This window comes from Nonomuraea sp. NPDC050643, from assembly GCF_040654715.1.
Taxonomy (GTDB): domain Bacteria; phylum Actinomycetota; class Actinomycetes; order Streptosporangiales; family Streptosporangiaceae; genus Nonomuraea.
The window spans coordinates 156,142-241,702 of record NZ_JBFAIM010000014.1 but is presented as its reverse complement, the minus strand read 5'-3'; the positions used below and the strand labels follow the sequence as shown (position 1 = coordinate 241,702).

Here is an 85,561-nt window from a genome sequence, read left to right as displayed (position 1 = left end):
CCCCGCGGGCGTGCCTGACGTGGAGGCCTCCCCCGAGTACTACATGTTGAAGCCGACCGGGGCGGCGGATACGGGCGGACGGCTCCCTTCCGTCATGTGGCTGTGGCGCCGCGCTCTCCGCGCGGCGCCACATGCTTTCGCGACGCCCTTTACGGCGGTCTCTTTTGCGACGTCCTTTGCGGCGGTGTTTTCACGACATCCTTTACGGCGGTGCCGCCGGACCGCCCGAGCCGCACGGGGCCGAGGACCTTCCAGGGGGACGCTCGCTGACCCTTCAGTGGCGCGCCGCCGCAACGGCGTGACGTGGGCCGACGGCGTGGTCGAGGCGATACCTGTCGCCATCAGGTGACATCGCCGCCATCGTGGGAACTGACCGCTTAGTCTGGGGTTCAGGACCACTCGGGCCGGGTGCCGGTCCGGCCGGAGCCAGGAGACGCGGATGGCGTTCTTGTCGCGGCTGTTCAAGCGGGGCGATCCGCTGGCCGAGCGGGAGGAGGCGCGTCGGCAGGGGATGCGGGACGCCCGCCAGCATCCTTTGGGCGAGTTCACGGATCCGGAGTTCCAGCCCTCGTACGTGACCGAGATCCGGGCCCGAGCCCGCGAACAGGTCACCGAGGTGGACCGGCGGCTGGCGGCGACGCGTACGACGTTGTTGGAGCGAGCGCTCGGGGAGCGGGAGGTGATCCTGCGCGAACTGGGCAGGAGCGACACCCGCCCAGAGCCTCACCCGCACGCCAACGGCCACGCGCCCCTCTTACCCCACGACACCACGCACCCCTGGCCCGACCCCGCCACGGACGGCACGGCGCCGCACGGGAGCACCGCCGCCGGACCGGAGCAGAGAGACCCGTTCATCTCGATCGCGGAGGCCAGGGCGCGGCGGGCGGAGGCGCGGCGGCGGGCCGTGGTCGAGGAGTCGAACGCCGGCATACAGCGGGCCCGGGCCCGCATCGAGCACCTCACGCAGGAGTGGGAGAGCGCGCTGATCGAGCGCGACCACGAGGTGGAGGCCGTGCACGCCAGGGCCGAGCAGCTCATCGCCGCCTACAAGGGGGGTGTGCTGCGGGCTCATCCGCGCAAGGAGGAGGTCCCGTCCCTGTGGAAGGGCGAGGTCATCGCGATGGACGCCACCGGTGGGACCTCGACGGCGATCTCGGGGCGGGAGGAGATCGGGCGGATCCTGCGCGAGGTCGAGGACCGCATCGAGGTGTGGCACGCGGAGGTCATGCCCAGAGAGCTCCCCACCACCCACCACCCCCAGCTCACCCCACCCACCACAACCGGCGACCCCACCTCCACAACCGGCGAACGCACCTCCACGACCGAGGGCCCTCTCCACACCGGCGAACCCGCCGGCCCCCCGCCCGCCGACCCGGCGCCCAGCGACGACCCGCCGACCGACGACCGGCTGTCCACCGACGACCCGCCGGCTACCGCCTGGACTGCCGCCCGTGACCTCCCACCCGAGGAGCGGCCGCCTGCCCGACACCGCACCGGCGCGGTGGCGGCCCGGGATGAGGGTGTCCGCCCGCGGGGTGGCGGGTCCGGCCGGGGCGGTCCCATGGATGACCAGGCTCCTCGAGAGGGAGAGTGAGTGATGGTTGAGGCGAGTGACGGCGACGGTGACGGCGTCCGGGGAGACCGCCCGCGCCCGTCCAGGAGATCGGCGCCCCCAGTCCCCCGCCTCCTGGCCGCGGCGGCAGCGTCGGTCCTGGTAGTCGCCACCCTGGCGGCGTGCGGCACCGAGTCCAGGGGCCTGTGCGGCGTGATCGTCGACTCCACCAGCTACGCCGACCCCGCCACCTCCAGAAACGACGTCACCTCCAAGCTCCCCGCCTTCGCCCAGGGCTGCGACTGGATCGGCTTCGCCGCGGTCACGGGCAGCTCGGAGAGCAGCACCTGCCGCCAGGACCCGCTGCCCATCGCCGCCACCCAGGCCGAGAACCCCAACGCCAACCCCGTCGTCGAGGACCGCGTCCGGAAGCACCGCATCACGGAGGTGGTGCCGAGGGCGGTCAACCTGTTCGGCTGCCCCACGGAGGGCGAGGGGTCGGACGTGCTCGGCGCCCTGCGGTACCTGGTCAAGCAGCTCACCGCGCAACGGCAGCCGGACAAGGCGCATCAGATCATCGTGTTCAGCGACCTGATCAACAACCGGGGCGACCTGAACATCAACAAGCTCGACCTGAGCGAGGGCGCGCGCCAGCAGAAGATCAAGGAGCTGCGGGACGCGCGGCTGCTGCCCGACCTGACCGGGTACACGGTGGCCGTCCATGGGTTCCTGCGGGAGAAGACGTCGAGTCCGGACCGGTTCCCTCAGCTCGAGGGGTTCTGGAAGGAGGCGTTCGAGGCGGCGGGGGCGAGCACGGTGGACCTGTTGTAGCGGCCTCGGCCGAACCCCGGGCGAGACCACGTACGAGAGCGCTCTCTCATCTTGATAGCGGCCATTTCACTTCCTTGTCAACCGTGTCGTGCGCAATATTGACAGGAAGTAAGCGCTGTGTTCACATCTGCTGAGAGAGCGCTCTCTCTCGCGTCTCCGCACCCCCCATGGAGCGATGTGATGACAACAGCAAACCGGCACAGACGCCGCCTGACAGCGGTGGCCGTGGTGCTCGTGGCACTCAGCGGCCTGCTCGTCAAGGTGGCCGTCAGCGCCTCGGCCACCGTCCCGCCCACCCCGTCGGGCTGGTCGCTGGTCTGGTCGGACGACTTCAACGGCAACGCCAACACCCTGCCGTCGTCGTCCAACTGGATCATCGACACGGGACACTCGTACCCGGGCGGCCCGGCCAACTGGGGCACCGGCGAGGTCCAGAACTACACCTCCAGCACCTCCAACCTCAGCCTCGACGGCTCCGGAAACCTGCGCATCACGCCGCTGCGCAGCTCCTCCGGCGAATGGACCTCGGCCCGCATCGAGACCAGACGGGCCGACTTCAAGCCCGCCGACGGGCGCGTCCTGCGCATCGAGAGCCGCCTCCAGATGCCGAACGTGACCGGCAACGCCGCCCTGGGCTACTGGCCGGCGTTCTGGGCGCTCGGGGCGCCGTACCGGGGGAACTACTGGAACTGGCCGGGGATCGGCGAGTTCGACATCATGGAGAACGTCAACGGCATCAACTCCGTCTGGGGCGTCCTGCACTGCGGCGTCAACCCGGGCGGGCCATGCAACGAGACCACCGGCCTCGGCGCCAGCCGCGCGTGCCCGGGGTCGAGCTGCCAGTCGGCGTACCACACCTACCGGTTCGAGTGGGACCGCAGCGTGAGCCCCAACCAGTTGCGCTGGTACGTGGACGGCCAGCAGTTCCACGGCGTCAACCAGTCGCAGTTCGACGCGACGACCTGGACCAACATGACCGGCCACGCCGGCTACTTCCTGCTGCTCAACGTGGCCATGGGCGGGGCGTTCCCCAACGCGCTGGCCGGCCCGACACCGACGGCGGAGACCGTGCCGGGACGGCCGATGATGGTCGACTACGTGGCGGTGTGGCAGAGCGGCACCACCCCGACGCAGCCCCCGGGCGGCGTGGACGCGCGCTCCACGATCCAGGCGGAGGCCTACCAGGGGCAGTCGGGCACCATCACCGAGACGACCACCGACTCGGGCGGCGGCCAGAACATCGGCGCCATCGGCAACGGCGACTGGCTCCGCTTCGACGGGGTCGACTTCGGCTCGACGGCCACCACCCAGTTCAGGGCGCGCGTGGCCTCGGGGGCGGGGGCCGGGGTGAGCGGTCTGGTGCAGGTCAGGCTCGACAGCCCGACGGCCACGCCCATCGGTGACTTCGCGCTCTCGAACACGGGCGGATGGCAGAGCTGGCGGACGGTGCCGGCCAACACCTCAGGGGTGACCGGGACGCACACGGTCTATCTGACCTTCAGCAGCGGCCAGCCGGCCGACTTCGTGAACGTCAACTGGTTCACCTTCTCGACCTCCTGAGCGGTCCGGTTCCCGGGCGGACGTCTTCCGCCCGGGAACCGGTCATTCCGGAATGACGGGCACGGCGGGGCCGACAGGCCTTCGGGCCACGTCGCCGAAGTGCTCCTTGGGTGATCCGTCCCGGCCCGGACCGTCAGGAGCGGGTGGTACGGCGGCGCAGGACGATGCGCTCGGCCCAGCTCGCCGCCTCCGGGTCCCGCAGTCCCTCCACCACTCCCCCGAGGTACGCCGTCGCCAGGCTGTCGTAGCCGCTGTCCAGTTGGCGCAGCCGGCTGGCGCGGCGGCGGTCCACCGCCTGGAGGTACTGGGCGACGCTCTCCGCGTAACCCGTGTCCCGCTGGTAGTCCGCCTGGGCGGTGGCGCTGGCACGGGCCTCGGTGTCGCGTTTGGCGCGGAGCTCGCGCAGGCGGCGGTCGTTGGGGTTGTGCATGCGGCGGCCGAGGTCGGCGGCGATGAGGGCGGTGGCGATGAGGAGGGCCAGCAGGAGGATCATGGTGGGTAGCCGGCCCACGCCCTCCGAAGTGGGGCCGATCTCCTGGCCGTCCACCACCAGCGGCTTGACGAGCGCGTCGCGGCGCAGGACGGCGACCGCGACGATGAGGCCGAGCCAGGTGAGCGCCACGCCGATGAGGAGCCAGCGGCCCTTGGCCGAGCTGCCGTGCTCCTGCCAGGCGCGGAACGCCCGCCCGTACATGTGCGGCGCCACCAGCATGATCAGGGCGGCGCCGGCGGCCAGCAGGGCGGTCATCGCGACGCTGTCGCCCCAGCTCAGGATGACCTGGTAGAGGATGGGCACCTCGACGATCAGGAGGAGCAGCAGCAGGAGGGCGGCGGGGAGCCAGCGGCGGACGACCGGCCAGTGGCTGCCCGAGATGGCGATCGAGCTGGGCCGGCCGTCGCCGGGCCGCCGGCTGGGCTGCTCCAGCTCCGTGACGCGCTGCTGGCTGTCGTCGAGGGCCTTGCGGGCGTCCGCGAACGCGCGCTGCGACTCCGACAGCCGGATCTTCTGGGCCTCGAACTCGGCGCGGGCCTGCTGGACCTCCCGCTCCGTGCAGTCCTCGATCCTGGCCAGCTCCTCCAGCCGCTCGTCCTCCAGCTCGTGGAAGCGGGGGACGGCGCCGGTCTGCAGGGTGAGCGTGTCGATCTGGCCGTCGGCGGCGTGGGCGCGGCCGAGCTCGCGTTCGGCGCTGCGGCGCTGCGGCCAGTCGGGCAGGCGGTAGAGGTCGCCGTCGTAGGCGTACACGGGCGTGATGCGGGTGATCTGGTCGCCGGGATCGGCGGGTGCTTCCTGCTTCGGGCGATTGAGGCGAACGAAACGCATCTGGCCTCCCCAGCGGGTCCTGCCTTCGATGCTAATTCGCGGCGCCGGAAAGCTCTGGTGAGGCGGGCGAAATGGGGAACAATGGTGCGAGTGAGCGAATTGCCGGTGATTGATGTGTCACCACTTCTCACGGGTGCCGGACCTTCCGCGGGGAAGCGCGCCGTCGCGGGGCGGATCGGGGCGGCCTGCCGCGAGACCGGGTTCTTCTACGTCGCGGGGCACGGCGTGCCGCCGGAGCTCATCGAGCGGCTCGACGCCGCCGCCCGGCGCTTCTTCGCCCTGCCCGAGGAGGTCAAGGACGAGATCGCCATGGAGCGGGGCGGCCGGGCCTGGCGCGGCTTCTTCCCCGTCGGCGACGAGCTGACCTCGGGGCGGCCGGACCTGAAGGAGGGCGTCTATTTCGGGGCCGAGGAACCGCCGGGGCCGGTGCCGTTGCACGGCCCGAACCTGTTCCCTGCCCAGGTGCCCGAGCTGCGGGACGCGGTGCTGGCCTATCTGCGGACGATGACGGAGGTCGGGCAGGCGGTCATGGCCGGGATCGCGCTGAGCCTGGGGCTGGAGGAGGACTACTTCCGTACGGGCTACACGGCCGATCCGACCATCCTTTTCCGGATATTTCACTACCCGCCCTCCCCGCCCGACGACCCCGACACCTGGGGAGTGGGCGAGCACACCGACTACGGGCTGCTCACCCTGCTCCTCCAGGACGCCAACGGCGGCCTCCAGGTACGCACGTCCACCGGCTGGACCGAGGCCCCGCCGGTGCCGGGCACGTTCGTGTGCAACATCGGCGACATGCTCGACAAACTCACCGGCGGCCAGTACCGCTCCACCCCCCACCGCGTACGCAACCGCAGCGGCAACGAACGCCTCAGCTTCCCCTTCTTCTTCGACCCCGGCTGGGACAGCGAGGTGCCGCCCCTCCCCTACGCCCCCGGGCGCCGCTGGGACGGCCAGGTGGACTTCACCGGCACCTACGGGCAGTACCTGCTGTCGAAGGTGTCCAAGGTCTTCCCCCGCCTCTTCGAGCGGCAGCTCTAGGCCGACTCCCGCACCACGAGGCGGGCCGGGAGCACGACGGAGGCGGTGTGCCGGCCCTCCAGCCGCGACAGCAGCAGCCGGGCCAGCGCGAGAGCCTGGTCGGCGACCGGCACGCGGACCGTCGTGAGCCCCGGCGTGGTGGCCGAGGCGGCGTCGATGTCGTCGAAGCCCGCGATCGACAGGTCCTCGGGCACCCGCCTGCCCGCCTCCCGCGCCGCCTGCAGCGCCCCGATGGCGAGCTGGTCGGTGGCGGCGAAGACGGCGTCCAGGGAAGGGTCGTCGCCGAGCAGCCGCCGCGTGGCCGCCGCGCCCGCCGCGCGCGAGAGGTCGTCGGCGAGGGCCAGGTGCGGGCCGAGCCCGGCCCGCTGGAGGGCCGTGCGGTGGCCGGCCAGGCGATCCTGGACGGCGACCAGGTCCATGGGGCCGCAGATCATGCCGATCCGGCGGCGCCCGCGGGCGAGCAGGTGCTCGGTGACGGCCACCGCGCCGCCGGCGTGGTCCACGTCCACGTAGGGGAGCATCGAGGCGATCGCCGGCTTGCCCAGCAGCACGAGCGGCACCCCGGTCCGCGACAGCCGCTCGGCCAGCGTGTCGGCCCGGTCGGGCGGCAGCAGCACGACCCCGTCGGCCAGCCGAGCCTCCACGTGCGCGACGATGCGCCGGTGGCTCTCGGCGGTGTCGGCGAGCATGAGCGTGATCTGCTTGCCCGCGCCCTCCAGCAGGCTCGTGACGTACTGGACCACGGCGGCCGTCAGCGCGTCACCGCTCTGGCGGGGCACGGACAGGACCAGGGCGATGCTGTTGGTCCGCTGCGTGACCAGGCTGCGGGCGGCGGCGTTGGGGACGTAGCCCAGCTCGCCGACGGCCCGCATGACCGCGGTCCTGACCTCCTGGCTCACCGAGGACTCGCCGTTGACCACGCGGGACACCGTGGCCCTGGACACACCGGCGCGCGCGGCCACCGTCTCGAGCGTGGGCCGCTTGGGGCGGGCGTCGGACAGGCCGTTGCGGCGGATGACGTCGCGGTACCAGAGCGCGCTGTCCTTCAGCCGCCTTCGCTGGGTGGCGAAGTCCACGTGGACGAGGCCGAATTTGCGCTGATAGCCGTCGGCCCATTCGAGATTGTCGAGCAGGGTCCAGACGAGATATCCGCGCACCCGGGCGCCGTCGGCGATGGCGGCGCGCAGGGCCCGCAGATGCTCCTCGATGAAGCTGATCCGGTCGGTGTCGTGAATGCCGTTGCCGTTCACCACGTCGACGAAGTCGGCGCCGTTCTCGGTGACCATGAGATCGAGGCCGGGATATTCCCGGGAAAGGCGGCGCAACAGCAGGGAAAGACCGTCGGGGACGATCGGCCAGCCCATCGCGGTGACCGCCGTCGGAACCGTGCAGAAGAGCACGCCCTCACTTCCCGGGAACGCCGGATCGGCGGGCTCGCTCGGCTGGGCCTGCACGACCAGCGGGGTGTAGTAATTGACGCCGAGCAGGTCGAGAGGCTGGGAGATGACGTCCAGATCGCCGTCGTGGACGTGCTCGAGCCCGGCGTGGCGCTCGATGACCGGCAGCAGCTCCGCCGGGTAGGCGCCGCGCAGCATCGGCTCGAGGAACTGCCGATTGACCAGGGCGTCGATCGTGGACACGACCCTGGCGTCCTCCTCCGACAGCTCCCTGGTGAAGTCGCCGACCTGGGCGGGCGTCAGGACGGGCGAGATGTTGAGCACCGCGCCGACCCGCCGGGCCCCGGCCGCGCGCAGAGCCCCCGCCGCCAGGCCGTGCGCGAGCAGCATGTGGTGGGCGCTCTTGAACGCGTCGGAGGCCGACGTGCGCCCCGGGGCGTGAATGCCGGCGCCGTAGCCGAGGAACGCCGCCACCCACGGCTCGTTCAGCGTGAACCACGTGCCGACCCGGTCGCCGAGCCGCTCGTGCAGGGCCAGCGCGTAGTCCGCGAAATGGCGCGCGGTGTCGCGCTCCGGCCAGCCGCCGACATTCTCCAGCGCCTGCGGCAGATCCCAGTGATAAAGCGTCGCGTACGGGGCGATGCCCGCGCCGAGCAACTCGTCCACGAGCCGGTCGTAGAAATCGAGCCCGGCCGGGTTCGGCTTTCCGCGCCCCTCGGGGAAAACCCGTGGCCAGCTCACCGAGAACCGGTAGGCGGCCATTCCGAGGTCTTTCATCAGCCGCACGTCTTCGGGGTAGCGATGGTAATGGTCGCACGCCTCTGCCCGGTCGGCGGAAAAGCCATCCCAAATGGACGGCCCGCGCCCGTCCACGGAGGTCGCCCCCTCGATCTGGAAGGCCGACGTGGAAACTCCCCACACGAAGCCCTCGGGGAAGCCTGCGGTGCTCATATTGGCGAATACCTTCCGGTCATGGTCTGCCCGCACAGTGTCCCGCGCGCCGCTCGTCGCGCGCCAGCCTGGCCAGGCTGTATACAAGGCGCGTGGAACTGGACCGGCTCGATCGTGACATCATCGCCGCACTCGTCGAAGACGCCCGCGCGACCTACGCGGACATCGGCCACGCGGTGGGGCTGAGCGCGTCGGCGGTCAAGCGGCGGGTGGACCGGCTGCGCGACAGCGGGGCGATCACCGGGTTCAGCGCGCGGGTGGCGCCGCAGGCGCTCGGCTGGACGACCGAGGCGTACGTGGAGCTGTTCTGCCAGGGCAAGACCAAGCCGTCGGACATCGCGCTGGCCGTGGCCAAGTTCCCCGAGGTGGTGGGGGCGGCCACGATCACCGGTGAGGCGGACGCGCTGCTGCACATCAGGGCCACGGACGTACGGCATGTCGAGCGGGTGATCGAGCGCATCGCGGCGGAGTCGTTCGTGGTGCGGACCAAGAGCTCCATCGTGCTGTCGAGACTCGTGGAATCGCCTCCCGGAGCCGCCGTGCCGGAGCCGCGCAACCGATCGCATGCCGGCGGCTGAGAGACGCAACAGACCCGCGCGGACACGCAATACGATCCGCTTGGCTTGCAGGAACATGCGTTCCTAGGCTGTGCTCGTCCCCCTTGAACGGGATTTTCCCAGGTAAGAGACGATGGAGTGCTGCATGCCCAAACACTTCCTGATGTGCCGTCCGGAGTACTTCACGGTCGAATACGTGATCAACCCGTGGATGCACCCCGAGTCCGGCGCGGACCGCGATGTGGCGGTCCGGCAGTGGGAGGGTCTGAAGGCGACGTACGAGGAGCTCGGGCACCAGGTGAGCCTGATCGACCCGATCGACGGGCTGCCCGACATGGTGTTCGCGGCCAACGGCGCGCTGGTCGTCGGCGGGCGCGTCTACGGCGCCCGGTTCGCCTACCCGCAGCGCGGCCCCGAGGGGCCCGCCTACCTGCGCTGGTTCGCCGAACGCGGCTACACGACGTTCGAGCCCGGCCACGTCAACGAGGGCGAGGGCGACTTCCTCACCCTCGACGAGGTCATCCTGGCCGGCACCGGCTTCCGCACCGACGTGGTCGCCCACCAGGAGGCGCAGGAATACCTGGGCCGGCCCGTGGTCTCACTCAAACTGGTGGACCCGCGCTTCTACCACCTGGACACGGCGCTGTTCCCGCTCGACGGCCACAACGTCGCCTACTACCCGGACGCCTTCTCCGAGGGCAGCCTCGCGGTGCTGCGCCGCATGTTCCCCGACGCCGTGGTGGCGGGCGCCGAGGACGCCGAGGTGCTCGGCCTCAACGCGGTCAGCGACGGCACCAACGTGGTCATCAACGCCGAAGCCTCCAACCTGCAACTGGAGCTCAAGCGGCGTGGCTACGAAGTGATCCCGGTCGACCTGTCGGAGCTGCGTAAAGCGGGTGGCGGCCCCAAGTGCTGCACACTGGAGATCAGGGGGGAAAACTGATCATGACCACCAGCGCAGAGCTGATCGAAGTGAGCGAGCGCCGCGGCGCGCACAACTACCATCCACTGCCCGTCGTGATCCACGAGGCGCACGGCGCCTGGGTCACCGACGTCGACGGCAAGCGGTATCTGGACTGCCTGGCCGGCTACTCCTCGCTCAACTTCGGCCACGGCCATCCGAAGATCATCGAAGCCGCGAAGGAGCAGCTCGAACGGCTGACCCTGACCAGCCGCGCCTTCTACCACGACCAGTTCGCGCGGTTCTGCGCCGGGCTGGGCGACCTCACGGGCAAGGACCTGGTCCTGCCCATGAACACCGGCGCCGAGGCCGTCGAGACCGCCATCAAGGTGGCGCGCAAGTGGGGCTACGAGGTCAAGGGCGTCGAACCCGACCAGGCCAACATCATCGTGATGGAGGGCAACTTCCACGGTCGCACGACCACGATCGTCAGCTTCTCCACCGATCCGGAGGCGCACGACAACTTCGGCCCGTACACGCCGGGCTTCCGGCTCGTCCCGTACGGCTCCGCCGACGCGATCAGGCGGGCCGTCGACGCGAACACGGTGGCCGTGCTGGTGGAGCCGATCCAGGGCGAGGCCGGCGTGCTGGTGCCGGAGGACGGCTACCTGAGCGAGGTGCGGGCGCTGTGCTCGGCCGAGGGCCTGCTGATGATCGCCGACGAGGTCCAGTCGGGGCTGGGGCGCACGGGGCGGACGTTCGCGTGCGACCACGAAGGCGTCGTCCCCGACATCTACGTGCTGGGCAAGGCACTCGGGGGCGGCGTGGTGCCGGTGTCGGCCATCGCCGCGAACCGGGACGTGCTCGGCATCATCCACCCCGGCCAGCACGGGTCCACGTTCGGCGGCAACCCGCTGGCGTGCGCGGTGGCCAACGCGGTCATCGAGCTGCTCAACACCGGCGAATACCAGGCCAGGGCCGCCAAGCTGGGCGAGGTGCTGCACACGCGGCTGCGCGAGCTGGTCGGCAGGGGCGTGGTCGAGGTGCGCGGGCGCGGGCTGTGGGCGGGCGTGGACATCGACCCGGAGCTCGGGACCGGGCGCGAGGTGTCGAAGGCGCTGATGAAGCGGGGCGTGCTGGCCAAGGACACGCACGGCTCGACGATCCGCCTGGCTCCGCCCATCGTCGTCTCCGAGGACGACCTGCTCTGGGCGATCGACCAGCTCACCGACGCGCTTTACGAGCTCCAGACCAGTTGACGGCTCCGCGCGGCAGGGCCCAGCCACCATACGGGGCTGGGCCCTGTCCAGGGGAACGCTTCTCCGGCTCACCACCGGCCCGCCGTGACGACCCACGTGGGCCGGTTACGTGCTCAACCCGTCCTCGTGGGCGTCGGAACGCCCGGCTCCGGCGCCTCGACCTCGGTGGGCGGCTCCGTGGGACCGGCCTGGTTGGGCACGGCCTGGTTGGGCACGGCCTCGTTGGCCGCGGTCTGGTCGGGCACGGCGGCCATCGTCTCTGACGGGCTGGCGGACCCCGTCTCCGACGGGCTGGCCGACCCTGACTCCGACGGGATGACGGGCGGCGACGTCACGACGGGCGGGGGCGCGCCCGACTCCCCAGAGGTGGGCTGGACCTGCGGGGTGCAGCTACCGTCGCTCGACGGCTGCGTCGGCGTGGCCGGGAGGGCGTCCACCACGCTGATGCCGAGCTGGGCCGTCAACGCCAGGACGCTGCCCTTGGGCGCCTGCGCCTGCCCGGCGTCCACGACCTCCGAGCGCTCCCCGAGGAGCAGGTGCGTCTCCGGGTCGAAGATCGCCTGCGTGAGCGTTCCCTGTACCACCATTCCCAGGGCCACCCCCTTGCGGCCCGACGAGTCCGCCACTCCCTCGGCCACCTGGATCCCGGTGATGGTCTTGGCGGCCTCGAAGACCGCGTCGCGCTGAGGTCTGGGCAGATAGCGCTCCCTGACCAGGTCCACCATGTTCCGGAACGCGGCCTCGTCGGTGTCGACGCCCTTGCTCCCGTCCGGCTGGATCCGGCGGTAGAGGCGCTCGCGCAGCGCGGCGGGGTCCGTGGGCAGCGTGCTCAGGTAGGCGTAGTCGGAGCGGTGCTCGCCCATCAGCTCCGGGCAGGACGCGATCGTGTGCCAGGAGGCGTCCTTCTCCTCGCCCGCCGAGGTGGGCGGTTCGCCGCCCGGCCACGGCTGGGACTCGAGCTGCTCGATCAGCAGCAGCCCGTCGCCGGTGCCGTCCACCGACTGCCAGATCTTCCGGTGCGTGCGGTAGAGCTTGCGCGTCTCCTCGCCGTTCTGGCCGAACTCGAACGACGGGTACATCGTGTCGGACTCGACGAGGATGTACTGGCCGGGGCGGGGGTCCAGCTCGCCGGTGGACACGGCGGCCGACTGGGTGAGCGAGGCGGCCGGGGAGACGCCCCGGTCCTGGCTCGACAGGGTGACGGCCACACCCCCGACCAGCACGACCGTCACCCCGAAGGCGGCCACGGCCTGCCAGCCGAGCCGTGGCGGCCGGAACCGGCGCTCCTTCCGTCGCGCCTCGCCCAGCAGCCGCTCCCGCGCCGTGGCGCGGGCCTCCGCCCGGTACGGCGGCGCCGCCGGCCTGCCGTCGGCGAACACGCGGATCTCGTCCTCATCCATGCTGGCGCTCCTCAGCTTCTCCGAAGGGGTCGATACCGCCGAGCGCCCTGCGTACTTTGGCGCGGAGCCGGTGCAGCCTGGACCGGACGGTGCCGACGGGAACGCCGAGCGCGTGCGCGGCCTCCTCGTAGGTCAGGTCCGCCCAGGCCACCAGCAGGAGCAGATCCCGTTCGCCCGCGCTCAGGCCGGTCAGGGCCTTGGCCAGGCGCGGCTGGAGCCGCTCGGCGGTGACCCGGTCGGCGCTGCGGTCGTCGAACGTCCCGGGACGCTCCACGCTCACCTTGGCCATGGCCGCGGTACGCCGCCGCTCCGCCCTGCGGTGCTGGGCGACGACCTTGGTCGCGATGCCGTACAGCCAGGGTCTGGCGTCCGGCCACGAGCGGTCGTAGCGGGCGCGCCGGCGGAAGGCCACGAGGAACACCTCTCCGGCCACGTCGTCGGCGAGCTCCGCTCCGAGGCGCCTGGCGGCGTACCGGTGGATCTCGTCGGCGTGCCGGTCGAACAGCGCCGCGAAGCTCTCGGGGTCGCTGAGCGAACGCCCTATCAGGGTCGAGTCGTCCAGCGTCTCGGGCACATCCTGAACAGCCACCACTAGTGCCGGTCCTCTCTCATGCGGTCACCCTGTTGTTGGCCGCATGCGGGAGGCCGGTTCCCACTATTTCGTCAGATGCCAGACTTCCAGGCCCTCAGGAGCCTCGTCCGGGGCGAAGCCCGCGGCCTTCAGCTCGGACACCAGGACGTCCCTGGCGGGCCAGTGGGTGGTGGTGACGACCTCGTCCTCGCTGATCAGCACGCCGTGCTGCCGGATCCGGTAGAAGAAGCGCGAGGTGACGCTCTCCCCCGCGACCTCGAGCACCTGCCCGGCGACCTCGTAGACGTGCCGGCCCACCGGGTAGGAGCCCATGACCTCCGCCTCCCCCGGCTCGGGCCTGGCCCGCTCGCGCCAGTTGAACACCAGCCGCCCGCCCGGCTCGAGCTGCCTGGCCAGCACCCGCCACAGCTCGGCCCGCTCGCCGGCGGTGAAGTTCTGCAGCACCGAGATCATCACGATGAGCTCGACCGGCGCGTCCACCTCCACGTCCAGGGCCCCGTAGGGCAGGACGGTCACGCGGCGCAGGGTCTCGCGGTCGGCCGCCAGCCGGGAGAGCAGCACCGAGCGCATGCCCAGCGACGGCTCCAGGGCATAGATCTCGGCGGGGGTCTCGCGGGCGATGAGCTCGGTGATCAGCCCGGTGCCCGCGCCGATCTCGATCACGCCGCGCCGCACGCCCGCGAGCAGCGGCGGCAGCGACTCACGGATCGCCGGCACGTGACCGTCCTCGTGCCAGAGGTCGTAGAACGGCACGGCGGCGGCATAGTCGTCTACATGCATGGCGATCAGCGTAGGTGCACGGAGTCGATCGGTTTGACGACCTCGCCGCTGGAGCCGTACCAGGTGACCTTGTCGGGGAAGGTCAGCATGGCCAGCGCGTTCTGGAACCAGGGGCCCTTGGTGATGCGCCACCTGAACGGCGGGCGCGGGACGCCCGCCAGCCGCCGCAGCAGGCTCCCGACCAGGGTGGCGACCGAGAACTGGGTGAACACGTTGGCCCAGCGCAGCATGCGGCTGAGCGGGTTGCGGATCGGCGAGCAGACGATCTGGAAGACGGGGCCGTTGTTGGCCTTGGCCAGATAGGAGTAGTGGACGTCGCCCGACACGATCAGCACCGGCTTGCCGAGCCTGATCAGCAGCCGTGACAGGTCCTCGAACGAGCGCCGGAACGCCGCCCAGTGCTCCAGGTCGATGGCCTGCCGCAGCGCCTCCGACCACCGCCGCACCTGGGGACCCCACTTGCCGTCGGCCAGGGCCTCGTTCCAGTTCTGGACGCCGTGCACGCCCTCGGGCAGCAGGAACGGGATCGACGAGCCGATGATCAGCCGCTCGGCCGGAAGCCGCACCTGCTTCTCCAGCCAGGCCCACTCGTCGGGGTCGAGCATGCGCCGGTCGCCGGGCGTGAGCTGCCTGGCGCACCGGGTGTCCACCATGATCAGGCGGGCGTGGCCGAGGTCGCGGGCGTAGCTCCAGCGGTTGCTGCTCGGCTCGGCGTCGGCCTTCTCGGCGAAGGCGTCGAGCGCGTCACCACCGTCGCCGTCCTGCAGTTTGCGCAGGAGCGGGTCCTCGGCGCGCTCGGCCGGCGGGAGGTTGCCGAGATGCTGATAGATCCAGTACGCCCCCAGCCCCGCCACCACCCGGCGCCGCCACCACGGCGTCCTGGCCATCTGCTCGCGCCAGGGCTGCGAGGTGTTCCAGTCGTCGCGCAGGTCGTGGTCGTCGAAGATCATCGCGGTCGGCACGGTGGACAGCAGCCAGCGGATCTCGGTCTCGGTCCACGCCTGGCGGTAGAGCTCGGCGTATTCCTCGAAGTCGGCGATCTCCTCCTGCGGCTCGGTGTCCCTGCGGCCGCGGATGTAGGCGAGCATGTCGGGCGAGGGGTTGTCGGCGTAGACCTGGTCGCCCAGGAGCAGCAGCAGGTCGGGCCACTCCTCCTCGTCGGCCTGCGGGAGGTGCTCACCGAAGGCGCGCAGGACGTCGTCGCCGTGCGTGCGCACGGTCGCGGGGTCGTGCGGCACGCTCGTGCGGCACGATCCGAACGCCACCCGCCGCGCGCCCTCGGGGGGCAGCAGCCTGATCCGGCTCGGCGGGCGACCCGCCATCGGCCATACCTGCTCCCCATCGATGCTCACCAGGTACGACGCGATATCCTGGGACAACTCGACGAGATCCACGATCGCGTAGTGGTGTCCGTGCACGGTGAAGGTAGGCGACCGGTAAGCCCTGCCGTCAGCCTCCACGGTGACCGTGCCGGGTTCGGCGGTCTCCACCCAGATCGAGGCGCTGTCGCGATCGACATAACGCAACATTGGCCCCACCACGAGTGCGGGCATTCCACCCCTCGATTCGACGATTCGGCACATCCTCGCCCGCAAGCCTGCCAGAGTGGCACGGTCCACGGCATCCCGATCACCGGCTTGGATTTCTACCAACAACTAGGCAAGGTCAAACGCCCCGCTCTAGGATGATCGTGACAACAACGCCCAAACGGGAAGGGCAATGGCGCTCTTCCCACAAATCGGGCGACATAACAGGAGGAATCTCTTCCATGAGCATCATGGTGCCGTCAACGACGCCGGCCCTGATCAGCCCGGGCCGCCAGGCCCTCGACTCCGCTCTCCAGCAGCTCGACCAGGCCGCCGAGCAGCTCGGACTCGATGACGGGCTCCGTACGATGCTGGCCACGCCGCGCCGCTCACTGACCGTCTCGGTCCCGGTGCGGCGCGAGGACGGCCGCCTGGACGTGGTCCAGGGCTTCCGGGTCCAGCACAACGTCTCGCGCGGCCCGGCCAAGGGCGGTCTGCGGTTTCATCCCGGCACCGACATCCACGAGGTCACCGCGCTCGCGATGTGGATGACCTGGAAGTGCGCACTGGTCGGCATCCCGTACGGCGGCGCCAAAGGCGGCGTGGCCGTGGACCCGGCCGGGCTCACCACCCGCGAACTCGAACGGCTCACCCGCCGCTACGTCAACGAGATCCTGCCGCTGATCGGCCCGGAGAAGGACATCCCGGCCCCCGACGTCGGCACCGACGAGCAGACCATGGCCTGGATCATGGACACCTACAGTGTCAGCGCCGGTTACTCGGTGCCCGGCGTGGTCACCGGCAAGCCCATGACGCTGGGCGGCTCGCTCGGACGCTCGGGCGCGACCTCGCGCGGCGTGCAGATCGCGGCACTGGCCGCGCTCGGCCGCTCGCCGGAGGGCGTGACCGTGGCCGTGCAGGGCTTCGGCAAGGTGGGCGCGCTCGCCGCCCAATACCTGTCCGACGCCGGCTGCAAGGTGGTGGCGGTGTCCGACGCCACCGGCGCCGTCTACGCGGGCGGCGGCCTCGACATCGCCGGCCTGCGCGCCTGGGTCGCCGAGACCGGCGGCGTACGCGGCTACCGGCACGGCGACGCGCTGGCCCATGACGACCTGTTCGAGCTGGACGTCGACGTGCTGGTCCCGGCCGCGCTCGAAGGCGTGATCACCGCCGCCAACGCGCCGAGGATCCGCGCCCGCCTGATCGTGGAGGGCGCCAACGGCCCCACCACACCCGAGGCGGACGAGATCCTGGCCGCGAACGGCACGACGGTCGTGCCCGACATCCTCGCCAACGCGGGCGGGGTGATCGTGTCCTACCTGGAGTGGGTGCAGAACATGCAGGCCTACTCGTGGAGCTCCGACGACGTCGAGGTCAAGCTGCGCGATCTCATGCTGGGGGCCTTCTCGGAGGTCACGTCGCTGGCCGCCGAACGCGGCCTGACGCTCAGGCAGGCGGCGCACGTCATCGGCGTGGGCCGGGTGGCCGAGGCGCACCAGATGCGCGGCCTCTACCCGTGAACGCGGCCTGAGTCAGAGCGCGACCAGAGTCAGAGCGCGACTTAAGTAGCACGTGGGCCCGCCCAAGGTTCGATGCCGGGGCGGGCCTCGCCCTGCGAGGGTCGGGGCATGAGAGCTTTGCTGGGTTTCGCGTGCGTCATCGCCATCGTCCAGGGAGCCGGGGGCTTCATCGGCCGCGTCTGGTTCGACAACGAGTGGGGGTTTCTGGGCCGGCTGGTGGACCTGCCGACCTGGGGCTATCTGGCCGTGGCCGGGCTCGCCGCCGTGGTGCTGCTCGCGTCGGAGGCCGCCCACAAGCGTGAAGGCGGATAAAAAGGCTGCAATCCCCCTTCCATCCTTTTCTTTACCGAATGGGCACAGACATGCCCAGAGTCAAACAACGATCCTGACCCCGATCTCGCCGTCCTGCCCCAGTAAGAGGCCATGATCGCCGTGTGAGGCGAAGCGGGCGGGCGGCTGACCCATTGGGTTTTACAAAGCACTCGACACCACTGGACACCGGTGATCGCGAGTGTTTATGTATATTGCACGGCGATGATCATTTTTATGCCGTTTTTAGTCGTAAGTCCCGCGTGTTATACGCATGCCCTCATACGGCTCGGAGTGGTAGACGTGATCATCTTTCGTTCGCGTGCTTTAGCCCTGGTCGCCTGTCTGGCCTTGGTGACGTCCAGCTTGTCCGCGAGCATGCGGCCCGCCTCCGCCGCGGCGCCCATGAGCACGAGCAACTGCGTCCCGGCGCCGGCGGCCAAGCGGCAGGCCGTGCCGCCGGCGTTCCAGGCGACCACCGGCAGGGCGGCCAGGACCCTTTCCCACGAAGGGGCCCGGCTGGACATCGGCGCCGAGGCGCTGAGCAAGCCGACGGACATCGGCGTGACCCCGCTCAGCGAGGCGCAGCTCCCCGCCCTGGGCACCGGAATGGAGAACGTGACCAAGGGGCCGCGCCGCGGCTACCGTTTCACGCCGACGCCGTTCGAGTTCAAGCGGGACATCACGGTCAGCCTGCCGTACGACCCGGTGGCGCTGAAGGCCTCCGGGCTCTCCCCGCAGGACGTGCGGACCTACTACTTCGACGAGCCGGACGGATGCTGGCGGGCGCTGGAGCGGGTCGCCATCGACGAGCAGGCCGGGCTGGTGGTCTCCCGCACGAACCACTTCACCGACATGGTGAACGCCGCGGTGGTGGCGCCCGAGTCGCCCGAGCAGGTGTCGTTCGACCCGACGCAGATCAAGAACCTCCAGGCGGCGAGCCCGGCGGTGGGCGTGAACCAGATCGCGCCCCCGGTGGCCGGCAACCGTGGTGACTCCCGGCTGTCGTATCCGATCGAGCTGCCGGCCGGACGGACCGGGCTCGCCCCCTCGCTCGCGATCGCGTACGCCTCGGGCTCGGCCAACGGCTGGCTCGGCCTCGGCTGGGACGTGTCGACGCCCTCCATCACCGTCGACACCCGCTGGGGTGTGCCCCGCTACGACGCGCGGACGGAGAGCGAGACCTACGCCATGGCGGGCGAGCAGCTCGCCCCCGTGGCACATCGGGGCGCCCCTCGGCCGAGAGCGGCGAACAAGGTGTTCCAGCCCCGGGTCGAGGGCCGTTTCGACCGGATCGTGCGCCTCGGAGACTCGCCGAGCACGTACACCTGGGAGGTCACCGACAAGTCCGGCATCCGCTGGCTGTACGGCGGAGAGGGCGCCACGCTCGCCGACGACCAGGGCAACGTCTTCTCCTGGGCGCTGCGCGAGGTGCGCGACCGCAACGACAACACGGTGCGCTACCACTACACGCAGGTGAACGACGCCGGTATCGAGGGCGGCAGTGTGACCGGCCGCGCGCTCTATCCGAAGAAGATCACCTACACGGGCCGCGGGAACACGGAGGGCCCGTACGCGGTCACCTTCGTCCGCGACCGTGAGCTGGGCGAAGCCCGCCGGAGCGACGTGGTCGTCACGGCGCGTGGCGGGTTCAAGCACGTCGTGGCCGACCTGCTGCGCCGCGTCGAGGTCACCCTGAACGACGAGCCGGTGCGCTCCTACGAGCTGACCTACACCAAGGGCGCCTTCCACAAAACGTTGCTGAGCTCGGTCCGGCAGCGCGATGCCGACGGCAAGCCGTTCACCGCCCACGAGTTCGGCTATTTCGACGACATCCGGGACGCCGACGGCGCCTACCAGGCGTTCGCGAAGGTGGACTGGACCTCGCCCGACGACAACGTGGCCAACGACACGGTCGACGCGATCAATGACGGCGCGGGCGAGGCGGGCGCGATCAACGGCAACTCCTCCACCGGCGCCGGCGGCCACCTGTACGTCGGCTGGGGCCCCAGACGCAGCAAGTCCGGCTCGGTCGGGGTCAAGGCGGGCTACAGCAGCTCCGCGGACAAGGGCCTGCTGGCCCTGGTCGACGTGGACGGCGACCACCTGCCCGACAAGGTCTTCCAGAACGGCGGCGGGTTCGGCTTCCGCAAGAACCTGGCCAAGCCGGGCGGGCAGCCGAAGTTCGCGGCCGAGATCACCCCGCTGCAGAACCTGCCGGGCATCCTGGGCGAGAGCGCCAGCACCCGTACGGTCGGCGTCGAGGCCTACCCAGGCAGCGGCGCCCTGCAACTCGACTACGTCGACACCATCTCCACCACCAACCGCTACTTCAGCGACGTCAACGGCGACGGCATCCCCGACCTGATCAACGGGGGCGCGGTGCTGTTCGGCCGGGTGGGGGCGAACGGGGCCGTGGCCTACGGCGCCGCCGCCGACACCCCGGTCCCGATCGGGTCCAGCACGGTGGCGGCGGACGGCCTGCTGCCGGACTACACCGAGGACGCGGAACGGCGGGCGGCCTCCTTCCCCCTGGTGGACAGCGTCCGCAGGTGGACGGCGCCCTACACCGGGACGGTGGGGATCACCGGCGCGGTCAGGCTGGAGCCGGCCACGCAGCCGCGCCCCGACTACGCCGATCCCGACGGCGTCCGCGTCGCGATCCAGCGCGAGGGCGCCGAGCTATGGACGACGAAGATCGCGGCGGGCGACCACGGGGAGCACGTCCCGGCCGGAGTGGACGCCGTCCAGGTCGAGCGCGGCCAGCACCTGTACTTCCGGGTCGGCTCGGTCATGGACGGCGCGGACGACCGGGTCACGTGGGATCCGAAGATCACCTACACCGGTCTGACCGGTGCGGACGCCAACGGCCTGCCGGTCTCCACCTACCAGGCGTCCGAGGACTTCACCCTGGCCGGCCGGGCGGCGCTGGCCACCGCCCCGGCCGACGGCACCCTGCGGCTCGGCGGCGCGGTCACCAAGAAGGCCGCCACCAGCGACGACGTCACCGTGCTCGTCACCCGGGCGGACGAGGTCGTCTTCGAGAAGAAGGTCGACGCCGGGTTCGTCGGGGAGATCCCGGTCTCGGGCGAGTTCGCGGTCAGCACCGGGCAGGAGCTGGCCTGGCGCATCGCGGTGGACTCGCCCATCGACGTGACCGTGCTGGAGTGGGCGCCCACCGCCCAGCTCGTCGCCGAGGACGGCAGGCCGTTCGTGGTGCCGTACGACATCGACACCTACTCGGCGGGCGGGGACCGGCCGGCGCGGCCGTTCGCGGTGGCGGCCGCCGGGCGGCTGGCCGTCACGCCCGCCCTGACCGCGGCCGACGGGACGAGCGGGACCGTGGTCTTCACCGTCAAGCGGCGGAACGAGCTGCTGGCCAAGACGACGCTGACCGTCGGCGCCACCGCGGAGGCGGTGGAGGTCGACGCCAGGGCCGGCGACGAGCTGTACTTCGACTTCACGGCAGCCGATCCGCGGCTGGCCGGCAAGATCTCCGGGCACACGGTGACCGTGGGCGGCGCCGAGGCCGACTCGACCCTGCACACCCGGGCCGAGGAGGGCGTGTACGGCAGGCCGTACCGCGGCTGGGCCGCCGTCGGCTACAACGGCAACGGCGCACGGGCGGAGCAGCCGATCAGGCAGGCGGACCTGGCGGAGGTCGGCGACGTCAAGGCGCAACTGCCCGAGCGCGTCGATCCGCAGGCGGACCGCGCCGCGTTCGAGCGGGACCCGAGGATCACCCCGCCGAACGCGATCCTCTTCTCGCCTGACCCCGCCACCGGGCGCTGGGGCGCCGGGGAGCACAACTGGGTCGCCGCCGAGGGAGTGTCCAGCTCGCGGCTGGGTGGGCAGTCCATCGGCCTGCCCACCGCGGCCGGCCTGGCCGAGGTACGCGCCGTGCCGAGGATCTCGCGCACCGAGCAGATCTCCCTGACCGGCAGCATCGGCGGTGATGTGGGATCCGCGGGCGGCAGCGTCGCCGAGGGCACCTCCACCGGCGAGCTGGACTACATGGACATGAACGGCGACGGCTTCCCCGACGTGGTCGGCAGCGGCGGCGTGCAGTACACCGATCCGACCGGTGTGCTCGGCTCCACCCGGGGCGAGCTCCCCGGCGGGATCCGTTCCTCGTCGCAGACCGTCGGCAACGCGGGCGCGGGCAGCGCGGCCCGCACGATCACGACCGGCCGCGGCCACGCCGCACCGCCCGCCTCGGCCACGTCCAACACCTCCAGCTCCGGCAACGACATGCCGCCCTTGGGCATCGGCGGCAACCTGGGCAGCGGCAAGAGCGAGGGCAAGAGCGACCTGCTCGACATCAACGGCGACAGCCTGCCCGACCGGGTCTCCTCCGACGGGCGGGTGGCGCTCAACCTCGGCTACCGGTTCGCCGCTCCGGAGCCGTGGCCGGGGGTGACGCTCAACGACGGCCGCACCGCCAACAGCGGGCTCAACATCGGGTTCAACACCGACTTCTACGGCCTGGCCGGCGGCGCCTCGTTCAGCCGGGGCGACAGCTCCACGAGGAACTCGCTGTTCGACGTCAACGGCGACGGCCTGGCCGACCAGGTGAGCGCGGGGAGCCCGATCAAGGTCGCGCTGAACACCGGGACCGGCTTCGCCGCACCGGTCGACTTCCACGGCAGCCTGGCCGGGGTCAACACCGACAGCAACGCCAAGCTCGGCGGCGGGCTGTACTTCAGCATCAAGATCCCGATCGCGTTCGGGATCGGGGGCTACATCATCATCAACCCGGGCGCGGACGTCTCCACCGGCGCGTCGAGGGCCACGCAGAGCCTGCGCGACCTGGACGGCGACGGCTTCGCCGACCACCTGGCCTCGACCAAGGACAGCGAGCTCACCGTCGCCGCCAACAAGACCGGCCGGACCAACCTGCTCAAGACCGTCAAGCGGCCGCTGGGGTCGTCGATCGAGCTCGACTACGCCCGCGCGGGCAACACCTACGCCCAGCCCCAGTCGCAGTGGGTGCTGAGCTCGGTCAAGACCTCCGACGGGCTGGCCGGCGACGGTGCCGACGTCCAGCACACGACCTTCACCTATGCGGACGGCGTGCAGGACCGCCTGGAGCGGGAGTTCCTCGGCTACGGCACGCTCGTCGCCAGGCAACTCGACCGGTCGGGCAAGGCGCTCCGCAGCACCACCTCGAAGTTCGACACCAGCGGCTACCACACGCGCGGCCTGCTCCTCAGCGAGAGCCTGGCCGACGGCGCGGGCAAGCCGTTCAGCCGGACCGAGAACACCTACGACGCCCGCGACCTCGGTGGCGGCGCCCGGTTCCCGCAGCTCGCGCGGGTCGACTCCCTCTGGTTCGAGGGCCAGGCACAGGCCGGCAAGCAGACCAGGACCGAGATGTCGTACGACGCGCTCGGCAACGTGACCAAGAAGATCGATTACGGCGAGCCGGGGACGGGCGATGACGTCGAGACCGTCACCGGCTACACCACGTGCGCCGACACCTACATCGTCGGCGTGCCACGGACGCTCCAGGTCCGCGGCGCCGGCACCGTGATGCGCCGCGCGGACTCCATCGTGGACTGCCGGACCGGCAACGTCACCCAGCACCGGGCCCTGCTGGCCGACAACACCGCCGCGGTCACCGACCTGACCTACCATCCCACCGGCACGATCGCGACGCGCACCTCGCCACAGAACCACCGCGCGCAGCGCTACCGGCTGTCCTACACCTACGACGACGTGATCGGCAATTACGTCACCGCCACCACCGACAGCTTCGGCCTCACCTCGTCGGCCACCTATGACCTGAGGTTCGGCACGCAGCTCACCGCCGTGGACGTCAACGGGCAGCGACAGGAGAGCACCTATGACGCGGCCGGCCGGCTGACGTCATTGACCGGCCCGCTCGACCGCACCTGGTGGCGGCCCACGATCGGCATCGAATACCACCACGACGCGACCGTGCCCTACGCCGTCACCCGGCATCTGGACCGGGAGGCGGGCGGCGTCGTGGACCTCGACACCATCGACACCATCACCTTCACCGACGGGCTCGGGCGTACCGTCCAGACCAAGAAGGACGCGACGCTGGACGGCGCCGAGGCCATGACCGTCTCCGGCCGGATCGTCTTCGACGAGTTCGGCCGCGCCGTCAAGCAGTACTACCCGACCAGCGAGCCGAAGGGCGCCGCCAACACCACCCTCGCCGCGGGCTTCGACACCGTGCGGCCCACGGTGACCGACTACGACGTGCTGGACCGCACGGTCAGGTCGCAGCTCCCGGACGAGAGCGTGACCACCACCGCCTACGGGTTCGGGAACGACCGGGCGGGCGTCCGCCAGTTCGAGACGGCCGTCACCGACGCCAAGGGCAACGTGCGGCGCTCCTTCACCGACGTCGGAAAGCGGACCACCGCCGTACGCGAGCCGGGGGCCAAGGCCACCGACCCGCCCATCTGGACCAGCTACGCCTACGACCCGCTGGGCCAGATCACCACCGTCACCGACGACCGCGGCAACCGCACCCTGTCCAACTACGACCACCTGGGCCGCAGGACCGCGATCACCACCCCGGACAGCGGCACCACCACGACCGCGTACGACCCGGCGGGCAACCCGGTCCGCGAGGTCACGGCCAACCTGGCCAGGCGCGCGGCGGCGGTCACCTACACCTACGACCAGAACCGGCTGACCGAGATCAACTACCCGGTCTTCACCGGCAACAACGTGCGCTACACCTACGGCGCGGCGGGCGCGCCGGGCAACACGGCGGGCCGGGTGAGCAAGATCCAGGACGGCGCGGGTGAGATCGCGCGCGAGTACGGCCCGCTGGGCGAGGTCACGAAGGAGACCCGCACGGTGCGCGGCCCGTACCACCGCGACTTCACCACGGCCTACAGCTACGACAGTTTCGGCCGCGTGCTCGAACTCACCTACAAGGACGGTGAGGTGCTCACCTACGGCTACGACAGCGGCGGGATGATCATCTCGGCCAGTGGGTCGAAGAAGGGCAGCACGTACTCCTACCTGAAGCGGATGGACTACGACAAGTTCGGCCAGCGGGTCACGATGGAGCTGGGCAACGGCGTGCGCACCACGTTCGCCTACGACGCGGAGGAGCGCAGGCTGGCCACCCTGAAGTCGGCGCAGCCGGGCGGCCACGTCATCCAGAACCTGGGCTACCGCTACGACGCCGTCGGCAACATCACCCGCCTGCACAACGACGTCGACCTGCCGGGCCACGACGACCATTCCCGCCTGAACGGGCCCACCACCCAGACCTACACCTACGACAACCTCTACCGGCTCACCGCCGCCACCGGCGCGTACCGGTTCACGCCCGAGCAGACCGACACGTACACGCTGTCGATGGCGTACGACACCATCCACAACCTGACACGTAAGGCCCAGGACCACCGGCTCGTCGTCGAGAACCAGCCAGACCAGCCCAAGCCGGACACCACCTATGTCCAGCCCTACACGTACGCGGCCGGCAAGGCGCACACCACCAAGACGGTCGGTGACGTCGAGCTGACCTATGACGCGAACGGCAACCTGACCGACCGCCTCACCCCGCGCGGCGGCCAGCGCAGGCAGCTCATCTGGGACGAGGAGAACCGCCTGGCCTGCGTCCACGACGACTCCAGGTTCATCCCGCAGCCGCAGGACGCCACCGGGTGCGCCAAGGCGGAACAGCCGCCGACCGTCCGCTTCGCCTACGACGACCAGGGCACGCGCGTGGTCAAGGACGGGGCGCAGATCAGCCTCTATCCGAACCAGTTCTACACGACCCGCGGGCACGCCGAGTTCAAGCACGTCTTCGTGGCCGGCACCAGGATCGTCTCGAAGACCATGAAGGCGGACGACACCTTCGAGAAGGACCAGTTCTTCTACCAGAGCGACCATCTCGGCTCGACCGCGTACGGCACCGACAGGGAGGGCAAGGTCTCCCAGCACCTCGAGTACTTCCCGACCGGGGAGACCTGGGTCGACGCGCGTTCGGACGACCAGACCCTCTACCAGTTCACCGGCAAGGAGCTCGACGAGGAGACCGGCTTCACCTACCACGAGGCCCGCTACTACGACCCCAGGATGAGCCAGTGGCAGTCCGCGGACCCGGCGGCCGGCTCCTACCTGGACGGCTCACCGAACGGCGGAGTGTTCCGCAGCTCCAACCTGGCCGGGTACAGCTACGCCGCCAACGACCCGGTCGGCCACTTCGACCCGAACGGCCAGTGGGGGGAGGAGGGGCATCACTGGACGCCGCAGGCCGCCGCCCTGGCCGCGGGGCTCCCAGCGGAGGTCGCGGCGGACATCGGAGCCGCCGCCTGGGCTCCGGACACCGACAGCCGCGAGGCGATGAGCGCGTCCTCGTTGTGGAACCAGAACGACCCCACCGGGCATTTCCAGAGCACACACCTGCTGAACAACGGGAACGCGGCCCAGGTCCAGGCGGCGGCGCGGGACAGGTTCCAGGCGGTCATCGATGAGATGAACATCCATCCGAGTCCTCCCCGGGTGCTCCCGTACGCGGTCAATCCGTTCACGGGAGACCAGCTCGTGCCCCCGCCCGAGATGGTGGAGCAGATGTTCCCGCGCAGGTTCTCGGCGGCGCAGGAGAACGTTCTGCACGCCTTCGGTGACTCCTTCTCCCACGTCGATCCCGCAACCGCGAACGTGGCGGGCTGCCCGTGCATGTTCGGTCCGGCCTTCGGCCACGGGGCGCCGTTCCGGCCGAGCGTGTGGAAGTCGGTGGACAATCCGCACACGAACCCCGGCCAGTACCGGCGCTATCTCGGTGAGCTCTACGACGTCTTCCGCTCCCGCGCGGCCAAGGAGGGCCTCGCACCGAGGATGTCGCGCCGGGACTTCATCATCATGGGGATGCGCGACGTCGCGAGGTTCGCCGACCCCGTCAGGCAGCAGTTCATGCTGAAGTTCCACATCGCGCGGATGGAGCTGCAGTAGCGGACCTGGTGGGGGCGCTCTCAGAGCCTCAGCTCGGCGTGGTCGAGCGCCTCCACCAGGCTCTCCAGGTCGCGCATGAGCTGCTCGGTGCGCTCGGGCCCGAACGCCAGCGCGACCACCCCCTGCTGCTCGGCCACCGTCCCGTCCACCCGGGCGAGCAGCTCGGCCCCTCGCTCCGAAACGAACACCGCCACCCGCCGCCGATCCCCCTTCGACGGCCCCCGGTAGACCAGGGCGCGGTCGATGAGCCGGTCGACGGCCTTGGTCAGCGTCGGGTGCGGCATCAGCACGGCCTCGGCCAGCTCGCCCATCGACTCGCCGCGCCCATCGGCCAGCGCCCGCATGATGCGCCACTGCTCGACCGTGACCTCCTCGCCGGCGAGCACGGCCGCCAGGCCCCGGTTGACGCTGCGCTCCGCACGGCTCAGCAGGTAGGCGAGTGAGGACCCGAGCCCGGAGGTGGTCATGGAGAAGGTCCTTTCATCGGGGAGCTAGAACGGAGGATACTCGTCGGCGTGGCGGCGACCGTCGATCCGCTGGAAGCGCGGCTCCTCCCCTCGGACGCGGTCCGGATCGGCCTGATCGTCCCCGTCTCCGGGGTGCTCGGCCTGATGGGACCGTGCGCGATCAACTGCGCCGTGCTGGCCGCCGAGGAGCTCAACGCCGGGGGCGGTGTGCTGGGCAGGCCGGTCGAGCTGGTGCTCGTCGACGGCGGGCGGCCCGCGCGCGAGGTGGCGGCCGAGGTGGCCGGGCTGGTCCGCTCCGGGACGGTGCAGGCCGTGGCCGGTGCCCACGCCAGCGACGTGCGCGTGGCGGTGGTGGCGGCGATCGCGGGGCGGGTCCCGTTCGTCTACGCGCCTCCCTATGAGGGCGGGGGCCGGGCGCCCGGCGTCTACTTCCTCGGCGAGACCCCGGACCGGCAGCTCGCGCCGGGCATCGAATGGCTGGCCGGCACCCGGCGGGCGCGCCGCTGGTACCTGCTGGGCAACGACTACATCTGGCCGCGCCTGGTGCACGCCAGCGCCCGCGGGCGGCTGCGCGCGGCCGGCGCGAGCGTGGTGGGCGAGAGCCTCGTCCGCTACGGCGAGGCCGTGCGCCTGCTGGACCGCGTGGCCGCGGCCCGCCCCGACGCCATCCTGCTGACGCTGATCGGCAGCGACCTGGTGGCCTTCAACCGCGCGTACGCCGCCGCCGGGCTCGGCGCGGCCCGGCTCTGCGGCGCGCTGGAGGAGCACGGCCTGCTGGGCATCGGCGGCGACGGCACCGGCGAGCTGTACGCCTCCATGGGCTACTTCCGCGACCTGCCCACCGCGGCCAGCCTCGGCTTCTCCCAGCGCTACACGGCCAGGTTCGGCGAGGACGCCCCCATGCTGAACGCGCACGGCCACGGCTGCTACGAGGCCGTCGCCATGCTGGCCGCCCTGTGCGCGCGGGCCGGTTCGCTGGCGGTGCCCGCGCTGGACGCGGTCGCCGACGGCACCGTGATCACCAGTGCGCGCGGCACGCTCACGCTGCTCGACCGCCAGGTGCGCCATCCCGTGCACCTCGGCAGGGCCGATGGCCTGGAATTCTTTCTACAGAAACCTTTTCAGTAGAAAGCTTTGGCTCTAGGGTGCGAATCGCCCCCCACGCTAGGAGCCGTACATGAGCACAGTCGAGCAGTTCGGCTATCGCCAGGAACTCCAACGATCCCTCGGCTTCGCCGATCTGATGATCTATGGCTTGATCTTCATGGTGCCGATCGCGCCCTTCGGCATCTTCGGCAACGTCTTCGCGATCTCGCACGGGATGGTGGCGCTGGCGTACGTCGTCGGCCTGGTGGCGATGGCGTTCACGGCGCTGTCGTACGCGCAGATGGCCCGCGCCTTCCCGATGGCCGGCTCCGTCTACACCTACGCCGGCCGGGGCATCGCCGCCCCGGTCGGGTTCATCGCCGGCTGGGCGATCCTGCTCGACTACGTGCTCGTGCCCTCGCTGCTCTACCTGGTGGCGGGCGTGGCCATGAACTCCTTCGTGCCGGTGGTGCCGGTCTGGGCCTGGGTGGTCGCGTTCGTCGTGCTCAACACCGTCATCAACTACCTCGGTATCCAGATGACCGCGCGGATCACCCGCATCATGCTGGTGGCCGAGCTGGCCGTGCTGGCGGTCTTCCTCGTGGTCGGCGGCATCGCGCTGGCCCAGGGCAAGGCGCAGACCGGCGCGCTCACCCCGCTCTTCGACTCCTCGGCGTTCAGCCTGAGCGTGGTGTTCGCGGCCGCGTCGGTCGCCGTGCTGTCGTTCCTCGGCTTCGACGGCATCTCCACGCTGGCGGAGGAGAACAAGGAGGACGCCCGCCGGCTCGGCCGCGCCATGGTGGCCGCCCTGGCGGTCGCGGCCGTGCTGTTCGTGGTGCAGACGTGGGTGGCCGCGCTGCTCGCCCCGGACCGGGCCAAGCTGATCGCCGAGGGCGACCTGACCGGGAACGCCTTCTACGACGCCGCCGCCTTCGCCGGCGGGCCGTGGCTGGCCGTGCTCTGCGCCGTGGCCACCGCCATCGCCTGGGGCTTCGCCAACTCGCTCGTCGCGCAGGCGGCCACCTCGCGCCTGCTGTTCGCGATGGCCCGCGACAGGCAACTGCCGTCGTTCCTCGCCAGGGTGGACCCCAGGCACCGGGTGCCGGTCAACGCGACCCTGGTGGTGGCCGTGCTCTCCCTGGCCATCGGCATCTTCATGAGCACCAGGAGCACCGGCATCGGCGAGCTGGCCTCGCTGGTCAACTTCGGCGCCATGACCGCCTTCCTGCTGCTGCACGTCTCCGTCGTCGTGCACTACGTGGTCAGGCGGCGCAGCGGCAACTACTGGGCGCACCTGCTCGCGCCGGCGATCGGCTTCGCCGTCCTGGTGGCCGTCGTCATCAACCAGAACGTGGCGGCCCAGTGGGTCGGCGGCATCTGGCTGGCCCTCGGCCTGATCGTGCTCGGCATCTCCTATCTCCTGGGCCGCAGGCCCGTCCTTCCCGCGGAGGTCAAGTGAACGTCGTCTCCTATCACCCCTCGCCCGAGGAGCTGAGCTACACCTTCGGCGGGCGCCCGGCCATCGGCAAGGTACGGCCGGGCACGATCCTCGAGCTCTACACCGAGGACTGCTTCGGCGGCCTGGTGCGCGGTGTGGACGACCTGCCGTCGCGGGTGTGCGAGTTCCCCTACCTGAACCCCGTCACCGGCCCCTTCCACGTCGAGGGCGCCGAGCCGGGCGACACGCTGGCCCTGCACTTCGTCAGCATCACCCCGGCCAGGGACTGGGCGGTCTCCACGACGTTCCCCCACTTCGGCGCGCTGACCGGCACGCACACCACGGCCATGCTGCAGCCGCCGCTGGAGGAGCGGGTCTGGCGCTACGACATCGACCTGGAGCAGGGCGTGGCCGTCTACCACGCCCGGCGCAGCGACTTCAGCGTGGCGCTGCCGCTCGACCCCATGCACGGCACGGTCGGCGTGGCGCCCGCCGCGAACGAGGCCCGCATGACGATCACCCCCGACGCCCACGGCGGCAACATGGACACCCCCGAACTGCGCGCGGGCGTGACCGTCTACCTGGGGGTCAACGTCCCCGGCGGGCTGTTCGCGATCGGCGACGGGCACGGGCTGCAGGGGCACGGCGAGGTGTGCGGGACGGCGGTGGAGTCGGCCATGAACACCGTGGTCGCGGTCGAGCTGATCAAGGGGGTGGCCACGCCGTGGCCGCGGCTGGAGGACGACCTGCACCTGATGTCCACGGGGTCGGCCAGGCCGCTGGAGGACGCGTACCGGATCAGCCAGCACGACCTGGTCACCTGGACCTCGGAGCTGACCGGGCTGGACACGCTCGACGCCTACCAGCTCGTCAGCCAGGCCGGGCAGGCGCCGGTCGGGAACGTGTGCGACACGAACTACACGATGGTCGCCAAGCTGCCCAAGGCGTATCTGGGTCGGACGGCGGTGTACGGGTCGGCGCACGCCCGGCTGCGGGCTCTGGGTTCCGCGTACACAAGTTAGGGTAAACCTTGATGTCGCAGGTCAGAGCACTGATCATCTTCGTCTTAGAGTGGGAAGGTGCTCAGGTTGGTGCTGTCTCTGGTCCTGCTCGATCCAGCCGCCGTCACCGAGGTGTCGCAGCGCAACGTACCGATGCCCCGCGTCCTGACCCCCGACGGCGACCGCCTGGGCTACGCGCCGGTCCCGCGTCCCTACACGGGGGCGCGGCGGCTGACCGGGGTGCTGCTCGGGCGCGATCCGGTCACCAGGACCGACGTGCTGTGCGGGGGCACGGTGATCGGCTCGCGCAGCCGCAGCCTGGTGCTGACGGCGGCGCACTGCCTGTACCACCAGGGGCGGCTGCTCAAGCAACTGGCCTTCCTGCCGGGCTATGACCGGGGGCGCCCGCCGCTGGGGATCTGGCCGGTGGTGCGGACGTGGGTGCCGTCCAGGTGGCGCGAGCAGCCGTACTCGTCGGATCTGCTGCCGTACGACGTGGGCCTGGTCGGCGTCGAACGCCGTAAGCGCCCGCTGGAGGCCGTGACCGGGCGCGGCCTGTCGCCGATGCCCACCACGAGGGGCACCACGCTGCGCGGCCTCGAACTCCTCGGCTACCCGGCCGGCAAGGGCTACCCGGGCACCCAGATGTACCGGTGCCTGGGCGACACCGTCGAAGGGGTCTCCGAGGGGCCGGGCCTGATGGTCACCCGCAACTGCCACGCCGCGGCGGGCGGCAGCGGCGGCCCCGCCCTGTACGGCGGCGCGGTGGCGGGCGTCGTGTCCTCCTCCAGCCCGCTGAGCGACACGAAGGGCTACACCGTGCTGACCCGGCTGGGGGGCGGGCCGTTCGAGCGGATGTTCGCCAGGGCCGACCGGGTCATGCGGCTCCGAGAGCCTGCCTGACGATCTCTTCGCAGAGGGCGTGGGTGGCCAGGGCGTCGCCGGCGTCGATCCGGCGGCCCTCGCGCACGGCGGCCAGGAACGCGAGGCAGATCTGCTCGATGCCGCGCTGCCGGGCGACCGGCACCCAGTCGGGCCTCCTGGCCAGGCTCTCGCCGCCCCGGTAGTCGATGACGTCGCCGAGGTTGACCACGCGGCGCTTGGCGCCGTCGCCCATGGCCTCGCAGGTCTCCTCGCCGGCGCCGCTCATCCGGTTCATGACGCCGATGGCGGTGAAGCCGTCGCCCGACAACTCCAGGACGATGTGCTCGATCAGGCCGTCGTTGACGCGGGTCCTGATCGTGGTGCCGGTGACCTCGCCGGGCGCGAGAAACCTGAGCGTGTCCGCCACGTGGATGAAGTCGTCGAAGACCGCCCGGCGCGGGGTGTCCGGGTGGTTGTCGCGGTTCTTCTCCATGAGGACGAGGTGGCGGGGATGGGCGGCGAGCCCGGCGTATCCGGGGGCGTGGCGGCGGTTGAAGCCGACCATCAGGGATAGGTTCTCGGCCTTGGCCAGGCGTACGAGACGCTCGGACTCGGCCAGGGTGTAGGCGATCGGCTTGTCGACGTAGACGTGGATCCCGGCGCCGAGCAGTTGCTCGACGATCTCCGGGTGCGCCTCGGTGGCGGCGTGCACGAAAGCCGCGTCGGCCCCCTCCTTGATCACCTCGTCGACGCCGGTGGAGCGGCGGGCGACCCGGTAGGTGTCGCCGAGCCGGTCGAGCCGGGCCGCGTTGCGGGTGCAGAGGTGCAGGTCGAGGGCGGGCTGGGCGGCGAGGACGGGGAGGTAGGCCTTCTCCGCGATGTCACCCAGGCCGATCATGGCTATCTTCACGCCTCGAGCGTAGCCTTGAGCGCCTTGTCGATCGGCGTAGGCGCGACGCCGAACGTGCGCTGGAAGGCCGAGGAGTCGAGCACGTAGGGCGCGGTGAACTGGTAGCGGATGTGCCGCAGCTCGCCCATCATGGGCGAGACCAGCCCGGCCGCCCTGACCAGCGGCCACGGCAGCCTGACGAAGCGAGGCGCGGGCCGGCCGAGCACCTCCGCCATCCGCTGCCCCATCTGCCTGAACGTCATCGGCTCGGCCGTCGGCACGTGCCAGGGCCGGCCCCAGGCCCGCTCGTCGGCGCCGGCGGTGATGAGCGCGTCGGCCACGTCGGGCAGGTAGGTCCAGCTGTGCGGCATGTCGGCCGGCCAGATGAGCGGTATCGCCTTGCCCGCCTTGAGCGGGACCAGGAACCGGTCGCCCAGGTAGGACTGGTCGGTGGCGCCGGGGCCGAAGTAGTCGGAGCCGCGCACCTCGGTCACCCTGATCCGGCCGGCCTCGTGCGCGGCCAGCGCGTCGGCCCACATCCTGGCCCGCACCTGGGCCTTCGGGCTGGAGGAGGCGGCCGGCAGGTCCTCGGTCATCGAGACCGTGACGGGGCCGTAGGGGTAAAGGTTGCCGAGCATCACCAGCACGGCGCCGCTCGACTCGGCGGCGGCCAGGAACGAGGCTGCCATCGGCGGCCAGTCGGTGAGCCAGCGGTGGTATCGCGGGTTGACGCAGTTGTAGAGGACGTCGGCGCCCTTGGCGATCTCGGTCATCCGGGCCCGGTCCGCCACGTCGGCGGCCACCCTGACCGCCCCTTCGGGACCGCCGCCCGATCGGGTCACGACGGTGACCTCGTGGCCCTGGGCGATGAGCTTGGCGGCCAGATGCGAGCCGACCTGGCCGGAACCGACGACGATGTGCTTACCCATGATCAGACCTGCTTCCAGAGGACGCGGAGGAGCGCGTTGACGACGAAGACGGCGAAGAAGACGGCGGCCGAGGTGGTCAGGCCGGAGGCGTAGAGCGCCAGGGCGCCGCCGCCGAACCAGAGGATCTCCAGCGCGGCGCGGGCCAGGCCGGTCAGCGGGAACGTGGCGTTCGCGCCGCCGCCCGCCCCGAACAGCGCCCACGCCGCGATGAACAGCGCCGGGCCGCCGAGCCCGGCCGGCAGCTTGACCGCCCAGTTGGCACTGACCGTGAAGCCCCAGTAGCCCACCGAGACCAGCACGCCCAGCTCCAGGAAGAACATCAGGGCGGCGTTCGCGTGCTTGGCGAGGGTGAGCATCGGGACCTCCAGAGATGTGCGCTTGCGAGAGCAATGCTCTCTCAAGAGAGCAGCGTTCGTCAAGAGCAGTGCTCTCGTTTTTTGGCACCGCTCTGATACCCTGCTGTGCATGACAGCCAGCCGTACCGCAAGAGAACGCGTCAGGGCCGAGCTCACCAGGGAGATCACCGACATCGCGCGCCGCCGGCTCGCCACCGAGGGAGCGGGCGGCCTGTCCCTGCGGGCCGTGGCGCGCGAGATGGGCATGGTCTCCTCGGCCATCTACCGCTACTTCCCGAGCCGCGACGACCTGCTCACCGCGCTGATCATCGACGGCTACAACGCGCTCGGCGCGGCCGTCGAGCAGGCCGACACCACATGCCCGCCCGGCGAGTTCCTGACGCGGTGGCTGGCGGCCGCTCACGCGGTGCGCGACTGGGCGGTGACCCACCCGCACGAGTACGCCCTGGTCTACGGCTCCCCCGTCCCCGGCTACCAGGCGCCCGAGGACACGATCGCGGCCCGGGTGCGCGACGTCACCGTGCTGGGCCGCATCCTCGCGGACGCCTGGCGGGCGGGGGCGGTGCGGGAGCCCGCGCTCGAGGCCCCGGAGGGGCTCACGGCGGAGGCCGAAGCCTTCCACGCCCTGATGCCGGACGTCCCCGACAGCGTCATCTGGACCGCCGTCACGGCGTGGACCACGCTTTACGGGTGGGTCAACTTCGAGGTGTTCGGCCAGTTCAACAACACGATCGAGGACCGAAAGGCGGCCTTCGACCACTCCATGCGCCTGACGGCCGGCACGATGGGGCTTGCTCAGTAAGACTTACTAAGTTTTACTGAATACATGGCACGCAGGACACAGGAGCTGGGCCGCTTCACGGATGTGGCACTACTCGTGCTCATCAGCCTCGCCGAAGGCCAGAAGCATGGATACCGGATGATCAGCGACATCGAGCAGTTCTCGGGGACGTCGCTGGAGCCGGGCACCCTCTACGGGGCACTGATGCGGCTGGAGGAGCGCGGCTGGATCGAGCCGGTCGAGTCGGAGGAGCGGCGCAAGCCGTACCGGATCACGGCGGGCGGGCGTGACGCGCTGCGCGAGCAGCTCGCCACCCTGCGCCGCGTCGAGCAGGCCGGCGCCAGGCGCGCGGGAGTCGTCTGGGGGCCGGCATGATGCGGTTTCTCGCCCGGCTGATGCTCCGCCTCTATCCGGGGCCCTGGCGGCGGCGTTACGGCGACGAGGTCGCCGACCTGGTCGCCGAGCGCCCGATCCGCCCGCGCACGGTGCTCGACCTGGCCGGGGGCGCGGCCGACGCGTGGCTGCACCGGCGGAAGATCCCGGGGGCGAAGCCCATCAGGATCCCGCTCCCGCTGCTGCTGCCCCTGGCCTCCTACGGGCTGCTCGTGCTGTGGAACCCGGGGGTGCGCGACGTGCCCAGCCTGGGCGGTGTCTGGGCGCAGGCCGCCGGCGTGGGGAGCCTCGCCGACGAGCTGGCCCGGACGGCGACGTCGCTGTTCATCGCGTCAGGCGCGTTGGGCGTGCTCTCGGTGGCGCCACTGCTGATCACCGCGTGCTCCGCCCTGTGGCGGCCCGCCGCCGGCGCCGTCACGCGCTCCACGGCGTGGTCGGTGATCGCGACGGCCCTGCTCCTCGCCCTTCCCGTGTCGCTGTTCTGCATCCTGTTCTACAAACTGGCCTTCGCCCATGACGGCTTCCCCGTCGGGCCGCTGGGTGACGCGATGACCGGTGGTTTCCTGATGCCGATCGTGCTGTCGCTGGTGCTGCCGCTGCCCTCGATCGCGGCCAGGGCTCCGGCGCTCGTGCCCGACGTGCGCCTGAGCGGCGGCACGCTGGCGGTGGCGGCCATCCTGAACGCGCTCGCCTGGCTGGCCGTGGGCGTCCTGGTGATGCTGGGGGTCTCGCAGGCGTCGCCGGGATTCCTGACGGCGGTCGCGTCGAGCGCGCTGGTCGGCTGCGGGATGGCGACGGTGGTCGCGAGAAGCGCCCTGCGGCAGAGCCGGCCCACACTGGGCGAGCTCAGCGTCGCCTGAGCCGGATCAGCGTGGTTGGAGCAGGAACAGCGTCGCCTGAGCCGGATCAGCGTCGTTTGAGCAGGGGCACGAGGACCTCGTCCACGATCTGGACGACGAGCGGTTCAGGGATGGTGCCCTCGTGCAGGAAGTGGTGGCGCAGCAGCGCGTGCCCGGCGTCGAGGCGGCGGGGGGTGACGTCCGCCGGGTCCACCTCTCCCCGCTCGACGGCCCGGCGCACGATCTCCTCCATCAGCTCCCTGGCCTTGCCCTGGGAGTTCTTGCGCATGCTGCCCAGCGGCGACTCGCCCCTGAGCGCCTCCCCGAGCAGCCCGCGGATCGCCTCACCGGCCGGGCCCGACAGGGCCCGCGCCATGTTGGTGAGCATGGCCACCAGGTCGTCGCGCAGGTTGCCGGTGTCGGGCGACAACTCGGGCATCGGCAGCGACTGGTAGACCGCCTCCATGACCAGCTCGATGCGGGTGGGCCAGCGCCGGTAGAGCGACGCCTTGCTGGCCTTGGCCCGCTCGGCCACCCGCTCCATCGTGAGCCCGGCGTAGCCCACCTCGGCCAGCTCGTCGATCGTGGCCTGGTAGATGGCGGCGCTGAGGGCCTCGCCCCGGCGGCGCGGCAGCTTGCGGTGGTCGGTGACCATGGGATGCATCCTATGGAGCGCCGGCGACCGCACCGGTCACGGTGTCAGGGACGGTGACCGCACCCGTGACGGTGCCGGTGTCGCCGTTGACGGTGACGATCTGGCCGTCCGTCAGCACCGTGGTGCCGTCGGCCGTGCCCATGACGGCCGGGATGCCGTACTCCCTGGCCACGATGGCCGCGTGCGACGCCGCGCCGCCGGTGTCCACCACCACGGCCGCCGCCCGCTGGAACAGCGGCGTCCACGACGGGTTCGTGTACGGGCACACGAGCACGTCTCCCCCGGCGAGCCTGCCGAACTCGGCCGGTTCCCTGATCACCTTCACCGGCCCCGTCGCGGTGCCGCCCCCGGCCGGCGTGCCGGCGACCAGCGCGTCACCCGTCTCGCGGGCCGGGAAGACGGCGGCCGGGTCGATGAGCCGCACGCCGGACAGCTCCTCGCGCCTGGCCGCCCGCGCCCTGACCACCTCGCGCAACCGCCGGGCCTCGGCGGCCGGCAGCGTGGCCACGTCGTCGATCGCCTCCAGCTCCTCCAGCCGCAGGTGGAAGACGTCCTCCGGCCGGTCGAGCACGCCCGCGTCGCGCAGGCGGCGGCCCACCTCGACGATCGACCTGCGCAGGATGGGCTGCGGCATCGTGAAGTAGAAGTGGCTGTCCTCGCGGAAGGCGACACCCGCGCGGGCCGCCGCCACCCAGCGGGTGACGCGGGCCCGGCGGGCCTTGGAGCGCAGGAGAGGGTGGCGGAGCAGGCGTTCGAGCGCGTCGCCGCCCTCCTTGTGCGCGGGCGGTCCGCCGGCCAGCGCCCTGATCAGGCCGAGGACGGTCTCGGGAGAGTCTCCCCAGGTGGGCGGGGTGACGAGGATCGGGCTCGCGGTCTCGCGGTGGCCGTACTCGTCGAGGAAGGCCGCCAGCTCGGCCGCGAACTCGGCGGGCATCGGGTCCGCGTCCAGCGCGCCCGTCCGCTCGGCCAGCCCGGCCAGCCGGGCCAGCTCCAGGTTGGCGTCGGTGGTGCGGGTACGGACCCCGTGCAGCAGGTCGGCGAACAGCTCGCCGCGCCCGAGCAGCCTGACCGTCACCAGCAGCCGGAGCAGCGCGAGCCCGGTGGGCGGCAGGTAGTCGACTCTCAGGTCCGCCACGGGCCGGACGAGGGCGAGCGCCTGCCGGGGGACGGTCAGCAGCGTCGCCCACGGCATCGCGGCCAGGTCGCGCCCAGCCAGGTCGGCGACCGCCGCCAGGTAGTCGCGGAAGCGCGTGTCGTCCGTCCAGCGCGCGGGGTCGTACCTTCTGGCCTTGGCCGCCACGCGGAACGGGGCGGCCGTCATGCGCACGGTGGGCCGTGGCGTCGGTGGCCTGAGCTCGTAGACGACGCCGTCCTCCTCGCGCAGGAACCCGTCGAACGCCCGGTGCACGCCGAAGCTCTCCAGCACCCTGGTCATCAGCCCGGCCGGGCCGTGCGGCACCCACGTCGACATGTCGATCGGGTAGGGCCGCACGGGCAGGTATTCGAGGAGGATCGTGGCCAGGCGGCGCTGGATCGGGTTGAGCCGGCCCGGCGGTGGCGGCGGCAGCGCGGTCATCGGCCTGGCCTGCAGCAGGTGGACGCGGCCGCCCGCGTAGGCCCACTCGATGTCCTGGGGGCGGCCGAAGTGGGCGGCCACCTCTCCGCCCAGCCGGGTCAGCTCGGCCAGCGCCGCGTCCGGCAGGCGTTCTGGCTCCGGCCCGGCGCTCTCGTGGACGACTCCGCCCCCGGCCCTGCCGCGGATGACCACCTCACGGCGGCCGGGCGTGAAGTCGGTCCGGCCGGAGGAGTGGATGACGTAGTGGTCCGGCGTGACCAGGCCGGAGACGACGGCCTCGCCCAGTCCGCTGCTGGCGTCGACCACGAACTGGCCGCGGTCGCCGGTGACCGGGTTCGCGGTGAACATGACGCCCGCCAGGTCCGCCTCCACCATGCGCTGCACGACCACCGCGATGCGCACCTCGGCGTCGTCGATGGCCAGCCGGGCGCGGTAGGCGATCGCGCGCTCGGTCCAGAGCGAGCCCCAGCAGCGGCGTACGGCGTCGAGCAGGGCCTGCTCGCCCACGACGTTCAGGTAGGTGTCCTGCTGGCCGGCGAACGCGGCCCCTGGCAGGTCCTCGGCGGTGGCGCTGGAGCGCACGGCCACGGGCCCGCCGCCGAGCGCGGCGTAGGCGTCGGCGATCGCCCGCCGCAGCTCGCCGGGCGGTTCGACGCGCTCGAAGTGCTCCCGCGTGGCCTGGCCCCGCGCGACCAGCTCGTACGCCCGCGTGGTGACCACGAAGCCGCCGGGCACGGGGAAGCCGTTCTTGACCAGCTCCCCCAGGTTGGCGCCCTTGCCGCCGGCCTGGGCCAGGTCGTCCCGGCCGAAGGCGCTGAGGGGTGCGACGAGTTTCACGATCGGTCCTCCACGTAGGCGGTGGTGCGAAGTGGGCGCGCGGGCAGCGCCAGCGCGAGGAAGAAGGCCACCGCGAGCAGCGGCGCCATGGCGGCGAACACCGGCGGCACGGCCTCGGCGAAGGCCGCCCGGACGCCGTCGGGCAGGTCGGCGGACACGGTCGCGGGGATCCCGGACCGCACGGTGATCAGTGCTCCCACCAGGGCGACCCCGGCCGAGGCGCCGATCTGGCGCAGGAAGGTCACCGAGGAGGTGGCGGTGCCCAGGTCGGCGTACGCCACGCTGTTCTGCGCGGCCAGCACCATGACCTGCATGACGAGCCCGACCCCCAGCCCGGTCAGCAGCATGGCCAGCGCCAGCGCGAGCGGCGAGTCCCCCGCCACCCCGATCAGGCCGAGCCCGGTCCCGGCCAGCGCCGTACCCGCGACGGGGTAGGGCTTGTAGACGCCGGTCCGGGTGATCAGCCGCCCGGAGACGATGGTGGTGAGCAGCACGCCGCCCATGAGCGCGGTCACCAGCAGCCCGGCCTGCGTGGCACTCGTACGCAGCGCGATCTGCAGGTACGCCGGCATGTACGTGATCGTCCCGAACAGGGCGAACCCGATGAGCAGGCTGATCGCCACCGGCACCGCGAACGCCCGGTCCCGGAACAACCGCAGCGGCAGGATCGGATCCTTGGCGTGGCGGGCGCTCACCAGCCAGGCCACCAGCCCCGCCGCCGCGAGCACGAGGTAGCGGGGCTCGCGGGTCTGCCCCACCATGACCACCCCCACCACGGCGACGGCCAGCGTGAGCGCCCCGGCGACGTCGAGCGGCGCCCGTGTGACGGGCTTGGGCAGCTTGAGGGTGGCGCTGAGCACGACCAGCGCCAGCAGGCCCAGCGGCGGGTAGATGGCGAAGATCCACCGCCAGCTCAGCCGGTCGATGAGGAACCCGCCGACCAGCGGCCCGCCCACGGCGGCCACGATGTACGCGGCCCCGATGAGCCCGAGGAAGCGCCCGCGCTCCCGGGGGCTGACGATCTCCCCGATGATGGCCTGCGCCCCGATCATCAGCCCGCCGCCGCCCAGCCCCTGGAGGGCCCGGAAGGCGATGAACTGCGGCATCGAGGTGGCCAGCGCGCACAGCACGGCGCCGGTCACGAAGACGACGATGGCGGCCTGCATGGCGGGCTTGCGGCCGTACCGGTCGCCGAGCTTGCCGTAGATCGGCATGACCACGGTGGCGGCGGCGAGGTAGGCGGTGACGACGGCGGGCATCTGGTCGAGCCCGCCCAGGCCGCCGGCGATGGCGGGCAGGGCGGGAGCCATGATCGTCTGGTCGAGGGCGCCCAGCAGCATCGCCAGCATCAGGCCCGGCAGCACGAAACCCATGGCACCGCTCCTTAGAGAACGAATCGTTCTCTAAGGAGCATAGGATTCATCCCTTAGAAACGCAACGTTCACTAATGGGACAGGGCTCACCCAAAAGAACAGGGGCACGGCGGCGGCCGTGCCCCTGTCCTCAGGATGGTGATCAGCGAGCGGCGCGGTTGACCGCCGAGATGATGGCCTTCAGCGCGGCCGTCGTGGTGTTGGCGTCGATGCCCACGCCCCACAGCACCTGCCCGTTGACCTCGCACTCCAGGTAGGAGGCGGCCTTGGCGTCGGTGCCGGCGCTCATCGCGTGCTCCACGTAGTCGAGGACCCGCACGCCCATGCCGACCCCCGTGATGGCGTCGATGAAGGCGGAGATGGGGCCGTTGCCGGTGCCCTCGATCTCGCGGATCTCACCGTCGAGACGGACGTCGGCACTGATGCGGTCTTTGTCGTCGACCGTGGACTCGTGGCGGTGGGCCATCAGGCTGAGGCGGCCCCAGCGGTTGGCCGGATTGGGCAGGTATTCGTCGCGGAAGATGTCGAACATCGCGGCCGGGCTGATCTCGCCGCCCTCGCTGTCGGTGCGGGCCTGCACCACCTTGGAGAACTCGATCTGCAGCCGGCGCGGCAGGTCGAGCTGGTGGTCGGCCTTCATGATGAAGGCGACCCCGCCCTTGCCCGACTGGCTGTTGACCCGGATGACGGCCTCGTAGTTGCGGCCGATGTCCTTCGGGTCGATCGGCAGGTAGGGGACCGCCCAGGTGAACTCGTCGACCGGCACGCCGGCCACCGCCGCGTCGCGCTCGAGGTGCTCGAAGCCCTTCTTGATCGCGTCCTGGTGGGAGCCGGAGAAGGCGGTGTAGACCAGCTCGCCGCCCCACGGGTGGCGCGGGTGCACGGGGAGCTGGTTGCAGTATTCGGTGACGCGGCGGATCTCGTCGATGTCACTGAAGTCGATCTCGGGGTCGACACCCTGGGAGAACAGGTTCATGCCCAGCGTGACCAGGCAGACGTTGCCGGTGCGCTCGCCGTTGCCGAACAGGCAGCCCTCGATGCGGTCGGCGCCGGCCATGTAGCCCAGCTCGGCGGCGGCCACGGCGCTGCCGCGGTCGTTGTGCGGATGCAGGGACAGCACGATCGAGTCGCGGTGCCTCAGGTTGCGGTGCATCCATTCGATCTGGTCGGCGTAGACGTTGGGGGTGGCCATCTCGACCGTGGCGGGCAGGTTGATGATGACCTTGCGGTCGGGGGTGGGCTGCCACACCTCGTTGACCGCGTCGCACACCTCGACGGCGTATTCCAGCTCGGTGCCGGTGAACGACTCCGGCGAATACTGGTAGTAGACGTCCACGTCGCTGGCGTCGGCCAGCTTCTTGACCAGCTTGGCGCCCTCGACCGCGATGGCGGTGATGCCCTCCTTCTCCAGCCCGAAGACGACGCGGCGCTGCAGGGTGGAGGTGGAGTTGTAGAGGTGCACGATGGCCTGCTTGGCGCCCTCGATCGACTCGAAGGTCCGCTCGATCAGCTCGGGCCTGGCCTGGGTCAGCACCTGGATGACCACGTCGTCGGGGACGCGGCCCTCTTCGATGATCTGCCGGACGAAGTCGAAGTCGGTCTGCGAGGCGGCCGGGAAACCTACCTCGATCTCCTTGTAGCCCATGCGTACCAGCAGCTCGAACATCTGGAGCTTGCGGTGGGAGTCCATCGGGTCGATCAGGGCCTGGTTGCCGTCACGCAGGTCCACCGCGCACCATCGGGGCGCCTTGGCGATGACCTGGTCGGGCCAGGTGCGGTCGGTCAGCCGGATGGGTTCGAAGCGCTGATAGCGGTGAATCGGCATGGAAGAAGGCTGCTGAGCGGTCATGTCGGAGGCTCCTCGTCGGTCTCAGGAAGAAAGCGGCCGACGCGCATGACTCGCTCCGCGGCGAGGGAGCCGGCCTTAGAGGCCCTCGCCGCGGCAGCTAAGAAGGAGCCCGCGCAGCATGCCATGCACGCTACCAGACGTCTCGGGATGCGCCGTCCAGGATCTCAGATCGTGAGAAAGGTCAATCGGCGACGAGGACACTGAGGCAGGTGACGCAGCCTTCCAGCTTCTCGAACTCCGAAATGTCTACCTTTATCACTGTAAGTCCGCGTTTCTCCAGCATTGTGGCGGTTTTCGGGGCCGAGGCGGCCAGCAGGACGCGGTCCCCGCCCAGCGGCACCACGTGCGCGCCCGCCTCCTCCTCCGGCACCAGCAGATCCGGCAGGTCCACGTGGCGGGGGTCGCCGATGAGCGTCCCGTCGGGCAGGGCGGTCACGGCCGACTTCAGGTGCAGCACACCGCGCAGCGCCACGGGCACGACGCGCCGTTCGGGGAGCAGGGCCGCCAGTTGGGCGATGCCCTCGTCGTTGCTCCGGGCGGACCTGCCCACGTACACGTGGGGGCCGGCCTGCAGCACGTCGCCGCCGTCCAGCGTGCCCGGGCCCGCGATCCTGACCGTGTTCAGCCCCAGCTCCCGTACGGTCCGCGCCACGGCCTCGACCTCGCCCCGCCGCTCCGGCGCCCCCGGCCTGGTCAGGACGGCCACCCGCCCCGACACCACCACCGCGTCCTCCACGAACGGCGCGTCGGGCAGGTCGTCGGCGACCGGCACGTGCACGGGCCGCCACCCGCAGCCGGCCAGGGCCTCGACATAGGCGTCGTGCTGGACGAGGGCCAGCTCATGGTCCACCTGTTCGCGCTCGATGTGGGTGACGATGCCCTCGGCGAGCCGAGGGCCGGGCTTCCTTACCAGCGCGATACCAGACATAGGGCGTGTTCTATCACGGGGTGATTAGAGTCTTGGGCATGCGGGACGACGAGATTCTCACCACGATCAGTGCCCTGGTCACCGAGGAGCACGAACTGCGCGACCGCCTCTCGGCGGGCGAGCTGACCTCGGACGAGGAGCACGCGCGCATCAAGGAGCTGGAAACGGCTCTCGACCAGTGCTGGGACCTGCTCAGGCAGCGCCGGGCCAGGCGCAGCGCGGGCGAGGACCCCGACAGCGCCGCCGCCCGCCCGGTGAGCGAGGTCGAGAACTACCGCCAGTAGCGGCGGAAAACCGTTCGCTCCTGCCGGTCGCCGTGCGCTTTGCTGGCGGCATGCGGATCCAGCCCATCGACCTCGACGACCGGACGGACGACGACCTGATCAAGGGCCTGTACGACACGTACGTGGCCGCCGTCGCCGCCGAAGACCCGGGCCCCCGGCTCTCCCTCGCCCGCTTCCGCCGCGACGTCTGCTCGCACACCCCCGGCGAGCGGGCCGAGGTCTGGGTGGCGGTCGAGGACGGCGCGGTGGCGGGCGGCTACGCCCTGTCGCTCGCCCAGCTCGACAACACCCACATGGGCTGGCTGTTCCCCTTGGCCGTGCGCCCCGACCGGGCCCGTCACGGCCTCGGCTCGGCGCTGTTCGAGCACGCCGTCGAGCGCATGCGCACGCACGGCAGGCGCCTGCTGCTCACCGAGACCCCGGTCGAGGGCTCCGGCGCCCGTTTCGCGCACGCCCACGGCATGACGGTGGCCCTCAAGGAGGCCCGCCGCACGCTCGACCTCACCAAGGCCGACTGGCCGGAGCTGGAGCGCATGCTGCCCCGGGCCGAGGGCTACAGCCTGGAGCGGTGGATCGGCCCGGCGGCCCCCGAGCTGCTGCCCGACCTGTCTGCGGTCATGGGCGGCATGAACGACGCCCCGCGCGACGGCGACCTCGAGGACGCCGACTTCAGCCCGGAACGCCTGCGCGTGCACGAGGAGCGCATCCCTGAGGCCGGCGAGACCTGCTATACCACGGTCGCCCGCCGCGACGCCGACGGCGCCCCGGCCGGATACACCCGCATCTACCTGCGGGCCGACCGCTCCGACCACTGGGGCCACCAGGCCGACACGACGGTGCTGAGCGAGCACCGGGGCCGCCGCCTGGGCCTGCTGCTCAAGCTCGGCAACCTGCTCTGGCTGCGCGAGCACGAGCCCCAGATCGAGCGCGTCATCACCTGGAACGCCACCTCCAACGCCCACATGCTGGCCATCAACGAGGCCATGGGCTTCGAGCTGTTCGACGAGTGGAACGAGTGGCGTCTGGCGCTGTAGGCATGGAACGCCTCCCGCCCTCGGACTAACCTGACGATTTATGACCTTGGAGGCGCTGAGAGACGGGGATCCGCGACAGGTGGGGCCCTACGCCCTCCTCGGCCGGCTGGGCGAGGGCGGCATGGGCGTCGTCTTCCTGGGGCAGGCCCCCGACGGCGCACAGGTGGCCGTCAAGCTCATCCACGCCAGGATGGACGCCCACGCGGACTTCAGACGCCGCTTCGCCCGCGAGGTGGCCGCCGCCAAGCGCGTCGCCCGCTTCTGCACCGCGCCCGTGCTGGACGCCGACGTGGAGGGCGAGGTGGCCTATCTGGTCACCGAATACGTCGAGGGCCCCAGCCTGGGGGCCGCCGTCCGCGACTCGGGCCCGCTGAAGGGCTCGGCCCTCGACGGCCTGGCGGCCGCGATGGCCATGGCGTTGCACGCCATCCACGGCGCCGGGGTCGTGCACCGCGATCTCAAGCCGTCGAACGTGCTGCTGTCCCAGGTCGGGCCCAAGGTCATCGACTTCGGCATCGCACAGCTCATGGACGCGGAGATGAGCAGCGCGATCGTGGGGACGCCGTCGTACATGTCGCCCGAGCAGGTGTCGGGGTCGGCGATCGGCCCGGCCTCGGACATCTTCTCGTGGGGCTGCACGGTGGCCTTCGCCGCCGGCGGCGCGCCGCCCTTCGGCACGGGCTCGGTGCCGACGATCCTCGTGCGCATCCTCAACGACACCCCTGACCTGCGCGGTCTCACCGGCCCGCTGCGCGACCTGGTGCTGGCCTCCCTGGCCAAGAACCCCGCCGAGCGCCCCACGGCCCAGAACCTGATGGACCGGCTGAGCACCTCGAGCGCGTCCCTTCCAGCGGAACGAACGGGAACAGGCACGGGAACAGGCACGGGCACGGGCGCAGGGGCGGGGGTGGAGGGTGGGCCGAGCGTCCCCTTGCCGGGCGAGCGGGCCGACACCGCCGGCTCGCCCCCGCCGACCGCGGGCAGGCGGCGGAAGGTGATCGCGGGAGCCGCCGCGGTCGTCGTCGCGGTCGCCGGCGTGTCGGCCGCGCTCGCCTGGAAGGGCCAGGGCACCCCCTCCCCCGGCAAGACCACCGCGGCGGACGCCCCGACCGGCACCGGCGGTAGCCCGGCCTCGTCCCCCGCCCGGCAACCGGCCACCGCCCGCCGCAACCCCCTGACCGCACAGGCCGGTGTCACCTTCTTCGCCCCGCCCGAACCGGCCGCGAGCAGGCAGGCGGAGGAGTGGAAGGACGACCGCCCGGCTGACGCCGAGCTCATGCGCAAATTGGCCGCGGTCCCCTACGCCGTCCGCCTGGGCCAGCCCGAGGTCAGGGCCAAGGTCGCCGACACGCTCACGGGCGCCGAGCAGGCGGGCGGCGTCCCCGCCTTCCTGATCAACCACATGCCGGGCGGCGACTGCCTGCCCGGCGGCATCGACATGGACACCTACCAGAAGTGGATCAAGGGCATCGCCGCCCAGATCGGCGGGGCCGAGGCGGTGGTCATCCTCGAGCCGTCCAGCCTGGTCAACGTCCCCGGCACCAAGAACTGCGACCTGGCCGGCACCCCCGCGCAGCGTTACCAGGACCTCAGGCAGGCCGTGCGGAGCCTCAAGGCCAACCCCGGCACGGCCGTCTACCTCGACGGCGGCCTCGACCTCTGGCCGGGCACGGAGGTGATGGCCGAGCGGCTGGTCGGCGCGGGGGTGGACGAAGCGGACGGGTTCTTCACCAACACCACGGGACACCAGCGCACGGAGAAGGCCGTCCAGTACGGCAAGGCGCTGTCCGCCTGCGTCAGCCTCCTGCGGTCGGGCGAGAAGGGCTGCCCGCCGGACGCCAAGGCCGACCCCGCCACGATGCCGCACTTCATCGTCGACACCGCCAGGAACGGCAAGGGCTCGTGGGCCCCGGAGAAGCACTACAAGGACCCGCAGACGTGGTGCAACCCGCCGGGCAGGGGCGTCGGCCCGCGGCCGACCACCGACACGAAGGAGGAGTTGGTCGACGCGTACCTGTGGATCGCGCGGGCCGGCACCTCCAGCGGGCGCTGCCGCCGGGGCACGGACGGGGAGAAGGACCCCGAGCGCGGCGTCGAGTCCCCGCCGGCCGGGGAGTGGTGGCCCGACCTGGCGCTGGAGCGGGCGCGGAACGCCGTGCCGGCGTTGCGGTGAGATAGCCGCCATGTTAAGCGGAGGTTAGATCTACGCCCGCCTCCCTTGTCCGAACATCCTTCTGGGGTAAGGCTCTGGCCTGCGACTATTCCCCCCAGGAGGTACTCAGTGAGCAAGGCACGCGTGCCGTGGAAGGCCGTGGTCGGCGGCTCCGTCGGCAACCTGGTCGAGTGGTACGACTGGTTCGTCTACAGCAGCTTCGCCGTCTATTTCGCCGCGTCCTTCTTCCCTGAGGGCAACGACACGGCCAAACTGCTCAACACGGCGGCCATCTTCGCCGTCGGCTTCTTCATGCGCCCGCTCGGCGGCTGGCTGCTGGGCCGCTACGCCGACAGGAAGGGCCGCAAGGCGGCGCTCACGCTCACCGTCACGCTGATGTCGGCCAGCGCGCTGCTGATCGCGGTCGCCCCGACGTACGAGACGGTCGGCTACTTCGGCGCCCTGGTGCTGGTGGTGGCGCGCCTGCTGCAGGGCCTGTCCGTCGGCGGCGAGTACGCGGCCAGCGCCACCTACCTCACCGAGGCCACCCCGCGCGGCCGCCGCGGCTTCGCCTCCAGCTTCCAGTACGTCTCCATGACCGCCGGCCAGCTCGTCGGCCTCGGCCTGCAGATCATCCTGCAGAACACGATGTCCGCGGAGGCCCTCAACTCCTACGGCTGGCGCATCCCGTTCATCGTCGGCGCCCTGGCCGCCGCGGTCGTGTTCTACCTGCGCCGCAGCCTCCTGGAGACGGAGGCGTACGACGAGGAGGAGCAGCAGGACGGCCAGGCCCAGCGCGGCACGATCAGCGCGCTGCTCGCCCACAAGAAGGAGGCGCTGCTGGTCATCGCGCTGACGATGGGCGGCACGGTCGCGTACTACACCTACACGACGTACCTCACCAAATACCTGTCCAACACCGCCGGCCTGGCCAAGGAGACGGCGACGCTGGTGAGCTTCTGCGCGCTGTTCATCTTCATGTGCCTGCAGCCGCTGGCGGGGGCGCTGTCGGACCGGATCGGGCGCAGGCCGCTGCTGGTCACGTTCGGGATCGGGTCGATGGTGGGGACGGTGCCGCTGATGACCGCGCTCGGCGGGGTCACCGGGTTCGGCGGCGGGCTGGTGCTCTCGCTCACCGGCCTGATCATCATCACCGGCTACACCTCGATCAACGCCGTGGTGAAGGCCGAGCTGTTCCCGACCAACGTGCGCGCCCTCGGCGTGGCCCTCCCGTACGCGATCGCGAACGCCCTGTTCGGCGGCACCGCCGAGTACGTGGCGCTGTGGTTCAAGGACCAGGGCATCGAGTCCGGCTTCTTCTGGTACGTCTCCGGCTGCGCCGCGGTGTCCCTCATCGTCTACCTGACCATGCGCGAGACCCGGGACGCGGCGCTCTCGCGCGCCGAGCAGGCAGCGGCGGAGCCGGTCCCGATCCGCACGTAGCCTGGCGAGATGCGGGTTCTCCTGGTCGAGGACGACGATCGGCTCGCCTCCGCGCTCACCACGGCCCTCGCCCGGCACGGCCACCAGGTCACCCGGGCGGGGCTGGCCGTCGACGCGCTCCGCCTGGCGGGCGGCGCCGACTTCGTCCTGCTGGACCTGGGCCTGCCCGACATGGACGGGCTCGAGGCGCTGCGCCGCCTGCGCCGGGTGTCGGCGGTGCCGCTGATCGTGGTGACCGCTCGCACCGAGGAGCGGGAGGTGCTGCGCGGCCTGCGGTCGGGGGCCGACGACTACCTGGTCAAGCCGTTCCGTACGGTCGAGCTGATGGCCCGCATGGAGGCCGTGGTGCGGCGCGGCACCCGGCCCCGGCCGCCGCGCGACGACGTGGTGAGCGTCGGCGACGTGCGCATCGACCTGGAGTCCCGGCAGGTCACGGTGGCCGGGGAGCCGGTGACGCTGACCAGGCGCGAGTTCGACCTGCTGGCGCTGCTGGCCCGCGAGCCGGGCGTGGTGCGCGGCCGTGAGGAGATCCTCGACGAGGTGTGGGGCGACCCGCTGCTGTCGGCCTCGCGTTCGCTGGACGTGCACGTGGCCAACCTGCGCTCGAAGACCGGCCGGCCCGGCCTGGTGGAGACGCTGCGCGGGACCGGCTACCGGCTCGGCGGGGTGGCGTGAACTCGCGGCTGGTGGTCACGTTCACCATGCTGATCGTGTTCCTCATCGCGGCGCTGGCCGTGCCGCTGGGCCTGGCCTATGCCGCCCACCGCACGAACCGGCTGCTGCTCGACCGCCGCGCCGACGCCACCCGCTTCGCCGAACTGGCCGACCAGGCGACGCGGGACGGAGACTACACGGGGCTGGTCTCCGAGATCTCCCGCTACGCCGACCTGTACGGCGCCGCCGTCCGCGTACGCGACCGCGACGGCTCCCTGCGCCTCACCGCGGGCCGCTTCGAGGCCGACGACCGCGACGCGCTGCGCCTGGCGCTGTCCGGCCGCACCACCGAGGACCTGCCCATGATCGGCCCCCTCGGCCCGGCCACCGTGCTGCTGGCCGAACCGGCGGGCAGGGACGCCCAGCTCACCGGCGTGGTGCTACTGGAGGCCCCCGCCGACCAGGCCCGGCTGGACGTGTCGCTGGTGTGGGGCGCGCTGGCGCTCGGCGCGCTGACGGCCCTGGGTTCCTCGGTGCTGGTCGCCAGGCGGCTGGCCCGCTGGATCCTGCGCCCGGTCACCGAGCTCGACCGCACCACGCGGGCCATCGCGCAGGGCCGCCTCGACGCCCGCGCCCATCCCGGCGTCGGCCCGTCGGAGCTGCGGCGGCTGGAGGAGCGCTTCAACACGATGGCCGACACGGTCTCGGCCGCGATGGAGCGGCAGCGGGCGTTCGTGGCCGACGCCTCGCACGAACTGCGTACCCCGCTCACGGTGCTGGGGCTGCGGCTGGAGAACCTGGAGCCGCATCTGCGGTCCGAGGGGACGGCCGAGTACGCGGAGACGCTGGCGGAGCTGGACCGGCTGGCGCTGCTGGTCGAGGACCTGCTGGCGCTGGCCAAGGTGGAGGCGGGGGCCGAGAGCAAGGAGACCGCGCTGGGGCCGCGCCTGGCGGCGTGGCGGGAGGTGTACGCGGCGAAGGGGGTGCGGCTGCAGACCGACATTCCCGAAATGTCAGTCGTTCCCGAACCAGCCGCCCGGATCGCGGACATCGCCCTCGACAACGCCCAGAAGTTCGTCCCTCAAGGCGGCACCGTGTCGGTCACCCTGCGGGACGGCGTGCTGCGGGTGGCCGACGACGGCCCCGGGCTGACCGAGGAGGAGCGGTCGGAGGCCCTGGGCCGGTTCTGGCGGTCGGGCACCCACGCCAACGTGCCCGGCAGCGGCCTGGGCCTGGCCATCGCCGCCGAGCTGGCCAGAGCCTGCGGCGCCACGCTGTGCCTGCTGCCCGCCACGCCGCACGGGCTGGTGGTCGAGCTACGGCTCCCTCACCCGTAGACCGACCGGTAATAGCGGGCGGCGCCCGGGTGCAGCGGGACGACCCCGGTGCCGATGGCGTAGCGCTTGTCCAGCCGGCCGCCGGGAGCCGACGGGGCCTGAAGGCGGTCGCGGGCGCTGAAGAGCGTCTCGGTGATCGTGTACGCCAGGTCCGCGGACAGCGAGGTCCGGCACATCAGGTAGCTGGGCGTGCCCAGCGTCGGCACCGGCCGGGGCGCCCCGTACGCACCCGCGGGCACCGATGCGGGCTCATAAACCGGCCCGAACCCGCGCCGCAGCACCGGCACCAGGGACTCCAGCGGCACGAGCCGGATGTCGCCGAGCGCGGCCAGCGCGGGCGTGGGCACGCCGCCCGACCAGAAGAACGCCTCGATCTCGCCGTCGTGCAGCGCCTTGACGGACTCGTCCAGCTCCAGCCGGACGACCTCGGGCGGCCGGGCCAGCTCGGCGGCGGCCAGCACGCGGGTGGCCGTCACCGCCGTGCCCGACCCCTGCACCCCGATGGACACGGCCCGCCCGGCGAGTTGCCCGACCGCGGTGATCTCGGCGTCCTTGAGCACGACCAGGTGCACATAGTTCAGGTACATCCTGGCCAGCGCGGAGACGGGCTGGTGGCGGACGCGTACCGCGTCGTCGGCGCTGTCGGCCAGCGCGAAGCCGACGTCCGCGCGCCCGCCGGCCATCATGGTCAGGTTCTGCACGCTGGCGGCGGTGCGCTGTACCCGCACGCCCAGGCCGCCGCGCCGCAGCTCCTCGGCCAGCCGGTCGCCGAGCTGCCCGTAGGGCCCGCCGGCCAGGCCGGTCGCCAGCCGCAGCTCCGGCCGCCCGTCACCGGCCCCCGAGCACCCGGCCGCCAGCGCGGCGAGGCCGAGGAAGACGCGGCGGGATATGGGCATGAATTCACGTTATCTGGTGCCACAGAATGGACATCGTGACCGCACGCCTGCACATCGCCCCAGAGCTGAGGATGTTCCTGCCCGCCGGCCGCCGCCACGAGTGGCAGGAGGTGGCGCCCGACGGCACCTCCACCCTGGGCCACCACGTCGAGTCGATCGGCATCCCGCTGACCGAGGTGGGTCCCATGGTGACCGACGGGCGGGGCGTGGCGCCGTCGTACCAGCTCGTCGCGGGCGACGTGGTGGAAGTGCACCCGATGCCGCGGCCGCAGCAACTGCCCGCGGAGCCGCGCTTCCTGCTCGACGTGCACCTGGGCACGCTGGCGCGGCGGCTGCGCCTGCTCGGCATCGACACCGCCTACCACAACGACATGGACGACCCGGCGCTGGTGGTGCAGGCCAACGAGGAGCGGCGGGTGCTGCTCACCCAGGACCGCGGCCTGCTGCGCCGCCGCGCGCTGTGGCTGGGCGCCTACGTCCGCGGCTCCGACCCCACCGACCAGCTCCGCGACCTGCTCGAACGCTTCTCCCCGCCGCTGCGCCCGTGGACGCGCTGCACGGCCTGCAACGGCGAGCTGGTGCCCGTGGCGAAGGACGAGGTGGAGCTCCTGCTGGAGGCGGGCACCCGCCGCCACTACGACGCCTACGGCCGGTGCGGCGACTGCGGCCAGATCTACTGGCACGGCGCCCACAGCGGCCACCTCGAAGAAATCGTGCAGTCGGCACAAAAATGGGCCAACAGCAGATAACGCCCTTTACTCTCCAAGGAATTCACCTTCAGGGTGGACCGTTCTCCATCGCAGCATGCTCACCTTTCGATGGTGCGCATGAGCGGGCGCGAACCCTCATTCTCTCGCAATAAGGACATACCGGATGTGCCTGCGAGATCCGGCCTAAGACCCTGGTCACCGCTCCCCCGGCCGCCCGCGGGCACCGCGACGCCGGACGGGGCTCCTGCTGAAACGGATTGTTCTGCGTACATTGTCGCCCACCGACGTCCTTATGCCGATGTAGGCCGAGGCGCGCCGGATGTGTCATCCTGATCGACGTCTCCCCTCGAAGGAAGGTCGCATGGAGTTTCGCATCATGGGGCCGCTCGAGGTACGCGATGACGAAGGACGCGACCGCACGCCGACCGTCCCCAAGCACCGCGACCTGCTCGCCATGTTCCTGCTCAACGCGGGCCGCCCGCTGACCGTCGAGCGGCTGCGCCGGCTGCTGTGGCCGCGCGAGGGCGGTGACCGCTCCGACTCCCTCGTTCGCGGCTACGTCGGAGAGCTGCGCCGCCTCGTCGGCAAAGACGTGATCACCACCGTGTCGGGGTCCTACACGCTGGCGTTGGGCGACGGGCGGCTCGACGTGGAGCGGTTCCGGCTGCTGGTGGACCAGGGCGCCTACGAGCAGGCGCTGGCGCTGTGGCGCGGCGAGCTGCTCGAGGACGTCGACCCCGAGGGCGAGCGGTGGGTCGAGACGCGGCGGCTACGCGAGGAGCTGGAGGAGCTGCGGCTGCTCGCGCTGGAGCGCAGGGTGCAGGCCGACCTCGACGCCGGGCGGCACCGTGAGCTGCTGGCCGAGCTGCGGCGGCTGACCAAGCAGCACCCGCTGTGGCAGCGCTTCAGGGGCCAGTACATGCTGGCCCTCTACCGCAGCGGGCGCCGGGTGGACGCGCTGGCGGCGTACGCGGTGCTGCGCGACCAGCTCGACGGCGGCCACGCCATCGAGCCCGACTCCGAGCTGCAGCTCCTCTACCACCGCATGCTGCACGACGACGTGTCCCTGCACGTCTCGGCGGGCCCGCCGGTGCTGCTACCGCCCGACGTGGCCGGCTTCACCGGCCGCGCCGGCCTGCTGGACCAGGTGATCGGCGGCCAGGTCGTGGTGCACGGCCAGGCGGGCGCGGGCAAGTCGGCGCTGGCCGTGCACGCCGCCTGGCGCCACCGCGAGAGCTTCCCCGACGGCATCCTGTACGCCGACCTGCGCGAGACCACCGCCCCCGCCGCCGTCCTGGAGGACTTCCTGCGCTGGCTGGGTTGCCCCGCCCAGGCGGTGCCGGCCTCGCTGGAGCAGCGCGAGCGGCTGTTCCGCACCTACACGGCCAACCGCGGGCTGCTGGTGCTGCTCGACAACGCGGCCGGCGAGGCGCAGGTGCGGCCGCTGCTGACCTCCTGCCCGACGGTCGTGACCAGCCGTTCCTCGCTCGGCGGCCTGACGGGCGCGCGCCGCCTGTCGGTGGGCGTGCTCGGCGATGACGAGGCGCTCGACCTGCTCGTCGGGAGCTCCGGCCGCCAGGAGGACGACGGCCTGCGCCGGCTGGCCCGCTTCTGCGGCGGCCTGCCGATCGCGCTGCGCATCGCCGGCTCCCGGCTGGCCGCCCGGCCCGAGTGGACCGTCGACTACCTGGTGGGCCTGCTGGAGGACGAGCACGGGCGGCTCGACCGGCTGCACGTGGGCGACCAGGCCGTGCGCAGCGTGTTCACGATCGGCTTCGACGGGCTGCCCGAGCCGGCCCGGCTGACGCTGCGCGGGCTCGGCACGCTGTCCGCGCCCGACTTCGCCGACTGGGTGACCGAGGAGTTGGGCGGGCACGCCGAGACGCTGGTGGACGCGGGGCTGCTGGCGACGCACGGGGTCGACGTGGCGGGCCAGGTCCGCTACCGGATGCACGACCTGACCCGGCTGTTCGCCCGCGAGCAGCCGATGCCCGGGGTGCTCGACAAGCTGGCGGTGGTCGTGCTGGCCAGGGTGCAGGCGTCGCGGTTCTCGCTGGTGTCGGGCGACCCCGGCACGGCCGTGGCCACCACGGACATCAGGGAGTCGGTCGAATGGCTGGCCGCCGAGCGGGCGTTCCTGGTCGCCCTGGTCGCCGACCTGCACGCGGCGGGGCTCGACGACGGCTGCTGGCAGTTGGGGCACCTGCTGGCCCCCTACCTGGAGCGGCACCGGTTCCTGGACGACTGGCGGGCGGTGGCCGGGCTGGCGCTGGAGTCGGCGCGGCGGGCCGGCGACGGCCGGGGCGAGGCGCTGATCCTGCTCGACCAGGGCGACCTGCACCTGGCCGAACGGCAGTGGGAGCGGGCGCACGAGGTGTTGCGGCCGGCGCTGGAGACGTTCCTGCGGCTGGGCGGCACCCGTGACGTCCACCACGTCAGGCGCCGGCTCGGCCGCGTCCACCTGGAGCTGGGGCGCCTCGACGAGGCGGAGCGGGCGCTGCTCACCTGCCTGGAAGGGGCCGGCAACCGGCGCGACGCCGCCGACGCCGAGCGCGTCCTCGGCGCGGTGCTGCGCCGCGCGGGACGGCTCGACGAGGCCGCCGACCGCCTGGGGGCCGCCGTCGGCCACCTCGCCGAGCTGGGCGACCGCCACCGGCAGGCCGACACGCTGCTCGACCTGGCCGCCGTGCATCTGGCCCAGGCCGCCAAGCCGGCCGCCCGGGCCGCCGCCGAGCAGGCCAGGGGCATCGCCGTACGCCTCGGCGACCGCCTGCTCGACGCCCACGCGCTGCTGGCCCTGGCCCGGGTGAACCGGGCGGAGGGCGCGGCCGGGCGTGCCCGCGAGCTGGCCGAGACGGCGCTGGAGGTCTTCGACCGGACGGGCGACCGCCAGGGCGCCGCCAACGTGCGCGCCCTGCTGGCCGGGATCTGACCGCGGTTCAGACGGCCAGCAGGCGGCGTACGTCCTCGCGGTGCAGCTCTTCGGCCTCCCCCGTCCGTACGACGTGTCCGCCGTCGAGGATGACGAACGTGTCGGCCAGCCGCAGCGCGATGTCCAGATACTGCTCCACGAGCAGCACGGCCAGCCCCGAGGCGTGCAGCCGCTCGATGGCCGCCTCGATCTCCAGGATGATCGACGGCTGGATGCCCTCGGTCGGCTCGTCGAGGATGAGCATCCTGGGCCTGGTCACCAGGGCGCGGGCCATGGCGAGCTGCTGCTGCTGGCCGCCCGACAGGTGCCCGGCGCTGCGCTTGAGCAGGGACTTGAGCGCGGGGAAGATCTCCAGGGCCTCGTCGATGGCCTCCCTGGGCTGCTTGGCGGCCTCCACGGTGACGAGCAGGTTGCCCAGGACGGAGAGCTGGGGGAAGCACTGGTGGCCCTGGGGGACGTAGCCCAGGCCGAGGCGTACGCGCTCGTGGGGCTTGAGACGGGTGATGTCGCGGCCGTCGAACGTCACCGTGCCGGCCGTCGCGGGCAGCACCCCCATGATGGTGTTGAGCAGGGTCGTCTTGCCGACTCCGTTGCGGCCCATGACGCACACGAGCCGGCCGGGCTCGACCTCCAGCGAGACCCCGAACAGGACGCGGGCCCTCCCGTACCCCGACTCAAGGCCGGTTACCGACAGCATCGCTGGCCCTCCTCCCCAGATAGACCTCCTGCACCCGCGGGTCGGCGCTGACCTGGTCCACCGACCCCTCCACGAGCACCTTGCCCTCGTGCAGCACGCTGACCTTCGAGGCGTGCCGCCGCAGGAACTCCATGTCGTGCTCCACCACGATCACCGTGTGGTCGTCGGCGATCTGCGTGAGCAGTTCGCCGGTCCGCTCGCGTTCGTCGCTGGACATGCCCGCCACCGGCTCGTCCAGGAGCAGCAGCCGGGGCCGCTGCGCCAGCAGCATCCCGATCTCGAGCCACTGGCGCTGGCCGTGCGAGAGAACGCCCGCTGAACGTTCGGCGAGCTCTTCCAGCCCGGTCCTGGCCAGGGCCTCCTCGACGGCCTCCGAGACGCCCCTGCGCCGCCGGGCCAGCGACCACAGCGGCATGCGGAAGCTGGCGGCCAGGTCGAGGTTCTCGATCACGGTGAGCTCCTCGAACACGACCGACGTCTGGAACGTACGCCCGACGCCCATGCGGACGATCTGGTGCTCCTTCCTGCCGACCAGGTCGTTGCCGCCGAACCGCACGGTTCCGGCCGCCGGCCGGGTCAGCCCGGTGATCACGTCGATGAGCGTGGTCTTGCCGGCGCCGTTGGGCCCGATGAGGAAGCGCAGCTCGCCTTCGGGCACGGTCAGGTCCACGCCGTCGAGCGCGCGGAACCCGTCGAACACCACCTGGACGTCACGTAGTTCGAGCACGTCGGAGCCTCCCCACCATGCCGTGCGCGATGCCGGCGATCCCCTTGGGCGCCAGCGTCATGACCAGGATGAACAGCGCGCCCTGCAGGTAGAGCCAGCCGTCGGCGAACTGCTCGCTGAACGCGGTCTTGGCGTAGCCCATGACGACCGCGCCCAGCACGGCCCCGGCCAGCGCGTGCCGGCCGCCCACGGCCACGGCGACGACCAGTTCGAGGGAGGGCACGACGCCGAGCAGCGCGGGCGAGATGATGCCGACGACCGGCACGAACAGGGCTCCCGCCAGCCCGGCCATGCCCGCCGAGGCGGCGAACGTGACGGTCTTGACCAGAGCCGGGTCGTAGCCGAGGAAGCGCACCCGGTCCTCGCCGTCGCGTACGGCGACGAGCAGGCGGCCGTAGCGGCTGTTCACGAGCTGCCGGGTGGCCAGGTACAGCAGGCCCAGCACGGACGCCACGACGAGGTACAGTCCCCGCTGCGTGGAGTCGTCGGCGAGGTCCTGACCGAACAGCTCGAAGAAGTTCGTCATGCCGTTGGTGCCGCCGGTCAGCCCCTGCTGGCCGACCAGCAGGATGACCATGGCGGCGGCCAGCGCCTGGGTGAGGATCGCGAAGTACGCGCCCCGTACCCGTTGCCGGAACACCAGCGTGCCGAGGAGCAGCGCGAGCAGCACCGGCCCGAGCACCGCCATGCCGAGGGCGAAGACCGGGTTGGCGAACGGCGTCCACAGCGCGGGCAGCCGCTCCACCCCGCTCCACACCATGAAGTCGGGCAGCCCGCCGCCGCCCGCCTCGGTGAGCTTGAGGTACATGGCCATCGAGTAGCCGCCGAGCCCGAAGAACACGCCCTGGCCGAGCGTGAGCATGCCGCCCTTCCCCCAGGCCAGCCCGATCCCGAGCGCGACGATCGCGTAGCAGAGGTATTTGGCCAGCAGCCCCAGCCGGAACGGCTCCAGCAGCAGCGGTGCGGCCACCAGCGCCACCACGGCCACGGCCGCGAAGGGCAGATGTCGCTTGATCATGTGAGCACCCTCGACCTGAGCACGAACATCCCCTGGGGACGTATCTGCAGGAACGCGATGATGACCGCGAAGACGATCACCTTGGCGAGCGAGGCGTCCGACCAGAACTCGGCGTAGGAGTTCAGCAGCCCGAGCCCGATCGCCGCGAGCACCGCGCCGCGCAGTTGCCCGAGCCCGCCGGCCACGACGACGAGGAAAGCGTCCACGATGTAGTACGTCCCGAGCGCCGGCCCGACGGGCCCGATGAGCGTCAGCGCCACCCCCGCCACGCCGGCCAGCCCGGACCCGATGAAGAACGTCAGCATGTCCACCCGGCCGGTGTCGATGCCGCTGGTCGCGGCGAGCTGCCGGTTCTGCACCACGGCCTGCGTCCTGCGCCCCAGCCCGGTACGGGTCAGGTACGCCCACACCGCCACCACGCCCGCGATCGCCAGCCCCATGATGAACAGCCGGTTGTAGGGCAGGATGCCGGCCCCGCCCGCCAGCCACGAGGGCGCCGGCACCTGGACGTTGGGCGCGCCGAACAGGTCGCGGGCGAGCTGCTGCAGCACCAGGCTCACGCCCCAGGTGAGCAGCAGCGTGTCCAGCGGCCTGCCGTAGAAGTGCCGGATGGCCGTCCGCTCCAGGATCAGCCCCATCACCCCGGCGACCAGGAACGCCACCGGCAGCGCCAGCACCAGGTCCTGCAGCAGGAACGCGGTGTAGGCCCCGGCCATGATGAACTCGCCGTGCGCCATGTTGATCACGCCCATCTGGCCGAACGTGAACGTCAGCCCGAGCGCGATCAGCAGCAGCACCGCCCCGATCGACAGCCCGATGGGAAGCTGGTTGACGAAGGCCGACATCACTGCCCCGCCGCCAGGGCGCCGGCCCAGGGATAGCCCTTGAGGTACGGGTCCGGCTTGATCGGCTTGCCCGAGTCCCAGACCTGCTTGATGAGCCCGTCGGGCTGGATGATGCCGATGCGGGCGGTCTTGTACATGTGCTGGTTCTCGCCGTCGATGGTGACCAGCCCCTCGGGGCGCTCGAGCGCGATGCCCGGCGCGGCCTTCCTGACCGCCTCGACCTCGGTCGTGCCCGCCTTCTTGGCGGCCTCGGCCCACAGGTAGACGGCGTTGTAGCCGGCCTCCATGGGGTCGCTGGTGACCTTGTTCTGCCCGTACTTGGCCTTGTACGCCTTGACGAACGCCTCGTTGGCCGGGGTCTCCGTGGTCTGGTAGTAGTTCCAGGCGACGGGCTGGCCCACGATGTTGTCCACGCCGATGCCGGTGACCTCCTCCTCGGCGATGCTCACCGACAGCACGGGCATGCTCTCCGCCGTGGCTCCGGCGCTCTTGAGCTGCTTGAAGAACGCGACGTTCGAATCGCCGTTGAGCGTGTTGAAGACCGCGTCCGGCTTGGCGCCCATGACCTTGTTGACCAGCGTGGAGTACTCGGTGTGGCCCAGCGGGGTGTACTCCTCGCCGAGGATCTCCATCCCGTTCGCGGCCGCGTACGCCTTGATGATCTTGTTCGCGGTGCGCGGGAAGACGTAGTCGCTGCCCACCAGGAACAGCTTCTTCTTGCCCTGCTCCTTCAGGTAGTCCAGGCCGGGAATGATCTGCTGGTTGGTGGTCGCGCCGGTGTAGAAGATGTACGGCGAGCTCTCCAGCCCTTCGTACTGCACCGGATACCACAGCAGCGCCTTGTACCGTTCGAAGACCGGCAGCATCGCCTTCCTGCTGGCCGAGGTCCAGCCGCCGAAGACGGTGGCGACCTTGTCCTGCCTGATGAGCTTCGTGGCCTTCTCCGCGAACGTGGGCCAGTCGGAGGCGCCGTCCTCCACGACGGGCACCAGCGTCTTGCCGAGCACGCCGCCGGCCTTGTTGATCTCTTCGATCGCGAGCAACTCGGCGTCGCGCACGGTGACCTCGCTGATCGCCATCGTGCCGCTGAGAGAATGGAGCAGGCCGACCTTGATCTCGTTCGACGAGGCGGCGGGGTCGGCGTCGGATCCGCAGGCCGCGAGGGCCAAGAGGAGGAGCGCGGAGACGATCGGGCGGGAAATGCGCACAGGAGTTCCTTCCTGCCGTCCGGTTCTGCGAGAAAGGTGACCCCGCGACATTTCGCCGTAAGATCCCGAACGTTAATTGGCGATTGCCAAACGTTCACAAATGCACAAAACCCGTCATGTGGTGCTTCACCGCACCGCGAAACCAACACGACATGCCCCGGCAACAGCGTGGAAACGACCGGTTCCTAAGGTCCGGCCATGCGGCTTACCTCACACGAGCAGGAGCGGCTGCTCATCCACGTCGCCGCCGGAGTGGCGCGCGAGCGGCAGGCCCGTGGCCTGCGGCTCAACCACCCCGAGGCTACCGCCATCATCGCGTCCTTCCTCATGGAGGGTGCCAGGGACGGGCGCAGCGTGGCCGACCTGATGGAGGCGGGGCGGTCGGTGCTCGCCCGCGCCGACGTCATGGAAGGCGTGCCGGAGATGCTGGAGAGCGTGCAGATCGAGGCGACGTTCCCCGACGGCACGAAACTGGTCACCGTCCACAGGCCGATCCCGTGATCCCCGGCGAATACGCGCACCCCGACGGCTCGATCGCGCTCAACCCGGGGCGCGAGCGGGTGACGGTGCGCGTGGTCAACACGGCCGACCGGCCGGTGCAGGTGGGCTCGCACTACCACTTCGCCGCCGCCAACCCCGGGCTGGAGTTCGATCGCGAGGCCGCCTGGGGCAGACGCCTCGACGTGCCCGCCGGGACGGCCGTCAGGTTCGAGCCCGGCGTCGAGCGCGACGTGACGCTGGTGCCGCTGGCCGGGCACCGGGTGGTGCCGGGGCTGCGCCCGGAGTGGGCGGGGCCGCTCGATGGCTGACGCAGCCCGGATCTCCCGCGCCCGCTACGCGGCGCTCTACGGGCCCACGACCGGCGACCGGATCCGCCTGGCCGACACCGACCTGTTCATCGAGGTCACCGAAGACCTGTCCATCGGGCCGTCCGGCCCCGGCGACGAGGCCGTCTTCGGCGGCGGCAAGGTCATCCGCGAGTCCATGGGCCAGGCGCGCACCACCCGGGCCGAGGGCGCGGCCGACCTGGTCATCACCGGCGTGGTGATCCTCGACCACTGGGGCGTGGTGAAGGCCGACGTCGGCATCCGCGACGGCCGCATCCACACCATCGGCAAGGCCGGCAACCCCGACACGATGGACGGCGTCGACCTCGTCATCGGGCCCTCCACCGAGGTGCTCGCCGGCAACGGCAAGATCCTCACCGCCGGGGCCGTCGACTCGCACGTCCACCTGATCTGCCCGCAACTGCTCGACGAGGCCATCGGGTCGGGCGTCACCACGATCGTCGGCGGCGGCACCGGGCCCGTCGAGGGCACCAAGGCCACCACCGTCACCGGCACCTGGTACCTCGCCCGGATGCTGGAGTCGCTCGACTCCTACCCCCTGAACTTCGCGCTGCTCGGCAAGGGCAACACGGTCAGCGGCGAGGCCCTGGTCGAGCAGCTCAGGGCCGGGGCCTCCGGCTTCAAGCTGCACGAAGACTGGGGCACGACGCCGGCCGCCATCGACGCCTGCCTGACCGTGGCCGACGCCTCCGGGGTGCAGGTCACCATCCACACCGACACGCTGAACGAGGCCGGTTTCGTCGAGTCGACGCTCAAGGCGATCGGCGACCGGATGATCCACGCCTACCACACCGAGGGGGCCGGGGGCGGGCACGCGCCCGACATCATCCGGGTGGCCGCCTACCCCAACGTGCTGCCGTCCTCCACCAACCCGACCAGGCCGCACACCGTCAACACGCTCGACGAGCACCTCGACATGCTGATGGTCTGCCACCACCTGAACCCGTCGATCCCCGAGGACCTCGCCTTCGCCGAGTCGCGCATCAGGCCGACGACGATGGCCGCCGAGGACGTGCTGCACGACCTGGGGGCGATCTCGATGATCGGCTCCGACTCGCAGGCCATGGGGCGGATCGGCGAGACGATCATCCGTACGTGGCAGACGGCGCACGTCATGAAGGGCCGCCGCGGCCAACTGGGCGACGGCCCGGCGGACAACCTCCGCGCCCGCCGCTACATCGCCAAATACACGATCTGCCCCGCCATCGCCCACGGCCTGGACGCCGAACTCGGCTCCGTCGAGACCGGCAAGCTCGCCGACCTCGTCCTGTGGGACCCGGCCTTCTTCGGGGTCAAGCCCGACCTGGTGCTCAAGGGCGGCGTGGTGGCCTGGGCCCAGATGGGCGACGCCAACGCCTCCATCCCGACGCCTCAGCCGGTGCTGCCCCGTCCCATGTTCGGCGCCTCCCCGGTCACGGCGGCCGCCACCTCGCTCCACTTCGTCTCGCCCCTCGCCCTGGAGTCGGGCCTCGCCGACCGCCTGGCCGTACGCCGCCGCCTGGCCCCGGTGGCGGACGTCCGCCGGCGCGGCAAGTCCTCGATGCCCCTCAACGACGCCCTGCCCGAGATCGAGATCTCCCCCGACACCTTCGAGGTCCGCGTCAACGGCGACCTCATCGAACCCGCCCCCGCCACCAGCCTGCCCATGGCGCAGCGCTACTTCCTGTTCTGATGAACCCGTCCCTGCTCCTCCTCACCGACTCCCGCCTCCCGGCCGGCGGCCACGCCCACTCGGGCGGCACCGAACGCGCCGTCGCGTCGGGGGCGGTCCACGACGTGCCGTCCCTGGCGGCCTTCCTGGACGGCCGCCTCCACACCACGGGCACGGTCACCGCCGCCCTGACGGCGGCCGCCTGCATGACGGCCGCCGCCTGCGGGTCCGCCGCCGGTGGCGAGTCGGCCTCCGCCTGCTTGCCGACCGCCGACCGCGTGCCGACCGCCGGTGGCGGGCGGCCCTGGGTGGTGCTTGAAGCCGAGGTGGATGCCCGGACCGCGTCGCCCGCCCAGCGCGACGCCTCCAGGACGCAGGGCCGGTTGCTCCTCCGGGTGGCCCGCCGGGTGTGGCCGTCGCCCGTCCTCGACGACCTGGCGCGGGCCGTACCGAACCCTCACCACCCGATCGTGCTCGGCGCGGCGGCGCACGTGGCCGGGGCCACGCCCGAGGAGGCCGCGGTGGCGGCGGCCTACCACGCGGTCAGCGGCCCGGCGACCGCGGCCGTACGCCTGCTCGGCCTCGATCCGGTCGCCGTGCACGCCCTGCTCGCCGACCTCGCCCCCGCCATCACCGCCGTCGCCGCCCAGGCGTGCCTGGCCGCCGCCGGCGCGCACCCCTGGCCGGACCTCGCCCCCCGCTGGGAGGCGCTGCCCGCCCACTCCGCTCCAGCCCTGGACCTCCTGGCCGAGCAGCACGCGCGGGCCGGGGTCAGGCTGTTCGTCTCCTAGGAAAGGACCAGACATGGGCGCCGTTCACGACGACCACCACCACGCTCCCGACGGCCACGGCCGGGCGCTGCGCCTCGGCGTGGGCGGCCCCGTGGGCAGCGGCAAGACGGCCCTGGTGGCCGCCCTGTGCCGCAGTCTGGGTCCGGCCCTGTCCCTTGGCGTGGTGACGAACGACATCTACACCACCGAGGACGCCGACTTCCTGCGCCGCGCGGGCGTGCTCGACGAGGAGCGCATCCTGGCCGTCGAGACCGGCTGCTGCCCCCACACCGCCATCCGCGACGACATCGCCGCCAACCTCGACGCCGTGGAGACCCTGGAGCACCGGTTCGGACCGCTCGATCTGGTCATCGTGGAGAGCGGCGGCGACAACCTGACCGCCACCTTCAGCCGGGGGCTGGCGGACCGGCAGATCTTCGTGCTGGACGTGTCGGGTGGCGACAAGGTGCCGCGTAAGGGCGGCCCGGGCGTCACCACGGCGGACCTGCTCGTGATCAACAAAACCGACCTGGCCCCGATGGTGGGGGCCGACCTGGGCGTGATGGCACGCGACGCGGCGGCCGTACGCGGTGCGCGGCCGGTGCTGTTCACCTCGATCAGGCAGGAGCCGGCCGTGACCACCGTCGCCGGGTGGGTCTCCGAACAGGTGCGGGCCTGGGCCCACTCCCACGCGGCTCCCGTCTCCTGATGCCCCGCCGCGCCATGCGGGCGAGCGCCGCCGTGTCGACCGCCCTGGCGGAGGACGGCCGCACCGTCGTACGCCGGCTGGCCTCGGCACCCCCGCTGACGCTGCGCCAGACGGGCCCGTGCACCGTGCACCTGGTCTCCACCGCGGCGGGCCCGCTCGGCGGCGACCGGCTGGCCCTCGACCTGTACGTAGCCCCGCGCACCACCCTGGAGCTGGGCTCGGTCGCCGCCACGCTGGTCCTGCCCGGCGACGGGGAGTCCGAGCTGCTGGTCACCGCCCGCGTGGGCGCGGGCGCCACACTGCGCTTCGCGCCGGAGCCGACGGTGCTCGCCGCCGGCTGCGCGCACCGCCTCCTGGTACGCCTCGACCTGGAGCCGGACGCCGACGTGCGCTGGCGGGAGGAGATCGTCTTCGGCCGCCACGGCGAGGCGCCCGGCCGCTGCCACGCGCGCTTCGACGCCACCCTCGACGGCCTGCCGCTGCTCCGGCAGGAGTTCACGGTCGGCGACCCCGGCCTCGACGCCTCCCCGGCCGTCTACGGCACGGCACGCTGCGTCGGCACCACGTTCATGACCGCCTCCGCCAAGGAGCCCGCCCTGGGCGACGGCGTCGCCGTGCTGCCGCTGGCGGGCTCGGGCACGCTGGTGTCCGCCCTGGCCTCCGACGCGGTGGAGTTGCGTACGCGTCTGGAGTGGGGCGAGCGCACGGCGGCTCCGCCACACCTTGGTGACGGCGCCGTCGCATACGGTGGTGGCTGAGGCGCGCCCGGCTTACAGTGATCGTGTGGCCGACGACCTCATGCCCACGCCCGCCCCGCCGACCGTCCGCCGTGGCTACGCGCTGGCCGTGGCCGTCGCCGGCATTCTCCTGGTGTTCTGCGCGGTCCTGCCCTGGGCCGGTCTGCAGGCGACGAGCAGCCTCATCGGTGGCGGCGTGGCCAGCGACGTGCGCGGCATCGACGACACGTTCGGCGTCTACACGCTGCTGGCCGGGCTGGTGACGCTCGGGTGCGGCCTGGCGGGCGCGTTGTCCCGGCCGAGGGTCGCGGCGCTGGCCGTCGTCCCCGGCGGGGTGGCCGTGCTGGTGCTGGTGCTGTTCCTGACCGAGGGGAGCGGGCTGCAGGACCGGCTCTCCATCGACCTCGGCGCGCTGCTGTCGATCGAGCCGGTGCTCAGGTTCGGCTGGTTCGGCGCACTGGCCAGCGCCCTGGCGATCGTCGTGCTCTCGATCCTGGCACTCGTCGGCCGCCACTGACGCGCGGCCCCGCGACGGCGGCCGGATCAGTCGTAGAAGCCCAGGCGGCGCAGTTGCTTGGGGTCGCGCTGCCAGTCCTTGGCGACGCTGATGCGCAGGTCGAGATAGACCCGCGTGCCCAGCAGCGCCTCGATCTGCTTGCGGGCCTTGGTGCCCACGTCGCGCAGCCGCTCTCCCTTGTGCCCGATGACGATGGCCTTCTGCGAGGGCCGCTCCACGAACATGTGCGCGTAGATGTCCAGCAGATCGTCGCGCCCCTCGCGGGGCAGCATCTCGTCGACGACCACGTGGATGGAGTGGGGCAGCTCATCGCGTACGCCCTCCAGCGCCGCCTCCCTGATCAGCTCTCCGACCAGCACCTGCTCGGGCTCGTCGGTGAGCCGCCCGTCCTCGTAGAGCGGCGGCGACTCCGGCAGGTGCTCGATCAGCACGTCGGCCAGCACGTCGAGCTGCTCGTCCCCCTGGGCCGACACGGGCACGATCGCGGCGAACTCCGCCATCTGCGACACCGCCAGCAACTGCTCGGCGATCTGCTCCTTGCTCGCCAGGTCGCACTTGGTGACCACCGCGATCACCGGCGTCTTCTTGACGGCCGCGAGCTTGTCGGCGATGAACCGGTCGCCCTTGCCGATCGGCTCGTTGGCCGGCACGCAGAAGCCGATCACGTCGACCTCGGTGAGCGTGGACAGCACCAGGCTGTCGAGGCGCTCACCGAGCAGGGTGCGCGGGCGGTGCAGGCCGGGGGTGTCGACGATGATGAGCTGGGCGTCGGGCCGGTGCACGATGCCCCTGATGACGCGCCTGGTGGTCTGCGGCTTGGACGACGTGATCGCCACTTTGGCGCCGACCAGGGCGTTCATCAGCGTGGACTTGCCGACGTTCGGCCTCCCCACGAAGCAGGCGAATCCGGCGCGATGGCTGTCTGGCGAAGTCACTAGTGCATTCTGTCCCATCATCGAGCGTGTTCACGCCACCACGCGAACGCCTTCGGCGCCACGACAGGGGTCCAGGGGGTGGTGGCGTAGGAGGGCAGTTGCTCCTCCGACACCCAGTGGACCTCGTTGATCTCCACCCCGTCGGGCTCCGGCTCGCCCGAGCCCGGGGCGAGCACGCACCCGTAGGCCGCGATGACGTAGGCGACCTCGTGGCCGTTCGGATAGACGGTGTGGAACTCGGGGCCGCCGAAGACGCCGATCAGGCCGCGTACGTCGATGTCGACGCCGATCTCCTCGCGCAGCTCCCTGACCACGCACTCCTCGGGCCGCTCGCCCGGGTCGACGCCGCCGCCGGGCGCCGCCCAGAGCTTCACGTCGTCGTGCCGGGCCAGCAGCAGCCGGCCGGCGTCGTCGAACACGAACCCGGTCACCGACGGCAGCATGATCAGATCGGAGCCGATCTTCTCCCGCAGCCTCGCCAGGAACGGCGGCATCGGCATGTCAGGCTCGCAGGGTGCCGTCGGGACCGGCGACGAGCAGCGCCTTGACGCCCAGCTCGGCCGCCACGGCCTCGTCGGCGGCGCTCGGCTCGCCCTCGGTCACCAGCGCGACCGCCTCCAGCGACCGGGCGCCGCCGGAGACCGCCATCGCCACCGCCGCCTGCACCGCCGACAGCGCCAGCGCGGACAGCGCCACGTCGGTCGCCGAGTAGGTGCGGCCGGTCTCGTCGCGCACGGCGGCCCCTTCGGCGGAGCCGTTGCGCGCCCTGGCCGCCCGGGCCAGCGTGATGATCTTGCTGTCTTCAGGATCGAGAGTCACGGGACCAGATTAGGCGCTGGCCATGGAAATCGCCGCGTCGACCACCTTGCGGGTGCGGGCCTCGTCCACGTCGTTCATGCCGGTGTGCACCACCGACACCAGCGTGTCGCCCACCCGTGACAGGACGACGTCCATCGCGTACGGGTAACCGTTCAGCCGCCCGCGCAGTCGCGCGCCCACGGCCTCGTCCCCCGCGTTGTTGACCCGCAGCCGCTGCAGCCGCAGGTCGGTGCCGCTGGAGGTGCGTACCGAGTGGCAGGAGCCCAGCGCCTTGGCCAGGTCGTCGAGGTGCCCCCGGGCCTCCTCGTTCGCGTATTTGGCCAGCCCCACCCCGGCCTGCTCCCCCAGCCCGTCGCCGTGGTAGCTCACGGCCGCCTGCGCGGTCAGCGCCTGGCCGGGCGCCCGTCCGCCCGCGGGCTCCAGCAGGGCCCGGCAGCTCCGGTCCGCCTGCCCGAACGGCATCCGCCACGCCTGATCCGGCCTGGCCGTGAAGCCGTCGGGCAGCCGCGGCTCCTTGTTGAGCGCCTCGTGCAGTTGCGCCATGGCGTTCGCGTCGAGGAAACTCTCGGCCCCCTCACCGCCGCATCCCGCCAGTACGCCGGCCAGCAGGGCACACGCGATGATCCCAGGTTTTCGCTTCATGATCCCCCCTGCTGGGAGGCTTCCCCCACCGACGAATGCGGCAATCCACCGGAGTTTCCACCAATACGCAAAAAGGGTGCCCCCACCCGGTTTTCCGGACGAGAACACCCTTTACGCCGACCAACGTCACGGCCGCCTCAGCAGACCGGGACGCCGTCGTCCCCCCAGGAACATCCTCCCGCCGCGAACCCCACCCGGCGTTCGGATGCCTCCCCTTGTGTGACACCCACCGCACTGGATGTCGTGATTAGAGAGTGCCGGAGCCGGCTTGCAGAAGACTTGTAGAACGCTTGCGGCATCCATCCGCATTTGTCCCCGGGCATCAATCGCGTTCGGCGGCGGCCGGTACGACCTCGTCCTCCGGCGGCGTGACCCGCCTGACCACCACCGTGCTGATCCGGTTGCGGCGGCCCGCCAGACTCTCCGCCGTGAGGCTGAGCCCGGCCACCTCCGCGTGCGACCCGGCGATCGGGACCCGGCCGAGCGCGTGGGCCAGCAGGCCGCCCACGGTCTCGACGTCGTCCACCTCGATCTCCGTGTCGAACAGCTCGGCCAGCTCGTCGACCGGCATCCGGGCCGTCACGCGGATGCCGCCGTCGGGCATGGGCTCCACGCGGGGCGCCTCCTGGTCGTATTCGTCGGTGATCTCGCCGACGATCTCTTCCAGGACGTCCTCGATCGTGACCAGGCCGGCCGTGCCGCCGTATTCGTCGATGACGATGGCGATGTGGATCTGCCTGGCCTGCATCTCACGCATGAGCTGGTCGATGGGCTTGCTCTCGGGCACGTAGGCGGCCGAGCGCATGATCGACTCGACCGGCTCCTTGCCCCCGCCCTCGCCGGACTCGTGGATCTTACGGGCGATGTCCTTGAGGTAGGCGATGCCGACGACGTCGTCCTCGTTCTCGCCCACGACCGGGATGCGGGAGAAGCCGCTGCGCAGCGCGAGCGACAGGGCCTGGCTGATGGTCTTGCCGCGCTCGATGTAGACCATGTCGGTGCGGGGCACCATGACCTCGCGCACCAGCGTGTCGCCCAGCTCGAAGACCGAGTGGATCATCTCGCGCTCGTCGGGCTCGATCACGCGTCGCTCCTCGGCCAGGTCGACCAGGTCGCGCAACTCGGCCTCGGAGGTGAACGGGCCGTCGCGGAAGCCCTTGCCGGGGGTGAGCGCGTTGCCGAGCAGGATGAGCAGCTTGGGCAGCGGGCCGAAGATGCGGGTCAGGCCGTAGACGATCGGGGCGCTGGCCAGCGCGATCGGCTCGGCGTGCTGGCGGCCCAGCGTGCGTGGCATGACCCCGACCACCACATAGCTGATCACGATCATGACGACCGCGGCCCAGAAATAGGCCCACCCCTGGTCGTGCATGAGGTCGATGAACAGCAGCGTCGCGATGACCGTCGCCACCAGCTCGCAGCTCAGCCGAAGCAGCAGGAGCAGGTTGAGGTAGCGCGGCGGGTCGGTCACGATGGCCTGCAGCCGACCGGCGCCCCGCCTTCCCTCACGCAGATACTCGTCGGCGCGCACCCTGGAGATGCGCGTCAGCGCCGTCTCCGCACTGGCGATCAGGCCACCGATGATGACGAGGGCGATGGCTGACAGCAACCAGGCGTTCACCGCGGGTTGCGCACCTCCTGCCACGACTCGAGGAGCCGGGACTGCAGTCCGAACATCTCCTTGTGCTCCTCCGGCTCGGCGTGGTCGTAGCCGAGCAGGTGGAGGATGCCGTGCGTGCACAGCAGCTCCAGCTCGTCGGCCGTGCTGTGGCCCGCCTCCTCCGCCTGCCTGGCGGCGACGTGGGGACAGAGCACGACGTCGCCGAGGAGCGCCGGGTCGGCGGGCCCCTCGGACTCGCCGCGGGCGCCGCCCCCGGGACGCAGCTCGTCCATCGGGAACGCCAGCACGTCGGTCGGGCCCGGCTCGCCCATCCACTTCTCGTGCAGCTCGGCCATGGCGTCCTCATCGACCACCACGATGGACAGCTCGGCGAGCGGGTTGATGCCCATCTCGGCGAGCACGTGGGCGGCCAGGGCGGACAGACTCTCCTCGTCCACCCCTACGCCGGACTCGTTGTTGATCTCAATGCTCACGGTCGCTCACCCGTCGCTTTCCCCGTTGCTGCTGGATGCGCTTGGGCTCCTGCAGCGCGTCGTAGCGCCCGTAGGCGTCGACGATGTCGCTGACCAGTTTGTGGCGCACCACGTCGGCGCTGGACAGGCGCGCGAAGTGGATGTCGGGGATGCCGTCGAGGATCTCCTGCACGACCCGCAGGCCGCTGACCGTGCCCGAGGGCAGGTCGACCTGCGTCACGTCGCCCGTCACCACGATCTTGGAGTTGAAGCCGAGCCGGGTGAGGAACATCTTCATCTGCTCGGCCGAGGAGTTTTGCGCCTCGTCGAGGATGATGAACGCGTCGTTGAGGGTCCGGCCTCGCATGTAGGCCAGCGGCGCGACCTCGATCGTGCCCGCGGCCATCAGCTTGGGGATCGAGTCGGGGTCGACCATGTCGTGCAGCGCGTCGTAGAGGGGCCGCAGGTAGGGGTCGATCTTCTCGTAGAGCGTGCCGGGCAGGAAGCCCAGCCGCTCTCCGGCCTCGACGGCCGGGCGGGTCAGGATGATCCGGTTGACCCGCTTCTCCTGCAACGCCCGCACGGCCTTGGCCATCGCGAGGTAGGTCTTGCCGGTGCCGGCCGGACCGATGCCGAACACGACCGTGTGCTGGTCGATCGCGTCGACGTAGCGCTTCTGGTTGACCGTCTTCGGCCGGATGGTCCGGCCACGGGAGGAGAGGATGTCGAGGGACAGCACTTCCGCGGGGCGGTCGGAGGTCATGCGGAGCATCGCGATGCTCCGCTCGACCGCGTCGGGGGTGAGCTCGCCGCCGCTGCGCAGCACCTCGACCAGCTCCTCGAAGAGCCGCACCACAGTGCCGCTCTCGTCAGGGCTGCCGGTGACGGTGATCTCGTTGCCTCGAACGTGGATGTCCGCCCGGAACGCGCCCTCGATGACGCGCAGCAGCTCGTCGCGGGAGCCCAGGAGGCTGACCATCGGATATTCGTCCGGTATCAGCACCTTCGCTTGAGTGCGCGAGGGAGGTGCTGTGCGTCGGGATTCGTGTAGTTCGGACATGGGCAGGCCAGTGGCCTGATGCCTCCCGGTCTCTTTCGGTGTTCTTCTGTGCCCATCGTATCCGGGAGCAGGCCGATTGCTCGCGCCAATATCACGGCGTCCGGCCACCGGCGCATCACCGCGCGGGCACGGCTATCCGGGCGGCCACGTCAGATCGCGTCCCCCGAGCACGTGGGCGTGCACGTGGAAGACGGTCTGGCCGGCGCCAGCGCCGGTGTTGAAGACGACGCGATAGCCGCCTTCGGCCACCTGCTCCTGCACGGCCACGGCGTGCGCGGCCTTGAGGACCTCGTCGGCCAGCCCGTCGTCGGCCTGGGCGAGCGCGTTGGCGTCGGCGTGGTGCTCCTTGGGAATGACCAGCACGTGCGTGGGGGCCTGCGGGTTGATGTCGCGGAACGCCAGCGCTCTGCCGGACTCATAAACGATCTCGGCGGGAACCTGCCCGGCGACGATTTTGCAGAAGAGGCAATCGCTCACCCGGTCACCTTACCGAGAGGGTGCTGTTAGCAAGTCCGTTGCGAATCGGTAATCACCTGTGTCGTGCGCAGGAAGATCCACCCGGTTAGGGTGTGTGTGCGACACTTCAGCAAAAAAAGAGACGATTCAGGGTCGGGCGAGCGCCACCCGCGAGGACACGACTGGGTAATGCACTCTAAGGAACCGGGGAAACCTCAAGAACCGGAAGAGCGTAAACCCTCTGGGAAGGCCGCGCGTCCCACTGATGTGACCACCGAAACCCTCCTGGCCGACAGGTCGATGGGGGCGGTGCCGGTCGGGTGGGATGCCGACATGGCCGTGACCGCGCTCTATAGTGCGCACTTTCGGTCATTGGTGCGTCTCGCGGTGTTGCTGGTGCGTGACATCGCAACGGCCGAAGAGGTCGTGCAGGACGCGTTCGTCGCCATCCATGGCGCCTGGCGCAGACTGCGCGATCCCGACAAAGCACTCGCCTACCTGCGTCAATCCGTCGTCAACCGGTCCCGGTCCGTGCTGCGTCACCGCGCGGTCGTCGAGAAGTATGCTCCCAAGGGCCTGCCCGACGCCCCGAGCGCCGAGAACGGCGCGATCGGCGAGCTAGAGCGCTCCGCCGTCATCGAGGCGTTACGTGCCCTGCCGACCAGACAGAGAGAGGCACTGGTTCTACGCTACTACGGTGATCTGTCCGAAGCTGAGATCGCCCACGCCATGGGCATCAGCAAGGGGGCGGTCAAAAGCCACACCGCACGTGGCATGGCCGCCTTGCGATCGGTCCTGGAGAAAATGTCATGACCCAGCCCCCCGACGAGTACGGCGACCTCCTGCGCCGTGCGCTCCGCGCGGAGGCGGACGCGGTCGTGCCCTCGCCGGAAGGGCTGGAGATCATCCGCGCGCGCATCGACCGGCGCGGCGTTCGTAACCTGTTCTGGTGGCGCGCGGGCGCGGCCGTCGCCAGCGCCGTCCTGGTCGCGGGAACGATCGTGATGGCCGTTCCCGAGTTGCGCACGAAGATCATAGACCAGCCCGTGCAGATCGTGGACGACGAGCGCACGGAGTTCCCGTCCAACTCCTCCACGACCCGCTCCCAGCGGCCGCCCACGGAGGAGTCGCAGCGACCGCCCGAACAGCCCCAGGTGGGCGTCATCCCCGACACGCCCAGGCCGTCGCCGAAGCCGACGAAGAAGGCCGAGTCGACCAGCAGGCCCTCACCGTCCCCGAGCCCCAGCCCCACCCCGTGCCCCTCGGCACTCGACGACCAGACCGAGCCGCCGCCGAACTGCCCGACGGCATCGTCCACGCCGACGCCCACCGAGGAGGAGACGGCGGTACAACCCACGCCGTGCCCGCCCGAGGAGTGCCCGCCGCCCGACGAGGTGACGGAGGCCCCGACCACCGACCTGGCCAGCCCGCTGATGGAATCCCAGACGACGCCCTGAAAGGCCGTTGGCGGCCCGGGGACGAGAGCTAGACGACGCCCTGGAGGGCCGTTACCAGCGCCCGGTACGGCTGAGCAGCACGGCCGCTGCCGCGACCCCCGCCGTGGACGTGCGCAGGACCGTCGGCCCCAGCAGCACGGGCACGGCCTTGGCCGCCCTGAACCCGGCCAGTTCCTCCTCCGACACACCGCCCTCGGGCCCCACGACCACGACGATGTCGCCGCCCGCCGGCAGTGCCACCCCGGACAACGGCTCGGCCGCCTCCTCGTGCAGCACCAGCCCCAGCACGGCGTCGGACAGCAGCCGCCCGACCTGCGCGGTCGTGGCCAGATCCGCCACCTCGGGCAGATGGAACCGGCGGGCCTGCTTGCCCGCCTCGCGGGCCGTGGCACGCCACCGGCCCAGCGCCTTGGCGACCTTGTCGCCCTTCCACTGCGTGATGCTGCGCGCGGCCGCCCAGGGCACGATCACGTCGACGCCGGCCTCGGTCATCATCTCGACCGCCAGCTCGCCCCTGTCGCCCTTGGGCAGCCCCTGCACGACGACCAGCCGCGGTCTGGGCGCCTCGACGTCGTAGCGGCGCAGCACGTCGAGCCTGAGCGCGTCTTTCAGCGCCTCGCGCACGACGCATTCGGCCACCGCGCCGGCGCCGTCGGTCAGGTCGACCCGTTCGCCGGCCCGCAGGCGGCGCACGGAGGCCGCGTGCCGCCCCTCGGGGCCGCCGAGCGTCAGTTCGGGACCATCGAGCTCGTGAGCCAGGAAAACCGGTACGGTCACGTCACCGGCCGTTGAAGGCGTCACGCAGGCGGGAGAAAAAACCCTGCTGACCCGGCGCGAACTTGCCAGGCGGGCGCTCCTCACCCCGCTGCCTGGACAGCTCGCGGAGCAGGTCTTCCTGGGCCGTGTCGAGACGGGTCGGGGTCTCGACGTTGACGTGGATCAGCAGGTCGCCCCTGCCGGACTCGTTGAGCCGCTGCACGCCGCGGCCGTACATGGTGATGACCTGGCCGGACTGGGTGCCGGGGCGGACATCGACCTCTTCGGAGCCGTCAAGCGTCTCCACCGCCAGCACGGTGCCGAGCGCGGCGGCCGTCATCGGGATCTGCACGGTGCAGTGGAGGTCGTCGCCGCGCCGTTCGAAGATCTCGTGTGGCCGCTCGACGATCTCGAGGAACAGGTCTCCGGGAGCGCCACCGCCGGGGCCCACCTCGCCCTCGCCGGCGAGCTGGATGTGGGTGCCGTCCTCGACGCCCGCGGGGATGCGGACCTTGATCGTGCGCCGGGTGCGCACCCGGCCGTCGCCGGAGCACTCCTGGCAGGGGTGGCGGATGATGCTGCCGAAGCCGCCGCACTGCGGGCACGGTCGCGAGGTCATGACCTGGCCCAGGAACGAGCGGGTGACCTGGGAGATCTCGCCGCGCCCGTTGCACATGTCGCAGGTGTCGGGGTGGGTGCCCGGCGCGGAGCCCGCCCCATGGCACACCTCGCAGAGCACGGCCGTGTCGACGACCAGCTCGCGGGTGGTGCCGAACGCGGTCTCGCGCAGGTCGAGCTCCACCCGGATGGTGGCGTTGCGGCCCCTGCGGGCGCGCGAGCGCGGGCCCCTGGCCCCCGCCGCCGTGCCGAAGAAGGCGTCCATGATGTCGCTGAACGGGAAGCCCGCGCCGAAGCCTCCGGCGCCCGCGGCCGCTCCCGCGCCGCCGAAGGGGTCGCCACCCAGGTCGTACATCTGGCGCTTGTTCGGGTCGGACAGCACCTCGTAAGCCTGCGTGATCTCCTTGAACCGCTCCTGCGTCTCAGGATCGGGGTTCACGTCGGGGTGCAGCTCACGGGCGAGACGGCGGTATGCCTTCTTTATCTCGTCCTGACTCGCGTCACGGCGCACCCCGAGGGTGGCGTAGTAGTCGCTGTTTGCCACTTATCGACCTCTTATGATGCAGCCAGGATCTGGCTGACGTAGCGTGCCACCGCGCGCACGGCGCCCATCGTCACGGGATAGTCCATCCTGGTCGGCCCCAGCACACCGAGCCGGGCCAGTTGGTTGTCGCCAGAACCGTATCCGGTCGCGACGACGGATGTGCCTCTCAGGTAGGGGTTTTCCGAACCGATGCGCACGGTGAGCGCGGACGGCGTGTCTGTGGAAGTCTCGCCGAGCAGCCGCATGAGCACGACCTGCTCCTCCAGGGCCTCGAGCACGTCGCGCAGGCCGACGGAGAAGTCGGCGCCGGCGAGGTTGGCCGCCCCGGCGAAGACGATCTTCTCGTCGTGCCGCTCGACCAGCGTCTCGAGCAGCACCGACAGGATGGTCGCCACCACGGGCCGGTCTTCGAGAGGCAGGCGTTCGGGCAGGTCGGCGACCAGCTCGGGCACGGTGCTCAGGCCGCAGCCGTCGAGGCAGGCGTTGAGCACGGCGCGCATGTGGGCGATGCGGGTGTCCTCCACCGCTTCGGGCAGCTCGATCACGCGCTGCTCGACGCGGCCGGTGTTGGTGATGAGCACGAGCATGACCCGCCGATCGCTGAGCGGGACCAGCTCGACGTGCCTGACCGTCGAACGCGTCAGCGTCGGGTATTGCACCACCGCCACCTGCCGGGTGAGCTGCGCGAGCAGCCGGACCGTGCGGGTCACGACGTCGTCGAGGTCGACCGCGCCGACGAGGAACGTCTCGATCGCCCTGCGCTCGGCCGCCGACAGGGGCTTGACCTGTGACAGCCGGTCGACGAACAGGCGGTAGCCCTTGTCCGTCGGCACGCGGCCCGCGCTGGTGTGCGGCTGGGTGATATAGCCCTCCTCCTCCAGCGCGGCCATGTCGTTCCTGACCGTCGCCGGCGAGACCTTCAGGTTGTGGCGCTCGGCAAGCGCCTTTGAGCCCACCGGTTCGTTGGTGGACACGTAGTCTTCGACAATGGCGCGGAGCACCGCCAGCTTCCGATCGTCGAGCACGTGCTCACCTCCTGCCTCTGCCTCTCTCGGGAACGTGCTGTCTAGCACTCTGTGTTCCCGAGTGCCAAGTGTACGGCTCTCGCCCACAAGGTGCGATAACACCGCGTCCCATCCTGCTTCTAGCTTCTTGGAAGCGACAGGCCTCACACTTGCGCACATGACCGACGATTCCCAGCGCCCGTCGTACGGCCCGCCGCCCGGGCAGGGTCCTTACCACGGTCAGCCCCAACCTCCTCAGTACGGTCCGCAACCAGGATCCCAGCCCGGATACGGTCCGCAACCAGGATCCCAGCCCGGATACGGCGGGCAACCCCCGTACGGGCCGCCGTCAGGGCCGCCCTACGGGCAGCCAGCGCCGCCGTACGGGCAGCCCACCCAGGTCGGCCCGCTACCTCAGTACGGACAATACGGCCAACAGCCCCAGTTTCCCGTACGAATCGACTCGAAAGCCATCAAGCCTCGTCTCTGGTGGCTGGTGGTCTTCTGGGGCGTGGCCGTGGCGTGCGTGGTGGCCGGGGTCGTCGTGTTCGCCGGGGGCGTGGTGGGCGGTGTGGCCGACGCGGCGCCGACCCGGACGTTCGCGTCGGGCGAAAGCGTCACCGTGCCGATCGACCCGGCGAGCAAGGCCGCCGTGTTCATCGCCAGTGACACCCTGGTCACCTACCAGTGCTCGATCACGGGCGGCGCCGGCCAGGCCAGGCTCGCCAAGACCGCGGGCACCCAGACGGTCACGGCGGGCGGGACCGTCTGGGAGCAGTTCCTCGTGATCAACGCCCCGGCCAAGGGCGACTACCAGCTCACCTGCGCCAACCAGGAGCAGGCCACCGTGCGCTACGGCGTCGGCCGCGACGTGCTGTCCTCCCTGGGCGGCATCGCCGGCGGCCTGGTGCCGATGGTCCTGATCTCCGGCGCCGGGCTTCTCATCGGGATCGCGGGCACGATCGTCGTCCTGGTACGCCGCAGCGGCGCGCGCAAGCGCCTTGCGGTCAGCGGGTGATTTGCTACGGTCCCCGTGTGTACGAGGGCGATGTGCTGGCGGGAAATTGGCGGCGGCCGGGCAAGGGCAAGATCCCCAAAGTGCCCGCCGAACCGGACCTTGTCGTCGAGGACGCCGACAGCGGCTTCTGCGGCGCGGTGGTGGCCTGTGACAAGGAGGCCGTCACGCTCGAAGACCGGTTCGGCAGGCGGCGCCTGTTCCCGCTCGCGCCCGCCGCGTTCCTGCTCGACGGCAAACCCGTGACCCTGGTACGCCCCGCCGCCGCCCCGGCGGCCCCCAGGCGCAGCGCCTCGGGCTCGATCACCGTCGAGGGGCTGCGGGCGCGGGTGGCCAGGGAGAGCCGGATCTACGTGGAAGGCGTGCACGACGCCGCCCTCGTGGAGAAGATCTGGGGCCACGACCTGCGGGTCGAGGGGGTCGTGGTCGAATATCTGGAGGGCGTGGACGACCTGCCGGCCATCGTGGCGGAGTTCGGCCCCGAGCCGGGGCGCCGCCTGGGCGTGCTGGTCGACCACCTGGTGCCCGGCTCCAAGGAGAGCCGGATCGCCGCCGAGATCACCTCCCCTCATGTGCTGGTGGTGGGGCATCCCTATGTCGACATCTGGCAGGCGGTCAAGCCGTCCGTGCTGCGCATCCCGGCCTGGCCGGAGGTGCCGCGCGGGGTGCCGTGGAAGGAAGGCGTGATCGCCGCACTGGGCTGGCGGATGGAGCCCGCGCAGGCGTGGCGGCGAATCCTCGGCGCCGTCTCGACGTACACGGACCTGGAGCCGGAGTTGCTCGGCCGGGTCGAGGAACTGATCGACTTCGTTACGGAGGCACCATGAGCCAGGACCCGCCCCAGCCACTGCCCGACGACGACGCCACTCGCCGCGTCACCCCGGACGACCTCCCACCGGACCTGAGGCCCGGCTACGGCCGACAACCCGGTTCGGCACCCGGCTACGGCCAGCAACCCAGCTCCTCCCCCGGCTACGGCCAACAGCCCGGCTCCTCCCCCGGCTACGGCCAGCAGCCCGGCTCGGCCCCTGGCTACGGCCAGCAGCCCAGCCCAGCCCCTGGCTACGGCCAGCAGCCCGGCTCGGCTCCCGGTTACGGCCAGCAGCCCGGGTCCTATCCCGGGCCGGGCCAGCAGGCCCCCTACGGGCAGCAGCCCGGCTCCGCGCCGGGCTACGGAGCGCAGCCACCGAGCTACGGCCAGCAGCCCCCCGGCTATGGGCAGCAGCCTCCCAGTTACGGCCAGCCGCCGCCCGGCTACGGCCAGCAGCCGCCCGGCTACGGCCAGCAGCCGCCCGGTTATGGTCAGCAGCCCGGCTACGGTCCCGGCTACGCCGCCGCGCAGCAGCCGTACGTCCCCGGCAGGTACGGCCCCCGCCCCGGCAGCGACGACACCACCATGGCCATGCTCTCCCACCTGCTTGGCCTGCTGGTCTCCTGGATCGGCCCGCTGATCATCTACATGATGAAGAAGGACGAGTCCCCCTACGTCAGGGACCAGGCGGCGGAGGCGCTCAACTTCCAGATCACGATGTTCATCGGCTACATCGTCGCGGGCGTCCTGACGCTCATCTTCATCGGGTTCCTGCTGTTCCCGGTCGTCTGGATCCTGTCCCTGGTCTTCCACATCCAGGCCGCCATGGCCACCAACAAGGGTGCGAACTACCGCTACCCGTTCGCCATCCGCATGATCACCTAGACCAGCAGGTCCCTGACGAGGGCGTCGGCCAGCAGGCGCCCCTGAAGGGTCAGCACCATCAGGCCCGACCTGAAGGCCTCGGGCTCCAGCAGCCCACGGGACAGGGCGCTCGCCACGGCCGTACGCGCGGCGGGCGCCACCTCGGCCAGCGGATAGCCGGACGACAGCCGCAACTCCAGCATGAGCCGCTCGGCGTCGCGGTCGTCCTGGCCGAGCACCTCGCGCGCGTGGGCGGGCGAGACGCCGGCGGACAGACGCTGGGCGTAGGCCGCCGGATGCTTGACGTTCCACCAGCGGGTGCCGCCGACGTGGCTGTGCGCGCCGGGGCCGGCCGCCCACCAGTCGCCGCCGGTCCAGTAGAGCAGGTTGTGCCGGCAGCGGGCCTCGTCGGTCGTGGCCCAGTTGGACACCTCGTACCAGCGGAAACCGGCCTCGGCCAGCATCTCGTCGGCGATCAGGTAGCGGTCGGCGGCCACGTCGTCGTCGGGCATCGGCAGCTCGCCGCGCCTGATCCTGGCCGCCAGCCTGGTGCCCTCCTCGACGATCAGCGAGTATGCCGACACGTGGTCGGGCCCGGCCTCGATCGCCGCGGACAGCGAGGCCCGCCAGTCGTCGTCGGACTCGCCCGGCGTGCTGTAGATCAGGTCGAGGTTGACGTGCTCGAACCCGGCCCGCCGGGCCTCCCGCACGGCCACCGCCGCCCGGCCGGGGGTGTGCCTGCGGTCGAGCACCTGGAGCACGTGCTCACGGGCGCTCTGCATGCCGAAGCTGATCCGGTTGAACCCGCCGTGACGCAGTTTCTCCAGGTAGGAGGGGTCGACCGACTCGGGGTTGGCCTCCGTGGTGACCTCGGCCCCCGGCCGCAGGCCGAACTCGGAGTCGATCGCGGCCAGGATCCTGGCCAGGTCTTCCGGTGGCAGCAGGGTGGGCGTGCCGCCGCCGAAGAACACCGTCTCCACCGGCAGGTCGCTCTGGCCCAGGACGCGGCGGGCCAGGCGCACCTCCTCGACCACGGTGTCCGCGTAGTCGCGGTGCGAGGCGCCCGGGCCGAGCTCGGCGGCGGTGTAGGTGTTGAAGTCGCAGTAGCCGCAGCGGGTCACGCAGAACGGCACATGCACGTAGAAGCCGAACGGACGCTCGCCGAGGCCCCTCAGGGCGCTGTCGGGCAGCTCGCCGGAGGTGGGTACGGGATCGCCGTCGGGCAGGGTGGCTGGCACACGTACCAGTCTGCCTGGCCACCAAGGGTGCTCCAATCCGCCTGCAAGCCGCGCCGGGTCCACTGACGCCGGACCGGCAAGGGGGACGCACATGGCAGGCATCGGAATCGTGGGTGCGGGGATCTCCGGACTGACCCTGGCCCTGCGGCTGCAGCGACTCGGCGTGCGGAGCACGCTCTACTGCGAGGACGACGCCGAGGGGATGCGCGCGGCGCGGTTGCCCAACACGGTGGCCAGGATGGGCCACACGCAGGCGAGAGAGCGGGAGTTGGGCAGCGAGCACTACCGGGATCCCGGCTGTCTCATGCGCACGGCCGGGCTCTCGATCAAGGGCGATCCGCCGATCGAGTTCACGGCCCACGTCTCGGAGCCGTTCCACGCGGTCGACTTCCGGCTGCTGCTGCCCGCGCTCATGGACGACTACGCGGCGCGGGGCGGCGAGATCCACGTCGCGGGCACGGCTCCGGACGCGGCGCAGGTGGACCGCTGGTCGCGCGGGCACGAGCTGATGGTGGTGGCCGCGGGGCGGCGTTCGGTGGCCGAACTGTTCCCGCGCGATCCGGGCCGTTCACCGTTCGACCGGCCGCAGCGGGTGCTGACGGCCGGGCTGTATCACGGTCTCGACCTGGGCCCGGTGTTCTCGTACAACATCTCGGGCGGCGCGGGCGAGATCTTCCGCGTGCCCATGATGACGCGGGCGGGCGTGGTCTCCGCCGTCCTCGTCGAGGCGGTCCCCGGTGGGCCGCTGGAGCCGCTCAGCCGGACGCCGTGGAAGGAGGTCCCGGACACGCTGCTCGCGCTGCTCCGCGAGCACGCGCCGCGGCTGGCCGAGCGGGTGGACCCGGCGGCGTTCGAGCTGCTGGGTCCCCGCGACCTGCTGCAGGGCGCGGTCACGCCGACCGTGCGCGAGCCCGTGGCCGAGCTGCCGAGCGGGCGGATCGCGCTGGCCGTGGGCGACGCCTGGATCACCAACGACCCGATCACCGGCCAGGGCGCGAATCTGGGCTCGGCCTGCGCCTGGGTCGCCGCCGACGCGATCGCGGCGGGCGGCCCGTACGACGCCGCGTTCGGCCGCGCCACGGCCGAACGCATGTGGGAGGCGGCGGCGCCGGTCACCGACTGGACGAACTCCTTCCTGCGGCCGCCGCCCGAGCACGTCATCAGGCTGCTGGTGACCGCCGTGACCAGGCAGGACGTCGCCGACCTGGTGTTGTCGCTGTTCTCGGACCCGCCGTTCGCGTGGGCGCTGCTGTCGGACCCGGACGAGGTCGCGCGGATCGTTGACGGTGGCGGGCCGCGGCTCTACGATCGCGTCAACTTATAGGAAAGTTTCCTATATAAGTGCGCGTCCCGGGAGCCGCTCGTGAAGAAGAAGATCCTGATCGCACTGTCGCTCTTACTCGGGCTGTCGGCGGTCTCCGTGCCCGCCAACGCCCAGACCGGCGCCCACACCGGCTTCAAACGGGTCGCGTACTTCATCCAGTGGGGCGTCTACGGACGGAACTACCACGTCAGGGACGTGGACGTCTCGGGCGCCGCGGCCAAGCTCACGCACCTCAACTACGCGTTCGGGTTCGTGAACGCCGAAGGCGCCTGCTACTCCTCCGACCCGTGGGCGGACTGGCAGCGGCCCGTGCCCGCGGAGCAGAGCGTGGACGGGGTGGCCGACGCGCCGGGGCAGGCGCTCAACGGCAATCTCAACCAGCTCCGCAAGCTCAAGGCCAAGCACCGCGGCCTCAAGACGATGATCTCGCTGGGCGGCTGGACCGGCTCGAAGTACTTCTCCGACGCCGTGCTCACCCCCGAGTCCCGGGCCGCGCTCGCGAGCTCGTGCATCGACCTGTGGCTGCGCGGCAACCTGCCGGGCCTCGAGCCGGGTGCCGGGGCCGGCGTGTTCGACGGCATCGACCTGGACTGGGAGTGGCCCGGCTCGTCCGGTGCCGAGGGCAACATCATCAGGCCCGAGGACAAGCGGAACTTCACGCTGTTCGTCGAGGAGCTGCGGGCGCAGCTCAAGGCGTTCGCGGCGGGGGCCCAGCTCACCGCCTTCCTCCCGGCCGCCGCGGCCAAGATCGACGCCGGGTTCGAGGTGCGCCGCGTGTTCCGGCAGCTCGACTTCGCCACCGTCCAGGGCTATGACCTGCACGGTACGTGGGAGCCGCAGACCGGCCACAACGGGAACCTGTTCACGGACCGGCGGGACCCGAACCCGGTGAAGTACAGCGTGGACCAGACCGTGCGGGACTACCTGTCGCGCGGGGCGCCCGCCCGCAAGATCGTGGTCGGCGTGCCCGCGTACGGCCAGGGCTGGACCGGGGTGACGGGCGGCGGCGACGGCCTCTACAAGCCCGCCACCGGCCCCGCCCCCGGCAAGTGGGCGCCGGGCTCGGAGGACTACAAGGACCTGGTCGCCAAGCCCGGCAAGCGTTACCGCGACGTGCGCACGGGGGCCATGTGGCTCTACGACGGGAACGAGTTCTGGTCCTATGACGACCCGGCGGCGCTGCTGCAGAAGGCGGCGTACATCCGGCTCAAGGGGCTCGGCGGGTCGATGATGTGGTCGATCGACCAGGACGACGCGCGCGCCTCACTCACCTCCGCGCTCTACTCGATCCTGCGCTGACCCCGGCTCAGACCCGACGACCGTGGCCGGGCGCTTCCCGGCGTCACCTCAGGAGGCGCCCGGCCAGCTCGTCCCACTCGGCGCCATGCCCGGGCACCTCCAGAATGCGCCGGAGCGCGTCTCTGTCGCCGTGCCGGGCCCGGAACCAGTCGAGCACCGTCACACCGGCGCCGGCCCGGGAGACGACCTCCACCGCGTCGCCCGCCCCCAGCTCACCGAGCTCGACCACCCTCAGGTAGACCCCGGGCCGCGCCGCCCGCGTGAACCGCTTGAGCCACCCCTGCTCGCCCATCCAGCCCCGGAACACCGCGCACGGAATGCGGGGCCCGCTGACCTCGAGCAACGCGCTGCCGACCCGCCACCGGTCGCCCACGACGGCGTCGTTGACGTCGAACCCGGAGGTGGTCAGGTTTTCCCCGAACTGCCCGTCACGCAGGCTCCGGCCCAGCTCGGCCTCCCACCAGTCGTAATCCTCCCTGGCGTAGACGTAGACGGCGTGATCGAGCGCGCCGTGGTGCTTCCTGTCCGCCCGCTCGTCTCCGGCCACGCCGTTGACCAGCACCGCGACCCGGGATGCGACCGCCCGCTTGTCGATCGCCGTACGGCCCGCGCTCCCCGCCCACTCAGCCTCGACGGATCTGCCAACGTTCACCGAGATGATGCGCATGGCGCGACCGTAATCGAGCCCCCTTCCGGTCGGCATCTCATTTCCCGCTCACCCCCCAGGGCCGTTGAGCTGCGACTCCTCGTCGAACCCGGCGAGCTGTAACAGGGTCTCCAGGGCCGCCTGCCGGGTCTCCTCCACCGAGCCCCGCTCCCCGAAGCACTCGGCCGCCACGTCGAGCAGCGCCGTCACCACGGCCGCGTCAGGGTAGGGCACGTCGACCAGGACCGTGCCGTCGCTCCCCTCCTCCCCCACGTCCAGATGCCGGCGCAGCAGCCGCCGAGTCTCCTCAGCCACAGCGACCCCCAGCACAGCGGCACGCTCGAATCGCTCAGAAGCAATCACGTCACCCTCCAGTCGCACACGTGTTCGGGTATGGAAGAAGGTAGACGGCGCCACCGACAGAATCCCCGTCGTACAAGGGGATCCGGCCGCGCCGGCCCGTGCGGTGGATACGCTCGAACGGTGTCCGACTCGATCATCAGCATCCGTGACCTCACGGTCGAACTCGGCGGCAACCCCGTACTGCGGGACATGACGCTGACGGTGTCCCAGGGCGAGATCGTGGCGGTGGTGGGCCCCAACGGGACCGGCAAATCCACCCTGCTGCGCTGCCTGGCCGGGCTCCAGCCCGGCGGCTCCGGCGAGATCCGGGTCTTCGGCGAGCCGCCGTCCGACGACGCCGGATTCTGGAGCCGCGTCGCTCTGCTCACCGACGAACCCGCCTGGTATCCGGGGCTCACCGCACGTGAGCACCTCGAACTGATGGCGGCCGTGCACGCCCCGCCCCGGATAGAGCCCCGGATGGAGCCGCGGATGGAGCCGCGATTGGAACCGCGGTTGGAACCGCGGTTGGAACCGCGGATGGAGGTGGACGCGGCGCTGGAGACGTTCTCCCTGGTGGAGCGGGCCGACGCGGCGCCACTTAACCTGTCCACCGGCCAGCGCCAGCGCCTGGCCCTGGCCGCCGCGCTGCTCAGGCCGAGCGCGCTGCTCCTGCTCGACGAGCCCGAACGCGGCCTCGACGCCGGCTTCCGCGAACGCCTGACCGGCCTGCTGGTCGCCTACACGAACGAGGGCGGCACGGTCGTCATGGCCACCCACGACCCGGGCCTGGCCGCCCGCGCCCGCCAGGTCTCGCCGTCGGGGGTGGCCGCGTGACCGGCGTGCGAACGGTGCGGGCCTATCTGCGCTCGCACGGTCGCGCCCCCTCCAGCCTGCTCGACCGCTACGTGGCCGTGTTCGCGCTGCTGCTGCTCACCGCCGTGGTCGGGCATCCCCTCACCTCGATGCTCGCGGGGCTGGCGGAGCAGGCGCGACCCGCGCACATGGGAGCGGGGGTGGCGCTGCTGGCCCTGGCCCTGGCGGGCTTCCTGGGGGCCGCCCGCGCGGCGGGCCCCGTGCTGCTGCCCGCGCCCGACGCCTTCTGGCTCCTGCTCTCCCCGCTGGACCGGCGGGGGCTGCTCGGCCGTACGGGGCGGGTGCTGCTCCTGGTCGCCGGGGCGGCGGGCGTGCTGCTGGGGATCGGGCTGCTGGCGGTGCTGGGCGCGCCCGACCAGCTCGTGTGGCGGGTGCTCGGCGCGCTGGTCCTGGGCGTGTCGGCGACCGTGGGCGGGATGGCGCTGGCCGTGCTCGGGCAGTCCGCGCCGTCGTGGCAGTTCTGGCTCACGGCCGCGATGACGGTGCTGCTGGTGCTGGCGGTGGTGGCCGTGAGCGGGCGGCTCCGTACGGTGCTCGCGACCGCCGCGGCCGCTCCCCTGCCCGCCGTCGCCGCCGCCGCGGCGGGCGTCGCGTTGGCCTCCGGCCTCCTCGTACGGCGGGCATGGGCCTCGCTCGACCGGATCCCGGCCCGTACCCTGCTGTCCGCCTCGACCCGGGCCGGTCACGTGGCCACGGCGGCCGTGTCGCTCGACCCCGGCGCGCTCACCTGGATCGCCGAGGACAACCACTGGCGGGCCAGGAGACTCACCTCCCGGCGGTGGCCGTCGTCGCTGCCCGCGCCTGTCGCGCTGGCCTGGCACGACTGGCGGCGCCTGACCCGCAGGCCCGGCCGCCTGGTGGCCGTCACCGCGACGGCGGCGCTTCCTTCGGTGCTGGCCCAGGCGGGCGGCTCTCCGGCGCTCGCCGGGATGACGGTGCTGGCGGGCGGGATGGCGGTGGCGGCCATGCACACCTCCGGCGCGCGCCGCGACAGCGACAACCCGGCCCTCGCCAGGCTGATCGGCATCGGCCTGCGCCCGGCCCTGGCCGCCCGCGCCCTGCTGCCCGCCCTCATGAGCGGCGTCTGGACGACAGCGGCCCTGGCGGCCCTCTCAGGGGCGGGCGGCGAGGCGTGGTGGATGTTCGGGCCGCTGGTCGCGCCCGCGCTGGCGGCCGGGGCGTTGCGGATGGCCCGGCGCAGCCCCGTCGACCATTCGCTGCCGGTCATCGACACGCCCGGCGGCGCGATCCCCACCGGGCCGCTGCTCTGGGCGGCCCGGGGCGTGGACCTGGCGCTGCTCGGTTGCCTGCCGGCCGCCGTGGCGCTGACCGCCCCGCCGGCCGCGCCTGCCTCCTACCTGGTGGCGCAGGGCGTGTGGGGGGTGGCGGTGCTGGCGGCGTACGTGCTGCGGGCCCGCGCCGCCTGATCAGGCCACGTACACGTCGCTGGGCACCCCTCCGTACGGGATGGTGCGGTCCCGGTGCATGCCCACCCGCTCCGCGACCTTGCGCGAGGGCTCGTTGACGTCACGGATCACGGCCACGACCGTCCCCAGCCCCTTGCCGACCCGCAGGGCGGCCTCCGCGAGCTCCACCGCGTAGCCGTGCCCCCAGGCCGACGGCCGGAAGCGGTAGTACAGGTTCAGCACTTCGTGCCCGTCGAGCATCGCCCGCCTCAGCCCGCCGAACCCCAGCACGGCGGGCTCCCCGGTCAGGCGCGCCGCCCAGTAGCCGATCCCGCGCTCGTCCCAGTCGGCCAGCCACAGATCCAGCATGGCGCGGCTCGACTCCAGGTCGGTGACCGGGCCGCTGGGGTTGTACACGCTGGTCCGCGGGTCGGAGTGGATCTCGTGGACGGAGTCCAGGTCCTCGGCGACGACCCGAGATAGCACCATTCGTGCCGTCTGTACCACTTCCATGCTTTCAGGGTAGTCGCTAGGATCGATAGGCAATTGGTAGCGATCGATGGGCGATGAGATGGATGTCCCGAAGATTCAGGCCTCTCTGCGGCTCATCGCGCGCGGGCTGGAAGAGCTGGCCGCCGCGCTGGGCGAGCAGGAGGCCGGCGAGGACGAGCGGACGGCGCGCGTCATCCAGGAGTGGGGACGGCGCGGGCTGACCCAGAAGGAGGCGTCGGCGCTGTTCCAGCGGCATGGTTTCGCCCCTCAGACCACGGGCGGATGGACGCGCGGCGAATGGGTGGAGATCGGCGACGACGGCCTGCGTTATCTCACCGCCCGATCACACACCTGGCTGGAGGAGCGCTCATGACCTTCTCGATACGCGTCACCGTACGTGGCTACGAGCTCGACACGCAGGGCCACGTCAACGGCGCCGTCTACCACCAGTACGGCGACCACGCCCGCTGGGAGTGCCTGCGCGCGGCCGGCGTCTCCATCGACGATCTGAAGAGCACCGGCGCCGGCCCCGTCACCCTGGAGAACACCATCCGCTACCACCGCGAGCTGCGCGACGGCGACGAGGTCGAGGTGACGTGCGCGTTCGAGTGGGGGACGGGAAAGACCTACCGGATCAGGCAGGAGTTCAGGCTCGCCGACGGCGGGCTGGCGGCCGAGCTGACGGGCGTCGGCGGGCTGCTGGACCTCCAGGCCCGCCGCCTGCTCGACGACCCCCAGGACCGCTGGCGCGCGCTCGCGCACACGCCGGCCGTCCTCGGGCTCTGAAGGCCACTTCTCGGCCTGCTTCTCGGCCTACTTCTTGGCCTTGCCCTCGGCGCCGGAGTCGGTGGACAGCGCGGCGACGAAGGCCTCCTGGGGCACCTCGACGCGGCCGACCATCTTCATCCGCTTCTTGCCCTCCTTCTGCTTCTCCAGCAGCTTGCGCTTACGGGAGATGTCGCCGCCGTAGCACTTGGCCAGGACGTCCTTGCGGATGGCGCGGATGTTCTCGCG

General features: G+C 71.4%; 80 protein-coding genes (1 of these 80 cut by a window edge). 43 read left to right on the top strand and 37 right to left on the bottom strand.

Annotated features, from left to right (window positions below):
• The first annotated feature begins 439 nt into the window (after positions 1-439).
• From AB0I15_RS21270 to AB0I15_RS21260, 3 genes are all read left to right on the top strand, one after another.
• A complete protein-coding gene (locus AB0I15_RS21270) occupies positions 440-1,594 on the top strand; it encodes a hypothetical protein (RefSeq protein WP_358097897.1) in 1,155 nt (384 codons plus the stop codon).
• Between the two features lie 3 nt (positions 1,595-1,597).
• Positions 1,598-2,383 carry a hypothetical protein gene (locus AB0I15_RS21265; protein ID WP_358097894.1) on the top strand — a complete coding sequence of 262 codons (786 nt, stop codon included), beginning with the start codon at positions 1,598-1,600 and terminating at the stop codon, positions 2,381-2,383.
• Positions 2,384-2,563: 180 nt separating this feature from the next.
• Positions 2,564-3,943 carry a glycoside hydrolase family 16 protein gene (locus tag AB0I15_RS21260; protein ID WP_358097891.1) on the top strand — a complete coding sequence of 460 codons (1,380 nt, stop codon included), beginning with the start codon at positions 2,564-2,566 and terminating at the stop codon, positions 3,941-3,943.
• 133 nt (positions 3,944-4,076) lie between these two features.
• On the opposite strand, the gene AB0I15_RS21255 is transcribed toward AB0I15_RS21260, so the two are convergent.
• Complete coding sequence (locus AB0I15_RS21255; RefSeq protein ID WP_358097888.1) at positions 4,077-5,264, bottom strand: hypothetical protein; 1,188 nt, start codon at positions 5,262-5,264, stop codon at positions 4,077-4,079.
• A gap of 81 nt (positions 5,265-5,345) precedes the next feature.
• Between AB0I15_RS21255 and AB0I15_RS21250 the strand changes: the two genes are divergently transcribed.
• Positions 5,346-6,305 (top strand): 2-oxoglutarate and iron-dependent oxygenase domain-containing protein, encoded by a 960-nt coding sequence (locus tag AB0I15_RS21250; RefSeq protein WP_358097885.1) that lies wholly within the window; start codon positions 5,346-5,348, stop codon positions 6,303-6,305.
• Here the strand turns inward: AB0I15_RS21250 and AB0I15_RS21245 are convergent.
• Positions 6,302-8,653 carry a GH1 family beta-glucosidase gene (locus tag AB0I15_RS21245; protein WP_358097882.1) on the bottom strand — a complete coding sequence of 784 codons (2,352 nt, stop codon included), beginning with the start codon at positions 8,651-8,653 and terminating at the stop codon, positions 6,302-6,304. The two genes, AB0I15_RS21250 and AB0I15_RS21245, sit on opposite strands and share 4 nt — an antisense overlap.
• 92 nt (positions 8,654-8,745) lie before the next feature.
• On the opposite strand from AB0I15_RS21245, the gene AB0I15_RS21240 reads away from it, so the two are divergent.
• The 3 genes from AB0I15_RS21240 (at position 8,746) to rocD (ending at position 11,370) form a co-directional block, all read left to right on the top strand.
• Positions 8,746-9,231, top strand: coding sequence for an Lrp/AsnC family transcriptional regulator (locus AB0I15_RS21240; protein ID WP_358097879.1), 486 nt, complete (start codon positions 8,746-8,748; stop codon positions 9,229-9,231).
• Between the two features lie 124 nt (positions 9,232-9,355).
• A complete protein-coding gene (ddaH, locus tag AB0I15_RS21235; protein WP_358097876.1) occupies positions 9,356-10,153 on the top strand; it encodes a dimethylargininase in 798 nt (265 codons plus the stop codon).
• A gap of 2 nt (positions 10,154-10,155) precedes the next feature.
• Entirely contained in the window at positions 10,156-11,370 is a 1,215-nt protein-coding gene (gene rocD, locus AB0I15_RS21230) for an ornithine--oxo-acid transaminase (RefSeq protein WP_358097873.1), read from the top strand.
• A gap of 113 nt (positions 11,371-11,483) precedes the next feature.
• On the opposite strand, the gene AB0I15_RS21225 is transcribed toward rocD, so the two are convergent.
• The 4 genes from AB0I15_RS21225 to AB0I15_RS21210 all read right to left on the bottom strand — a co-directional run bounded on the left by AB0I15_RS21225 (position 11,484) and on the right by AB0I15_RS21210 (position 15,671).
• The gene (locus AB0I15_RS21225; protein ID WP_358097871.1) at positions 11,484-12,770 is read right to left on the bottom strand and encodes a CU044_5270 family protein; all 1,287 of its coding nucleotides are present in this window, start codon (positions 12,768-12,770) and stop codon (positions 11,484-11,486) included.
• A complete protein-coding gene (locus tag AB0I15_RS21220) occupies positions 12,763-13,359 on the bottom strand; it encodes an RNA polymerase sigma factor (RefSeq protein ID WP_358097868.1) in 597 nt (198 codons plus the stop codon). Before AB0I15_RS21220 ends, AB0I15_RS21225 begins: the two co-directional genes overlap by 8 nt.
• Before the next feature lie 66 nt (positions 13,360-13,425).
• Positions 13,426-14,142, bottom strand: coding sequence for a class I SAM-dependent methyltransferase (locus AB0I15_RS21215; protein ID WP_358097866.1), 717 nt, complete (start codon positions 14,140-14,142; stop codon positions 13,426-13,428).
• 5 nt (positions 14,143-14,147) lie between these two features.
• Entirely contained in the window at positions 14,148-15,671 is a 1,524-nt protein-coding gene (locus AB0I15_RS21210) for an alkaline phosphatase D family protein (RefSeq protein WP_358097863.1), read from the bottom strand.
• Positions 15,672-15,910: 239 nt separating this feature from the next.
• Here AB0I15_RS21210 and AB0I15_RS21205 point away from each other — a divergent pair, with 239 nt between their 5' ends.
• The 3 genes from AB0I15_RS21205 to AB0I15_RS21195 all read left to right on the top strand — a co-directional run bounded on the left by AB0I15_RS21205 (position 15,911) and on the right by AB0I15_RS21195 (position 26,443).
• A complete protein-coding gene (locus AB0I15_RS21205) occupies positions 15,911-17,188 on the top strand; it encodes a Glu/Leu/Phe/Val dehydrogenase (RefSeq protein ID WP_358097860.1) in 1,278 nt (425 codons plus the stop codon).
• Positions 17,189-17,296: 108 nt separating this feature from the next.
• Complete coding sequence (locus AB0I15_RS21200; RefSeq protein WP_358097858.1) at positions 17,297-17,500, top strand: hypothetical protein; 204 nt, start codon at positions 17,297-17,299, stop codon at positions 17,498-17,500.
• A gap of 375 nt (positions 17,501-17,875) precedes the next feature.
• Complete coding sequence (locus AB0I15_RS21195; protein ID WP_358097855.1) at positions 17,876-26,443, top strand: SpvB/TcaC N-terminal domain-containing protein; 8,568 nt, start codon at positions 17,876-17,878, stop codon at positions 26,441-26,443.
• 20 nt (positions 26,444-26,463) lie between these two features.
• On the opposite strand, the gene AB0I15_RS21190 is transcribed toward AB0I15_RS21195, so the two are convergent.
• Entirely contained in the window at positions 26,464-26,910 is a 447-nt protein-coding gene (locus tag AB0I15_RS21190; RefSeq protein WP_358097852.1) for a MarR family transcriptional regulator, read from the bottom strand.
• Positions 26,911-26,958: 48 nt separating this feature from the next.
• On the opposite strand from AB0I15_RS21190, the gene AB0I15_RS21185 reads away from it, so the two are divergent.
• The 4 genes from AB0I15_RS21185 to AB0I15_RS21170 are packed head-to-tail and all read left to right on the top strand — an operon-like array spanning position 26,959 to position 31,338.
• Entirely contained in the window at positions 26,959-28,038 is a 1,080-nt protein-coding gene (locus tag AB0I15_RS21185) for a substrate-binding domain-containing protein (RefSeq protein ID WP_358097849.1), read from the top strand.
• A 49-nt stretch (positions 28,039-28,087) separates the two neighbouring features.
• Positions 28,088-29,455, top strand: coding sequence for an APC family permease (locus AB0I15_RS21180; protein WP_358097846.1), 1,368 nt, complete (start codon positions 28,088-28,090; stop codon positions 29,453-29,455).
• The gene (locus tag AB0I15_RS21175) at positions 29,452-30,456 is read left to right on the top strand and encodes an acetamidase/formamidase family protein (protein WP_358097843.1); all 1,005 of its coding nucleotides are present in this window, start codon (positions 29,452-29,454) and stop codon (positions 30,454-30,456) included. The genes AB0I15_RS21180 and AB0I15_RS21175 overlap by 4 nt, the downstream gene beginning before the upstream one ends.
• A 57-nt stretch (positions 30,457-30,513) precedes the next feature.
• Positions 30,514-31,338: a trypsin-like serine protease gene (locus tag AB0I15_RS21170; protein WP_358097840.1), complete on the top strand. Its 825-nt coding sequence runs from the start codon at positions 30,514-30,516 to the stop codon at positions 31,336-31,338.
• On the opposite strand, the gene AB0I15_RS21165 is transcribed toward AB0I15_RS21170, so the two are convergent.
• Genes AB0I15_RS21165 through AB0I15_RS21155 form a run of 3 tightly spaced genes read right to left on the bottom strand, consistent with a single transcriptional unit; the run spans position 31,313 to position 33,473 of the window.
• Positions 31,313-32,209: a Gfo/Idh/MocA family oxidoreductase gene (locus AB0I15_RS21165; protein WP_358097837.1), complete on the bottom strand. Its 897-nt coding sequence runs from the start codon at positions 32,207-32,209 to the stop codon at positions 31,313-31,315. The genes AB0I15_RS21170 and AB0I15_RS21165 overlap by 26 nt on opposite strands.
• Positions 32,206-33,117, bottom strand: a complete 912-nt coding sequence (locus tag AB0I15_RS21160; RefSeq protein WP_358097834.1) for an NAD-dependent epimerase/dehydratase family protein — start codon at positions 33,115-33,117, stop codon at positions 32,206-32,208. The genes AB0I15_RS21165 and AB0I15_RS21160 overlap by 4 nt, the downstream gene beginning before the upstream one ends.
• A 2-nt stretch (positions 33,118-33,119) precedes the next feature.
• A complete protein-coding gene (locus AB0I15_RS21155) occupies positions 33,120-33,473 on the bottom strand; it encodes a YrdB family protein (protein ID WP_358097831.1) in 354 nt (117 codons plus the stop codon).
• Positions 33,474-33,582: 109 nt separating this feature from the next.
• On the opposite strand from AB0I15_RS21155, the gene AB0I15_RS21150 reads away from it, so the two are divergent.
• Genes AB0I15_RS21150 through AB0I15_RS21140 form a run of 3 tightly spaced genes read left to right on the top strand, consistent with a single transcriptional unit; the run spans position 33,583 to position 35,507 of the window.
• Positions 33,583-34,275: a TetR/AcrR family transcriptional regulator gene (locus AB0I15_RS21150; RefSeq protein ID WP_358097828.1), complete on the top strand. Its 693-nt coding sequence runs from the start codon at positions 33,583-33,585 to the stop codon at positions 34,273-34,275.
• A gap of 24 nt (positions 34,276-34,299) precedes the next feature.
• Entirely contained in the window at positions 34,300-34,629 is a 330-nt protein-coding gene (locus AB0I15_RS21145) for a helix-turn-helix transcriptional regulator (protein WP_358097825.1), read from the top strand.
• On the top strand, positions 34,626-35,507 hold the full coding sequence (locus AB0I15_RS21140) for a hypothetical protein (RefSeq protein ID WP_358097822.1): 882 nt from the start codon (positions 34,626-34,628) through the stop codon (positions 35,505-35,507). The genes AB0I15_RS21145 and AB0I15_RS21140 overlap by 4 nt, the downstream gene beginning before the upstream one ends.
• A gap of 46 nt (positions 35,508-35,553) precedes the next feature.
• Here the strand turns inward: AB0I15_RS21140 and AB0I15_RS21135 are convergent, their stop codons facing one another.
• The 5 genes from AB0I15_RS21135 to ddaH (AB0I15_RS21115) form a co-directional block, all read right to left on the bottom strand.
• Positions 35,554-36,141 (bottom strand): TetR/AcrR family transcriptional regulator, encoded by a 588-nt coding sequence (locus tag AB0I15_RS21135; protein WP_358097821.1) that lies wholly within the window; start codon positions 36,139-36,141, stop codon positions 35,554-35,556.
• Between the two features lie 10 nt (positions 36,142-36,151).
• Positions 36,152-38,554, bottom strand: a complete 2,403-nt coding sequence (locus AB0I15_RS21130) for a PEP/pyruvate-binding domain-containing protein (protein WP_358097818.1) — start codon at positions 38,552-38,554, stop codon at positions 36,152-36,154.
• Positions 38,551-39,927: an MFS transporter gene (locus AB0I15_RS21125; protein WP_358097815.1), complete on the bottom strand. Its 1,377-nt coding sequence runs from the start codon at positions 39,925-39,927 to the stop codon at positions 38,551-38,553. The genes AB0I15_RS21130 and AB0I15_RS21125 overlap by 4 nt, the downstream gene beginning before the upstream one ends.
• A 142-nt stretch (positions 39,928-40,069) precedes the next feature.
• The gene (gene leuA, locus AB0I15_RS21120) at positions 40,070-41,776 is read right to left on the bottom strand and encodes a 2-isopropylmalate synthase (RefSeq protein ID WP_358097812.1); all 1,707 of its coding nucleotides are present in this window, start codon (positions 41,774-41,776) and stop codon (positions 40,070-40,072) included.
• 181 nt (positions 41,777-41,957) lie between these two features.
• Positions 41,958-42,704, bottom strand: coding sequence for a dimethylargininase (gene ddaH, locus AB0I15_RS21115; protein ID WP_358097809.1), 747 nt, complete (start codon positions 42,702-42,704; stop codon positions 41,958-41,960).
• A gap of 38 nt (positions 42,705-42,742) precedes the next feature.
• Here ddaH (AB0I15_RS21115) and AB0I15_RS21110 point away from each other — a divergent pair, with 38 nt between their 5' ends.
• The 6 genes from AB0I15_RS21110 to AB0I15_RS21085 all read left to right on the top strand — a co-directional run bounded on the left by AB0I15_RS21110 (position 42,743) and on the right by AB0I15_RS21085 (position 49,608).
• Positions 42,743-42,988, top strand: coding sequence for a DUF2630 family protein (locus AB0I15_RS21110; RefSeq protein ID WP_358097806.1), 246 nt, complete (start codon positions 42,743-42,745; stop codon positions 42,986-42,988).
• A 50-nt stretch (positions 42,989-43,038) separates the two neighbouring features.
• Positions 43,039-44,022: a GNAT family N-acetyltransferase gene (locus AB0I15_RS21105; RefSeq protein WP_358097803.1), complete on the top strand. Its 984-nt coding sequence runs from the start codon at positions 43,039-43,041 to the stop codon at positions 44,020-44,022.
• Between the two features lie 40 nt (positions 44,023-44,062).
• Positions 44,063-46,195 (top strand): glycoside hydrolase family 6 protein, encoded by a 2,133-nt coding sequence (locus AB0I15_RS21100; RefSeq protein WP_358097800.1) that lies wholly within the window; start codon positions 44,063-44,065, stop codon positions 46,193-46,195.
• Positions 46,196-46,303: 108 nt separating this feature from the next.
• Complete coding sequence (locus tag AB0I15_RS21095; RefSeq protein ID WP_358097798.1) at positions 46,304-47,617, top strand: MFS transporter; 1,314 nt, start codon at positions 46,304-46,306, stop codon at positions 47,615-47,617.
• 9 nt (positions 47,618-47,626) lie between these two features.
• Positions 47,627-48,292 (top strand): response regulator transcription factor, encoded by a 666-nt coding sequence (locus AB0I15_RS21090; protein WP_358097795.1) that lies wholly within the window; start codon positions 47,627-47,629, stop codon positions 48,290-48,292.
• Positions 48,289-49,608: a HAMP domain-containing sensor histidine kinase gene (locus AB0I15_RS21085; RefSeq protein WP_358097792.1), complete on the top strand. Its 1,320-nt coding sequence runs from the start codon at positions 48,289-48,291 to the stop codon at positions 49,606-49,608. Before AB0I15_RS21090 ends, AB0I15_RS21085 begins: the two co-directional genes overlap by 4 nt.
• Here AB0I15_RS21085 and AB0I15_RS21080 read toward each other — a convergent pair.
• Positions 49,599-50,504, bottom strand: a complete 906-nt coding sequence (locus AB0I15_RS21080; protein ID WP_358097789.1) for a TAXI family TRAP transporter solute-binding subunit — start codon at positions 50,502-50,504, stop codon at positions 49,599-49,601. The two genes, AB0I15_RS21085 and AB0I15_RS21080, sit on opposite strands and share 10 nt — an antisense overlap.
• Before the next feature lie 26 nt (positions 50,505-50,530).
• On the opposite strand from AB0I15_RS21080, the gene AB0I15_RS21075 reads away from it, so the two are divergent.
• Together AB0I15_RS21075 and AB0I15_RS21070 are read left to right on the top strand one after the other, a co-directional pair.
• Positions 50,531-51,253, top strand: a complete 723-nt coding sequence (locus tag AB0I15_RS21075) for a Mut7-C RNAse domain-containing protein (protein ID WP_358097786.1) — start codon at positions 50,531-50,533, stop codon at positions 51,251-51,253.
• Between the two features lie 322 nt (positions 51,254-51,575).
• On the top strand, positions 51,576-54,146 hold the full coding sequence (locus tag AB0I15_RS21070; RefSeq protein WP_358097783.1) for a BTAD domain-containing putative transcriptional regulator: 2,571 nt from the start codon (positions 51,576-51,578) through the stop codon (positions 54,144-54,146).
• Between the two features lie 7 nt (positions 54,147-54,153).
• Here the strand turns inward: AB0I15_RS21070 and urtE are convergent, their stop codons facing one another.
• From urtE to urtA, 5 genes are read right to left on the bottom strand one after another with little or no spacing between them, the layout of a single operon-like run.
• On the bottom strand, positions 54,154-54,843 hold the full coding sequence (gene urtE, locus AB0I15_RS21065) for an urea ABC transporter ATP-binding subunit UrtE (RefSeq protein WP_358097780.1): 690 nt from the start codon (positions 54,841-54,843) through the stop codon (positions 54,154-54,156).
• Complete coding sequence (urtD, locus tag AB0I15_RS21060; RefSeq protein WP_358097777.1) at positions 54,821-55,570, bottom strand: urea ABC transporter ATP-binding protein UrtD; 750 nt, start codon at positions 55,568-55,570, stop codon at positions 54,821-54,823. Before urtD ends, urtE begins: the two co-directional genes overlap by 23 nt.
• Positions 55,554-56,588 carry an urea ABC transporter permease subunit UrtC gene (urtC, locus tag AB0I15_RS21055; protein ID WP_358097774.1) on the bottom strand — a complete coding sequence of 345 codons (1,035 nt, stop codon included), beginning with the start codon at positions 56,586-56,588 and terminating at the stop codon, positions 55,554-55,556. Before urtC ends, urtD begins: the two co-directional genes overlap by 17 nt.
• Complete coding sequence (gene urtB, locus AB0I15_RS21050) at positions 56,585-57,433, bottom strand: urea ABC transporter permease subunit UrtB (RefSeq protein WP_358097771.1); 849 nt, start codon at positions 57,431-57,433, stop codon at positions 56,585-56,587. Before urtB ends, urtC begins: the two co-directional genes overlap by 4 nt.
• The gene (gene urtA / locus AB0I15_RS21045; RefSeq protein WP_358097768.1) at positions 57,433-58,641 is read right to left on the bottom strand and encodes an urea ABC transporter substrate-binding protein; all 1,209 of its coding nucleotides are present in this window, start codon (positions 58,639-58,641) and stop codon (positions 57,433-57,435) included. Before urtA ends, urtB begins: the two co-directional genes overlap by 1 nt.
• 198 nt (positions 58,642-58,839) lie before the next feature.
• Here urtA and AB0I15_RS21040 point away from each other — a divergent pair, with 198 nt between their 5' ends.
• Genes AB0I15_RS21040 through AB0I15_RS21010 form a run of 7 tightly spaced genes read left to right on the top strand, consistent with a single transcriptional unit; the run spans position 58,840 to position 63,873 of the window.
• Complete coding sequence (locus AB0I15_RS21040) at positions 58,840-59,142, top strand: urease subunit gamma (RefSeq protein WP_358097766.1); 303 nt, start codon at positions 58,840-58,842, stop codon at positions 59,140-59,142.
• Positions 59,139-59,450 (top strand): urease subunit beta, encoded by a 312-nt coding sequence (locus AB0I15_RS21035; protein WP_358097763.1) that lies wholly within the window; start codon positions 59,139-59,141, stop codon positions 59,448-59,450. Before AB0I15_RS21040 ends, AB0I15_RS21035 begins: the two co-directional genes overlap by 4 nt.
• On the top strand, positions 59,443-61,161 hold the full coding sequence (locus tag AB0I15_RS21030; protein WP_358097761.1) for an urease subunit alpha: 1,719 nt from the start codon (positions 59,443-59,445) through the stop codon (positions 61,159-61,161). Before AB0I15_RS21035 ends, AB0I15_RS21030 begins: the two co-directional genes overlap by 8 nt.
• Positions 61,161-61,931: an urease accessory UreF family protein gene (locus AB0I15_RS21025; protein ID WP_358097758.1), complete on the top strand. Its 771-nt coding sequence runs from the start codon at positions 61,161-61,163 to the stop codon at positions 61,929-61,931. Before AB0I15_RS21030 ends, AB0I15_RS21025 begins: the two co-directional genes overlap by 1 nt.
• Before the next feature lie 13 nt (positions 61,932-61,944).
• The gene (gene ureG, locus AB0I15_RS21020) at positions 61,945-62,619 is read left to right on the top strand and encodes an urease accessory protein UreG (RefSeq protein WP_358097756.1); all 675 of its coding nucleotides are present in this window, start codon (positions 61,945-61,947) and stop codon (positions 62,617-62,619) included.
• The gene (locus AB0I15_RS21015) at positions 62,619-63,377 is read left to right on the top strand and encodes an urease accessory protein UreD (RefSeq protein WP_358097753.1); all 759 of its coding nucleotides are present in this window, start codon (positions 62,619-62,621) and stop codon (positions 63,375-63,377) included. Before ureG ends, AB0I15_RS21015 begins: the two co-directional genes overlap by 1 nt.
• A 25-nt stretch (positions 63,378-63,402) precedes the next feature.
• A complete protein-coding gene (locus AB0I15_RS21010; RefSeq protein WP_358097750.1) occupies positions 63,403-63,873 on the top strand; it encodes a hypothetical protein in 471 nt (156 codons plus the stop codon).
• 26 nt (positions 63,874-63,899) lie between these two features.
• Here the strand turns inward: AB0I15_RS21010 and era are convergent, their stop codons facing one another.
• The 8 genes from era to AB0I15_RS20970 form a co-directional block, all read right to left on the bottom strand.
• On the bottom strand, positions 63,900-64,829 hold the full coding sequence (era, locus tag AB0I15_RS21005; protein WP_358097747.1) for a GTPase Era: 930 nt from the start codon (positions 64,827-64,829) through the stop codon (positions 63,900-63,902).
• Entirely contained in the window at positions 64,826-65,308 is a 483-nt protein-coding gene (locus tag AB0I15_RS21000) for an NUDIX domain-containing protein (RefSeq protein WP_358097745.1), read from the bottom strand. Before AB0I15_RS21000 ends, era begins: the two co-directional genes overlap by 4 nt.
• Position 65,309: 1 nt before the next feature.
• Positions 65,310-65,627 carry a cytidine deaminase gene (locus AB0I15_RS20995; protein WP_358097742.1) on the bottom strand — a complete coding sequence of 106 codons (318 nt, stop codon included), beginning with the start codon at positions 65,625-65,627 and terminating at the stop codon, positions 65,310-65,312.
• 9 nt (positions 65,628-65,636) lie between these two features.
• The gene (locus tag AB0I15_RS20990; protein WP_358097740.1) at positions 65,637-66,269 is read right to left on the bottom strand and encodes a hypothetical protein; all 633 of its coding nucleotides are present in this window, start codon (positions 66,267-66,269) and stop codon (positions 65,637-65,639) included.
• A 322-nt stretch (positions 66,270-66,591) separates the two neighbouring features.
• Positions 66,592-67,887 (bottom strand): hemolysin family protein, encoded by a 1,296-nt coding sequence (locus AB0I15_RS20985; protein WP_358097737.1) that lies wholly within the window; start codon positions 67,885-67,887, stop codon positions 66,592-66,594.
• Positions 67,884-68,360, bottom strand: a complete 477-nt coding sequence (gene ybeY, locus AB0I15_RS20980) for an rRNA maturation RNase YbeY (RefSeq protein WP_358097734.1) — start codon at positions 68,358-68,360, stop codon at positions 67,884-67,886. Before ybeY ends, AB0I15_RS20985 begins: the two co-directional genes overlap by 4 nt.
• Positions 68,350-69,399, bottom strand: coding sequence for a PhoH family protein (locus tag AB0I15_RS20975; protein ID WP_358097732.1), 1,050 nt, complete (start codon positions 69,397-69,399; stop codon positions 68,350-68,352). The genes ybeY and AB0I15_RS20975 overlap by 11 nt, the downstream gene beginning before the upstream one ends.
• Before the next feature lie 132 nt (positions 69,400-69,531).
• Positions 69,532-69,876, bottom strand: a complete 345-nt coding sequence (locus AB0I15_RS20970) for a histidine triad nucleotide-binding protein (protein WP_358097729.1) — start codon at positions 69,874-69,876, stop codon at positions 69,532-69,534.
• A 279-nt stretch (positions 69,877-70,155) separates the two neighbouring features.
• Between AB0I15_RS20970 and AB0I15_RS20965 the strand changes: the two genes are divergently transcribed.
• Positions 70,156-70,668 (top strand): SigE family RNA polymerase sigma factor, encoded by a 513-nt coding sequence (locus AB0I15_RS20965; protein ID WP_080047132.1) that lies wholly within the window; start codon positions 70,156-70,158, stop codon positions 70,666-70,668.
• Positions 70,665-71,312, top strand: a complete 648-nt coding sequence (locus tag AB0I15_RS20960) for a hypothetical protein (RefSeq protein ID WP_358097726.1) — start codon at positions 70,665-70,667, stop codon at positions 71,310-71,312. The genes AB0I15_RS20965 and AB0I15_RS20960 overlap by 4 nt, the downstream gene beginning before the upstream one ends.
• Before the next feature lie 51 nt (positions 71,313-71,363).
• On the opposite strand, the gene AB0I15_RS20955 is transcribed toward AB0I15_RS20960, so the two are convergent.
• From AB0I15_RS20955 to hrcA, 3 genes are read right to left on the bottom strand one after another with little or no spacing between them, the layout of a single operon-like run.
• Positions 71,364-72,089 carry a 16S rRNA (uracil(1498)-N(3))-methyltransferase gene (locus AB0I15_RS20955; RefSeq protein ID WP_358097723.1) on the bottom strand — a complete coding sequence of 242 codons (726 nt, stop codon included), beginning with the start codon at positions 72,087-72,089 and terminating at the stop codon, positions 71,364-71,366.
• Between the two features lies 1 nt (position 72,090).
• Positions 72,091-73,230, bottom strand: a complete 1,140-nt coding sequence (gene dnaJ / locus AB0I15_RS20950; protein WP_358097720.1) for a molecular chaperone DnaJ — start codon at positions 73,228-73,230, stop codon at positions 72,091-72,093.
• Positions 73,231-73,241: 11 nt separating this feature from the next.
• Positions 73,242-74,255, bottom strand: a complete 1,014-nt coding sequence (hrcA, locus tag AB0I15_RS20945; protein ID WP_358097718.1) for a heat-inducible transcriptional repressor HrcA — start codon at positions 74,253-74,255, stop codon at positions 73,242-73,244.
• A 475-nt stretch (positions 74,256-74,730) separates the two neighbouring features.
• Between hrcA and AB0I15_RS20940 the strand changes: the two genes are divergently transcribed.
• The 3 genes from AB0I15_RS20940 to AB0I15_RS20930 are packed head-to-tail and all read left to right on the top strand — an operon-like array spanning position 74,731 to position 76,945.
• A complete protein-coding gene (locus tag AB0I15_RS20940; protein ID WP_358097715.1) occupies positions 74,731-75,252 on the top strand; it encodes a hypothetical protein in 522 nt (173 codons plus the stop codon).
• 17 nt (positions 75,253-75,269) lie between these two features.
• Positions 75,270-76,076: a DUF3097 domain-containing protein gene (locus AB0I15_RS20935; protein ID WP_358097712.1), complete on the top strand. Its 807-nt coding sequence runs from the start codon at positions 75,270-75,272 to the stop codon at positions 76,074-76,076.
• Positions 76,073-76,945 (top strand): DUF4870 domain-containing protein, encoded by an 873-nt coding sequence (locus AB0I15_RS20930; protein ID WP_358097709.1) that lies wholly within the window; start codon positions 76,073-76,075, stop codon positions 76,943-76,945. Before AB0I15_RS20935 ends, AB0I15_RS20930 begins: the two co-directional genes overlap by 4 nt.
• Here the strand turns inward: AB0I15_RS20930 and hemW are convergent.
• The gene (hemW, locus tag AB0I15_RS20925) at positions 76,942-78,162 is read right to left on the bottom strand and encodes a radical SAM family heme chaperone HemW (RefSeq protein WP_358097706.1); all 1,221 of its coding nucleotides are present in this window, start codon (positions 78,160-78,162) and stop codon (positions 76,942-76,944) included. The two genes, AB0I15_RS20930 and hemW, sit on opposite strands and share 4 nt — an antisense overlap.
• Before the next feature lie 91 nt (positions 78,163-78,253).
• On the opposite strand from hemW, the gene AB0I15_RS20920 reads away from it, so the two are divergent.
• Together AB0I15_RS20920 and AB0I15_RS20915 are read left to right on the top strand one after the other, a co-directional pair.
• Positions 78,254-79,486: a styrene monooxygenase/indole monooxygenase family protein gene (locus tag AB0I15_RS20920; RefSeq protein WP_358097703.1), complete on the top strand. Its 1,233-nt coding sequence runs from the start codon at positions 78,254-78,256 to the stop codon at positions 79,484-79,486.
• A 39-nt stretch (positions 79,487-79,525) separates the two neighbouring features.
• Positions 79,526-80,785, top strand: a complete 1,260-nt coding sequence (locus AB0I15_RS20915) for a glycoside hydrolase family 18 protein (RefSeq protein WP_358097701.1) — start codon at positions 79,526-79,528, stop codon at positions 80,783-80,785.
• 43 nt (positions 80,786-80,828) lie between these two features.
• Here AB0I15_RS20915 and AB0I15_RS20910 read toward each other — a convergent pair whose 3' ends face one another.
• The gene (locus AB0I15_RS20910) at positions 80,829-81,452 is read right to left on the bottom strand and encodes an MOSC domain-containing protein (protein WP_358097699.1); all 624 of its coding nucleotides are present in this window, start codon (positions 81,450-81,452) and stop codon (positions 80,829-80,831) included.
• Between the two features lie 48 nt (positions 81,453-81,500).
• Positions 81,501-81,746 carry a hypothetical protein gene (locus AB0I15_RS20905; RefSeq protein WP_358097696.1) on the bottom strand — a complete coding sequence of 82 codons (246 nt, stop codon included), beginning with the start codon at positions 81,744-81,746 and terminating at the stop codon, positions 81,501-81,503.
• Positions 81,747-81,914: 168 nt separating this feature from the next.
• Here AB0I15_RS20905 and AB0I15_RS20900 point away from each other — a divergent pair, with 168 nt between their 5' ends.
• Positions 81,915-82,610, top strand: coding sequence for an ABC transporter ATP-binding protein (locus tag AB0I15_RS20900; RefSeq protein ID WP_358097693.1), 696 nt, complete (start codon positions 81,915-81,917; stop codon positions 82,608-82,610).
• On the top strand, positions 82,607-84,076 hold the full coding sequence (locus AB0I15_RS20895) for a DUF6297 family protein (protein WP_358097690.1): 1,470 nt from the start codon (positions 82,607-82,609) through the stop codon (positions 84,074-84,076). The genes AB0I15_RS20900 and AB0I15_RS20895 overlap by 4 nt, the downstream gene beginning before the upstream one ends.
• On the opposite strand, the gene AB0I15_RS20890 is transcribed toward AB0I15_RS20895, so the two are convergent.
• Complete coding sequence (locus AB0I15_RS20890) at positions 84,077-84,568, bottom strand: GNAT family N-acetyltransferase (RefSeq protein ID WP_358097687.1); 492 nt, start codon at positions 84,566-84,568, stop codon at positions 84,077-84,079.
• Positions 84,569-84,626: 58 nt separating this feature from the next.
• On the opposite strand from AB0I15_RS20890, the gene AB0I15_RS20885 reads away from it, so the two are divergent.
• Together AB0I15_RS20885 and AB0I15_RS20880 are read left to right on the top strand one after the other, a co-directional pair.
• A complete protein-coding gene (locus tag AB0I15_RS20885; protein ID WP_358097685.1) occupies positions 84,627-84,920 on the top strand; it encodes a hypothetical protein in 294 nt (97 codons plus the stop codon).
• Positions 84,917-85,333: an acyl-CoA thioesterase gene (locus tag AB0I15_RS20880; protein ID WP_358097682.1), complete on the top strand. Its 417-nt coding sequence runs from the start codon at positions 84,917-84,919 to the stop codon at positions 85,331-85,333. The genes AB0I15_RS20885 and AB0I15_RS20880 overlap by 4 nt, the downstream gene beginning before the upstream one ends.
• 27 nt (positions 85,334-85,360) lie before the next feature.
• On the opposite strand, the gene lepA is transcribed toward AB0I15_RS20880, so the two are convergent.
• A protein-coding gene (lepA, locus tag AB0I15_RS20875; RefSeq protein ID WP_358097679.1) for a translation elongation factor 4 crosses the window boundary here: on the bottom strand, positions 85,361-85,561 show its final stretch. Its footprint extends 1,674 nt past the window's final position; 201 of the gene's 1,875 nt are visible here — the last part of the coding sequence; its start codon lies off the right edge, out of view; it ends in the stop codon at positions 85,361-85,363.

Coding starts and splice junctions, on each gene's coding strand:
- AB0I15_RS21195 (WP_358097855.1), top strand. CDS start 17,876: ATGCGGCCCGCCTCCGCCGCGGCGCCCATGAGCACGAGCAACTGCGTC.
- AB0I15_RS21180 (WP_358097846.1), top strand. CDS start 28,088: ATGAGCACAGTCGAGCAGTTCGGCTATCGCCAGGAACTCCAACGATCC.
- AB0I15_RS20960 (WP_358097726.1), top strand. CDS start 70,665: ATGACCCAGCCCCCCGACGAGTACGGCGACCTCCTGCGCCGTGCGCTC.
- era (WP_358097747.1), bottom strand. CDS start 64,829: ATGATGGGACAGAATGCACTAGTGACTTCGCCAGACAGCCATCGCGCC.
- ddaH (WP_358097876.1), top strand. CDS start 9,356: ATGCCCAAACACTTCCTGATGTGCCGTCCGGAGTACTTCACGGTCGAA.
- AB0I15_RS21030 (WP_358097761.1), top strand. CDS start 59,443: ATGGCTGACGCAGCCCGGATCTCCCGCGCCCGCTACGCGGCGCTCTAC.
- AB0I15_RS21250 (WP_358097885.1), top strand. CDS start 5,346: ATGGTGCGAGTGAGCGAATTGCCGGTGATTGATGTGTCACCACTTCTC.
- AB0I15_RS21145 (WP_358097825.1), top strand. CDS start 34,300: ATGGCACGCAGGACACAGGAGCTGGGCCGCTTCACGGATGTGGCACTA.
- AB0I15_RS20975 (WP_358097732.1), bottom strand. CDS start 69,399: ATGTCCGAACTACACGAATCCCGACGCACAGCACCTCCCTCGCGCACT.
- AB0I15_RS21015 (WP_358097753.1), top strand. CDS start 62,619: ATGCCCCGCCGCGCCATGCGGGCGAGCGCCGCCGTGTCGACCGCCCTG.
- leuA (WP_358097812.1), bottom strand. CDS start 41,776: ATGACCGCTCAGCAGCCTTCTTCCATGCCGATTCACCGCTATCAGCGC.
- AB0I15_RS21270 (WP_358097897.1), top strand. CDS start 440: ATGGCGTTCTTGTCGCGGCTGTTCAAGCGGGGCGATCCGCTGGCCGAG.
- AB0I15_RS20890 (WP_358097687.1), bottom strand. CDS start 84,568: ATGGAAGTGGTACAGACGGCACGAATGGTGCTATCTCGGGTCGTCGCC.
- AB0I15_RS21215 (WP_358097866.1), bottom strand. CDS start 14,142: ATGCATGTAGACGACTATGCCGCCGCCGTGCCGTTCTACGACCTCTGG.
- AB0I15_RS21255 (WP_358097888.1), bottom strand. CDS start 5,264: ATGCGTTTCGTTCGCCTCAATCGCCCGAAGCAGGAAGCACCCGCCGAT.
- AB0I15_RS20920 (WP_358097703.1), top strand. CDS start 78,254: ATGGCAGGCATCGGAATCGTGGGTGCGGGGATCTCCGGACTGACCCTG.
- AB0I15_RS21070 (WP_358097783.1), top strand. CDS start 51,576: ATGGAGTTTCGCATCATGGGGCCGCTCGAGGTACGCGATGACGAAGGA.
- urtC (WP_358097774.1), bottom strand. CDS start 56,588: ATGATCAAGCGACATCTGCCCTTCGCGGCCGTGGCCGTGGTGGCGCTG.
- AB0I15_RS21150 (WP_358097828.1), top strand. CDS start 33,583: ATGACAGCCAGCCGTACCGCAAGAGAACGCGTCAGGGCCGAGCTCACC.
- AB0I15_RS21200 (WP_358097858.1), top strand. CDS start 17,297: ATGAGAGCTTTGCTGGGTTTCGCGTGCGTCATCGCCATCGTCCAGGGA.
- AB0I15_RS21110 (WP_358097806.1), top strand. CDS start 42,743: ATGCGGGACGACGAGATTCTCACCACGATCAGTGCCCTGGTCACCGAG.
- AB0I15_RS20885 (WP_358097685.1), top strand. CDS start 84,627: ATGGATGTCCCGAAGATTCAGGCCTCTCTGCGGCTCATCGCGCGCGGG.
- AB0I15_RS21160 (WP_358097834.1), bottom strand. CDS start 33,117: ATGGGTAAGCACATCGTCGTCGGTTCCGGCCAGGTCGGCTCGCATCTG.
- AB0I15_RS21100 (WP_358097800.1), top strand. CDS start 44,063: ATGACCTTGGAGGCGCTGAGAGACGGGGATCCGCGACAGGTGGGGCCC.
- AB0I15_RS21080 (WP_358097789.1), bottom strand. CDS start 50,504: ATGCCCATATCCCGCCGCGTCTTCCTCGGCCTCGCCGCGCTGGCGGCC.
- AB0I15_RS20930 (WP_358097709.1), top strand. CDS start 76,073: ATGAGCCAGGACCCGCCCCAGCCACTGCCCGACGACGACGCCACTCGC.
- urtB (WP_358097771.1), bottom strand. CDS start 57,433: ATGTCGGCCTTCGTCAACCAGCTTCCCATCGGGCTGTCGATCGGGGCG.
- AB0I15_RS21205 (WP_358097860.1), top strand. CDS start 15,911: ATGAGCATCATGGTGCCGTCAACGACGCCGGCCCTGATCAGCCCGGGC.
- AB0I15_RS21090 (WP_358097795.1), top strand. CDS start 47,627: ATGCGGGTTCTCCTGGTCGAGGACGACGATCGGCTCGCCTCCGCGCTC.
- ureG (WP_358097756.1), top strand. CDS start 61,945: ATGGGCGCCGTTCACGACGACCACCACCACGCTCCCGACGGCCACGGC.
- AB0I15_RS21260 (WP_358097891.1), top strand. CDS start 2,564: ATGACAACAGCAAACCGGCACAGACGCCGCCTGACAGCGGTGGCCGTG.
- AB0I15_RS21190 (WP_358097852.1), bottom strand. CDS start 26,910: ATGACCACCTCCGGGCTCGGGTCCTCACTCGCCTACCTGCTGAGCCGT.
- AB0I15_RS21135 (WP_358097821.1), bottom strand. CDS start 36,141: ATGGTCACCGACCACCGCAAGCTGCCGCGCCGCCGGGGCGAGGCCCTC.
- AB0I15_RS21000 (WP_358097745.1), bottom strand. CDS start 65,308: ATGCCGATGCCGCCGTTCCTGGCGAGGCTGCGGGAGAAGATCGGCTCC.
- AB0I15_RS21245 (WP_358097882.1), bottom strand. CDS start 8,653: ATGAGCACCGCAGGCTTCCCCGAGGGCTTCGTGTGGGGAGTTTCCACG.
- AB0I15_RS20965 (WP_080047132.1), top strand. CDS start 70,156: ATGGGGGCGGTGCCGGTCGGGTGGGATGCCGACATGGCCGTGACCGCG.
- AB0I15_RS21105 (WP_358097803.1), top strand. CDS start 43,039: ATGCGGATCCAGCCCATCGACCTCGACGACCGGACGGACGACGACCTG.
- AB0I15_RS21025 (WP_358097758.1), top strand. CDS start 61,161: ATGAACCCGTCCCTGCTCCTCCTCACCGACTCCCGCCTCCCGGCCGGC.
- AB0I15_RS21225 (WP_358097871.1), bottom strand. CDS start 12,770: ATGGATGAGGACGAGATCCGCGTGTTCGCCGACGGCAGGCCGGCGGCG.
- AB0I15_RS21040 (WP_358097766.1), top strand. CDS start 58,840: ATGCGGCTTACCTCACACGAGCAGGAGCGGCTGCTCATCCACGTCGCC.
- AB0I15_RS20910 (WP_358097699.1), bottom strand. CDS start 81,452: ATGCGCATCATCTCGGTGAACGTTGGCAGATCCGTCGAGGCTGAGTGG.
- urtE (WP_358097780.1), bottom strand. CDS start 54,843: ATGCTGTCGGTAACCGGCCTTGAGTCGGGGTACGGGAGGGCCCGCGTC.
- AB0I15_RS21265 (WP_358097894.1), top strand. CDS start 1,598: ATGGTTGAGGCGAGTGACGGCGACGGTGACGGCGTCCGGGGAGACCGC.
- AB0I15_RS21125 (WP_358097815.1), bottom strand. CDS start 39,927: ATGGGTTTCGTGCTGCCGGGCCTGATGCTGGCGATGCTGCTGGGCGCC.
- AB0I15_RS21210 (WP_358097863.1), bottom strand. CDS start 15,671: ATGTTGCGTTATGTCGATCGCGACAGCGCCTCGATCTGGGTGGAGACC.
- AB0I15_RS20880 (WP_358097682.1), top strand. CDS start 84,917: ATGACCTTCTCGATACGCGTCACCGTACGTGGCTACGAGCTCGACACG.
- AB0I15_RS20990 (WP_358097740.1), bottom strand. CDS start 66,269: ATGAAGCGAAAACCTGGGATCATCGCGTGTGCCCTGCTGGCCGGCGTA.
- rocD (WP_358097873.1), top strand. CDS start 10,156: ATGACCACCAGCGCAGAGCTGATCGAAGTGAGCGAGCGCCGCGGCGCG.
- AB0I15_RS21140 (WP_358097822.1), top strand. CDS start 34,626: ATGATGCGGTTTCTCGCCCGGCTGATGCTCCGCCTCTATCCGGGGCCC.
- AB0I15_RS21075 (WP_358097786.1), top strand. CDS start 50,531: ATGGACATCGTGACCGCACGCCTGCACATCGCCCCAGAGCTGAGGATG.
- AB0I15_RS21155 (WP_358097831.1), bottom strand. CDS start 33,473: ATGCTCACCCTCGCCAAGCACGCGAACGCCGCCCTGATGTTCTTCCTG.
- ddaH (WP_358097809.1), bottom strand. CDS start 42,704: ATGTCTGGTATCGCGCTGGTAAGGAAGCCCGGCCCTCGGCTCGCCGAG.